Consider the following 112,921-nt stretch of genomic DNA (forward strand, 5'->3'; position numbering starts at 1 on the left):
CCCACATCCAACGGCAGGTACTCATACTCGAACATCCCGGGCGCACGCGTGCCCAGGTGGTAGGCGATCGCGTTGATGGCCAGCGTATCGGTCGGCTCCCAGCGCAGCTTGCCCTGCAGGTAGGTCTCCTTGACCTTGCCTTTGACCCCATTGAACGGCGTGAGGTTCTTGAGGTAGCTGTCTTCGTCCGAGGCCATGAACGCGACCGAGCCGAAGAGCCGGTCGCTGTTGCCCAGTGCGCCGCCGAGGAAGCCATCCACGCCGCTGCCATGGCCGTTGCCGAAAGAGGTCAGCCCGACATTCACCTCACCCTCGGTCGTCGCCGACGGTGCGCGCGTACGCACCAGCACCAGGCCGGACTCGCTGTTCGCCCCGTACAGCGTGCCCTGCGGGCCGCGCAGGATCTCCACCGACTCGACATGGTTCAACACTGCGTTGCTCAGTTCGCGGAACGGGATGCCGTCGATGTAGACCGAGGCGCGGTTGACCAGGAACGGGTTCGACTCGATCCCGCGGATGGAGATGAACATGTCGCTGAGCTGGCCCATCACGTTGAACTTCACGTTCGGCGCCAGCTTGTCCAGGTCGCGGAACTCGGTGACGTGCGCTTCCTTGAGCGCTTCGCGGTCGAGCACGGTGACCGACATGTCGCTCTTGAGGTACGGGGTATCGCGTTTGCTGCCGGTGACCACGATGCCGTCCAGCTCGGTGGCCTTGTCGGTAGGCGTGGACTGCGCGCGGGCGGGCGCGCTGGGCAGCAGATGAAGCGCGGCGAGCACGGCGCCGGCGAGTACAGCGTGTTTCACGAGGAGCCTCTGGAGGTGGTGGCGCGCACCACGGTGATGGGAGGGATCCTCGAATGTTATTGTGTAACAATCGGGCGCCGCCGCTCCATTTCCGGCGTGGCTGCTCCAGAACTGGACACCTGATGACCTGCTCCCTTGCCCCGCCACCGTCCGTCGTGGCCGAACGTCTGGCGGCCGAAGCCGGCCGTCCGCTGGATGCCTGCGTCGGCAACGCCGACGGCTCGGTGTTGATGCTCCGCCACGCGTTCCCGGCAGCGCAGGGCACGCTGGGCGAGGGCAGCGCGCTGCGCATCGGGCTGCTCACCGCGGGCGGCGGCGCGCTGTATCAACGCACGGCGCTTGGGCGCATCGCGCAGCCCTGGCGCACAGGTACGTTCAACGTGGTGTTGCCGGACTGCCCCGGCGAGTTCCGCAGCCCACCCTTGGCGCTGCTGGGCCTGGCGATCGACGCGCGCCATCTGCAGGGGCATGGCGTGCGCTTGGAGCAGCTGCATCGCGCGGCATCAGCGCTGCATGACGACCCGGTGATCGCCTCGGTGCTGGGGGCGTTGTGGCACTGTGCCGAGGCACATGCCGGGTCCGCCGCGTTCTTCGAGCACGGTGTCGAACTGGTGCTGAAGCGGTTGGCGGGGCTGCCGGTTGCGGCGCCCGCTACGCGACGCGCGCTGTCACCGACGCACCTCAAGCGCGTGCAGGAACTGATCGATGCCCATCTCGGCGACGATCTGGGCGTTGCCCGCATGGCGCAGGAAGTCGGGCAGGAGGCCAGTGGATTCAGTCGCGGCTTCCGCCTTGCGACCGGCATGACGCCCTACGCGTATCTCACCTGGCGCCGGATGGAGGCGGCCAAGCCGATGCTGCTGGCAGGCCGCAGCGTTACCGAGGTCGCGTTGGCGATGGGCTACGCCAACCCGGGCAAGTTCGCCGCGGCGTTCCGGCGGGTGACCGGGCAGGCGCCGTCGCGATGGGCAGACACTGCCACGCGGTGATCAGGGCTGCACCGCGTGCGTGCCCGTGCCGCCCACCGGCTCGGTCTCGAACCGCTCGCCGAACGCCGTGATCATCGGCCGCGCTTTCGCGATCGCCGCCTGGACAGACGGTAGTGCCAGCGAGGCACGGTGCAGTTCCTGGCTGTCCCAGACCTCGGTGATCCAGATCGCCTCCGCGGCGGTAGGGTCGCGCGCCACCACGTAGCTGTGGCAGCCGGGCATCGTGACGGTGCCCTCCAGGAGGATCGCGATGACTGCATCGCGCTGGCCGGGCGCGGTCAACATCTTGCCGATCAGACCGTACATGAAGGCACCTGGAAGGAGGACAGGCACCCATCGTGGGCGCACGCCGGGTGAAGGGTCAACCATCCGGGCCGGTTTGAGGCCGCCCGCGACTGCGCTATCCTGCGCGCCGCTTCCGCTGCCCCGGCAGGACCCTTGTGATGACGCCACCCTGATACCGCGTTGACGACGCGCCGGCCATTGCGCTGGCTCAGGGAGTGCCTTGTCCTCATCACACAACGCGCCGTGCGCATCGCCGGTGCGTGGAGTCTGTCCATGTCTGTTTCCTATCCGCTGCGCCAGCAATGGCTCGGCAATATCCGCGGTGATCTGCTGTCCGGCGCCGTGGTCGCCCTCGCGCTGATTCCCGAGGCGATCGCCTTCTCCATCATCGCCGGGGTCGACCCCAAGGTCGGCCTGTACGCGTCGTTCTGCATCGCGGTGGTCACCGCCATCGCCGGTGGACGGCCGGGCATGATTTCCGCGGCCACCGGCGCGATGGCGCTGGTGATGGTCGACCTGGTCCGCGATCACGGCCTGCAGTACCTGCTGGCCGCCACGATCCTGGCCGGGCTGCTGCAGATCGTCGCGGGCGCGCTGAAACTCGGCGCCCTGATGCGCTTCGTCTCGCGCTCGGTGATCACCGGCTTCGTCAACGCGCTGGCGATCCTGATCTTCCTGGCGCAGCTGCCCGAACTGATCGGGATGCCGTGGACGGTGTATGCCGTGTGCGCGGCGGGCCTGGCGATCATCTACCTGCTGCCACTGCTGACCCGGGCGGTGCCCTCGCCGCTGGTGGCGATCGTGGTGCTGACCGCGCTCTCGATCTGGCTCGGGCTGGACATCCGCACCGTCGGCGACATGGGCGCGCTGCCCGACAGCCTGCCCACCTTCCTGCTGCCGGATGTGCCGCTCACCTGGGAGACCCTGCGCATCCTGCTGCCGGTGTCGGCCACGCTGGCGGTGGTGGGTCTGCTGGAGTCGATGATGACCGCGCAGATCGTGGAAGACATGACCGACACGCCGAGCCAGCGCAACCGTGAGTGCGCCGGGCAGGGCCTGGCCAACATCACCGCGGGGCTGTTCGGCGGCATGGGCGGCTGCGCGATGATCGGGCAGTCGGTGATCAATGTGTCCTCCGGCGGACGCGGGCGGCTGTCGTGCCTGGTGGCCGGCGTGCTGTTGCTGCTGCTGGTGGTGTACGGCGCGGACTGGGTCCGGCAGATCCCGATGGCCGCGCTGGTCGCGGTGATGATCATGGTCAGCATCGGCACCTTCCACTGGCGCTCGTTCGCCGAGTTCCGGTTGCACCCGAAAAGCTCCTCGGTGGTGATGCTGGGTACGGTGATCGTCACCGTCGCCACGCATGACCTGGCCAAGGGCGTGCTCACCGGGGTGCTGCTGTCGGCCCTGTTCTTCGCCCGCAAGGTGGGCCGGATGCTGGACATCCAGGATGCCGTGACCGCCGAGGGCACGCGTGTCTACACGGTGAGTGGCCAGGTGTTCTTCGCCTCGGCCGGGCAGTTCGCCGCGGCGTTCGATCTGCTGCACGTGCCCGAGCGCGTGGAGATCGATCTGACCCATGCGCACTTATGGGATCTCAGTGCGGTCGGTGCGCTGGAGCGGGTGACCGGCAAGCTGCGCGCGCGCGGGGTCCACGTCGAGGTGATCGGACTCAATGCGGCCAGCCAGACGCTGGTGGAGCGGCTGGGGCGTGGCGAGCGCGGCGCGGGCGTTCACTGAACACGGTCAGGAAGCCGCGCTAAACATCGCGCGCATTGCGCCGTTATCCAGCTGAGTCCCTTCTCTGGGCCGGCGCCGTCACGGTGCGGGCAGGCGGCATCTCCACAGGGCAGGGCGGTGGCACCGTGGCGTACGACGCGGTGACCCCCAGCACAGGACCAGCGCAGCCGGGAGTGGCGGCGGGCTGCCTGTGCCGATCCGACGTTGCATCGATCCCTGCTGGCCGCGCCGTGATGACACCGCGCGCGTGCCGGCCCGCAATGGACTGCGTGTTTCCGTGGCGGCGCGTGACTGCGTCCGCCGGTATGCCCTTTTTCCGGAACCGCCCCCATGCCCGTGTCCCGCCCCACCGCGTCCAAGCGCCCCGGCAGCATCGCCAACCGACTGATGCTGGGTACCGCATTGATCGCCATGCTCTGCTTCGGTGTCACCGCCGCCATCAGCTACCGCGAAGCCAGTGCCTCCCTGGTCGACGCCTCACGCCACACCATGCAGAGCGAGGCCCAGGCCGAAGCGCTGCGGGTGAGCGGTGATCTGTCCAGCGCCTTCGCCACCAGCCAGGCGCTCGCGCAGAACCTGCTGGTCCAGCGCGCCGCGGGCACGCTCTCCCGGGCGACGGTGGCCGCGGTCATCCGCCAGCAGGTGCAGGTGCACCCGGAATGGGTGGGCTTCGGCACGTTGTGGGAGCCGGAGGCTTTCGATGGCAAGGACGCCGAGTTCGTCGGTGCCGAGGCGCACGACGACACCGGCCGGTTCATGAGCTACTGGGCCTGGCACGAGGGGGCCCCGATGCAGGATGCGCTGAAGGGGTACGACGTGCCCGGTGATGGCGACTGGTACCTCAAGCCGAAGGCGCTCAAGCGGCAGACGGTGGCCGAACCCTACACCTACGAGATCGCCGGGCAGAAGGTGCTGATGACCACGCTGTCCACCCCGGTGGTCGACGATGGCACGTTCCTCGGCGTAGTGACGGTGGACTTCGCGCTGGCCGCCCTGCAGAAGCACCTGGCCGCATTGCGCCCGATGGGCGAAGGCCACGTTGAACTGATCTCGCCCGGCGGCATCGTGTTGGCTGCGAAGGATCCGAGCGAGATCGGCAAGCGTCGCGAGGATGCGCTGACCACCCAGGTGCTGGCGGCAGTGAAGGCCGACAAGACCTTCGACGCCTTCGAACCGGATGCCGCGGGCGATGTGAAAACCTACGTGCCGTTGCGCATCGGCGGCAGCGAAGAGCACTTCGCACTCGGCGTGATCGTGCCGCATGCGCTGATCACCGAAAAGGCGCGCGCGCTGCTGTGGATCATCCTCGCCGTGGGCCTGGGTGCGGCACTGGTGCTCAGTGGCAGCGTGTACGTGTTGCTGCGCCGGCAGGCGATCCGCCCCCTGGCCGATGCTGTCCGTCTCTCGGCCGACGTCGCCGAGGGCCGTCTGGATACGCCGCTGCCGCCGGCGCGCAACGATGAGGTGGGCCGCCTGCTGGAATCGATGCAGCGCATGCGCGGCCAGCTGCGCGCGGTGATGGCCGCACAGGGCGAGATGGCCCAGCGCCACGAGGCAGGCGAGCTGAGCTACCGCATGGACGCGCAGGCCTTCCCGGGCGAGTACGGCAAGATGGTGGAAGACACCAACCAGCTGGTCGGGGCCAACATCGCGGTGACCCGCCGCCTGGTCGAGGTGATGCAGCGCTATGCGGTCGGTGACCTGAGCCCGGACATGGATCGCCTGCCCGGCGAACAGGCGGCCTTCACCGCCGCGATGGATACCACCAAGGCCAACCTGCGTGCGATCAACACCCAGATCGGGGAACTGGCCGGCGCGGCGGCGGTGGGCGATTTCAGCCAGCGCGGCGACGTCGTGCGTTTCGACCACGACTTCCGCGCGATGGTCGAGAACCTCAACACGATGATGCAGGTCAGCGATGACAATCTGCAGCAGATCTCCGCGCTGCTGCGCGCGATCGCGGCGGGCGACCTCACCGCGCGCATGCAGGGCGATTTCCATGGCGTGTTCGCGCGGATGCGGGACGATGCCAACACCACCGTGGCCCAGCTGACCGACATCGTCGGCCGCATCCAGCAGGCGACCGGCAGCATCAATCTGGCCGCCGGCGAGATCGCCGCGGGCAACAGCGATCTGTCGCGCCGTACCGAACAGCAGGCGGCCAGCCTGGAGGAGACCGCGGCGTCGATGGAGGAGCTCACCTCCACCGTGCGCCAGAACGCGGACCATGCCGTGCAGGCGAACCAGCTCGCGGCCGGCGCCGCCGACGTGGCCTCGCAGGGCGGCGTGGTGGTCGGCCAGGTCGTGACCACGATGGCCGGCATCGAGGCCTCGTCCAAGCGCATCGCCGAGATCATCTCGGTGATCGACGGCATTGCGTTCCAGACCAACATCCTGGCCTTGAATGCCGCCGTGGAAGCGGCGCGCGCCGGCGAACAGGGCCGCGGCTTCGCGGTGGTGGCCACGGAAGTGCGCGCGCTGGCGCAGCGCTCGGCGGGAGCAGCCAAGGAGATCAAGACCCTGATCGACGACTCGGTCACCCAGGTCAGCGCGGGCTCGGCGCTGGTGCACACTGCCGGCCGCACGATGGAAGAGATCGTCACCGGCGTGCGCCGGGTCAACGACATCATGGCCGAGATTTCGGCGGCCTCGAAGGAACAGTCCGCCGGCATCGAGCAGGTCAACCAGACCATCACCCAGATGGACGAGACCACGCAGCAGAATGCGGCATTGGTCGAGGAAGCCACGGCTGCGGCGCGCGCGATGGAAGAGCAGGCGCAGCAGCTGGGCACTGCCGTGGCGATCTTCCGCCTGCAGTCCAGTGCTGGCCCGGCCAGTGCATCGGCACGCCGCGCCGCGCCGGCGCGCAGCACCGCGCGGATGCCCGCAGCGGCCGTGGCCGGGGACGACTGGCAGACCTTCTGATCCATCCGGCGTGCCGCATGCAGCGGCACGCCTGGTTCACCGGATGCTCACCGCCCTGCGTTGGTCATCGGCGCTATCCTGTCCGGGCATGGTGAGCACATGACCTCTCGTTCCGACCGGCTCGGCCTGACCGCGTTGACCGCGCTGGTGGTCGGCTCGATGATCGGCGCCGGCATCTTCTCGTTGCCGCAGAACATCGCGCGCAGTGCGGGCCCGGGGGTGGCCCTGATCGGCTGGACGATCAGCGGGCTGGGGATGTTGATGCTGGCGTTCGTGTTCCAGAACCTGGCCAACCGCAAGCCCGAGCTGGACACCGGCATCTATGCGTACGCGCGTGCCGGGTTCGGCGACTACATCGGCTTCTCGGCTGCCTGGGGCTATTGGGTCTGTTCGCTGCTCGGCAACGTCAGCTACTTCGTGCTGATCTTCAGCGGGCTGGGCTACTTCGTGCCGGCCTTCGGCGAAGGCAATACGTGGCAGGCGGTGGCGTGCGCGTCCGTGCTGCTGTGGGCGATGCACGCGATGATCCTGCGTGGCATCCGCCAGGCCGCGCTGGTCAATGCGGTCGTCACCGTCGCCAAGATCGTGCCGATCGTGGTGTTCCTGATCATCGCCGCGGTGGGCTTCAAGGCCGATATCTTCACCGGGCAGTTCTGGGGCACGGTGGAACTGGGCAGCGTCGGCGAGCAGCTGCGCGGTATGATGCTGATCACGGTCTGGGTGTTCATCGGCATCGAGGGCGCCAGCATCTATTCGCGCCGTGCGGCCAAGCGTTCGGATGTCGGGCGCGCGACCATCATCGGGTTCCTGTGCGTGCTTGCGCTGTTGATGCTGGTCAATCTGCTCTCGATGGGCGTGCTGCGCCAGGAGGCACTGGCACAGGCGCGCAACCCGTCGATGGCGTTCGTGCTGGAGGCCATCGTCGGCCCCTGGGGCGCCACGCTGATCATCATCGGCATGATCGTTTCGGTGCTGGGGGCGTTGCTGGCCTGGGTGCTGCTGTGCGCCGAAGTGCTGTACGCCGCGGCGGGGGATGGCACGATGCCAGCCTTCCTCGGGCACGAGAACGCGCGCCAGGTCCCGGCCAATGCGCTGTGGCTCACCAACGGGCTGATCCAGCTGTTCCTGGTCATTACCCTGTTCAGTGCCGGCACCTATACCAGCCTGGTGCTGCTGGGCGCATCGATGAGCCTGGTGCCGTATCTGTTCTCGGCCGGTTACGGCGCCCTGCTCGCGTTGCGCGGGGAAACCTATGCCGGGCAACCTGGGTTGCGCGCCCGCGATCTGCTGGTGGCCGGGCTGGCAACGGTCTACGCGCTGTGGCTGGTCTATGCCGGCGGACTGTCCCAGGTGCTGCTGTCGGTATTGCTGTACGCGCCGGGCATCGCCATGTTCGCGGTCGCCAAGCACGGGCATGGGCAGCGGATATTCACCCGGGCGGAGCAGGTGATCGTGGCGGTTGTGATCGTCGTTGCCGGTTGGGCGGCGTGGGCTCTGTACCAGGGCCATCTGCACCTGGCATGAGCGCCACGCGATGGGCGATCACGGTGACCGCACGTCCGGGCTCGCCGGAAACCCGCGGCGCCCCAGCCGCAGCGCCAGATGCACGAGCACGATCAGCACCGGCACTTCCACCAGCGGCCCGATCACAGCGGCGAAGGCGACCGGCGAACCCAGCCCGAACGCGGCGATGGCCACCGCAATGGCCAGTTCGAAATTGTTGCCGGTGGCGGTGAATGCGATCGCGGTGGTGCGCGGGTAGTCGCGTGCGATCCAGCGGCCCATGAAGAAGCTCAGCAGGAACTGCACGAAGAAGTAGATCGTCAACGGGATGGCGATCCGCACCGCGTCGAGCGGAATGTGCACGATGTCACCGCCCTTGAGGCTGAACATCGCCACGATGGTGAACAACAACGCGATCAGCGTGATCGGGCTGATGGCCGGCAGGAACCGCGTTTCGTACCACGCGGCACCCCGCAGCTTCAGCAGCCAGCGCCGCCCGAGGTAGCCCGCCGCGAACGGAATCCCCAGATACACCAGCACCGCGCCGGCGATGGTCCACGTGCTGACATCGATCACGCTGCGCTGCAGCCCGAACAGCGGCGGCAGCACGGTCAGGAACACCCACGCATAGACGCTGAAGAACGCGATCTGGAACAGCGAATTGAACGCGACCAGCCCAGCCACGTACTGGTTGTCGCCGCGCGCCAGCTGGTTCCAGACCAGCACCATGGCGATGCACCGGGCCAGGCCGATCAGGATCAGTCCGGTCATGTACTCCGGCCGGTCGTGCAGGAACAGCGCGGCCAGCGCGAACATCAACACCGGTCCCACCACCCAGTTCTGCAGCAGCGACACTGCCAGCACGCGCTTGTCGGCGAAGACGCCGGGCAGCGCCTCGTACTTCACCTTCGCCAGGGGCGGGTACATCATCAGGATCAGGCCCGCGGCGATCGGCAGGTTGGTGCCGCCGATCGTCATGGCATCCAGCGCGGCGGGCAGGCCGTCGAACAGGGTGCCCAAGGCCACGCCGAGCGCCATCGCCGCGAAGATCCACAGGGTCAGCCAGCGGTCCAGAAAGGACAGGCGGGAAGGGGAGGACGTCGTCATTGCCACGGGCCCGGTCACGGTGTCAGCGCGGCGGTGTGCACTGGCCGGCCGGACCGCAGTCCGCCTCGCCGGCGCAGCAGTTTTCGGTCAGGTAGCCGATCAGGCCATTCATCGCCTCGAAGTCGGCGCGGTAGCAGATGCTGCGGCCGCGTGGCTCGGCGCTGACCAGCCCAGCCGCGCTCAGTTCCTTGAGGTGGAAGGACAGGGTGGCGCCGGGCAGGCCCAGTTCGGTGGCGATCTCGCCGGCCAACCGGCCGCCATGCCCGGCCTGCACCAGCAGGCGAAAGACGCTCAGGCGGGTGGCGTGGCCCAAGGCGGCGAGAGCGTTGGTTGCGTTATTATGTTCCATGTTTCTAGAATAGTGGAACAATACGTCCGGAGCAACCCCATGTCCCTGCTGCCCCACCTGACCGATGCGGTCGTCGACCGTCCGGATGCCGTCCGGTTGTCTGCCCGTGTCAGTGCCCACCCGCCCCGCATCCTGGTGATGTATGGATCGCTGCGCCCACAGTCGTACAGCCGGTTGCTCGCCAAGGAAGTGGAGCGCCTGCTGCAGCACCTGGGCGCCGAGGTGCGGGTGTTCGATCCGCACGGGCTCCCGTTGGTCGACGCGGTGGACGCCAGCGATCCCAGGGTCCAGCAGCTGCGCGCCTGGTCGCAGTGGTCCGAGGGCCAGGTCTGGATCAGTCCGGAGCGTCACGGCACCCTCAGCGCAGTGTTCAAGAACCAGATCGACTGGCTGCCGTTGACCGAGGGCAGTGTGCGCCCGACCCAGGGCCGCACCTTGGCCGTGATGCAGGTGTCGGGCGGCTCGCAGTCCTTCAATGTGGTCAACGCATTGCGGGTTCTCGGGCGCTGGATGCGGATGGTAACGATCCCCAACCAGTCCTCGGTTGCCAAGGTCTGGCAGGAGTTCGACGGGGAGGGGCGGATGAAGCCGTCGGCGTACTACGATCGTGTCGTCGACGTGGTCGAGGAGCTGGTGAAGTTCACGCTGCTGGTGCGCGACCACAGTGACTACCTGACCGACCGCTACAGCGAGCGCAAGGATGATGCGGAAGCAGCGCGGTTGGCCCGCAATGCGGGCGTGTTCGAGCCGGTCACGCGCCCGTCGGCCGCTGCCGGAGACCGCGCATGAAGGCCATCATCTATCACAACCCGGCCTGCGCGACCTCGCGCAACGTGCTCGCGTTGATCCGCCATGCCGGCGTCGAACCGGAGGTGGTGCAGTACCTGCAAACGCCGCCGGATCGTGAGCGGCTTGTCGAACTGATTGCCGCCGCCGGCCTGCAGGTGCGCGATGCGCTGCGCCAGAAAGGCACGCCGTATGCCGAGCTCGGCCTGGACGATCCAGCGCTGGCGGATGCGCAGCTGCTCGATGCGATGCTGGCCCATCCGATCCTGATCAACCGGCCGTTCGTGCAGACCGCACTTGGGGTGCGTCTGGCGCGGCCGTCGGAGACGGTCCTGGAAATCCTGCCGCCGGTGCATGCGCCATTCCGCAAGGAAGACGGCGAGGTGGTGATCGACGCCGGAGGCCGACGCCCCCCGCCGCGCTGAAGCAGCACACGCGGCCGCCGCACCGCCGCCCCACGAAAAAGCCCGGTCAGTGACCGGGCTTTTGTGCTTCACGCCTGCGCGTTGCTTACCAACGCATGCCGGCGAAGGGGTTCCAGCTGGTGTCGCCCTTCACTTTTTCCAGGTAGTACGAATAGTTGGTGGTCATCCCGATCAGGACCGACCAGGCCATGCCGATCGCCCGGCCGACCACGTCCGGCAGGAACGCCAGGATCACCATCAGCACGAGGGTGATGCCCAGAATGGTGAGCGCCTTGCGCCACATGCCCAGGATCAGCAGGTAGATCCAGCTGAAGAACAGCGCGAAGAAGTTGAAGTTGATCTTGATCCGCTGGCCGAACGTCAACGTCTTGAACGCGGCCTTGAACGCCGGCGAATTGGGAGCGCCGTGCTGTTCGAAGAAGTTGAAGCGGAACTGCCACTTGGGGCTGTAGGGGGAAGCAGTATTGGAATCCATATCCGAATCATGTGTTGAAAACGATTACATGATACCGACAAGCTCTTGATAAGCGCCAATATTTCGACGCTTCCCAAGACCTCTGGCAAGGACTGAGGGCACCGTCACACATTCGTCCCGAATTTCCGCTAGGGTGCGCAATCCGCGCGGCCGGAAGCCCCGCAGGTCATGAGAAGTCAACGAGATGCCAGGCCAATGTCCATTGATGTGATGTCCCCCGAGCGCCCTGAAGCAGGACCGCAGATCACCCCGTGTCCGGTCGCCACCCAGGCACAGCACCTGCTCGCCCAGCTGCAGTTCTCGCAGGTGAGCGCGCGTGCGCTCGCCCGCCCGCCGGTCGCCACCGACCTGGCCGTGGCCGCCACCCTCGCCTGAGCTGACCCGGCGTCTGTCGCCAACGTCAGCGACGACCCGTCGCTGGACCGCTTCGCCGGTCGAAAACTGCGCACCACTGGCGCTCTCCTGTTCCGGCGGAGCCCCTTGGAAGTGCTGGCGTGGCGGTTTCGCGTCCCCCGCGTCGGTTCCAAGCTGAATGGGGAGACGCCCACGGCACAGGGCCTGCGGGCCGATCGTCGTTCAGGGGCTTCCAGTTGTCTCGATCCAAAAGCTGAATGCGGAGAAATCGACGCGCGGCCCTTCGCGCGCACCTTACATTTCGCGCCATAGACTGAGCCGCATTTTTCGTCTCAAGTCGGTTTGGAGAGTTCGTGGGTTCCGGTAGTCACAGACAACAGCTGCGTGCCGGTCTCCGGCCCGCGCCGACAGGACGAATGCGTGCCATCGCGCACGCCGGGCTCAGGATGCCCCTTTCCACACTTGGCACCCCCGGCCTGGCACGCCCTGCACAGGGACACCGCGCATGAGTACCCAGACCCTGATCGCCCCGCTGGACGCCGGCCGGGCGACGTTGCCGGCCGAGTCGCCGTTGCCGATGCCCGAGCAGTCGTTGCGCGACGGGCAGCTGCAGGTCCGGCGCCAGCGCACCTCGCCGCGGATGATCGGACTGCGCCGCTTTTACATCCTGGGCGGCACCGCGGCGATGACCATCGCTGCCAGCCGGATGATGTGGAAGGTGCTGGCCGTCAACGGCATCAGCGTGCTCGAGGCGTGCCTGCTGGTGCTGTTCGTCGGCCTGTTCGCGTGGATCGCGCTGTCCTTCGCCGGCGCCGTGGCCGGCTTCCTGACCGCGGTGTTCGACCGTGGTTACAAGCTGGGCATCGATCCGGACGCGCCGCTGCCGACCGTGCACACGCGTACCGCGCTGCTGATGCCCACCTACAACGAAGATCCGCGCCGGTTGCTGGCCGGTCTGCAGGCGATCTATGAGTCGGTCGCCGAGACCGGGCAGCTGGCGAACTTCGATTTCTACGTACTCAGCGATACCCGCCGCGATGACGTCGGGCAGGCCGAGGAAGAAGCCTTCCACGCGCTGTGCGATGCGGTCGGCGGCCATGACCGCATCTTCTACCGTCGCCGCGGCGACAACAGCGGGCGCAAGGCCGGCAACATCGCCGATTGGGTCCGCCGGTTCGGCGGCGCCTACCCTCAGATGCTGATCCTGGACGCCGACAGCCTGATGACCGGCGACACCATCGTGCGCCTGGTGGCCGGCATGGAGCACAACCCGGACGTCGGCCTGATCCAGACCCTGCCGGCAGTGGTCGGCGGGCGTACGCTCTTCGCCCGCATGCAGCAGTTCGGTGGGCGCGTGTACGGCCCGGTGATCGGCCGCGGCGTGGCCTGGTGGCACGGCGCCGAGAGCAACTACTGGGGCCACAACGCGATCATCCGCACCCAGGCCTTCGCCGAACAGGCCGGCCTGCCGTTGCTGCCGGGCAAGGAACCGTTTGGTGGGCATGTGCTCAGCCACGATTTCGTCGAGGCGGCGCTGATGCGTCGTGGCGGCTGGGCCACCCACATGGTGCCGTACCTCAAAGGCAGCTATGAGGAAGGTCCGCCGACCCTGACCGATCTGCTGGTGCGCGACCGCCGCTGGTGCCAGGGCAACCTGCAGCACGCCAAGGTGGTGGGCTCCAAGGGCCTGCACTGGGTCAGCCGCATGCACATGCTGGTCGGCATCGGCCATTACTTCACCGCGCCGATGTGGGCGATGCTGATGCTGGTCGGGATCGCGATCCCGCTGTTCCAGGGCGGCATCGACCTCAACGAAGTGCTGCATCTCTCGCCCGGCGTGTACTGGCGCCACCAGGACGAGACCCAGGTGATCCGCATGTTCGCGATCACCATGGTGGTGCTGCTCTCGCCGAAGGTGCTGGGCTATCTGGCGATGCTGCTGGAGCCGGTCGAACGTCGCGGCTGCGGTGGCACGATCCGCGCCTTCATTTCGATGCTGCTGGAGACCATCCTCGCCGCGTTGATGGCGCCGGTGGTGATGTATGTGCAGTCGCGCGGCGTGGCCGAAGTGCTGGCCGGCAAGGACTCGGGCTGGGACGCGCAGCAGCGTGACGATGGCGGCGTGTCCTGGCTCGCGCTGGCGCGCGGTTATGGCGGGCTGAGCGTGTTCGGTCTGTTCATGGGCGCGCTGGCCTACGCGGTCTCGCCCTCGCTGGCCGCGTGGATGGCGCCGGTGGTGATCGGCATGGTGCTGGCGATTCCGGTGGTGGGCTTCACCTCCTCGCGCACCGCGGGCGTCTGGATGCACCGGCTGGGCCTGATGGAAATCCCCGAAGAATCGGCACCACCGAAGGTGCTGGTGCGCGCGGCCGAGCTGCGCCGCGCGGCCGCCGAGGCGCATCCGCACGGCTGAGCGGTATGTCGCCGCGACCGATGCCCCATTGGCACGGGGCGCGGTCATAATGCGGCTTGAACGTACTGGAGCCGCCTGATGCTGGATACCGTGGAAAACGAAACCGGCGCCGACCCGCAGTGGTCGGTGCTGTGGCTGCATGGCCTGGGTGCCGATGGCCATGACTTCGCCCCGATCGTGCCCGAACTGGTGCGCCCGCACTGGCCGGCGATCCGCTTCGTGTTCCCGCATGCGCCGGTGCAGCCGATCACGATCAACAACGGCGTGCCGATGCGCGCCTGGTACGACATCGTCAGCATGGACTTCCGCTCGCGCGCGGACAGCGCTGGCGTGGAGGCCTCGATCGTCGAGCTGGAACTGCTGATCGAGCGCGAGATCGCGCGCGGCATCCCGGCCGAACGCATCCTGCTGGCCGGTTTCTCGCAGGGCGGGGCGGTGATCCTCAGCGCGCTGCTGCGCCGCACGCGCCCGCTGGCCGGGCTGATCGCGCTGTCGACCTACCTCCCGGATCCGGCCAAGGCGGCCGCCGCGCGGGTGGCCGATGCGATCAGCGTGCCGGTGTTCATGGCGCACGGCACGCAGGATCCGGTGATTCCGGTGGCGATCGCCGAGCACACCGCTCAGACCCTTGGCGTGCTCGGCCTGCCGGTGGAGTGGCACACCTATACGATGGCCCACCAGGTCTGCGCCGAGGAACTGCACGCGCTGGGCGAATGGCTCGAGGCGCGCTTCGCCGCCTGATCCCATGAGCGACCCGCGCCAGCAGTCCTGGTTGCCCGAGCTGTGCCGCCTGCCGCGGCTGGCGGCGATGCTCGGGTTGGCCGAACTGGTCGTGGTGGTGGTCGCGCTCGCACCCGATGGGAGCCGCCATTGGACCGCGACGGATTTCCTCTCGGCCAGTGGTTTCGCGCTGTGGCTGGCGCTGGCGGTCACGGTCTGCCTGTGCAGCGTGCGTGCGATGCTCTCGCGCCTGCCCGAAGTGCCGGGCATGGTGCTGGTGGTGCTGATGACCGGCCTGATCGCCGCTGCCTGTGCGGCGATCGTGCACGCGCTGTACGGCGTGCTCGGTGGCAGCAGCTTCGCCCAGACCGTCGGGTTCTGGCGGTTCACGCTCGGCAGCGCGGCGATGACCGCGCTGATTTCCGCGCTGGCGCTGCGCTACTTCTACGTCAGCGATCGCGGCAGCGCGCAGATGCTGGCCAACGCGCAGGCGCAGGCCGATGCGCTGCAGGCGCGCATCCGCCCGCACTTTCTGTTCAACAGCATGAACCTGATCGCCAGCCTGCTGCGCCGCGATCCGGACGTGGCCGAGCGCGCGGTACTCGACCTGTCCGATCTGTTCCGCGCGGCGTTGGGCGCGGGCGAGGGCGATTCCACCCTGCAGGCCGAGTGCGAACTGGCCGAACGCTATCTCTCGATCGAATCGCTGCGCCTGGGCGAACGCCTGAAGGTGATCTGGCTGCGCGACGAACCGTTGCCGTGGTCGTTGCCGATGCCGCGGCTGGTGCTGCAGCCGCTGGTCGAGAACGCGGTGCTGCACGGCATCTCGCGGGTGCCGGCCGGCGGCACCATCGTGCTGGCGTTGTCGAGCGATGGCACCAGCCTACGCATCCGCGTGCGCAACCCGGCGCCGGACCCGGCCACGCGCGGGCTGCCGCTGCTCCAGGGCGCGGGCCACGCACAGCGCAACATCGCCCATCGCCTGGCCTGGCGCTTCGGCCCGGCGGCGCGGATGACGGGGGCGTGGGCCGACGGCTACTATGCTTGCGAAATCACGGTCCCGGTCCAGTGAGGAAACTGTCTTGAAGGTGGTGATCGCCGACGACGAACCGCTGGCCCGCGAGCGCCTGCGCTCCCTGCTCGCCGACCAGGCTGGCATCGAGGTCGTGGCCGAGGCCGAGAACGGCGAGCAGGCGCTGCATGCCTGTGCCGAACTGCAACCGGACCTGGTCCTGCTTGATATCGCCATGCCCGGCCTGGACGGGCTGGAGGCCGCGCGTCACCTGGCGACCTTCGAGCCGCGCCCGGCGGTGGTGTTCTGCACCGCCTACGACGCGCATGCGCTTTCCGCGTTCGAGGCCGCCGCCATCGACTACCTGATGAAGCCGGTGCGCCCCGAGCGCCTGGCTGCGGCACTGGAGCGCGCGCGGACCTTCCTGGCCGGCCGCAGCGGACCGGCGGCGGCCGCCAGCCAGCAGGCCCGCACACTGCTGTGCGCGCGCCTGCGCGGCAGCCTGCGGCTGATTCCGGTCGAGGACATCCACTATCTCCAGGCGGAGGAGAAGTACGTCGTGGTGCACCACGCCCGCGGCGAAGACCTGCTGGAGGAATCGCTGAAGTCGCTGGAAGAGGAATTCGGCAACCGCTTCGTGCGCATCCACCGCAATTGCCTGGTCGCCCGCCACGAGCTGGTCGAGCTGCGACGAAATGGGGCAGGCCAGGTCCAGGCCGTGCTGCGGCACGGGCACGCGCCGCTGGAAGTCAGCCGCCGCTGCGTGGCCAGCCTGAAGCAGGAACTCAAGCACCTGTAACCCGGCGGCCGCACGCCATTGGTCGATACGCCCCTGTGCGTCGATAATGGCGCCATGAAGACCCTGCGCATCGCCACCCGAAAGAGCCCGCTTGCCCTCTGGCAGAGCGAATACGTCGCCGACCGCCTGCGCCAGGCCCATCCCGGGCTGGACGTGGTGCTGGTGCCGATGAGCACGCGCGGCGACGAGGTGCTGGACCGCTCGCTGGCCGCGATCGGCGGCAAGGGCCTGTTCCTCAAGGAACTGGAGCTGGCGATGCTGCGTGGCGAGGCGGACTGCGCCGTGCACTCGCTCAAGGATGTGCCGATGGAACTGGATGCGCCGTTCGCGTTGCCGGCGATGCTGACCCGCCACGACGCGGCCGACGGATTCATTTCCAACCTGTACGCCTCGCTGGAGGCACTGCCGATCGGCGCGCGCGTGGGTACGTCATCGCTGCGCCGGCAGGCCCAGTTGCGCGCGCTGCGTCCTGATCTCGAGCTGTCGGACCTGCGCGGCAACGTCAACACGCGCCTGGCCAAGCTCGACAACGGCGGTTACGACGCGATCGTGCTGGCGGTAGCGGGGCTGGAGCGGTTGGGCCTGGGCAACCGCATCGTCGCGCGGCTGGCTGCGCCGGCGTGGCTGCCGGCGCCGGCGCAGGGCGCGGTGACCGTCGAATGCAATGGCGAGGATGCGCAGGTGATGGCGCTGTTTGCTGCACTGGACGATGCCGATACGCGTGCCTGCGTGGAGGCCGAGCGCGCCATGAACCGCGCACTGCACGGCAGCTGCCATGTGCCGGTGGCCGGGTTCGCGCAGTGGGAAGGCGAGGATCTGTTCCTGCAGGGGCTGGTCGGCGGTGTCGCCGACGGTCGCCTGGTGCGCGCGGAAGCGCGCGGGCCGGCAAGTGATCCGGAAGGCCTGGGCCAGCGCGTGGCGCGCGGCCTGCTCGATGCCGGTGCCGGCGAACTGCTGGCGGTGTAGTGCCGGCCGCTGGCCGGCAGTCCAGGTCGCGCAAGGTTCCGGGTAGCCGGCCAGCGGCCGGCACTACCTGACGCGATGGGTGTGCAGTGAGCCGGCCAGCGGCCGGCACTACATCACGACGGCGGGCGCACAGGCGCCCGCGGCGATCACTTGAACTTGTAGACCACGTTCATGGTGGTCAGCGTATCGGTCTTGCGCTTGTCTTCGGCGACGTCGCTGTTGTGGCGCGCCTGCCAGCCGGCCTTCAGTGCCAGGTGCTCGTTCATGCTCACGGACACGCCGAAATCGTTTTGCGCGAAGGTGTTGTACGAGCCCGACTCGACCAGCAGCGTGTTGACCAGATCGGTGTTCGGGGTCAGCGTGTACTTGAGGTCGAACAGGCCACGACCGATCAGGCCGGTGCGGGTCGCGTCGTCTTCGGTGTTGTGGGTGCGGCGCACACCGGGGCCGATCTGCGCGTCCATGTAGAAGCGCTCGCTGTCGATGATCCGGGTGCCGTAACCCAGACCGAACGAACTCTGGCGGTCGTAGGTGGCGAAATCGTCGCGCTCGTAACGCACCGTCGCGGTGATCTGGCGGTGTTCGCCCAGCTGCAGCGCGCTGCCGGCACTGCCGGTGTAGCGGTTGGCGGTGGTGTTGCGGCGGCGGATGGTGGTGCCGTCATCGTTGGTATCGGTGTACTCCGAGCGCGAGCGCAGGCCGAACAGGTCCATGCTGTGCACCCAGTCATCGTCGGTGTAGCGCAGGCGCAGACGACCGTTGAAGCTCTCGGTATTGCTGTTGCCACGGGCCGAGGCAAAGCCCAGTTCACCGCCACTGCCGCTCCAGGGGGAGGTCATCGCCGCCAGTTCGGCAACGTCCTGTGCATAAACCGCCGGGGCGCAGAGCAGCAGGGGAACAAGCAACGAAACGCGCAGGGACATCAACGGTTCTCCGTGATCGGACAAGGGGGGAGGGACAACAAGGGGGGGATGATACTTGATGCGTTCTGCGTCACATTCGGCGACGGGCCCCGGCTTTAGGGCCCGTTCGGCCTTGATCCCTGTTCAGGGAACGTCGATCCGCAGCGAGGCATCGTCGAAGCGCGAATAGGTCACGGTGATCCGGAACGGCTGCCCGTTGGTCTGGCCCTTGCGTTCGATCTGCACCGGCAGGCCCTGCGCATTGACCCAGTAGAGCAGGCCATCGGGCGCGGCGGTCGCGTGGCGCACCTCGTATTTGTGGGCGCGCTGGCCGCCGGCGCGTTCTTCGCCGAGGTCGCGCACCTGCAGCTGCGCCGGCTCCAGATCCGCCGGCAGCGGATTGCGCCACTGGGCCAGCATCCCTTCGGGCACCGGGACCTGGCGCACTTCGCCGGCGCGCTGGAGGAAGAAGGTGCCGCCGATGATCGTCTGCGGGCCATCGTCGGTGATCAGCCGGTAGCGGTCCGGGGCCACGTAGTCCATCTGCGCTTCGAGGGCGCGCGGGCCCTGCATCTTCATCACCGCGTGGAAGCTGCGCAGCTGGCCGAAGCGCTGGCTGGCGGCCAGCACGGTGCCGACCGGGTCGGCGGCCGGTGCCGTCGCGGCAGGCACGGTGGCCGCGGGCGTTTCAGTGCGCCCACAGCCCCCCGACAGCAGGGCGGCGGCGGACAGGGCAAGGGCGGGCAACAGGCGCATGACGGGCAGAAGCAGGCGATGGGGCCCCACGATAGCCGAAGATGCCGCTGAAGCCGCCACAACGACGGCGACTCGGACATAATCGGGTCATGGACCGATATGAACGCATCAACGCCCTGCATCGCCTGCTCAAGTCCGCTCGTTATCCGGTAACGGTGGCGGCACTGCAGGAAAAACTGGAGTGTTCCCGCGCGACTGTCTACCGCGACCTGGCCTTCCTGCGCGATGCGCTGATGGCCCCGGTGGAAGGCGATGGCGAGGCGGGATTCCGCTACCAGGCCGACGAAAGCGACCGCTTCGAGCTGCCGGGCCTTTGGCTCAGCTCGGAAGAGCTGCACGCGCTGCTGGCCTCCCAGCACCTGCTCTCGCGCACCGGTGGGGGCGTGCTGTCTTCGGTGCTGGCCCCGCTGCAGCAGCGCATCGAAGGCCTGCTGGCGGCACAGGCCGGCGTCTCGACCTGGCCGGTCGACCGGGTCCGGGTCATCCCGCACCGCGGCCGCAAGTTCGATGAAGCCAGTTTCCGCGCGGTGGCCTCGGCGGTGCTGGAGCGCAAGCAGCTGGCGTTCGAGTACCGGGCCCGCTCCACCGACGAGGCCACCCAGCGCACCGTGTCGCCGCAGCGGATGACGCATTACCGCGACAACTGGTACCTGGATGCCTGGGACCACGGCCGCGAGGGCCTGCGCAGCTTCGCGGTGGACCGCATCTACAAGGCTCGCGTGATCGATACCACCGCGCGCGACGTGGACGAGACCGAGCTGGACGAGCAGCTGGGCGCCAGCTACGGCATCTTCTCCGGTCCGCCCAAGGGCTGGGCCACGATCGTGTTCAGTGCCAAGGCCGCGCGCTGGGTGGCCGATGAGCATTGGCATTCCAAGCAGCAGGGCCGCTTCCTGCCCGATGGCCGGTACGAACTCAAACTGCCTTACAGCGTCTCGCGCGAGCTGTTGATGGATGTCCTGCACTACGGCTCGGACGCGGAAATCGTCGAGCCGGTGATGCTGCGCGAACAGGCCAAGGCGCTGCTGGCGCTGGCGCTGACCAGCTACGAGTAAGCCGGCCGGGCCGGCATCGGCTCATGCCGTGGGGTCATATGCCCCGGATTCCGCAAGGGCCGGGGCGTGCGGTATCGTGGGGCGTTGCTGCCCTTACGGATTCCGCTGCCCCCATGAAAAAGTACCTGCTGCTCCCGTTGCTCGCCGCCTCGCTGGCCCTGGCCGCCTGCGGCAAGCCGGCCAACGACTCCAAGAAGCTGGTGGTGGCCGCGACCGCCGTGCCGCACGCCGAGATCCTCGCCGTGGTCAAGCCGATCCTGGAGAAGGAAGGCTTGACCCTGGACGTGCGCGTGTTCAACGACTACGTGCAGCCCAACGACCAGCTGGTGCAGAAGCAGGTCGACGTGAACTATTTCCAGACCGAGCCCTACCTGGACGCCTACAACCGCGACCGCAAGACCGACCTGGTCAAGGTGATCGGCGTGCACATCGAGCCCTTCGGTGCGTACTCGCGTCGTTTCAAATCACTGGATGCGCTGCCCAACGGCGCCGATGTGGTGATCCCCAACGACCCGAGCAACAACAGCCGCGCGCTGATCCTGCTGCACAAGGCGGGTGTGATCACGCTGAAGGATCCGACCAACGCACTGGCCACCCAGCGCGACATCATCGCCAACCCGAAGCAGCTCAAGTTCCGTGAGCTGGACTCGGCGATGCTGCCGCGCGTGCTGGACCAGGTCGACCTGGCCCTGATCAATACCAATTACGCGCTCGATGCCGGACTCAACCCGACCGAGGACGCGCTGGCGATCGAAAGCAAGGATTCGCCGTACGTGAACTTCCTGGTCGCGCGTCCTGACAACAAGGACGACGCCCGCGTGCAACAGCTGGCCAAAGCCCTGACCGGTCCGGAAGTGAAGGCCTTCATCGCCGAGAAGTACAAGGGCGCGGTCCTCCCGGCATTCTGAGGGGTCACCCCACGCGGAACCCCATCGTCGCGTCCACCGCCTGCTGCCATCCGGCGTACAGCGCCTCGCGCTGGTCCGCCGGCATCTGCGGGGTGAAGCGTCGGTCCACCGCCCATTGTTCGGCGATCTCGGCCCGGCTGCTCCAGAACCCGGTGGCCAGGCCGGCCAGGTACGCTGCGCCCAGCGCGGTGGTTTCGGCCACCTGAGGGCGCAGCACCGGCACGCCGAGGATGTCGCTCTGGAACTGCGCCATGAAGTCATTGGCGATCGCGCCGCCGTCGGCGCGCAGTTCCTTCAGCTCGATCCCGGCATCGGCCTGCATCGCCGCCAGCACGTCGCGGGTCTGGTAAGCCATCGATTCCACCGCGGCGCGGATGAAATGCTCCTTGGTGGTGCCGCGGGTCAGGCCGAACATCGCGCCACGGACATCGCTGCGCCAGTACGGTGCACCCAGCCCGACGAAGGCCGGCACCAGGTACACGCCGCCGTTGTCGGCAGCGCGCTCGGCGTAGGCCTGGCAGTCGCTGGATTTGCCGAACATGCGCAGCCCGTCGCGCAGCCACTGCACGACCGAGCCGGCGACGAAGATCGACCCTTCCAGCGCGTACTCCACGTGCCCATCGATACCCCAGGCGATGGTGGTGAGCAGGCCATTCTCGGAGGTGACGGCCTTGTCGCCGGTGTTCATCAGCATGAAACAGCCGGTGCCATAGGTGTTCTTGGCCATGCCCGGCTCGAAACAGGCCTGGCCGAACAACGCGGCCTGCTGGTCGCCGGCGATGCCGGCGATCGGCAGATGCTGATCGAAGAAGAACTGCGGCTGGGTCGTGGCGTACACCTCGCTGGAGCTGCGCACCTGCGGCAGCATCACGCGCGGGATGTTGAACAGCGCCAGTAGCTCGTCGTCCCACTGCAGTGCATGGATGTCGAACAGCAGCGTGCGCGCGGCATTGGTGACGTCGGTGACGTGCGCCTGGCGACCACTGAGGTTCCAGATCAACCAGCTGTCGATGGTGCCGAACAGCAGTTCGCCGCGTTCGGCCCGCGACTGCGCGCCCTCGACGTGATCGAGGATCCAGCGGATCTTGGTCGCCGAGAAATACGCATCGATCAACAGCCCGGTCCTGCGCCGGATCAGCGGCTCGTGGCCGGCGGCCTTGAGCTGTTCGCAGATCGCGTGGCTCTGCCGTGACTGCCATACCACCGCGTTGTGGATGGGCTGGCCGGTGGCCTTGTCCCAGACCACGGTGGTCTCGCGCTGGTTGGTGATGCCGATGCCGGCGATCGTGCGCGGGTCGACCTGGTACCGGTTCAACAGCTCGGTGATCGTGGTGTAGACGCTGGTCAGGATGTCGCGCGGGTCATGTTCGACCCAGCCCGGCTGCGGAAAAATCTGGGTGAACTCGCGTTGCGCGCTGCCGGCGATGCGCCCGGCGCGGTCGAACAGGATGGCGCGCGAGCTGGTCGTGCCCTGGTCGATGGCGAGCACATATTGCTTGTCCATGGTCTGCTCCGTGGAAACCGATGCCTTGCGGTGGTGCCTGCACACAGCCTACGGCATCGAAACACGCGCCTGCAGGGTGGCTGCCAATGCCGCGTGCTGGCCAGCATCCAGGCGCAGGCCGAGATGGCTGCGGCGCCACAGCACGTCGTCGGCGGTGCAGGCCCATTCGTGCGCGATGAGGTAGTCCAGCTCGCGGTCGTGGAGGCCGCCGCCGTGGTCCGGGCCCAGCGCCTCGAGCGTCTGTGCACCCGCCAGGAGATCACGCGCACGGGTGCCATAGCTGCTGGCCAGGCGCTGCAGCAGGGCAGGCGGCAGGCGAGGGTGGTCGTGCTGCAACGTGCCCGCCACCTGGGCGGCATCACCGCCATCGCCACCCGGCAGCGGCGGTCCACCGGCCGTCCATGCCGACCCCATCTCCGGCAGCGAAGGCGAGAGGCGCCCAAGCGCTTCCTCGGCCAATGCGCGGTAGGTGGTGAGCTTGCCGCCGAGTACGCTCAGCAGCGGCGCGCCGGCGATGTCCAGTTCCAGCCGGTAGTCGCGGGTGACCCGCGACGCATCGCGGTGATGATCGGCCAGCAGCGGGCGCACCCCGCTGTAGCGCCAGACGATGTCCTCGGCGCGCACCGGGAGGCGGACGAAGCGGTTCACCGCAGCGAGCAGATACGTTTCCTCGTCCGCACGCGGCCGCGCCTGCGCGGGGTCGCCGTCGTAATCGGTGTCGGTGGTGCCGATCAGCGTGAAGTCCTGTTCGAAGGGAATCGCGAACACCACGCGCTGGTCGGGTTGCTGGAACAGGTAGGCGCTGTCGTGCGCGAACAGCCGCGGCACCACCAGGTGGCTGCCCTGCACGAGGCGCAGCCCGAGCGGCGCATCCAGCCCCGCACGTTCCAGCACCGTGCCGGCCCACGGGCCACTCGCGTTGACCACGCACCGGGCACGGATCCGCTGTACATCGCCGTTGGTACGGCGCAGCACGGCCCACCAATGGTCGCGGTGGCGGATCAGTTGTTCGCAGCGGGTGCGTGTGCGGATGTCGGCGCCGCGCTCATGTGCATCGAGGGCGTTGAGCAGCACCAGCCGCGCGTCGTTGACGCGCGCATCGGCATAGGTGAAACCGGTCCGGTAGCTCGCCTTCAGCGCCGCACCGCGCGGGTCGCGCTGCAGGTCGATGCGCTGCGACGGCGGGAAGTGGGGATTGGCCTGCCCGAGATGGTCATACAGCCACAGCCCGGCACCCAGCATCCACGCCGATCGCAGATGGCGCGCGTGCGGCAGGACGAACGCGGTGGGCGCGATGAGATGGGGTGCCAGCCGGCGCAGTGTCTCGCGCTCGTTGAGCGCCTTGCGTACCAGGGCGAACTCGCCCTGCTGCAGATAACGCAGGCCGCCATGGATCAGCTTGGTGCTGGCGCTGGAGGTGTGGGCAGCCAGATCATCCTGCTCGCACAGGCACACCGAGAGGCCCCGCCCGGCGGCATCCCGCGCGATGCCGGCGCCGTTGATGCCGCCGCCCACCACCAGCATGTCGAAGGACTCGCGCATTGGCTCCCCGGGGCGGACCGGCGGGGTCCGTCGTGGGGTCCAGTCTCGGCCAGCGGCCGGCAACGCCCGATGAAGGTCGCTGCTCCACAACGACAACGGGCCCGCGAGGGGCCCGTTGTGCGTACTGCATGGTGCGGAACGGCGTGCTTAGAAGCGCGCGCCGATGCCGAAGCCCACGGTCCACGGATCCAGCTTGGCCTTGTCGCCGGTGCCTTCGCCGTTGACGGTCAGCTCCGGGCGCGAATGCATGTAGCGGGCATCGGCGCGGGCGAACCAGGTGCTGTTGATGTTCATGTCCACGCCGACGGTGCCGATCGCGCCCTTGGCGGTCTTGACGCCGATGTGGCCGATGTCGCTGGCGAGGTCTTCATTGCTGAAGTTGGACTCGTAGTAACCGGCGCCCACGAACGGACGGAACACGTTGTCGGCCTGGCCGAAGTGGTACTGGCCGCTCAGCGCGATCGGCTGCTGCTCGACGGTGCCCAGGCGGGCGCCATCGGTGCCGCGCACGCGGTGGTCGAACTTGTCGGCTGCGCCCCACAGTTCCACGGCCCAGTTGTCGTTGATGTAGTAGCTGAAGCTCAGGGTCGGGGCCGGGCCGCCGTCCACCTTGCGCACGCCATCGAGCGGATCGTTCTTCGGCTGCAGCAGCGAGACGCCGCCGACCACGGCGAAGTGCTTGCCGGACGCGGTATCAACAGTGCTGTCCTGCGCGAAAGCAGCCGGCGCAAAAGCAAGAGCAGTCAGGGTAGCCAGGGTCAGGGTACGGATGGAGCGCATGGGGGAATCTCCTCAGGATGTTTTTGTTCTGGGCCCCGGTGTTGTGGGGCGAGGCAACCGTAGTCCCCGCAATATGAATCGCATCCGACGCACGTTAAAATTTAGTTGTTTCCATTCAGCGATCAGTGCGAAACCGCTGTAGTTACGGGCGATCATGCAACGCTTGGCATTCATGCATCTGGTGATGGTGTGATGGAAACAACAACGTGCATCGGCTTCCCTGCGCAGCTGAACACCGACTGCCGCGTGCTGGTCCTCGGCTCGATGCCGGGCGTGGCATCGCTGCAGGCCGCGCAGTACTACGCACATCCGCGCAATCGGTTCTGGCCCCTGATGGGCGTGGTGTGCGGGATCGACGCGACACGTCCTTATCCGGATCGCGTGCGCGCACTGAACGCGGCCGGGGTGGGCGTGTGGGATGTGATCGGGCAGTGTGAGCGGCGCGGCAGCCTGGATGCGTCGATCGTGCGGGGCAGTGAAGTGCCCAATGCGTTGAGTGCACTGATCGAGAAGTTGCCCGCGCTGCGTGCGGTCGCCTGCAATGGGGGAACCGCATACCGCGCGTTCCAGCGTTTCATTGCCCCGGCGCTGATCGGCCCGGCGCGGGCGCTGCCGGTCTGGTCGCTTCCCTCCACCAGCCCCGCCAACGCTGCCTGGCCATTGCCCCGGCTGGCGGAGGCATGGCAACCGCTGGCCGATGCCGTGCGGCGCTGAGGCGGGGACAGCCGCGGACAATACGGTACCGACTGGAAAATTCCGCTTTGCGCTGCGCGAAGCCGAATCCGGCCAAAGCAGATGCCTGCAACAGCCTGTCCCGGGACAGCGGCGCTGAAAATTCGCCAAGCCGGTTGGCGCTGGCGCGCGAAGCCCCCACAATAGGCGATTCCCTACACCAGATTGCCGGAGTTTTCCCCATGGCCGAAATCAAGGAAGCACTTGTCCCCGATATCGGTGACTACAGCGATATCCCGGTAATCGAGGTGCTGGTCGCCGTTGGAGATACCGTCAAGAAAGACCAGGGTCTGGTGACGCTGGAATCGGACAAGGCCACGATGGAAGTGCCGTCCTCGGTGGCCGGTATCGTCAAGGAAATCAAGGTCAAGATCGGCGACAACCTCTCCGAGGGCAAGCTCGTGGCCCTGATCGAAGTCAGCGAAGAGGCCGCCGCGCCGGCCGCTGCTGCTGCGCCGGCCCCGGCCGCCAAGGCGGAAGCCGCCGAGACCGCGACCAAGGTCGAGCCGGTCGCCACCCAGGCTGAGCCGGACAAGCTGGCCGCCCGTGATATCGAGCAGTCCGCCGCCAAGCCGACCCAGCCGGCCCCGGCCGCCGCTGCCCCGTCGGGTGGCTCGCCGACCAGCCCGCCGGTCGCCTTCAACGCCGACAGCGTGCTGCCACAGAAGGTGCCCTACGCGTCGCCGGCCGTGCGCGTGTTCGCCCGCGAGCTGGGCGTGGACCTGAACCAGCTGAGCGGTACCGAAAAGGGTGGCCGCATCACCAAGTCCGACGTGCAGAAGTTCGTCAAGTCGGCCCTGGCCGGCGGCGGCGCTGCCACCGGCGGTACCGTGGCGGCGGGTGGCGGTCTCAACCTGCTGCCCTGGCCGAAGGTCGACTTCAGCAAGTTCGGTGAGGTCGAGGTCCAGCCGCTGTCCCGGATCAAGAAGATCTCCGGCGCGAACCTGGCCCGCAACTGGGCGATGATTCCGCATGTCACCCAGTTCGAACAGGCTGACATCACCGAGCTGGAAGCCCTGCGCGTTGCGCTGAACAAGGAAAACGAGAAGGCCGGCATCAAGCTGACCATGCTCGCCTTCCTGGTCAAGGCCAGCGCCGCGGCGCTGAAGAAGTTCCCGGAGTTCAACGCCTCGCTGGATGCCAGCGGCGAGAACCTGACCCTGAAGAAGTACTTCAACATCGGTTTCGCGGCCGATACGCCGAGCGGCCTGGTCGTGCCGGTGATCCGCGACGTCGACAAGAAGGGTGTGGTGCAGATCGCGCAGGAATCCGGCGAACTGGCCAAGAAGGCCCGTGACGGCAAGCTCGGCCCGGCCGACATGAGCGGCGGCTGCTTCTCGATCAGCTCGCTGGGCGGCATCGGTGGCACCGCGTTCACTCCGATCGTCAATGCACCGGAAGTGGCGATCCTGGGCGTGTCCAAGTCGTCGATCCAGCCGGTCTGGAACGGCAAGGAATTCGCCCCGAAGCTGATGCTGCCGCTGTCGCTGAGCTATGACCATCGCGTCATCGACGGCGCACTGGCCGCCCGCTTCACCACCTACCTCTCGCAGGTGCTGGCCGACATGCGGCGCGTCCTGCTGTGAAGCAGGGCCTGGTCCTGGCCGGGCTGCTGATGGCGCTGCCGATGGCGCAGGCGAGCGCGCGCGAATGCGCGTCCGACCTGGGCCATGGCTGGCCACCGGCGGTCGGCAACTACGGCCAGGCAGTGGAAACCCTGTTCGACGGCAAAGCGCAGCGGGCGTTGTCGCTGGTCAGCCTGCCCAAGAGTGGCGTGGAGACCGGCGTGGCGCTGCTGCCCGGTCCCGGGGACCAGGCATGGACCCTGCGCTACAGCCGGGCCGACAAGCGCGTCTACAGCTGGAACAGCGGCACCCGCCAGGGCGGCGTGGAACTGCGTGTGGACCAGCAGCCGGACCAGTACCAGGTCAGCATCCCGGCGCCGTTGGCGCAGCGGCTGCTGCACAGCTGGCAGGCCGCGCTGGCCGCGCAGGTGCCGGGCGACCGCAAGGCGCCGGTGCTGGACGGTGACGTGCTGTCCTTCACCGTGGATGGCCAGCGTTACAGCGGCACCCGGCCGGAGTGCGGTGCGGGCCGGCTGATGATGAAACAGGTGGCGCTGCTGATCGAAGCCAGCGACACCAAGGAAAAGAAGCTCGACCGTCGCTGGAAAGATCTGGACGAGTCGCTCGACGAACTGCAGCAACTGCTCGGCGGCAAGGCCGGCTGAGCACCAGGAGAACACGAATGGCCGCAATTGAAATCAAGGTTCCCGACATCGGCGATTACAGCGGTGTCCCGGTGATCGAACTGCTGGTCGCCGTGGGTGACACGGTGAAGAAGGACCAGGGTCTGGTCACGCTGGAATCGGACAAGGCAACGCTGGAAGTGCCGTCGTCGGCCGCCGGTGTGGTCAAGGAAATCAAGGTCAAGCTCGGCGACAACCTCTCCGAAGGCGACGTCGTGCTGGTGCTGGACGCCGAAGGCGAGGCCGCCGCGCCTGCCGCGCCGGCCAAGGCGGAAGCGCCGAAGGCCGAGGCTGCTCCGGCCAGCAAGCCGCCGGTGACCCCGTCGCACCGCGCCCCGGCCGAACCGGCCGCGCCGCAGCCGGCGCTGTCCTCGGGCAAGCCGGCCGACATCGAATGCAGGATGGTGGTGCTGGGCGCAGGCCCGGGCGGCTACACCGCCGCCTTCCGCTCGGCCGACCTGGGCGTGGACACCGTGCTGGTCGAGCGTTACGCCAGCCTCGGCGGCGTCTGCCTCAACGTGGGCTGCATCCCGTCCAAGGCGCTGCTGCACGCAGCCGCGGTGATCGACGAAGTCGCCCACGCCGGTGATTTCGGCGTCGAGTTCGGCAAGCCGACCATCACCCTGGACAAGCTGCGCGGCTACAAGGAAAAGGTGGTCACCCAGCTGACCAAGGGCCTGGCCGGCATGGCCAAGCAGCGCAAGGTGCGCACCGTGCAGGGCCTGGCGAAGTTCGTCTCGGCCAATGAGCTGGAGATCGTCGGCGACGACGGCAAGACCCAACTGCTGCGTTTCGAGCAGTGCATCATCGCCGCCGGTTCGCAGGCAGTGAAGCTGCCGAACTTCCCGTGGGACGACAAGCGCGTCATGGACTCCACCGATGCGCTGGAGCTGGCCGAAGTGCCGGGTTCGCTGCTGGTGGTCGGTGGCGGCATCATCGGCCTGGAAATGGCGACGGTGTATGCGGCGCTGGGCAGCAAGGTGACCGTGGTCGAGTTCATGGACCAGCTGATGCCGGGCGCCGACAAGGACCTGGTCAAGCCGCTGGCCGATCGCCTGAAGAAGCAGGGCGTAGAGGTTCACCTGAAGACCAAGGCGACCGACGTCAAGGCTGACAAGGCCGGCATCACCGTGTCCTTCGAAGCCGCGGTGGAAGGCGAAAAGCCGGGTCTGGACGCCAGCACCTTCGACCGCGTGCTGGTCGCGGTGGGCCGCTCGCCGAACGGCAAAAAGATCGATGCCGAGAAGGCCGGCGTGCAGGTCACTGACCGTGGCTTCATCCCGGCCGACCGCCAGATGCGCACCAACGTGCCGCACATCTTTGCGATCGGCGACATCGTCGGCAACCCGATGCTGGCGCACAAGGCCACGCACGAGGGCAAGCTGGCCGCGGAAGTGGCTTCCGGCGAGAAGAAGGAATGGGTGGCGCGCGTGATTCCGTCGGTGGCCTACACCAATCCGGAAATCGCGTGGGTCGGCGTGACCGAAACCGAAGCAAAGGCCAAGGGCCTGAAGGTCGGCGTGGCCAAGTTCCCGTGGGCCGCCAGCGGCCGTGCGATCGGCATCGGTCGTACCGAGGGCTTCACCAAGCTGATCTTCGACGAAGAGACCCACCGCATCATCGGTGGCGCGATCGTGGGCGTGCACGCCGGCGATCTGCTGGCCGAGATCGGCCTGGCGATCGAGATGGGTGCGGAGGCCGAAGACATCGGCCACACCATCCACGCGCATCCGACGCTGAGCGAATCGGTGGCGATGGCCGCGGAAATCTACGACGGTACGATCACCGATCTGTACATGCCGAAGAAGAAGTAGGTCACCACCGTTGGTGGTGACACCGGTTCAACGAAAAACCCCGGCGAAAGCCGGGGTTTTTTGTTGCCCCACGGGAAGGAGGCGCACAAAAAAACGCGGCCCCCGATACATCGGAGGCCGCGCTTGGAGAGAGGCAGTGCGAAGGGCTTAGAAGACGAAGCTGACGCCCGCCACCGGACCCTTGAACTCCTGCTTCAGACCGATCGTGCCATCGCTGCCGCTCTGGTCGACGTCCAGCTTGAACCAGTCGTAGCCGGCGAACACGCCGAAGTTCTTGGTGAAGCGGTAATCGACGATCGCATTGGCGCGGCTCAGATCACCGTCGTAATCGTCGAAGTTGCCCCACTTGGTGTTCAGGTACTGGCCCTGGAACGTGATCATCCACTTCTCGGACGGGGTGAAGCTCAGGCGAGCACCGACCACCGGCGCGACACCGTCGGCCTTCTCGTCCAGGAATTCGCCCTGGTACAGATCACCGACATCGGCGTAGGCCTTGGTGCTGACCTTCGCGTACTCCGCACCCAACTGCAGGCCGAGGTCGAACGTGTCGGTGTCCACCACCGAGTAGTCGTACACCAGGCTGGCGACCTGATACTTCAGCTCACCCTTGATGAAGCTGCCGGCCGGCACGTTGGTGTCGCCGAAGCTCACGCCCTGGTCGAGGGTCTCGCGGCGATCCTTGTCGTACTTGAAGTAGTTGAACAGCAGGCGCTGGCGGTTGCTGATGCGGAACATGCCCTCCACGCGCGGCTCCCATTCCTTGCCACCCAGGCCGAAATCTTCGGAGAAGCCCACATCCTGGCCAGCGATGTTGGTGTTGCCGCGGATCGTGTTGTCCGAATCAATCTGCATCGCACCCAGGCGAAGCGCGAAGCGGTCGTCGCCTTCGGCAGCATGGGACGTAGCGGCGTAGGAAAGTGCGGCCAGAGCGACTGGCACGGCAAGCAGGGAGAGCATCGGGCGCATCGGGGGTCCTTGCGGTGGTTCTAGTGATGTGCCGTCACATTGCCCACTGCGACGTCCACCATTCGTGAAGGTATGGTGGAGGCTGTGTGTACCGTTCATGCGCGCGGCTGGACCGCGGGTCCGTGCGGTGGCCGTTTTCCGGGCGGATTGCCGTTACCCGCGGGCCACGGGCGACCCTGTTCGGCGGCGACGCCGCGCCGGCCGGAAAAAAGAGGGTGGCCCCGGAGAGGGCTTCGGGGCCACCCTGTACCAGCCCGCTCGCGGGACGCCGACGAGGATTCAACGGCAGGCTCATGGATCTGACCGGGGCAAGGGGCCAAAGTTCAACATGTTGCACTGCCGCATCGCGCTCCTCCTGCGCAAACCGATTGGACCGCAGGTGGCACAGGTGCGCAGGAGGCCCCAACGGCGGGCTTACATCCGGGATGAACAGGCAGCGGTTGTCTCTCAAATTGTCCCATTGCTATAATTTGGCGGCTCGACGAGGCGTTTGCTTGCGGCCTCGGCCTTTCTACTCACAACCATGCAGGACATTCACGTGCTGAACTCCGTTGACGCGGGTCGGCGACTGATGCTGCGCGCAGCGGTTTACCCGCTCGCTGCAGTGGCTGTCCTGGCTCTTGCCCTGCTTCTGTGGGGAGGCCCGAAGGCCGCTCTGGGGGCGCTGCTCTCCGGTGTGGCGGTTTCTGCAGCCGGCTGGGTCGCCGCGCGGATGGCGCTCGGCGGCGGGGTGCAGGCGGCAGGCTCGGCGATGACCCGCCTGATCCTGGCGGTGGTGGCAAAGTGGGTGCTCGTATTCGGCGTCCTGATGGTGGGGTTCCTGGTCTTCAAGCTGCCTGCACTGGCGCTGCTGGCCGGTATCGCCGTCGGATTGATGTTCCAGGTCCTGGCTCTTGCCAGGCGCTGATCCAATTTATTTAACTCAAGGTTCCGGACACATGGCAGGCGAGGCGCTGACACCCACCTCCTACATCCAACATCACCTCCACAACCTGACGTTCCATATGCAGGAAGGTGGTTTCTGGGCGATTCACGTCGACACCATTGTGACTTCGGTCCTGATGGGTTTGTTGATGGTGTTTGGCTTCTGGATGGCAACCCGCAAGGCGACTGCCGGCGTCCCGGGCAAGTGGCAGGCGTTCGTCGAGATCTGCCTGGAGTTCGTTGACCGCCAGGCCAAGGACACCTACCACGGCACCAGCAAGCTGGTGACCCCGATCGCGATCACCCTGTTCTTCTGGATCCTCATGATGAATCTCATCAAGATGATCCCGGCCGACTTCATCGCCAAGCCGCTTGAGATGATGGGCGTGCCGTACTGGAAGCCGGTTCCCACCGCCGACGTCAATGCCACGCTGGGCATGTCGATCAGCGTGTTCTTCCTGATGCTGTTCTTCGCGCTGCGCTCCAAGGGCCTGGGTGGCTTCACCAAGGAATTCCTGACCGCGCCGTTCGGCAAGTGGATGCTCCCGTTCAACCTGATCCTCAACATCGTCGAGTGGCTGAGCAAGCCGATTTCGCTGGCGATGCGACTGTTCGGCAACATGTTCGGCGGTGAGATCGTCTTCCTGCTGATCTGGGTGCTGGGCGGTGCGGGTATCGCCGGTGCCATCGCGGGCGGTGCATTCGGCCTGGGCTGGATGCTGTTCCACCTGCTGGTGATTCCGCTGCAGGCGTTCATCTTCATGATGTTGTCCATCGTGTACCTGAGCCTGTCGGAAGACGCTCACTGAGTTTCGCTTCACCCTTCATCCGTTTGTTTCTAAACCCTTAGTTATCCAAAGTTCCAGGAGAAAACCATGTACTTCGCCGTCCTGACCAACCTCGCCCAAGTCCAGAGCTCCACCGTCCTCGCCGTCGGCATCATGATCGGCCTGGCCGCGCTGGGTGCAGGTCTCGGTCTGGCCATCATGTCCGGTAAGTTCCTGGAATCGGCCGCGCGCCAGCCGGAACTGATTCCGGTGCTGCAGGTCCGCATGTTCATCACCGCCGGCCTGATCGATGCCGCGTTCATCATCTCGGTCGCCGTCGGCCTGCTGCTGGCCTTCGCCAACCCGACCATCGGCGAGTTCGTTGCACGTCTGCCGGCCGTTGCGGGCTGATCCAGCGAAAGCGAAACGATCAGGCGCCTTGTGCGCCTGATCGCGGATGAAGGACGGCTGCGCCGCTTCGGGCGGCGCAACCACCCCATCACCCCAGATTGAGCGAACCCCATGGATATCGGTTTTACCCTCGTTGCCCAGGCACTGGCGTTTGCCGGTCTGATCTGGATCATCGCGACCAAAATCTGGCCGCCGTTGATGAACGCCATCGAAGAGCGTCAGCAGAAGATCGCTGAAGGCCTCGCCGCTGCCGACCGCAGCCAGAAAGATCTGGCCCAGGCGCAGGAAAAGGTCAACGATGCACTGAAGGATGCGCGCACCAAGGCCAACGAGATCATCGATCAGGCCCACGCACGCGCCAACCAGATCGTTGATGCCGCCAAGAATGAAGCCATCGTCGAAGCCAACCGCCAGAAAGATCTGGCCCACGCCGAGATCGAAGCTGCCGCCAACCGTGCCCGTGAAGATCTGCGCAAGCAGGTGTCCGCGCTGGCCGTGAGCGGTGCCGAAAAGCTGCTCAAGCGCGAAATCGACGCCAACGCCCACAAGGCGCTGCTCGACGAGCTGGCCTCGGAGATCTGATCAATGAGCCAGGCCCTCACGCTTGCACGCCCGTATGCCCGCGCCGCGTTCGCGACCGCGCGCGACGAAGGCACGTTCGCGCCGTGGTCGGACGCGCTTGCGTTCTCCGCCCACGTAGCTGCCGACCCGCGCGTGGCGGCCTTGCTGTCGAACCCGGAACTGGACCGCGACGATGCCGTCGCGCTGCTGGTGCCGGAATCGTCCAGCGAGACCTTCGGTCGCTTCCTGGCCATCCTGGCCAATGCGCATCGTCTGCCGCTGCTGCCGGAAATCGCCGGCATGTACGACCAGCTGCGCGCTGAAGCCGAACACGTGGTCAAGGCCACGGTGACCTCGGCCACCGAACTGTCCGGCGCCGAACTGGACGCCATCAAGGCCGCGCTGCGCAAGCGCTTCGGCGGCGAGGTGGATGTGACGACCGCGGTCGACGCGTCGCTGATCGGCGGTGCCGTGATCGACGCCGGCGATGTGGTCATCGATGGCTCGCTCAAGGGCAAGCTGTCGCGCCTGCAGACCGCGCTCGCTAACTGAATTCATTTAACGTCCGGCGTGATCGCCGGCACTAGGACTTGACGATGGCAACCACGCTCAACCCCTCCGAAATCAGCGAACTGATCAAGAACCGCATCGAGAAGGTCAAGCTGGCCGCGGAATCGCGCAACGAAGGCACCGTGACCAGCGTGTCCGACGGCATCGTGCGCATCTTCGGTCTGGCCGACGTGATGCAGGGCGAAATGATCGAACTGCCGAACAACACCTTCGCTCTGGCCCTGAACCTGGAGCGCGACTCGGTCGGCGCCGTGGTGCTGGGTGATTACCAGAACCTCCGCGAAGGCGACGTTGCCAAGACCACCGGTCGCATCCTGGAAGTGCCGGTCGGTCCGGAAATGCTGGGCCGCGTCGTGAACGCGCTCGGCGAGCCGATCGACGGCAAGGGCCCGATCGCGGCCAAGGCCACCGCGCCGGTGGAGCGCGTTGCCCCGGGCGTGATCTGGCGCAAGTCGGTCGACCAGCCGGTGCAGACCGGTTACAAGTCCGTCGACTCGATGATCCCGATCGGCCGCGGCCAGCGCGAGCTGGTCATCGGTGACCGCCAGACCGGCAAGACCGCCCTGGCCATCGATGCGGTGATCAACCAGAAAGAAACCGGCATCAAGTGCGTGTACGTCGCGATCGGCCAGAAGGCCTCGACTGTGGCCAACATCGTGCGCAAGCTGGAAGAGAACGGCGCCCTGGCGCACACCGTGGTGGTCGCTGCGACCGCGTCCGAATCGGCCGCGATGCAGTACATCAGCGCCTACTCGGGCTGCACCATGGGTGAGTACTTCATGGACCGCGGCGAAGACGCCCTGATCGTGTACGACGATCTGTCCAAGCAGGCCGTTGCCTACCGCCAGATCTCGCTGCTGCTGAAGCGCCCGCCGGGCCGTGAAGCCTACCCGGGTGACGTGTTCTACCTGCACTCCCGCCTGCTCGAGCGCGCTGCCCGCGTGTCGGAAGAGTATGTGGAGAAGTTCACCAACGGCGCCGTCAAGGGCAAGACCGGCTCGCTGACCGCGCTGCCGATCATCGAAACCCAGGCCGGTGACGTCTCGGCCTTCGTGCCGACCAACGTGATCTCGATCACCGACGGCCAGATCTTCCTGGAAACCGATCTGTTCAACTCCGGCATCCGCCCGGCCGTGAACGCCGGTATCTCGGTGTCGCGCGTCGGTGGTGCGGCCCAGACCAAGATCATCAAGAAGCTGTCCGGCGGCATCCGTATCTCGCTGGCCCAGTACCGTGAGCTGGCGGCGTTCGCGCAGTTCGCCTCGGACCTGGACGAAGCCACCCGCAAGCAGCTGGAGCGCGGTCAGCGCGTCACCGAGCTGATGAAGCAGAAGCAGTACGCCCCGATGTCCATCGCCAACCAGGCGCTGTCGATCTACGCCGTCAACGAGGGTTACCTCGACGACGTGCCGGTCAACAAGCTGCTGGCGCTGGAAGAAGGTCTGCATGCCCACTTCGCCAACACCCAGGGCGAGCTGATCAGCAAGATCAACGCGACCGGCGGCTGGGACAACGACATCGAAGCTGCCTTCAAGAAGGGCATCACCGAGTTCAAGACCACCGGCAGCTGGTAAGCCGCATGTGTGGCGGGGCCTGACGGCCTCGCTTCACCGTTGAATGGCAGCGGGGCAGAGCCCCGCTCTACGGGAAGAAGAGATGGCAAGCGGACGCGAAATCAAAACCAAGATCAAGAGCGTGCAGAACACCCGCAAGGTGACGCGTGCGCTCGAAATGGTCTCGGCCTCCAAAATCCGCAAGGCGCAGGAGCGGATGAAGACGTCGCGTCCGTATGCGCAGGCGATGAAGCAGGTGATCGGTCACCTGGCCCAGGCCAGCACCGACTACCAGCATCCGTTCCTGGTCCAGCGTGACGAGGTCAAGCGCGTCGGTTACATCGTGGTCTCTTCCGACCGCGGTCTGGCGGGCGGCCTGAACAACAACCTGTTCCGCAAGATGCTGGGCGAAATGCGCCAGTGGCAGGACAAGGGCGCCGACATCGACGTGGTCACCGTCGGCCAGAAGGCCTCGACCTTCTTCCGCCGCGTCAAGGTCAACATGGTCGGCACCGTCACCCACATGGGCGATGTGCCGCACCTGGAACAGCTGATCGGCGTGATCAAGGTCATGCTCGATGCCTTCACCGATGGCAAGGTCGACCGCGTCTACCTGGTCTACAACCGCTTCATCAACACGATGACGCAGAAGGCCAGCTTCGATCAGCTGCTGCCGTTGCCGGCCGCTGAGAAGCAGGTCGCGCATCACGACTGGGACTACCTGTACGAACCCGACGCCGCGACCGTGCTCGAGCACGTGATGACGCGTTACGTCGAGTCGCTGGTGTACCAGGCCGTGCTGGAAAACGTCGCGTCCGAGCATGCAGCCCGCATGGTCGCGATGAAGTCGGCCAGTGACAACGCGAACAAGCTGATCGGTACCCTGCAGCTCGTCTACAACAAGGCGCGCCAGGCAGCGATCACCCAGGAAATCTCCGAAATCGTCGGCGGCGCGGCAGCAGTCTGACGCGCACAGTCAAAGCACACATTAGAGGATTGCAGCAATGAGTCAGGGCAAGATCGTTCAGATCATCGGCGCCGTCGTCGACGTCGAATTCCCCCGCGAGTCGGTGCCGAAGGTGTACCACGCGCTGAAGGTGGACAACACCGAAATCACGCTGGAAGTGCAGCAGCAGCTCGGTGACGGCGTGGTCCGTTGCATCGCGCTGGGCTCCACCGACGGCCTGAAGCGCAACCTGGTCGCCACCAACACCGAACGCGCCATCTCGGTGCCGGTCGGCGCGGGCACGCTGGGCCGCATCATGGACGTGCTGGGTCGCCCGATCGACGAAGCCGGTCCGGTCACCGCCAGCGACACCTGGGAAATCCACCGTGCCGCTCCGTCGTACGAAGACCAGTCCCCGGCCACCGAGCTGCTGGAAACCGGCATCAAGGTCATCGACCTGATGTGCCCGTTCGCCAAGGGCGGCAAGGTCGGCCTGTTCGGCGGCGCCGGCGTCGGCAAGACCGTCAACATGATGGAACTGATCAACAACATCGCCAAGGCGCACAGCGGTCTGTCCGTGTTCGCCGGCGTGGGTGAGCGTACCCGTGAGGGCAACGACTTCTACCACGAGATGAAGGACTCCAACGTCCTGGACAAGGTCGCGATGGTGTACGGCCAGATGAACGAGCCGCCGGGCAACCGTCTGCGCGTCGCGCTGACCGGCCTGACCATGGCCGAGTACTTCCGCGATGAGAAGGACGAAAACGGCAAGGGCAAGGACGTGCTGCTGTTCGTCGACAACATCTACCGCTACACCCTGGCCGGTACCGAAGTGTCGGCGCTGCTGGGCCGCATGCCGTCGGCCGTGGGTTACCAGCCGACCTTGGCCGAGGAAATGGGCGTCCTGCAGGAGCGCATCACCTCGACCAAGAATGGCTCGATCACCTCGATCCAGGCCGTCTACGTGCCCGCCGATGACTTGACCGATCCGTCGCCGGCCACCACGTTCGCCCACTTGGATTCGACCGTGACCCTGTCGCGTTCGATCGCCTCGCTGGGTATTTACCCGGCCGTGGATCCGCTCGACTCGACCAGCCGCCAGATGGATCCGCTGGTCATCGGCCACGAGCATTACGACACCGCCCAGCGCGTCCAGCAGACCTTGCAGAAGTACAAGGAACTGAAGGACATCATCGCGATCCTGGGCATGGACGAACTGTCCGAAGAAGACAAGCAGGCCGTGACCCGCGCCCGCAAGATCGAGCGCTTCTTCAGCCAGCCGTTCCACGTGGCCGAAGTGTTCACCGGCTCGCCGGGCAAGTACGTGTCGCTGAAGGACACCATCCGTGGCTTCAAGGCCATCGTCGATGGCGAATACGACCACCTGCCGGAACAGGCGTTCTACATGGTCGGCAGCATCGAAGAAGCGGTCGAGAAGGCCAAGAAGATGGCTGAGAAGGCCTGATGCGGCGGGGACGGGCGACATGCCCGTCCCGACCCGTCACACGGGGTGGGCGCATGCCCACCGCTGAGGACATCCTGCGGTGGGCCCACGCCCGCCCTAAAGCGAGAAGAGTTTCATGAGCACCATCCGTTGCGACATCGTCAGCGCCGAGCAGGAAATCTTCCGTGGTGAGGCGACCCTGGTCGTGGCCACCGGTGAGCTGGGTGAGCTGGGCATCGCGCCCAAGCACGCCCCGCTGATCACCCGGCTGAAGCCGGGCAAGGTGGTGGTGACCACGCCGAGCGGCGAGCAGATCGACTTCGCCATCTCCGGCGGCATTCTCGAAGTGCAGCCGCAGGTCGTGACCGTGCTGGCCGACACCGCGATCCGTGCCCAGGACATCGACGAAGCCTCGGTCCGCAAGGCCAAGGAAGAAGCCGAGCGCATCCTGGCCAATCGTGGTGAAGCAATGGAAGTGGCCGAAGCGCAGCAGCGCCTGGCGGAAGTGTCCGCCCAGCTGCAGGCGCTGGAGCGCCTGCGCAAGAACCTCAAGCACTAAGCGGTGCGGCGCGACGGCGCCTTCCGCGAAGGGGAAAACGCCGGCTTGCCGGCGTTTTTTTTTGCCTGCCTCCCGGTACGCCGGATCAGCGGAAGATCAGGGTCCGCATCAGCAGGAACGACAGACCGGCCAGTGCGCCTTCGACCAGCGGCTTGGCCAGCCATGCATAGCGCAGCCCCAGGTGCTCGGCCGCCAGCGTCACCAGCAGCGTGCTGATCGCGGTCAGCACCGCCCAGAGCAGCAGGAAGCGCACGAACCGCGGCCAGCCCAGGCGGTGCTCGCCATCGCGGGCGAAGGTGTAGCGGCCGTTGAGCCAGAAGCCGAGCAGCATCCCGCTCACGCGCCCGAGCAGGTTGCCCGGGGCGGCCGGCATGCCGAGCGCGGTGGCGGCCACGAACACCGCCCAGTCCACGACCAGTTGGACCAGGCCGACGACGAGGTAGCTGCTACCTTGGCGGAGGAGACTCACGGGAAATCCGGGTGCGGACAATCCCACATGTTAACGAGCGTCGCACTAGAATTCCCATCAACGATTCCCGGAACGTGATCTACCCATGACCCAACCCCTGCACGTGATCATCCTGGCCGCCGGTGCCGGCAAGCGCATGAAGTCGGCCCTGCCGAAGGTGCTGCAGCCCATCGCCGGGCGCCCGATGCTTGCCCATGTCATCGACACCGCGCGCCAGCTGCAGCCGGAAGCGATCCACGTGGTGTACGGCCATGGCGGCGAAGCGGTCCGGCAGGCGTTTGCCGACCAGCCCGACCTGCGCTGGGCCGAGCAGGGCCAGCAGCTGGGCACCGGCCATGCCGTACTGCAGGCGATGCCGGAGGTGCCCGATGCGGCGACCGTGCTGGTGCTCTACGGCGACGTGCCGCTGATCCGCGCCGAGACGCTGCGCCACCTGTTGTCGCAGCCGGGCCGGTTGGCCGTGCTGGTGGCGGAGGTTGCCGACCCGACCGGTTACGGCCGCATCGTGCGCAATGCGGAGGGCAAGGTCGGCGCGATCGTCGAGCAGAAGGATGCCAGCGACGAACAGCGCAGCATCCGTACCATCAACACCGGCATCATCACCGCCGAATCGACCGCACTGCGTCGTTGGCTGTCGCAGCTCTCCAATGCCAATGCGCAGGGCGAGTACTACCTGACCGACATCTTTGCCGCGGCGGCGAGCGATTACACCCCGGCCGAGATGGCCTTCGTGCAGGAGCCGCAGGACGCCGAAGGCGCCAACGATCCCTGGCAGCTGGCCCAGCTGGAGCGTGCCTGGCAGCTGCGTGAAGTGCGTGCGCTGTGCGCGCAGGGCGCGCGCGTGCTGGACCCGGCACGGCTGGATATCCGCGGCACGGTCACCGTCGGCAGCGACGTGCAGATCGATGTCAACGTGATCCTGGAAGGGCGCGTGGTGCTGGGCGATGGCGTCAGCATCGGCGCTTTCACCCGGCTCAAGGATGTCACCCTGGCCGCCGGTACCGTGGTCAAGCCGCACTGCGATCTGGACGGCGTGGTCAGCGAAGGCGCGGCGGACATCGGTCCGTTCGCCCGTCTGCGACCCGGCACCGTGCTGGCCGAAGGTTCACACGTGGGCAATTTCGTGGAGACCAAGAAGGTGGTGCTGGGGGCGGGCAGCAAGGCCAACCATCTCACCTATCTGGGCGATGCGGTGATCGGCAGCAAGGTCAACATCGGCGCGGGCACCATCACCTGCAACTACGACGGCGTGAACAAGTCGCAGACCACCATCGGTGACCGTGCCTTCATCGGGTCCAACAGCTCGCTGGTCGCGCCGGTGGTGATCGGGGAAGGTGCCACGGTCGCGGCAGGGTCGGTGATCACCCGCGGCGCGCCGGCGGACAAGCTGACTGTCGCCCGTGCCCGCCAGGAAACGATCGACGGCTGGAAGCGCCCCACCAAGAAGTAGTGCCGGCCGCTGGCCGGCACCCCGGCAGTCCCGAGAGCATCACGGTGCCGGCCAGCGGCCGGCACTACCGGGCGTCGGCCGGCAGGAACACCGCCACGCACAGGCCGCCCTCGCGGCGGTTCTGCAGCGAAATGCGGCCACCATGCGCTTCGACGATCTCACGGGTCAGCGCCAGGCCGAGCCCGGTGCCGTTGCGCTTCGTGGAGTAGAACGGCATCAACGCGTTCTGTAGCACCGCCTCGTTCATGCCCTTGCCGCGATCCAGCACTTCCAGCCGCAGCCACTGCGGCAGACGGGTCAGGCGGACCTCGACGTCGTCATTCGGCGGCTCGGCTTCGCCACACGCTTCATGGGCATTCTTGAGCAGGTTCAGCAGCGCCTGCCCGAGCTGGGCGATGTCCACGCGGCTCTGCAGATCGTCGGGTACCTCCGCCATCCGGAACGGAATCTGGTGCTGCAGCCCGCCCAGGAACAGGTTCCACTGCACGGTCTGCAACTGCGGCTGCGGCAGCTTGGCGAAGCGCGCATAGCCGCGGATGAATCCTTCCAGGTGGCGGGCGCGCTCTTCGATGGTGGTGAACACTTCTTCCAGCCGTTCGGTCTTGCCGCGCCGGACCAGCTCGCCACCGGAATGCGCCAGCGAGGCGATCGGCGCCAGGGAGTTGTTCAACTCGTGGCTGATCACCCGGATCACCTTCTTCCACGTCTGCACTTCCTGGCGGCGCAGTTCGGCGGTCAGCAGGCGGATCAGCAGCAGGTCGTGCGGGCGCCCGTTGAGATGGAAGTTGCGGCGTGACAGATGGTAGATCTGCTCATCGTCTTCATCGTGCTCATCGTCGCTGTCCTGGCCTTCGCCGCGCACGGCGAACAGGCTGTCGCCGCCGCGGGCGATGGCATCGCGCAGTTCGATCGGCATCGTCGCCATGACGTCGTGCATGCGCTGGCCTTCCAGCTTCCAGCCGCTGTGCAGCAGCTTGCGCGCCGCCAGGTTGGAGAACACCACGCGCTGCACGCCGTCGCCCCCGTGCGCCAGCAACAGCATCGACACCGGCGTGTTCTGCACCATGGTGTCCAGCAGCAGCTCGCGCTGGACCAGGTCCTGGCGCTGCGCGCGCAGCACGTCGCCCAGCTCGCGGTGGGCCTGGACCAGATCGCCCAGCTCATCATTGGACGGCCAGTAGATGCCGAAGTTGTATTCGCCGTCGCGGTAGCTGCTGGTGGTACCGGACAGGGCGCGCAGCAATGAGCGGATCGGTGCCGTCGCGCGGCGCAGGCTCCACCACATCAGCGCCAGCAGCACGACGACCGAAATGCACGTGACCGCCCAGCCATGGTCCAGCCAGTACGCGAGGTACCAGGGGAACGCGGCCGCCAGTGCCAGCACCGGCAGCAGGCGCAGGAACAACCGGAAGGTGAAGGAGCGGCGTTTCATTCGCGCGGAATGCCGTAACGGTCCATGCGCCGGTACAGCGCCTGGCGGCTGAGCCCGAGTTCGGCAGCGGTCTGGGCGATGATGCCGTGGTTGTGGGCCAGTGCGGTCTCGATCCGGCTGCGGTCCGGGTCCACCGTCGGGGCGGCCGCGCGCGGTGCGGCGGTGCGCGGCAGGTTGAGATCGGCGACCTCGATGCGCGGGCCGGTGGCCAGCAGGTCGGCGCGCTGCAGCACGTTGCGCAGTTCGCGCACGTTGCCGGGCCAGGGGTGGCGTTGCAGCGCGGTGGCGGCGGCGGTGGACAGCGGCTTGCCACTGCCCAGGAAGCGTTCGGCCAGCGGCAGGATGTCGCCGGGCCGTTCGGCCAGCGGCGGCAGCGCCAGCTCGACGGTGTTGAGGCGGTAGTACAGATCCTCGCGGAACTGACCGTCGCGGATCATCGTCGGCAGGTCGGCATTGGTCGCGCTGATCACCCGCACTTTGACCTGGCGCTCGCGGTTGGAGCCCAGCCGTTCGAAGCGGCCGGTCTCGAGTACGCGCAGCAGCTTCATCTGTCCGCTGGAGGAGAGGTTGCCGATCTCGTCCAGGAACAGCGTGCCGCCGTCTGCCGCTTCGAACTTGCCTTCGCGTGCCTTGTTGGCACCGGTGTAGGCGCCGGCTTCGGCACCGAACAGCTCGGCTTCGATCAGCTCGGCGGGAATCGCCCCGCAGTTGAGCGCGACGAACGGTCCCTTTGCGACCAGCGAGTTGGCCTGGATGATCTCGGCGATCTTCTCCTTGCCCGCACCGTTGGGACCGGTGATCAGCACCGGCAGTGCCGAGCGTGCGACCTGGCAGGCCAGGCTGACCACGCGCTCGCTGGCAGGATCGGCCACCACCGCACCGCGCAGGTCGTAGCGCGCCTCCAGCGCCGAACGGTCGCGCTGTTCGCGGTCGCGGCGGCGATCGAGTTCGCGGCGGGTTTCGGAGAGCTCCAGCAGGTTGTTGACCGTGATCAGCAGCTTGCGGTCGTCCCAGGGCTTGGCCAGGTAGTCCGCGGCGCCGGCCTTGACCAGATCGACCGCGCTGCTGAGATGCGTCCAGGCGGTCAGCAGGATCACCGGCAGGTCGGGGTGGCGGGCGCGGATCTGCTGGAACAGCGCTTCGCCTTCCTCGCCGGAAGTGGTGTCCTCGGTGAAGTTCATGTCCTGGATCACCAGGTCCACCGGCTGTTGTTCCAGCAGCTCCAGCCCCTGTTCGGGCGAAAGCGCGTGCAGGGTGTCGATGTCGTGCAGCGAGAACAGCACGTCGAGTGCCGTGCCGACGCTGGCGTTGTCGTCAATGATCAGGATCGAGGGCATGCGGCAACGAAGGACCAGGAAGAAGGCAGAGAGTACCGGAGCCGTGGGCCCTCGTGCAGGGCGGGGCCTTGCTGGCCGCTGCCGGACTGCGGCCCCCGCCCTTGCGGGGACCGCCTTCGGAACGGGCCGTCAGGCACTCCGGGTGGCGACGGCGGGGGGCACGGACGCGGCGCGGCGGGCCGGGCCGAACACCGCGATCTGGCCGAGCAGCCACAGCAGGACCGCGCCGATCGGCAGGTAGCTGATGGGCATGCGCGGCAGCTCGTAGTTGTTCATCAGCCACAGGTTGATCGTGTAGGCCATCAACATGCCCAGCACGATGCCGACCGTGGTCAACAGGAAGTTCTCGGTCTGGAAGTAACGCAGGATCTGGCTGCGGGTGGCGCCCAGCGCACGGCGGATGCCGATCTGCTTGGTGCGCTGCTGCACCCAGAAGCTGGCCAGGCCGACGATGCCCAGTGCGGTCACCACCAGCAGTGCCACGCACACGGTGATCAGCAGGCCGACCATGGCGCGGTCGTTGGCGAAGTACTTCCTGCGCTGTTCCTCGTAGGTGGATTTGCCGCGGATCAGCCGGCTCGAATCGACACGTTCCAGTGCCGTCACCGCTGCCTTGATCACTTCGTCCCGGCGCGCGGGATCGGTGACACGGATCAGGTAGAAGCCTTCGTCGTAGGTCGCCCGCAACGGCAGCATGATCGAATACTGGATGTCGCCGCCTACCGCATTCGGGCGGGCCAGCACCTTGACGATGCCGACGATGCGCAATGGCATGGAACCGCTGTAGACCGTCTTGCCCAAGGCATCACCGCCGGGGAACATCTTGTCGGCAATCGCCTTGGTGACGATGATCGCCGAGCCCGTTTTTTCGGCGTTCTCGTCGGTCAGGGCATCCGCCGCGTCGCGGTATTCGTCGCTCTGGAAATCACGGCCGGCGATCAGCTCCACGCCCAGGGTCTCCAGCGCGCCTTCGCGAGCGAAGTACTGGGAGGTGCTCAGCGTCGAGCGTTCCTGGTTGGGGGTCAGCCCCAGGCCCGTGTTCCAGGAGCTGTTGCGGAACGGAATCTGGTTCAGGGTGACTGCACTCTTGACGCCCGGAATGGCGTGCAATGCCGCCAGGTCTTCGCGGGTGCGCGCTGCGGCATTGACCTGGGTGCCGATGCCGCCCAGGCGGACTTCGATCAGTTCGGTTTCGGCGATGCCACTGGGCTGGTTGATCTTCTCGATGCGCTGCCCGATCAGGAACAGCGCATTGCAGACGATGGCGCAGGTCAGGGCGATCTCGAGCACGATCAGCGATGCGGCGGTTTTATGCCGGCGGAGCGTGGAGAGGATGGGACGGATATCCATGGTGTACTCCGGATCCTTACTGCGATTTGAGTTGGATGGCGGGCGCGACCTGCATGGCGCGCAGCGCCGGCAGGAAACCGGCCAGCAGGCTGGCGACCAGGGTCAGCGCGAAGGTCATCAGCAGCATCTGCCCATCCAGCGTGGCCAGCTTGGCGTAGTCCACCGGTTGCTGGCGCACCGCGTACAGCCCCAGCATCGCCAGCACCAGGCCAAGCAGGCCGCCGGCCAGGCCGACCGTACCGGCCTCGATGAGCGACTGCAGGAAGATCTGGCCGCGGCTGGCACCCAGCGCCCGGCGCACGCCGATCTCGCCGCTGCGGCGCAGGAACTTGGCCAGCAGCAGGCCCACGGTATTGATCAGGCAGACCAGCAGGAAGCCCATCGCCAACCACAGCTGCAGCCGTACGTCACCGGGGACCACCTTCTTGTAGTCCAGCCACTCCATGACATTGCGCAGACGGACGTTGTTGGGACGCTCGAAGCGGCCGGCCGCACGCTGCTGGTCGGAGTAGTTTTCCAGGTAGCGGCGGTACTCCGCAGCCTGCCCGGCATTCTCCAGCTCCACCCAGTACTGGATCCATGTGCAGCTGGCGGTCGGGCCGGTCGGATCGGGCTCGTTGCGGCGGCCGAAGCAGTCCATGCTGCCGCTGCGGTCGAACTTCAGCTCGATGGCCGTGGTGAAGGGAACGAACACATCTTCGCTGTCGCCATAGCGACCGGTATTGAGATCGTAGAAGTGCGGGTTGGGGTGCCACTCGTCCAGCACGCCCACCACGGTCATCGTGTTGCCATTGATGCGCAGCGACTTGCCGACGCTGTTGGCGCCATCGAACAGCTTCTGGTTGAGTGTCTTCGTGATCACCGCGACCCGGCCGCGGCCTTCGTCATCGGATTCCTTCCATCCCTGGCCGTACTGGAACGGGGTATCGAACATCGGGAAGAAGTCGCCCGAGGTGTAGCGAGAATCCGTGACGAACGGACGCAGCGTGCTGCTGTCCGGCTCGATGGTGACGCCGCCACCGGTCATCATCGCCTGGCGCTTGGCATGTTTCTCGCTCAGCAGTTTGGTGGCATCGAAGCGGGTCAACTGGTCGGCCGGTTCTTCGCCAGGCTGATAGCCAAGCGCCGACTGTGGATCAATCTGCACGCTGAAGAGCCGGTCGCTCTTCTGCGGAATCGGATCACCGGACAGCACGTGGAACACGGTCAGCGTGGTCATCGACGCGCCGATGCCCAGCGCGATGGCGATCACCATCAGCGCGGTCAGCACCTTGTTGCGCCGGAAGCTGCGCAGGGCCAGTCGGAAGTAGTAAGCGATCATGGCCGGCCTCAGTCGTTGGCGATGGCGGCGGCAACCGCGGGGCGCGGCGTGGAGAGCACCGGATCGCGCAGCAGGTCGGTGACCTGGCCGTCGACGATGTGCACGTTGCGCTTGGCACGGGCGGCCAGTTCGGGGTCGTGGGTCACCATCACGATCGTGGTGCCCTTGGCATTGATTTCTTCCAGCAGCTCCATGACGCCACGGGCCATCTGGCTGTCCAGGTTGCCGGTCGGTTCATCGGCCAGCAGCAGGCGCGGGCTGCCCGCCAGCGCCCGCGCGATCGCGGCGCGCTGCTGCTGACCGCCGGAGAGTTCGGCCGGGTAGTGCTTCATGCGCGAGCCCAGGCCCACCTGGGCCAGCGCGTGCTCGATGCGCTCCTTGCGCTCGGCGGCGGGCATGCCGCGGTAGCGCAGCGGCACATCGACGTTGTCGAACAGGTTCAGATCGGAGATCAGGTTGAAGCCCTGGAAGATGAAACCGATCTTCTGGTTGCGCAGGCGGCTGCGCGCGTCATCGCCGAGCTGGCTGACGTCCTGGCCATCAAGCAGGTAGGTGCCGCTGGTGAAGGTCTCCAGCAGGCCGGCGATGTTGAGGAAGGTGGTCTTGCCCGAACCGGACGGACCGGTCACGGCAACGAACTCGCCTTCGCGGACGTGCAGGTCCAGCGACCGCAGGGCATGGGTTTCCACCTGTTCGGTGCGGAAGACTTTGGCGACCGAGCGCATTTCAAGCATGGCTGTTTTCCTTTGAAAGTCGAGAGGATCGAAAGGGAATGATTCAGTTGACGGACACGCGCTCGGCATCGCCGAACAGATCGCTGCCGGAGACCACGACGCGGTCGCCGGGCTGCAGGCCGGAAAGGATTTCCACTTCACCCAGGCTGCTCACGCCGAGCTTGACCGGGCGGCGGATGGCATGGCTGCCCTCCATGACGTAGGCGTAGCCGTTGCCCTGTTCGACGAACGGGCCGCGCTCGATCTTGAGTGCGTTGCGGCGGGTATCGAGCAGCACGCGGGCCTGCATCCGCTGGCTCTGGCGCAGGCCCTGCGGCTGCTTGTCGGCGAAACGGATGCGGGCATTGACCTCGCCGGCGACTACTTCCGGGGAGACGGCGGAAATCTCGCCGGCGAACTGGCCGCTGCCGCCGGTCAGCTGCGCAGGCATGCCGATCGTCAGCTCGCGGGCGAAGCTTTCCGGCACCTTGATCTCGATCTCGAAGCGCGACAGGTCGACCACGCCCAGGATCGGCGCATTGGCGACCACGTTGGTGTGCTGGGTCGCCTGCACCTGGCCGACCTGGCCATCGAACGGCGCACGCAGCGTGAGGGCGTCGACCTGGCGCTCGACCTCGGTCACCACCGCACGCTGGCGGTCGGCGAGCAGGCGCTTGTTGCGCGCATCGAGGTCGGCGCCCTGGGCTTTGAGCATGGCATCCTTGCGGGCATGTTCGAGCTGGATGTCGCTCTTCTTGACCGTGTCTTCGGCCTTGGCGACATCGACCTGCGGCACCGCGCCCCCATCGAAGCCACGCTTGTAGCGCTCCAGATCGCGCACGGCCGCCTGGCGTTCGATCACCGCCTGGTCGGTATCCTTCTGTGCCGTGGCGCGCGCCAGGGTCGCATCCAGGGTGGCGCGGCTCGCCTCGGCCTGCAGGCCGGCCAGGGTGGCCTGTTCCTGGGCCAGCTTGCTGCGCAGTTCGGGGCTGTCGATCACGGCCAGTTCCTGGCCCTGCTTGACCACGTCACCGGCCACCACCTTCAGGTTCACGTTGCCGGCGGAAATCGCATACAGCACCGGGTTGTTGGCCGCGATCACGCGACCGTCCGCGGCAATGTCGCGGACCATGTCGCCGCGGGTGACCTCGGCGATGCGGACGCGGGCGCTGTCGAAGGAGCGGCTGGCCCCGAGCCAGGCACGGGCGGCGAAGCCGATCGCCAGCAGCACGACCAGCGCGGCGACCGCCGGCCACAGCCAGCGCTTCCACGGGGCGGGCGCGGCATGCGAGGAAAGGGTCTGGTCCTGGGCGGAAGTGTCGCGGATCATCGGGCTCGTTCGCGGTTGGGTTACGAAGTACCAAGCAGACTCCGTGCCAAGTTTTCACCCTTTGAAAACAAGGGCTTGCGAAATCGGCCGCGTGTCCGTGTGTCCGCGGACACCGGGCCGGACACTTTCGTTAAGCGGACAGCGCCCAAGCGTCCGGGGCCGCCGCGCTAGAATGCGGGGCTTACCAGCAGGGATCTGAATCTATGTGCGGCATTGTGGGAGCGATCGCCCATCGCGACGTGGTACCGGTACTCATCGAAGGATTGAAGCGGCTGGAATACCGGGGCTACGACTCCTCCGGCATTGCCGTGATCGACGCCTCTGCCGCCGCACCCGATGTCCGCCGCGTGCGCCGCACCGGCCGCGTGGCCGAGATGGAGAAGGCCGCCGCGAGCGAAGGCTTCCAGTCGCTGCTGGGCATCGGCCACACCCGCTGGGCGACCCATGGTGGCGTGACCGAGGCCAATGCGCACCCGCACATCAGCCACGGCGTGGCGCTGGTCCACAACGGCATCATCGAGAACCATGAAGAACAGCGCGAGAAGCTGCGCGCGCTGGGCTACGTCTTCGAGTCGCAGACCGACACCGAAGTGATCGCGCATCTGATGCACCATCATCTGAAGGCAGGCGACAGCCTGCTGTCGGCGCTGCAGCGCACGGTCAAGGAGCTGACCGGTGCCTACGCGTTGGCGGTGATGAGCCGTGCCGAGCCGGATCACTTCGTGTGCGCACGCATGGGTTGCCCGCTGCTGATCGGCGTCGGCGAGGGCGAGAACTTCGTCGCTTCCGACGTCTCGGCGATCCTCCAGGCCACCCGCACGGTGATCTTCCTGGAAGAGGGCGACACGGCCGATATCCGCCGCGATGGCGTGCAGGTGTATGACGAGCACAACCAGCCTATCGTGCGCGACGTGCATCTGTCCGACGTATCGCTTGCCTCGCTGGAGCTGGGCCCGTACCGCCACTTCATGCAGAAGGAAATCCACGAGCAGCCGCGCGCACTGGGCGACACCATCGAAGCGGCGATCGATGCCGGCGGTTTCCCGGCCACGTTGTTCGGCAAGAATGCCGAGGCTGTGCTGTCGGGTATCGAAGGTGTGCAGATTCTTGCCTGCGGTACCAGCTATTACGCCGGGCTGACCGCGCGCTACTGGATCGAAGCGATCGCCGGGCTGCCGTGCAGTGTCGAGATCGCCAGCGAATACCGCTATCGCGCGGCCTATGCGAATCCCAAGCACCTGATCGTCACCATCTCCCAGTCCGGCGAAACGCTGGATACGATGGAGGCGCTCAAGTACGCCAAGTCGCTCGGCCACCTGCATACGCTCTCGATCTGCAACGTGCCCGAGAGCGCGATCCCGCGCGCCAGTGAACTGGTCTGCTACACCCGTGCCGGTGCCGAGATCGGTGTCGCGTCGACCAAGGCCTTCACCACCCAGCTGGCCGCGCTGTTCCAGCTCACCGTGGTGCTGGGCAAGCTGCATGGCCGCATCGATGCCGCCCAGGAAGCGGACCACCTGGAGCAGCTGCGCTTCCTGCCGGGCAGCGTGCAGCATGCGCTGAACATGGAGCCGCAGATCGCCGCGTGGGCCGAGCGCTTCGCGCGCAGGAACAGCGCGTTGTTCCTGGGCCGTGGGCTGCATTACCCGATCGCGCTGGAAGGCGCGCTCAAGCTCAAGGAAATCTCGTACATCCACGCCGAGGCCTATCCCGCCGGCGAGCTCAAGCATGGCCCGCTGGCGTTGGTGGATGAAGAGATGCCGGTGGTGGTGATCGCCCCGAACGACAGCCTGCTGGAAAAGGTCAAATCCAACATGCAGGAAGTGCGTGCCCGCGGCGGTGAGCTGTTCGTGTTCGCCGACCAGGACAGCAATTTCGTCGAGTCCGAAGGCGTGCATGTGATCCGCACGCCGCGCCATGCTGGTGTGCTGAGCCCGATCGTGCATACGATTCCGGTGCAGCTGTTGGCCTATCACACCGCGCTGGCCCGCGGGACAGACGTGGACAAGCCGCGCAACCTGGCCAAGAGCGTGACGGTGGAGTGATGCGTCCGCCGCCAAGGCGGCGCTGATGCGTATCGAGGGTGGTCCTGCGGGGCCACCCTTTTTTGTGCGCCACCCATGGGGTGGCTCTACGCGGCCGCCGGCACTGGAACTTTAGTCGTGCCCTGCGGCGGCATTCAGCGACGGTTTTACTGGCGGTGCCATTCTCAGGGTCGTCCCCCGCTTCCACGACGAACCGTCCCAGATTTGCAAACTCCTGGGCCGGGGTGCGGACGTAGAATCGAATGACCGAGGACCGCGTGGCGATGCCACCGACCTCGCTGCAACCAGGCGCATCTCTCGACTTCAGTAACCTGTAACAGGAAACAAGAATGAACGTCCGCGAACTCCTGCAATCCAAGAAAGAAGCCATCGTCACCATCGATGTGGAAGACACCATCGGTGCCGCGGCCCACAAGATGAGCGCGCACAAGATCGCCGCCCTCGTGGTGATGAAAGACGATGCACCGGTGCGTATCGTGTCCGAGAAGGACATCGTGCGCAGCCTTGCGGAAGATGGTCCCCAGGCGGGCAGGCGGGTCATCTCCACGCTGCCGTCGGCAGGGCTGGAAGGCATCGGCCCCGATGCGAGCCTCAAGCAGGCGATGGCGCTGATGACGTACTCCCGCCATCGTCATCTGATGGTGACCGAAGGCGCCACGCTGGTCGGCATCCTGAGCCTGGGCGATATCGTGAAGAATCTGCTCAGCGAGCTGGAGCTGGAAAAGGCGGTCCTGCAGGACATCTACATGGCGGCGCACTGACGCTGCCCGATCTGCGTTGACGGGCATTGCCGGCCATCGGCCGGCAACCCCATGCGAGGTCAACGTGTACGTTGGACCTCGACCAGGTGCTGGAGGTCGTCCTTCAGCAGCCGATAGGCGCCCTCGCGCGCTGCATCGCCGGTCTGCCGCAGTACCCACGACGGATGCACCGTGGCAAACGCCCGCGTGCCGTCGTCCAGCACGTGCCAGCGTCCGTGGTTCTCCATCAGATTGAAGCCGGCCCCGAACACGGCCGTGGCCGCGCTCGCCCCCAGGCAGACGATCACCTGCGGTCGCACGTTCTCTATCTCGCCCATCAGCCAGGGCCGACACGCGTTGATGTGGGTTATCTGCGGCTTACTGTGGATGCGCCGCTTGCCGCGCCGCTCGAAACGGAAGTGCTTGACCGCATTGGTCAGGTAGAGCGCGCTGCGCTCGATGCCGAGTTCGCGCAGCGCACGATCCAGCAGCTGCCCGGCGGGGCCGACGAACGGATGCCCGCTGAGGTCCTCGCTGTCCCCGGGTTGTTCGCCGACCAGCATGATCGATGCATTCGGTGGACCTTCACCGAACACCGTCCGCGTGGCCGGTTCCCACAGCGGACAGCGGCGGCACGCCGCGGCGGCATCGCGCAGCGCGTCGAGCGTGGCAGGCGTCGTCTCTGTGGCGGGCTCCAGTGCCGCGATGGCCTGGGGAATGCGCCGCCGCGGGGCCTGCGCTTCACGGTCGTGCATCTCCTGCACCCGGCCACCGGCATCACGCACCAGCTGTGGCAGCAACGAGGCTTCGGGCAGGTGTTTCCAGTATCTGGCGGGCATCTCCTGCTGCATCATGCGCGTGTTGAGCCGGGCCGGATTGAAGATGTTGGCGTAGTAGGTGCGCCATAATTCTTCGCGTGCGTCTTCCATCGGCGCATCGCTTTGGCGGCCGCCCGGGCCGAACGACAGGTGCTGCCCATCCCAGTGCACGCTGCGGTACGGCGTCAGGATCGCCCAGCGCATGCCGGCGAATCGTCGCGCGAAAAACGGTGCGACGCGGTCGACAATCTGGTGATCCGGTTCGAACCAGGCGATGAAGGCATCCTGTTCGCCGGGGACTTCGCGGAAGCGCACGAAGGCCTTCATCTTGTGCGTGTCGCGGCGTACCGCCTGGCTCAAGGCCATGGCGCGAAGCACGTCGGCATCGGCGGGATTGGACAGCAGGCTGCGTTCGCCATGGGTGATGCGCCACAGCATGCGATAGAGCAGTGACATCCGCTGCGGATCGCGATGGCACAGGCAGATGGCAGCCAGCTCGACAAAGCTCTTGGGGACATGGACCTGCGGCTCGGCCTGTGGCGCGCTGTCCTCCACCGAGGTCAGCGATGGCGCATCCAGCAGCGACGTCTCGCTGCCAAGCAACCAGTCCAGTTGATCCGGCGCGACCGCGTGGCGCAGGGCCAGGCGCGCGGCGGTGCGCCACGCTTCCAGAGACCACGCCGGGTCGACCCGCACACTCCAGCGCGACATGTCAGTGGGCGGCCGCGTCGGGGAACAACGCACCCTGTCGCGGTGGTGGTGCCAGTCGGGCACGTAGTGCCGCCGGGTCATCCAGTGCACGCCGCGGATGATGGTCGGCCAGCTGCACGAACGGCAGCAGCTTGCTCATCGGTGCACGCAGTCGGGCCACATCGGCCACGCGCAGGCGTCCATGCCGCCGCGCCATCAGCACGCGCTTGACGTTGCGCACGCCGAGCCCGGGCACGCGCAACAGCAGCTCCTTGGGCGCGATGTTGAGATCCACCGGGAAGCGCTCGGGGTGGCGGATCGCCCAGGCCATCTTCGGGTCGATGTCCAGATCCAGCATGCCGCCCTGGGTGGTATCGGTGATTTCCTCCACGCCGTACCCGTAGAAGCGCAGCAGCCAGTCGGCCTGGTAGAGGCGGTGCTCGCGTGCCAGCGGGGGCGCCTGCAGGGGCAGCGCCTTGCTCGCATCGGGGATGGGGCTGAAGGCCGAGTAGTAGACGCGGCGCATCCGATAGTTGCCGTACAGATTGTCGGCCGCGCTGAGGATCTGGTTGTCGCTGGCACCGTCGGCCCCCACGATCATCTGGGTGCTCTGCCCGGCCGGCGCGAAGCGGGGCGCGCGTGCCCGGCGGCCGCGCAGGGCCGGCGCGGGGGACGCTGCGGCGGCTGCCGAGGATGATGGCGCGTCAGGGTCCGGATGGGACGTGCGCGCTTCCTTGGCTTCCTCGATGCGCCAGCGGAGCTCGCCCATCGCGCCGCGGATCGACGGCAGGGATTTCTCCGGCGCGAAACTGGCCAGCCCGGCCTCGGTCGGCAGCTCGATGTTGATCGACAGCCGATCGGCATGGCGTCCGGCAAGCGCAAGAAGTTCCGGGGAGGCTTCCGGAATGGTCTTGAGGTGGATGTAGCCGCTGAACCGGCGTTCTTCGCGCAGCACGCGCGCGATCTCCACCATCTGCTCCATGGTGTAGTCGGCATTGCGGATGATCCCGCTGGAGAGAAACAGCCCCTCGATGTAGTTGCGCTTGTAGAAGTCCATCGTCAGCGCGACCACTTCCTCCACGCTGAAACGCGCCCGCTGCACGTTGCTCGATACGCGGTTGACGCAGTACGCGCAGTCGTAGATGCAGAAGTTGGTCAGCAGGATCTTGAGCAGCGACACGCACCGCCCATCGGGCGTGTAGCTGTGGCAGATTCCCATCCCCTCGGTACTGCCGATGCCGCCGGATGCACGCGAATCGCGCTTGCCCGCGCCACTGGAGGCGCAGGACGCGTCGTACTTCGCGGCATCGGCAAGGATGGCCAGTTTGCGGATCGTCTCCATGGAAGGACCGTACCGAGGCACGATCTCATCCAGTGAGACGCATCAGATGGTCCCTGAAGAATTCAGGTTCCGACTCAGCCTTCGAAGGTCACTTTCACCGAGTCCGCGCTGTAGGTGGCCGGCCCATGGAACACCACTTCGATGTTGTTGCCATCCGGATCCAGCGCGAACGCCGCGTAGTAGCCCGGATGGTAAGGACGCTCGCCCGGGGCGCCGTTGTCCTTGCCACCGTTGGCCAGCGCCGCCTGGTGGAAGGCCTCGACGGTGGCGCGGTCGCGCGCCTGGAAGGCGAGGTGGTGGCGACCGGTGAGCTGGCCCAGCGCCGCGTCGCTGTCCGGCGTGGAGATGAACAGTTCGTCGGCCCAGAAGTAGGTGTCGCCTGCGCCGGCGATCGGAATGCCGATCGTGTCGAACACAGCCTGGTAAAAGCGGCGGCTGGCGGCGAGATCCCTGACCACCAGTTGCAGGTGATCGATCAGGCGGCCGCGGTGCAGTTCCATCGTTTCCATACCGGCTCCGTTGGGTGGTGGGACGGGGCGCAGATATACCACTGGACGCAGCGCGACGCATCGCGGCGGTGTCGACCTTGCTGACTACGCGCAGCGGTCTGTCGGCCACGGCCCTTCCGGCGGCCCGCACGCTGACCTACGCTGCGCGCTGGCGTCATGAACGCGCAGGCGGAGGAGGCACGATGCTGTGGATGGTGATGATGGCCCAGGCGGTCGCAGGCGACGCGGGCTATGAACAGGTGCGGGCGCTGGCGCAGCGCGATGAGGCCAGCCTGGCACCGGCGGCGTATGCGGAGATGCTGGACAGCATGAGCCGGGTCGGCGGGGCCAGCTTCACGCGCTGCATGCCCACGCCCGCGCCGCAGGCGCTGGCGCCCTTCACCGTGGTGCTGCAGCTGGATGCGCAGGGCAGGGTGGTGCGGACATGGCGCGAAGGCGAGGAGGCGGTCGCGCGCTGCGTTGATGCGGGGTTCGCCGGGAAAACGTTGTTCGTGCCGCCGAAGGCGCCGTTCCATGCGGCCTTCGAGTTCCAGGTCCAGCCCTAGCCTCGACAACGCGCCGGCGGGGCCGGCGCGTCGTGGAGAGGCGGGATCAGGCGATCGGGGTATTGGAGATGATCTCCACCCAGTAGCCGTCCGGATCCTTGATGAAGGCCAGTTGTTTCATGCGGCCGTCTTCCAGGCGCTTCTGATAGGGCACCTGCAGGGCGTCGAAGCGGTTACAGGCGGCCTGGATGTCCGGCACGGAGACACAGATGTGGCCGAAGCCGCGCGGGTCGGTATTGCCGTCGTGGTAGACCGGGCCGTCCTGGTTCTCGGTGCCATGGTTGTGGGTCAGCTCGAGCACGCCGGGGATGCCGGCCATCCACACCCGGCGCGCGTCGTCGCCCTCGGGAATCTGGGTGCCGGCCGGCAGCAGGGCCAGGAAGTACAGGGTGAACTGCGCCTCGGCGAAGTCGCGCTGGTCGATGAGGCGGAAGCCGAGCACGCGGGTGTAGAAGTCCAGCGACGCGGCGGCGTCCTTGACGCGCAGCATGGTGTGGTTGAACACGAAGCCGGTGGTTTCGGCGGGCACCTGGGCGGCGACACCCGGCTGGTTCTGGAAGGCGGCAAGGCTCATGGGGGATCCTGGGGCGGGGCCGCATCGGCGCGGCGGACGCGCCATTTTAGCGGTCCCGGCCGGACGGGGTGGCGGGTAGAATGGTGTGTCTCCCTGAGCAGCGTTCATCATGTCCCAGCGTGAATGGGTGGCCGCCGCCATCCGCAAGATCGAAGCCGACTTCAACCGTTCGGCCGATACCCACCTGATTCCGATGGACCTGCCGGGGTTCGAGGGCATCGACCTGTACTTCAAGGACGAGTCCAGCCACCCCACCGGCAGCCTGAAGCATCGCCTGGCGCGCTCGCTGTTCCTGTATGCGCTGACCAACGGCTGGCTGCGCGAAGGACGTCCGGTGATCGAAGCCTCCAGCGGCTCCACCGCCGTGTCCGAGGCGTATTTCGCCCGCCTGCTGGGCCTGCCGTTCATCGCGGTGATGCCGGCGACGACCTCGCCGGAGAAGATCGCGGCGATCGAGTTCCATGGCGGCCGTTGCCATCTGGTCGAGCGTGCCTGCGACCTGAACTGCGATTCGGAAACGCTGGCCCGCGAAACCGGCGGCCACTTCATGGACCAGTTCACGTATGCCGAGCGTGCGACCGATTGGCGCGCGAACAACAACATCGCGGAATCGATCTTCAAGCAGATGGCCGAGGAGCCGCATCCGGTGCCCGAGTGGATCGTGTGCAGCCCGGGCACCGGCGGCACCGCGGCGACGCTCGGCCGCTACGTGAGCTACCGCCGGCATGACACCCGCATCCTGTGCGCGGACCCGGAGGTCTCGGTGTTCTATGACGGCTATTGCGCCGCGCTGGCCGGGCAGCCCTGGCGCGAGCTGACCTGCAGTGGCGGCTCGCGGGTGGAAGGGATCGGCCGGCCGCGGGTGGAGTCCAGTTTCATCCCGACCAGCGTCGATGCGATGGTCAAGGTGCCCGATGCGCTGAGCCTGGCGGCGATGCGCCACGTCAGCCGTCAGCTGGGCCGCCGCGTGGGCGGCTCCACCGGGACCAATTTCATCGGCGTGCTGCAGGCCGCGCAGCTGATGCGCGATGCCGGCCGCAGCGGCTCGATCGTGACCATCCTGTGCGACAGCGGCGAGCGCTACGCGCACAGCTATTACAACCCTGAGTGGTACCCGAAGCAGGGCATCGACGTGGAGGGCGCCGATGCTCTGCTCGCCGCTGCCGTGGCCGGGCAGGGGCTGCCGGTGCTGCCCTGCGTCTCGCTGGAAGCGCTGTACTGAGCGGGGCGCCGGATCTGGCGTGAACCTGGCCTATCGGCGCACGCCGGGGCCTTGTGCGGGGTGGGGGGCAATGCCATATCGTGGGGTGATGCCGCTGCGGCGGCCCCGTTGTCTGGAGATGCCTGTGACCCCCACCAACCCCCTGCTCGATTTTTCCGGCCTGCCGCGCTTCGATGCGATCCGGCCCGAGCACATCGCCCCGGCGATCGACGCGCTGCTCGCCGAGGCCGAGGCGGCGGTGAAGACCGCCGAGACCGTCACCCCGGTGACCTGGGCGAGCTTTGCCGACCCGCTCGACGATGCCACCGAGCGCCTGTGGCGCGCGTGGGGCCAGGTCGGCCACCTGCAGGCCGTGGTGAATACCCCGGCGCTGCGCGAGGCCTACAACGCCAACCTGCCCAAGGTGACCCGCTTCGGCAGCGCGCTGGGCCAGAATCTGGCGCTCTACCAGCAGTACCGGGCCCTGGCCGCCGCGCCGGAAGCGGCGCAGTACGATCCGGCACGCCGCAAGGTGCTGGAGAACGCGCTGCGCGATTTCCGCCTGGGCGGTGCTGAACTCGATGACGCCGGGAAGGCACGCTACAGCGCGATCCGCGAGGAACTGTCCGCGCTGTCGGCGACGTTCTCGCAGAATGTGCTGGACGCCACCGATGCCTGGTCGCTGCACGTGGAAGACCCGGCCGAGCTGGCCGGCCTGCCGGACGACGTGATCGCCGCCGCGCGTGCTGCCGCGGAGAAGGACGATCTGCCTGGCTGGAAGCTGACCCTGCAGATGCCGTGCTACCTGCCGGTGCAGACGTATGCCGAGCATCGCCCGCTGCGTGAAGCGCTGTACCGCGCCAACGCGATCCGTGCCTCCGAGTTCGGCGATGCCGCGCTGGACAACAGCGGCAACATCGATCGCGTGCTGGCGCTGCGTGCGGAGCTGGCCACGCTGCTGGGCTTCGCCAACTACGCCGAGTATTCGATCGCGACCAAGATGGCCGAGGATGCACCGCAGGTGCTGGGTTTCCTGCGCGATCTGGCCGCGCGTGCCAAGCCGTACGCACAGCGCGACCGCGCCGAGCTGGACGCGTTTGCCCGCGACGAACTGGGCATGCCCGCGCTGGAGGCCTGGGATCTGGCATTCGCCGCGGAGAAACTGAAGCAGGCGCGTTACAGCTATTCCGAGCAGGAGGTGAAGCAGTACCTCACCGAGCCGAAGGTGCTGGACGGCCTCTTCAGCGTGATCCGCAGTCTGTATGGCCTGGAGGTCCAGCCGGACACCGCGCCGGTCTGGCACCCGGATGTGCGCTTCTTCCGCCTGGTCGACGCACAGGGTGCGCTGGTCGGCCAGTTCTATCTGGATCTGTACGCACGCGAAGGCAAGCGCGGCGGCGCGTGGATGGACGATTGCCGCAACCGCCGCGATACCGCCGCCGGTGTGCAGACGCCGCTGGTGTACCTGGTCTGCAATTTCGGCAAGGGCGCCGCGGGACAACCGGCGACCTTCAGCCACAGCGATGTGACCACGCTGTTCCATGAGATGGGCCATGGCCTGCACCAGTTGCTGACCCGCATCGGCGAACTCGGCGTGGCCGGCATCAATGGCGTGGAGTGGGATGCGGTGGAGCTGCCGAGCCAGTTCATGGAGAACTTCTGCTGGGAATGGGAGCGCGTGCAGGCGATGACCGCCCACGTGGGCACCGGCGAGCCGCTGCCTCGCGCGCTGTTCGACCGCATGCTGGCCGCGCGCAATTTCCAGAGCGGCATGTTCACCGTGCGTCAGCTGGAATTCGCCCTGTTCGACATGCAGCTGCACAGCGATTTCGATCCGACCCAGGACAGCGTGCAGGCGTTGCTGGAACGCGTGCGCGATGAAGTGGCGGTCAACCGCCCACCCGCCTGGAATCGCTTCCCCAATCAGTTCAGCCACATTTTTGCCGGTGGCTATGCGGCCGGCTATTACAGCTACAAATGGGCCGAAGTGCTCAGCGCCGATGCCTATGCCGCGTTCGAGGAAGCCCCGGACAAGGTGACCGAAACCGGCCAGCGCTTCCGCGATGAAGTGCTGGCGCGTGGCGGTAGCCGTAGTGCGGCGGAAAACTTCGCTGCGTTCCGCGGTCGCGCGCCGACCGTGGATGCGCTGCTGCGCCATAACGGGATGGCGTAATAGAGGGAGCGTGGTTCCATGCAATACGGGGAGCCGGCCAGCGGCCGGCACTACGTTGCGTGGAGATTACGTGCCTGGAGTGGCATGTGACTCACTCCGCGTAGATCATCTTCCGGGTCATGCCGCCGTCGACGATGTGGTCCTGGCCGGTGATGAAGCCGGCCAGATCCGAGAGCAGGAAGACGGCCAGCGCGCCGATGTCCGGCGGCTGGCCGACACGGCCGACCGGATGCTGCGCATGATCGCGGGGCGAGAGCTTGGGCGTGCGCCGGCGTGACGGTGCCTGCCAGGCATCGGTGGTGATCCAGCCGGGGCTGATGCTGTTGACCCGTACCGCCGGCCCTTCGCTCAACGCGAGCGCATGGGTGAAGGCGACCAGCCCGCCCTTGGCGGCGGCATAGGCTTCACTGTCCGGTTCGGACTGCCACGCGCGCGTCGAGGCGATGTTGATGATCGCGCCCGTATGTTCGCGCAGGGCCGGCAGCGCATGCTTGCTGCACAGGAAGGCACCCTGCAGGCTGGAGAGGCGGCGTTGCCACTCAGCCACCGGCATGTCCGCCAACGGCGTGCCATGTGCGCTGGCGATGCCGGCATTGTTGACCAGACCGTCGATGCGGCCAAAGCGCTTGAGCGTGGCCTTCATCAACGCCTGCACGCTGCGCTCGCTGGCCACGTCCGCGCGCTGGAACGCCGCGCGTTCGGGCAGCGCCCATTCCTTCAGGCAGGCCTTGCCGGCATCGGCATCCAGATCGGCGATCATCACGCTGCCGCCGGCGCCGAGCACGGACTGCGCGATGCCGCGGCCGACGCCCTGCGCACCGCCGGTGATCACCACCACGCGGTCGCGCAGCGGCTGTGCCGGCCAGTCGAGGATCGGCGGCGTCAGTGACACGGCGGCATGTCGTTGCGGCCCAGCAGGCGCGTCCAGCCTTCGATGCCGAGTTTGTCCAGCGTTTCGATGTTGCGCTCCACGATCACGTCCGGATCCGGGAACGCGGCGACCGCACGCTCGACGCTGTCTTCGCGCAGCAGGTGCAGGGTCGGGTAGGGCGCGCGGTTGGTGTAGTTGCTCACGTCATCCGGCGCCGCGCCGGCGAACTGGTACTGCGGATGGAAGCTGGCCACCTGCAGGATGCCCTGCAGATCCAGTGCTTCGATCGCCGCATCGGCGTTGTCGAGGAAATCGTTGTAGTCCAGGAAATCGGTCAGCACGTCCGGGTGCACGATCAGCGTGGTGTCGATCTGCTCGGCCGGGGTATCGCGCAGCAGGATCAGCTCTTCGGCCAGTTCTTCGACCAGTGCCTCGGGGGTGGTGGCATCGCTGAGCACGAACCGCACCTGCTCCTTCACGTACACCGCTTTGGCGAACGGGCACAGGTTCAGGCCGATGACGATCTGCTCCAGCCATTTCCGGGTCTCGGCGATCGGGTCGTGGGTGGCGGTGAGGGACGCATCGTTCATGGCGGGCGGTGTCGCTGGCTGGGCTGTTGATTGTACGGCGCGGCGTGTGGGTGCCGGTGTACGCACGCTTCCACTGTCCATTAACTGGACACTCGTCATGCTGATAAATCCTTATCCGGCAAGCACTTGCAGCATGCCAGCCACTGGCCAATAGGCAGTGGCCCGCCGCAGGTATCCAATGGCCGGGTACACGACGCAAGGAGTTATCAGCGATGGCAACACATGCATTCCTGCCGACGGCCACCTGGTCCGGCAAGCTCTTCGATGGCCAGTGGACCTCGGGTGCAGGCACCCAGGACGTGGTCGAACCGGCCACCGGCGAACGCCTGGGCGAGATCGCGATGGCCGACCCGGCGCAGATCGCGCGCGCCGCCGCCACCGCCGCCAAGGCGCAGCGCGACTGGGCCAGCGCCCCGTATGACACCCGCGCGCAGATCCTTCGCCGCGCCGCGCAGCTGGCCGAAGAACACAACGATGAGATCGTGCAGTGGCTGGTCCGCGAAAGTGGCTCGACCCAGCTCAAGGCGGGCTTCGAGGCCAAGGTGAATACCAAGGCGCTGCATGAAGCGGCGGCACTGCCCTCGCGCAGCATCGGCGAAGTGCTGCCGTCCGAACCGGGCCGGTTGAACCTGGCGCGTCGCCGCCCGCTCGGCGTGGTCGGGGTGATCGCGCCCTTCAACTTCCCGCTGTACCTGGCCATGCGTGCGGTCGCCCCGGCGCTGGCGCTGGGCAACGCGGTGGTGCTCAAGCCGGATCCGCGTACCGCCGTGTGCGGTGGCTTCGTGATCGCGCGCCTGTTCGAACTGGCCGGGTTGCCGGCCGGCCTGCTGCACGTGCTGCCCGGTGATGGCGCGGCCGGTGCGGCGCTGACCAGCGACCCGAACATCGCGATGATCCAGTTCACCGGCTCCACCGGCGCCGGGCGCAAGGTCGGCGAAGCGGCCGGCAAGCACCTCAAGAAAGTGTCGCTGGAACTGGGCGGCAAGAACTCGCTGATCGTGCTCGATGACGCGGACATGGATCTGGCCATCGCCAACACGGCGTGGGGTGTCTACCTGCACCAGGGCCAGATCTGCATGGCGACCGGCCGAGTATTGGTCCAGCGCAGCATCCATGCCCGCTTCCTGGAGAAGCTGGTGGCCAAGGCGAAGTCGCTCAAGGTCGGCAATCCGGCCGATGGCGAGGTGGCGATCGGGCCGCTGATCAACGCCCAGCAGCGCGACCACGCCGCGCGCATCATCGCCGAGGCGCAGGCCGCCGGTGCCACGCTCGCGACCGGGGGTGGCTACAAGGATCTGTTCTTCGAGCCGACCGTGCTCAGCGATGTGAGCCGCGACAACCCGGCCTTCCACGAAGAAATTTTCGCGCCGGTCGCGGTGGTGGTGCCGTTCGATACCGATGATGAGGCGGTCGAGCTGGCCAATGACAGCGAGTACGGCCTGTCGATGGCGATCGTGTCCAGCAATGTCGGCCGCGCACTGAAGCTCGGCGAACGACTGCGCACCGGCCTGCTGCACATCAACGACCAGACCGTGAACGATGAGGTGATCAATCCGTTCGGTGGCGTCGGCGCATCGGGCAACGGCACCAGCATCGGTGGCCCGTCCAACATCGACGAGTTCACCCAGTGGCAGTGGATGACCGTCAAGGGCGAAGCGCCCGCGTATCCGATCTGAACCAGGAGACCCTCATGACCGCAACAGCAGAACTGCGCGACATCACCGTGGCCGTGGTGCGCGAAAAAGAACAGCCCTTCACGATCGAGAAGGCGCGCATCCGTGGCCCGCAGGACGATGAAGTCCTGGTCCGCGTGGTCGCCACCGGCCTGTGCCATACCGACCTGATCGTGCGTGACCAGTACTACCCCGTGCCGCTGCCGGCGGTGCTCGGCCACGAAGGCGCGGGTATCGTGGAAGCGCTCGGCCCGGGCGTGAAAGACCTGAAGGTGGGCGACCACGTCGTGCTGACCTACGGCGCCTGCGGCCACTGCAATCCGTGCAGCGGCGGACACGGCGCGTACTGCAAGGACTTCTTCGGGCTCAACTTCGGTGGCGGTGCGCTGGACGGCTCCACCGCGATCCAGGACCCGGACGGCAACCCGCTGCACGATCACTTCTTCGCGCAGTCCTCGTTCGCCACCTACGCACTGAGCCGCGAGAACAACGCGATCAAAGTGCCCGACGATGCGCCGATCGAACTGCTCGGCCCACTCGGTTGCGGCATCCAGACCGGCGCCGGTGCGGTGATCAATTCGCTCAAGGTGACCGCCGGCAGCAGCTTCGCCAGCTTCGGTGCGGGCGCGGTCGGCCTGAGTGCGGTGATGGCCGCGCGCGTGGCCGGTGCGACCACCATCATCGCCATCGACGTGGTGCCTTCGCGCCTGGAACTGGCCACGGAACTGGGGGCCACGCATGTGATCAACAGCCGCGAGGTCGATGTGGTCGACGCGGTGCGCGGGATCACCGGCGGCGGCGCCAACTTCGCACTGGAATCCACGGGGCGTCCGGAGGTGTTGGCACAGGGCATCGAAGCGCTTGGCGGGCTGGGTGTGATCGGCGTGGTCGGCGCCCCGAAGCTGGGGACCAAGGCCGAGTTCGACGTCAACAACCTGCTGCTCGGCGGACGCAGCATCCGCGGCATCGTGGAAGGCGACAGCGTGCCCAAGGTATTCATCCCGCAGCTGGTGCAGCTGTACCAGCAGGGCCGCTTCCCGTTCGACAAGCTGGTGAAGTTCTACCCGCTGGACCAGATCAACCAGGCCGCCGAGGACAGCACCCGCGGTGTCACCCTCAAGCCGATCCTGACCATCGGCGGGTGAAACGGTCCGTCGCGGGCATGCGTGCCTGCGACGACGTATCAGTCAGCTTTGCAGGAGTAGGCTGTCGGTCCGAGGTGGAGATCGACCGATGGCCGCGATGGTTCTGGAACAGCAGCAGGTACTGGCCGCCGCCCGTCAGCGCTTCGCCGAGGGCGGCGCGCTGATGGACAGCGTGGTCAGCCCGCCGGTACTGCGCTCCTGGGAGCGCTCGCGCCAGGCCGGCGTGCAGCCGCGGCAGGAGCCGTATTACGCGCCCCTTGCCCCGGCGGCCACGCGCCTGGATGACCCTGGCGACCGCCGCCTCGCACGCTGCGTGCGCGAGGACATGGACCATCTGTGGGCCGCCTTCGGGGGTCGCCAGTGGACCCTGTTCTGCGTCAACGCCGAAGGCCTGGTCATCGCCCAGCGCGAGCACGGCCTGGCCGACGTGCCGGTACTGCGCCCGATCCAGGTCGGGCGCCGCCTGCGCGAGATCGACATCGGCACCACAGCACCGGCCTGCAGCCTGGCCGAAGACGCGCCCGCCCTGGTGCGTGGCAATGAACACTATCTCGACCGCTTCGCCACCGTGTTCTGCCTGAGCGTGCCGCTGCACGGCCTGGACGGCGAGGTACTGGGCGCACTGGACATCACCGGTACCGGCGAACGCGACGCAGAGCTGCTGCACGGCTACTTCCGGCAAGCGGCCCTGTCGGCCGAGAACCGCCTCATGCAGGATCATCGCCCCTGCCATCTGCTGGCCGTCCAGCACGACGCGCGCTGGCTGCACTCACCGCTGCAGGGCCTGTTGGCCATCGAAGAAGACGGACACGTGCGCGCCGCCAACCGTGTGGCCCGGCGCCTGTTCGGACTGCCGCGTCGCGGCCCCTTGCCCGTCCTCACCCTGGACGGCCTCTTCGCCGGCGCCAGCGCCCACCAGCGCCGCCGCCTGCTGCAGGCCGGCCCCGCCCATCGCGTCCGCCTGGACGACGACACCGCCGTGCACGTGCAGTACCTGCGTGGACCGCTCGCACCGCATGCGAGCCTGAAGATCGACGCGGCCGGCGCCAATGCAGTAAATGCATCGCTGCGCACGCACACCACGCAGCACGTGCGCGACGCCGTGGCCGCCCATCAAGGCAATATCAGCGCCGCCGCACGTCAGCTCGGGATCTCACGCACGACGCTGTACAAACTGCTGCGCGCGTAGCGACCAACGCCTGGCCCTACCCGACGCAGCGCACCAGCAATGAATCACCAGCGCTTTGCACTACAACCGTTCCGCCAAAATCAATCGCGGAAATTGTCGAACTGCAGCGGAACCTCGAACGTCTCCTTCCTCAGCAGCGCCATCGCATCCTGCAGATCATCGCGCTTCTTGCCCGTCACCCGCAGCTTGTCGCCATTGATCTGGCTGTCCACCTTCAACTTGGCCTCCTTGATCTTCGCCGCGATCTTCTTGGCCACCTTCTGCTCGATGCCCTGCTTGACCGTGATCTTCTGCCGCGCACCCGCCAGATTGGTCTCGATATCGCCGAACTCCAGGCAGGCCGCATCGATCTTCCGCGCGATCAGCCGCTGGCGCAGGATGTCCGTCATCTGCTGCAGCTGGAAATCGCTCGGCGCGGACTGGCTGATCACGCTGTCTTCCAGCACGAACTTCGCGTCCACCCCCTTGAAATCGAAGCGCGTGGACAGCTCGCGGTTGGCCTGGTCGACCGCGTTGGTCAACTCGTGGATGTCGACTTCGGAAACAACGTCAAAAGAGGGCATGGGCAAACTCCAACGGGTGAATGCCCCCATTCTACCAAGCCACCATGGACGGGCCGGCCAAGCCGGCGATAATGGGCCATGAACACGCAGAAATCCCCCACCCGCGCTGTCGCCTGGATGCTGATCGCTGTCGCCTGCTTCTCGCTGATGGATGCCGGCATGAAGCAGCTGTCGGCCAGCTATCCCACCCTGCAGGTCACCTTCCTGCGCGGCGCGGCCTCGCTGCCGTTCGTGCTGGTCTGGGTCCTGGCCACCGCGGGCCCGCGCTCGCTGGTGCCCAAACGCTGGGTCCTGCACCTGCTGCGCGGCGTGCTCGGCATGGTGATGATCGGCTGCTTCGTCTACGCCCTGCGCAGCCTGCCGCTCTCCACCGCCTACACCATCTACTTCGTCGCCCCGCTGCTGATCGCCGCGCTCTCCGTGCCCCTGCTCGGCGAGCACGTCGGCCCACGCCGCTGGATCGCCATCGGGATCGGCCTGATCGGCGTACTGGTCGTGCTGCGCCCGGGCGTTGGCGGCATCATCTCCTTCCCTGGCCTGATGGTGCTGCTCGCCGCCACCGCCTACGCCCTGGCCGCGATCACGGTCAGCATGCTGACCCGGACCGACACCCCGCAGTCGATGGTGGTGTGGTTCCTGGTGATCATGGCGGTCGGCGCCGGCCTGCTCGCGATCCCGGACTGGCAGCCGCTGCAGCTGGGCCACGCGGCGCTGATCGCCGGCATGGGCCTGGCCGGGGCAGGAGGCCAGGTCGCCCTGACCCGCGCCTTCCAGCTGGGCGAAGCGTCGATGATCGCGCCGCTGGAGTACACCGGCCTGGTCTGGGTGATCGGCTGGGACCTGCTGTTCTGGGGCGTCCTGCCCGACCAGGTGACCTGGCTGGGCGCGGCGATCATCGTCGCCTCGGGCCTGTACCTGCTGCACCGCGAGCGGATCCGCCGGGTCCAGCCGCCCCGGCCGCTGGACCATCCCTGAGCCCGGCCGATGACCCGGGCGGGCCGGATCACGTTCCCTTAGAACCAAACGGAATATCATTCCGCGCAACCGCACGGGCCAGGGCCGCCCCGCGCTGGTAGGCTGCACGCCCCCTCCCGTCGATGCCCCGGTTGACCGCGAAGTGATCGAGTTCCAGCGCCTGCACAAATCCTATGCCGTCGGCGGCCGCGCGATTGCCGCGCTGCAGCCGCTCGACCTGACCATCGAGGCCGGCGAAGTCTTCGGCATCATCGGCCATTCCGGCGCGGGCAAGTCGACCCTGATCCGGCTGATCAACCGGCTGGAGGAACCGACCGGCGGCCGCCTGCTGATCAACGGCGAGGATGTCACCGCGCTCGATGCCGAGGGCCTGCGCGTGCTGCGCCGGAAGATCGGCATGATATTCCAGCACTTCAACCTGCTGTCCTCGCGCACCGTCGCGGCCAACGTCGCTTTCCCGCTGGAGCTGGCCGGTACGCCGCGCGCGGAGATCGATGCGCGCGTCGACGAACTGCTGCATACCGTCGGCCTGGAAGCGCACGCCAACAAGTACCCGGCGCAGCTGTCCGGTGGCCAGAAGCAGCGCGTCGGCATCGCCCGCGCCCTGGCCACCCGCCCGCAGATCCTGCTGTGCGATGAGGCCACCAGCGCGCTGGACCCGCAGACCACCGCCTCGGTGCTCAAGCTGCTCGGCAGGATCAACCGCGAGCTGGGCCTGACCATCGTCCTGATCACCCACGAGATGGATGTGATCCGGCGTGTCTGCGACCGCGTCGCCGTGCTCGATGCCGGCCACCTGGTCGAAACCGGCCCGGTCACCGAGGTGTTCCTGCACCCGCAGCACCCGACCACCCGCCGCTTCGTCAACGAGTCCGAACAGGTCGACGAGGGCGAGCTGCACAAGGATTTCGAGGCCGTGGCCGGGCGTATCGTGCGCCTGACCTTCCTCGGCGCGGACACCTACGAACCGCTGCTGGGGCGCATCGCGCGCGAGACCGGCGTGGACTACAACATTCTGTCCGGCCGTATCGACCGGATCAAGGACACTCCGTATGGCCAGCTGACCGTGTCGCTGGTCGGAGGCGACGTACAGGCCGCGCAGGCGGGCTTCGTCGCCGCCGGTGTCCACCTTGAGGAGCTGCGCCGATGATCCTGGCCACCGCAGGCGGGTTCTTCCGCCATCTCGACGCCGAAAAGTGGGCCGATATCGGCCAGGCCACGTTGGACACCCTGCTGATGCTCGGCGGTTCGCTGCCGCTGACGCTGCTCATCGGCCTGCCGCTGGGCGTGCTGCTGTTCCTGACCGGCTCGCCGCAGCTGCACCGCAAGCCGGTGCTGTACGGCTCGCTCGCAGTGCTGGTGAACCTGCTGCGCTCGGTGCCCTTCATCATCCTGATGATCGTGCTGATCCCGCTGACGCTGTGGATGATGGGCACCTCGCTGGGCGTACGCGGCGCGATCGTGCCGCTGGTGATCGGCGCCGCGCCGTTCTACGCCCGCCTGGTCGAGACCGCGCTGCGTGAAGTGGACCGTGGCGTGATCGAAGCGACCCAGGCGATGGGCGCCACCACCTGGCAGCTGGTCACCCGCGTGCTGCTGCCCGAAGCGCGGCCGGGCCTGATCGCCGGCGCCACCGTCACCGTGATCGCCCTGATCGGCTTCACCGCCATGGGCGGTGCGATCGGCTCGGGGGGGCTGGGCGATCTGGCCTTCCGCGATGGCTATCAGCGTTCGCACACCGACGTGGCCCTGGTCACCGTGGTGCTGCTGCTGGTGCTGGTGCAGATCCTGCAGATGATCGGCGACCGCCTGGTGGAACACTACAGCCGGAAGTAATCGGGCGTACCGACCGTGGGTCGGTACGCCTCCCTCTGCGGCGGTGGGTCAGTCCCGGGTCACGCCGCCTTCTGGAATGCCAAGGCAGCAGCACGCGTAGATTCGATTGATCCAGTGTTTGCCCAGCGCATCATTGCGTGACAGGCATCTGTGTTACATTCCGTTTCGCGTAATACGCTGTGCGGAATGATTCAGTCCTTCCGATGCCGCCACACGTACGCGCTGTTTGCGGGACGATGCCCTCGACAATTCCGCGCGTTCCAGTTGCTGGCCGAGCGCAAGCTGCAGATGCTGGATGCTGCACAGACCCTGCAGTTCCTGCGCAGCCCGCCCGGAAATCGGCTCGAAGCGCTTTGCGGCAACCGACGCGGGCAGCACAGCATCCGCATAAACGCGCAGTGGCGACTGTGTTTTGTCTGGACCGACAACGGTCCGCGTGATGTCGAGATCGTCGATTACCACTGAGGTGCCACCCATGAGCCGCCCCACCAACAACCTCAGGGCCGTCCATCCGGGCGAAATCCTGCGCGAGGAGTTTCTGCTGCCGTTGCAGCTGAGCATCACTGCGCTGGCACGGGCGTTGGATGTGCCACCTACGCGATTGCATGCCATCGTGCATGAAACCCGCGGGGTCACGGCAGATACCGCAGTGCGCCTGGCGCGTCATTTCGGCGGGGACGCCGCGTCGTGGCTGGCCCTCCAGGCCGAGTACGATCTGAAGACGCTGCCGACCCGTCAGGAAATCGAGCGCAGGGTGCAGCCGCGCGAGGCGGCCTGACCGCCGCTCTTAGCGGACGTTCGGCACTTCAAAGCCCAGCCGGTCCACCTGTTCGGGGTGTTGCGGCACGCGCTTGAGCTTGTCGGTGTTGACCCCGTAATCGTCACGCAGGCGGGTGGCGAGTTCCTTGTAGAGCTCTTTGTCCATGTCCGGCTGGCGCGCGAAGATCCAGGCCATCTCGCGGCCCGGGTAGCCCAGCATCGCCCACGAATAATCCGGCGCGACTTCCAGCACGCGGGTGTGGGTCGGCACGATCTTGTAGAACCAGGTGCGCCAGTTGTGGTTGCCACTCTTCTCGTCCACCGAGGCGCGGACGGTGAGCTCCTGCTGCGGCTCGGAGAATCCATCGCGGTAGCGGTATCTGATCGACACCTTCTGGTCGCCGCGCAACTGGAACTCGTTGACGCTGGCGACGTGGCCGCGTTCGATCGGGTTCGGCACGCGGCCGATCACATACCAGGTGCCCATGAAGCGCTGCAGGTCGATCGGCGCACCGGCGCTGTCGACCGCGACCGGCGTCGGCGCGGGTTCCGGTTTGGTCTCATGGCGGAACGCACAGGCTGACAGCAACGCCAGCGAGGAGACCAACAGGACAGCGCGAAGCGGGCGGTTCGAAGACATGCGGCGGAAGGCTCCAGTGGCTGGCAGGGGCATGGTGGGTGGGACGGCGGAGAACGTCAATGGCGGCGCAGCGGTTGGGTGACCGATTCATGCAATCACGAAGGCGGGCGTCCTTCCTGCCACGCCCCGGACAAGGTCGCAGCCCTTGAGATGGCAGCGCGGCAAGGTGACGCATCACTTTCGCACGGAGCTGTGTCATGACCCTGTCGTCTTCCCCGCGTTCGTCCGACCGTCCCGATCCCCGTGTGCTGCGTTGCGTCAGGCAGGGGGCGCTGGCCGGGCTGGCCCTGGTCCTGGTGTGGCCGGCCGCACGGGGCCACAGCGAGTGGATCGGCTGGCTGCCGCTCTGGCTGGCCGGCATGCCGTTGATGGCCTGGTGGAGCCTGCATCGCTTCCGGCTGCCGCTGGCCGGCCTGCTCGCCCGGAGCGCCCGCCGTCGCCGGGGGCCGCAGGCGCGACGTCGCAGCCGCCCGCTGGCGCGTCCGGCCCGGCCTGACCTTCGACACGTGAGCCGCGGCCAGCCGGTGTGATAGCGTCCCAAGGCTATGACTGCCTGGAGCTGCAATGTCACGATTCGCTTCCGCCTGCCTGATGGCAGGTCTGATCTCCGCCGGTGCGGCGGGAACCGCCATGGCTGCTGACGCCCCGGCGGACAAGTACGCCTGGCTTGAAGACGTCACCGGCGACAAGCCGCTGGCGTGGGTCAAGGAACAGAACGCCAAGTCCGAAGGCCGCCTGGCCACGACCCCGGCGTTCAAGCAGATGGAGACCAGCATCCGCGAGGTGCTCGACTCCGACGCCAAGATTCCCGGCGTGCAGAAGATCGGCGACTATTACTACAACTTCTGGAAGGACAAGCAGCACGAGCGCGGCCTGTGGCGCCGCACCACGCTGGCCGAGTACCGCAAGGCCTCGCCGCAGTGGGAAACCGTGCTGGATCTGGATGCGCTGAACAAGGCCGAAGGCGAGAACTGGGTCTGGCACGGCGCGGACTGCCTGCGTCCGGACTATTCGCGCTGCCTGATCGCGCTGTCGCGCGGCGGCGCCGATGCCGACGTCACCCGCGAGTTCGACCTGGCCAACAAGACCTGGATCAAGGACGGCTTCTTCCGCCCGGAATCCAAGGGTGGCCTGAACTGGATCGACCGCGACACCGTATTCGTCTACACCGATTTCGGCACCGGCACGATGACCACCTCCGGTTATCCGCGCGTGGCCAAGCTGTGGAAGCGCGGCACCCCGATGGCCTCGGCCTCGGTGGTCTACGAAGGCAAGCCCGATGACATGTACATCGCGGCCATGCACGACGATACCCCCGGCTACGAGCGCAACCTGGTCAGCCGCACGCTGGCCTTCTACAACAACGAGCTCTACCTGCGCGCCGACGACGGCACGCTGACCAGGATCGATGCGCCGAACTCGGCGGAGAAGGGCCTGCGCAAGCAGTGGCTGACCCTGGAACTGCGCGAACCGTGGACCGTGGGCGGCAAGACCTACGCCGCCGGCTCGCTGCTGGCCACCAAGCTGGACGACTATCTCGCCGGCAAGCGTGACTTCGACGTGCTGTTCGCCCCGACCGACACCACCTCGCTGGCGGGCACCAGCTGGACCCGGAACCACCTGGTCCTGAACGTGCTGGACGACGTCAAGAGCCGCCTGAGCGTGCTGACCCCGGGCGACAGCGGCTGGAAGACGAGTGCCTTCACCGGCGCGCCGTCGTTCGGCACCGTGGCCGTCAGTGCGGTCGATGCCGATGACAGCGATGCGGTGTGGATGACCGTCACCGACTACCTGACCCCGACCACCCTGGCCATTGCCGAGATCGGCAAGCAGCCTGAAGTGCTCAAGACCATGCCGACGTTCTTCAACGCCGACGGCAAGGTGATCGAGCAGCACTTCGCCACCAGCAAGGATGGCACCCGCGTGCCGTACTTCGTGGTGCACGGCAAGGACATGAAGCTGGACGGCTCCAATCCGACCCTGCTGTACGGTTACGGCGGCTTCGAAATCTCGCTGACCCCGTCCTACTCCGGTGGCATGGGCCGCGCGTGGCTGGAAAAGGGCGGCGTTTACGTGGTGGCCAACATCCGCGGCGGTGGCGAGTATGGCCCGCGCTGGCACCAGGCGGCGCTGAAGCAGAACCGGCACAAGGCCTATGAAGACATGGCCGCGGTCGCCCGTGACCTGGTCAGCCGCAAGATCACCTCGGCCAAGCACCTGGGCGTGCAGGGCGGCAGCAACGGTGGCCTGCTCACCGGCAACATGCTGACCCAGTACCCGGAGCTGTTCGGTGCGGTCGTGGTGCAGGTCCCGCTGCTGGACATGAAGCGCTACAGCCACCTGCTGGCCGGCGCCTCGTGGATGGCCGAATACGGCAATCCGGACACGGCCGACTGGGACTTCATCAAGACCTTCTCGCCGTACCACCTCTTCGACGCCAGCAAGACCTACCCGCCGGTGCTGTTCACCACCTCCACGCGCGATGACCGCGTGCATCCGGCGCATGCGCGCAAGATGGCCGCGAAGATGATCGACGCCGGCAAGGACGTGACCTACTACGAGAACATCGAAGGCGGTCATGGCGGCGCGGCGAACAACGCCCAGGCCGCGCACATGCAGGCGCTGGCCTACAGCTTCCTGTGGGAGCAGCTGAGCAAGTAACGACGCCTCCGGGTGGTGGGGCGTCGAGTTGGCCTCACCCCATTTATGCGCCGCGCAGCAATGCGCGGCGTTTTTTTTGGCGGATCAACGCGCCCACGTTTCCAGCCCATGGGCGATCCGCCGCACGGCCTCTTCCAGCCGCGGAACTTCCTGCGTGTACGCCAGGCGCACATGCTCGTTCGCACGGTGGTGCCCGAAGTCCAGGCCCGGCGTGAACGCCACATGCTCGGTCTCCAGGAAATGCGCGCAGAACGCCTGCGCATCATCGGTGAACGCACTCACGTCGGCGTACAGATAGAACGCGCCTTCCGGTTCCACTTCGATGCGGAAGCCGAGCGCGCGCAGCGCCGGCAGCAGGTAATCGCGGCGCTCGCGGAACGCCGCACGACGCTGCTCGAAGATCGCGATCGATTCCGGCTCGAAACAGGCCAGCGCCGCATGCTGGGCGATGCTCGAGGCGCTGATGTACAGATTCTGCGCCAGCTTCTCCAGCTCCCGCACCGCCTGCGGTGGCGCGACCAGCCAACCCAGGCGCCAGCCGGTCATCCCGTAGTACTTCGAGAAGCTGTTGAGCACGAAGGCTTCGTCATCCACCTGCAGCACGCTGGCCGCGTCCATGCCATAGGTAAGGCCGTGGTAGATCTCATCCACCACCAGGTGCCCGCCGCGCGCCTTCAACGACTGCGATAGCGCTGCCAACTGCGCCGCGGAGAGCACGGTGCCGGTCGGGTTGGCCGGGGAGGCGACCAGCGCACCGACACTGTCGGCGTTCCACTGCCGTGCCACCAGGTCCGGCGTCAGCTGGTAGGCCGTCTCCGGGCCGACCGGCACCAGCTGCGCGGCGCCTTCCACCAGCCGCAGGAAGTGCCGGTTGCACGGATAGCCCGGATCGGCCAGCAACCAATGCTTGCCCGGGTCCACCAGCAGGCTGCTGGCCAGCAACAATGCACCTGAGCCGCCGGGGGTCACCAGGATGCGCTCCGGATCGATCTGCACCTGGTAGCGATCCCGGTAGAACCCGGCGATCGCCTCGCGCAGCGCGGGCAGGCCGCGGGCCGCCGTGTAGCGCGTATGGCCGGCCGCCAGCGCTGCCTGGCCGGCGCGTACGATCGGCGCGGCGGTGGTGAAGTCCGGCTCGCCGATCTCCAGATGGATCACGTCGTGGCCGGCCTGCTCCAGCGCCTGCGCGCGGGCCAGCAGCGACATCACGTGGAAGGGTTCGATTTCCTGGCTGCGGCGGCTGTAGCCGGTGCCGGTGGGGGGCGTGCGGGAAGTGTCCATGGCCTGATGATAGGCGCAGTGACCAACGACAGGCTTGCTGCTGGCCCACCCGCCGGCACAGACTGCAGGAACACGGACGCCATTGCATTCCCCCGCCAGGAGCCCTATCTCGTGAAACCCGCCCTTTGTTTACTGGTTGCCAGCCTCATGACCTCCAACGTGCACGCCGCCCCCGCGCTGACCCCGCCTGACGCCGAGAAGCACCCGCACACGGTGAAGGCTCCCTTTGGCGCGACCCGCAGCGATGATTACTACTGGCTGCGCGACGACAAGCGCGAAAACGCGAAGATGCTGGCCTACCTGAACGCGGAAAACGCCTACACCGATCAGGTCGTGGCCCCGCTGAAGCCGCTGGAAGACACCCTGTACAAGGAGATCGTCGCCCGCATCAAGCAGGACGACGCCAGCGTGCCCTCGCGTGACCGCGGCTACTGGTATTACACCCGCTTCGAAACCGGCAAGGACTACCCGATCCAGGCGCGCCGCAAGGGCAGCATGGAGGCGCCGGAGGAAATCCTGCTCGACATCAACACGATGGCCGAAGGCAAGGGCTACTTCAACGTGGGCGATGCCGATGTCAGCCAGGACAACCACCTGCTGGCCTGGGCCGAGGACGATGTAGGCCGCCGCCAGTACGTGATCCGCTTCAAGGACCTGCGCACCGGCGAAGTGCTGCCGGACCGCATCGAGAACGTCTCGCCCAACGTGGTCTGGGCCGACGACAACCGCACCCTGTTCTATGTCGAGAACGATCCGGAAACGCTGCTCACCGTGCGCGTCAAGAAGCACGTACTGGGCACCCCGGCCAGCAGCGACACGCTCGTTTACGAAGAGAAGGACGACAGCTTCTACATGGGCGTCGGCCGCACCCGCGATGACCGCTTCCTGACCATCGAGCTGCACAGCACGGTCAGCTCGGAAACGCGCTACGCCCCGGCCGCCGATCCGCAGGCGTTCACGGTGCTCGCCCCGCGTGCGCGCGACGTCGAATACGATGCCGACCACTTCAATGGCCGCTGGGTGATCCGCACCAACGATGCGGACGCGAAGAACTTCAAGCTCGTCACCGCGCCCAGCGAAGCCACCGCGCGCAGCCAATGGAAGGACTGGGTCGCGCACGATGACGCCGTGCTGATCGAGGGCTTCGAACTGTTCGACGGCTTCACCGCGATCGCCGAGCGCTCCAACGGCCTGGAGCGCGTACGCCTGCTGTTCCCGGACGGTCGCCAGGACTACGTCAAGGCAGACGAGCCGGCCTACTCGATGGGGCTGGCCGCCAACAGCGAGCACGACACCCCGTGGTTGCGTTACGCCTACACCTCGCTGACCACGCCGACCACCACCTACGAGCTCAACACCGTTACCGGTGAACGCCGCCAGCTGAAGCAGCAGCCGGTGATTGGTTACGACCCGTCGAAGTACACGACCGAACGCGTGTGGGTCACCGCCCGCGATGGCGTCAAGGTGCCGGTGTCGCTGGTCTACCGCAACGGCTTCAAGAAGGACGGCACCGGCGCGCTGTACCAGTACGCCTACGGCAGTTACGGCATGTCGATGGACCCGGGCTTCAACCAGACCGTGGTCAGCCTGCTGGATCGCGGCGTGGTGTATGCCATCGCCCACATCCGCGGCGGCCAGGAAATGGGCCGTGCGTGGTATGAGGACGGCAAGCTGCTCAAGAAGCAGAACACGTTCAACGATTTCGTCGATGTCACCCGTGAGCTGGTCCGCCAGGGCTATGCCGCCAAGGATCGTGTCGCCGCCTCCGGTGGCAGCGCCGGCGGCCTGCTGATGGGCGCGGTCGCCAACCAGGCCCCGCAGGACTATCGCGTGATGGTCGCCCAGGTGCCGTTCGTCGATGTGGTCACCACCATGCTCGACGCCAGCATCCCGTTGACCACCAACGAGTACGACGAGTGGGGCAATCCGGAGCAGCGCGAGTACTACGACTACATGCTCAAGTACTCGCCGTACGACAACGTCAGCAAGCAGGCGTATCCGGCCCTGTTCGTCGGCACCGGCCTGTGGGATTCGCAGGTCCAGTACTGGGAGCCGGCCAAGTGGGTGGCCAAGCTGCGCGATGACAACACCGGGCACTTCCCGATCGTGTTCCGCACCAACATGGAGGCCGGCCACGGCGGCAAGTCCGGTCGCTTCCAGCGTTACCACGAGCTGGCGGAGTCGTACGCGTTCGTGCTCGACCAGCTCGGCGTCACCCAGACCCCGTAACGCCGGCTGCTGCTGCACGCTGTACGCCGACGACCCCGTGTCGTCGGCTGCCGCAGGCGGGTGCCCATCGCGGCGGCCCGGCCGGGTCGCTATGCTGGGGGCATGTCCCGGCCCGAACACCCCGTGGTTTCCGAAGCGCCGGCTGAGCGGGGACGGGTGCGTTTCCGCTGGGCGTGGTGGCTGCTGGCCTATGTCAGCCTGGGCACCGGCATCGTCGGCATCTTCGTGCCGGGCCTGCCCACCACGGTGTTCATCCTGATCTCGGCCTGGGCCGCCTCGCGCGGTTCCGAGCGCCTGCACAACCGCCTGCTGGCGCACCCACAGTTCGGTCCGGCGATCCGCAACTGGCAGGCGCATGGCGCGGTCAGCCGCCGCGGCAAATGGATGGCGAGCCTGACCATGGCCGTGTGTGCGGGCATCATGCTGTGGTGCGTGCCGGTCGCCTGGGTGAAATGGCTCTCCATCGGCAGCATGGCCTGCGTGGCGCTGTGGCTGTGGACCCGGCCGCTGCCGCCTGGGGATGCACACCGGCCCCGGTAGTGCCTCCACGGGTGTGATTTCCGCGCTGCCCGTTCATCCAGCCAGCACCCAAGCGCTCAAACACCGCGGCTATACTCGGAGGATGAAGACATCCCCCCGTACCCTCATCTCCCTGACGCTGGCCGCCTCGGCGCTGCTGGTGCTGTCGGCCTGTGGCAACAAGGGCCCGCTGGTCCTGCCGCAGAAGCCGGTCCCGGTCGAAGAACAGCTGGTCGAACCGGCTGCCGACGATGCCACGCCGCCGGCCGCCGATGCCGATACCGATTCCCCGGTGGTTCCCGATCCCGTCGACGCCCCGGCGCTGAAGGCCAATGACGGGAATGAGTAAGTCGAACACCTCCGCAGCGCTGCGCTTTACCAAGATGCATGGGGCCGGCAATGATTTCGTGGTGTTGGACCTGCGCGATGGCAGTGCGCCGCCGGATGCTGCGCTGGCCGCGCGCCTGGCTGATCGCCACACCGGCGTGGGCTGCGACCAGATCCTGACCATCGAGCCGCCCAAGGCGGAAGGCTCGGTCGCCTCGTATCGGATCTGGAATGCCGATGGCAGCAGTTCCGAGCAGTGTGGCAACGGCGCGCGCTGCGTGGCGGCCTGGCTGGTGCGTGATGGCGCAGCGACCGGCAGCACCTTCGCGATCGACAGCCCGGTCACCACGCATGCGGTCGAACGCCTGGGTGACGACCAGTACGCGGTGGCCATGGGCGTGCCGCGTTTCGAGCCGGAGAACGTGCCGCTGATCGGCTTCGCCCGCGCCCGCGAGGAATACCTGTTGCCGTTGCAGGGCGACACGGTGCGCTTCGGCGCGGTGTCGATGGGCAACCCGCACGCCGTGATCGAAGTGGGCCTGGTCGATGCCGCCCCGGTCGAGCGCCTGGGCCCGTTGCTGCAGCAGCACGCCTCGTTCCCGAAATCGGTCAACGTCGGCTTCGTGCAGGTACTTGGCCCGCAGCACGCGCGCCTGCGCGTGTACGAGCGCGGTGCCGGCGAAACCCTGGCCTGCGGCAGTGGCGCCTGCGCCGCGGCCGTGGTGATGATGCAGCGCGGTCGCCTGCAGCGTGATGCCACGATGTCGCTGCCCGGCGGCGACCTGCGCATCCGCTGGCCGGCCGATGATGCACAGATCGTGATGTCCGGACCCGCAGCCTTCGTCTTTGATGGGGAGTGGAACGCATGAGCGAGACCGCCGAGAAAATCGGATCGCATGAAGTAGCCGCCTGGCTGCGTCGGCATCCGACCTTCCTTAAGCAGTTCCCGGACCTGGCCTTGACCCTGGTGGTGCCGCGCGATGACGGCCCCACCGCGTCGCTGGCCAGCTACCAGCTGGAAGTGCTGCGCGACAAGAACCGTGAGCTGTCGCGGCGGCTGGCCGATCTGGCCACCAACGCGCAGATCAACGAGCGCTTGGCCGTGCGCACGCACCAGCTGACCCTGGCATTGATGAAACAGGACTCGGCGGCGGACACCCTGCGGGCGATGGCCGCCTCGCTGGAAGAGGATTTCGCCGGTGATCTGGTCCGGCTGATCGTGCTGCATCCGATCGCCGGGCTGGAACAGGCGCCGTGGCTGCAGGTGATCGAGGAGAGCAGCCCGTTGCTGGGCGTGTTCCGCGATTGCCTGAAAGACGGCGAACCGATCTGCGGCCGCCTGCAGCCGGAAAAGAACACCGTGCTGTATGCCGGGCGCGCCGAAGAGGTGCAGTCCAGTGCGTTGCTGCCGCTGCCGGGTGTCGGCCTGATCGCGGTCGGCAGCCATGACGGCAATCGGTTCTACCCCGGCATGGGCACGCTGTTCCTGCGCATGATGGGCGAGTCGCTGGTCGTTGCCCTGCAGCGTTTCCCGTCGCCCTGATCGCCCGTCGAGCGGAGTCGTCGTGAGCACCGCGCAGGACTTCCTGTCGCATCTGCAGGTGGAGCGCCGCATGTCGGCGCACACGCTGGATGCCTATCGCCGTGACCTGGACGCCCTCGCGGCGTGGTCGGACGGGCAGGGGGCCGTCATCGACACGCTGGACAGCGCGCAGCTGCGCCAGTTCATCGCCGCCGAACACCGCCGTGGGTTGTCGCCCACCTCGCTGCAGCGTCGGCTTTCGGCGTGCCGCAGTTTCTATGCGTGGCTGCTCAAGCACCACCGCATCGCCGCCAATCCGGCCACGGGCCTGAAAGCGCCCAAGGCACCGCGCAAACTGCCGCAGGTGCTCGATGCCGATGAAGCCGTGCAGCTGGTCGAACTGCCGACCGACGCACCGCTCGGCCTGCGTGACCGCGCGCTGCTGGAACTGTTCTATTCCTCCGGACTGCGCCTGAGCGAGCTGTGCGCGCTGATCTGGCGCGACCTGGATTTCGATACCGGCCTGGTCAACGTGCTGGGCAAAGGCAACCGCGAACGCCGCGTGCCGTTCGGCTCGCACGCGCGCACCGCCCTGCAGGGCTGGCGGGCCGAAAGCGGCGGCGCGGCGACCGCACCGGTATTCCCCGGGCGCAAGGGAGGCCCCATCACCCAGCGCGCCGTGCAGATCCGCATACGCCAACTGGCCCAGCGCCAGGGCCTGTTCAAGCACGTGCACCCGCACATGCTGCGGCACAGTTTCGCCAGCCACATCCTGGAATCCTCCGGTGACCTGCGCGGCGTGCAGGAGCTGCTCGGCCATGCCGATATCGCCACCACGCAGATCTACACCCATCTGGACTTCCAGCACCTGGCCAAGGTCTACGATGCCGCGCACCCGCGTGCCAAGCGCCGCAAGAGCGGCAACGAAAGCTGAATCGATCCGCTGCGGCATCCGGGCGCAGGGCGGGGCGGGTTGAAGCGTCGGGCAGAGACCCCACCTCAGTCTTTGTCACCCCGGAGGCTCCATGGACCCCAGTCAGAACCCCAACGTATTTCATGCCACCACCATCATCTCGGTGCGGCGCAATGGACATGTCGCCGTCGCCGGCGATGGCCAGGTCACGCTCGGCCACACGGTGATGAAGGGCAACGCCCGCAAGGTGCGCCGTCTGGGTCGCGAGGGCCAGGTGCTGGCCGGTTTCGCCGGTGCCGCCGCCGATGCCTTCACCCTGTTCGAGCTGTTCGAGGCCAAGCTGGAAAAGCACGGCCAGCTGCAGCGCGCCGCGGTGGAGCTGGCCAAGGACTGGCGCACCGAGCGCCGCCTGGGCAAGCTCGAGGCACTGCTCGCCGTCGCCGACAAGGACACCTCGCTGATCATCAGCGGCACCGGTGATGTGATCGAGCCGGAAGACGGCATCATCGCGATCGGTTCCGGCGGCTCCTATGCCCTGTCGGCCGCCCGCGCGCTGATGGCGCACACCGAGCTGGACGCCCGCACGATCGCCACCGAGTCGATCAACATCGCCGGCGACATCTGCATCTACACCAATCGCAACGTGGTGGTCGAGGAGCTGTAAGCGTAGTGCCGGCCGCTGGCCGGCAACCTCGAAAAACCCAATTCATCCGTGAGCACACCCATGCCGCACAAGATTGAAGTTTCTTCCGCCACCATGACCCCGCGCGAGATCGTGCAGGAGCTGGACCGGCACATCGTCGGCCAGCACGACGCCAAGCGCGCGGTCGCCATCGCGCTGCGCAACCGCTGGCGCCGCATGCAGCTGCCGGCCGAGCTGCGCAACGAAGTCATGCCCAAGAACATCCTCATGATCGGCCCGACCGGCGTCGGCAAGACCGAGATCGCGCGTCGCCTGGCCACGTTGGCCAATGCGCCGTTCGTCAAGGTCGAGGCCACCCGGTTCACCGAGGTCGGCTACGTCGGCAAGGACGTGGAGCAGATCATCCGCGACCTCGCCGATACCGCGGTCAAGCTGTATCGCGAGCAGGCCAAGGTGCGCGTGCGCACCCAGGCCGAAGAGCGCGCCGAAGACCGCATCCTCGATGCGCTGCTGCCGCGCCGCAGCACCGGTATCGGCTTCGATGCCGAAGCCGCGCGCAATGAGCCGTCCGCGCAGGACAACGAGACCCGCATCAAGTTCCGCCGCATGCTGCGCAACGGTGAGCTGGACGAGCGCGAGATCGAACTGGAAGTGTCGGCCAACGTCAGCATGGACATCATGACCCCACCGGGCATGGAAGAAATGGGCCAGCAGCTGCGCCAGATGTTCTCCAGCATGGGCGGCGCGAAGGCGCAGAAGCGTACGCTGTCGATCAAGGCCGCGCGTCCGCTGCTGATCGAGGAAGAGGCCGGCAAGCTGGTCAACGAAGACGACATCCGCAGTGCGGCGATCGAGGCCTGCGAGCAGCATGGCATCGTGTTCATCGATGAGATCGACAAGGTCGCCAAGCGCGGCGACAACGTCGGCGGTGGCGATGTGTCGCGCGAAGGTGTGCAGCGCGATCTGCTGCCGCTGGTGGAAGGCTCCAACGTCTCCACCAAGTACGGCACGATCAAGACCGACCACATCCTGTTCATCGCCTCCGGTGCGTTCCACCTGGCCAAGCCCAGCGATCTGATCCCGGAACTGCAGGGTCGTTTCCCGATCCGCGTGGAGCTGGGGGCGCTGAGCAAGCAGGACTTCGTGCGCATCCTGACCGAGCCGAAGGCCGCGCTGACCAAGCAGTACGAAGCACTGCTGCAGACCGAAGGTGTCTCGATGAAGTTCACCGTCGACGCGGTGGACCGTCTGGCCGAGATCGCCTTCCAGGTCAACGAGCGCCAGGAAAACATCGGCGCGCGTCGCCTGCACACCGTGCTGGAGCGCCTGCTGGATACGCTTAGCTATGAAGCCCCGGACCGCGATGGCGAGACCATCAGCATCGACCAGGCGTATGTCGATGCGCATCTGGGTGAGCTGGTGCAGGATCCGGACCTGAGCCGCTACATCCTGTAACGGCACGCAACGATCGGGTGGTAGGAAGAACGGCGGCACTTCGGTGTCGCCGTTTTTTTTGCCTCAGACCTCGTCGTCGGTCGGCAGCGCCGTCGGCGGGGCGCCCGGGGTGAATACACCCGGTTTGACGAAGGCGCTGAAGATCGCATCCAGCGTCTGCATGCCGTCGCGCTGGATCTCGAACAGCTCAGGCTCCAGCATGGCGCTGTACAGCACGCCGGTCAGGCTGGTGCTGACGATCCGCGCCACGGTTTCGGCATCCACGTGGTCGCGCAGCTGGCCCAGCTCACGCGCGCGCTCGAGCGCGGCGGCGATGATCGCCAGCTCCTCGCGGGATGCCTCGCGCTGCAGTTCCTGCATCGCCTGGCTTTCCACCGACAGATCGTTGCGCAGCATGATTTCCATCATGTTGCGCAGCCGCTCGTCCTCGGCCAGCTCCCGGAAGGACACCAGCAGCGCCGAACGCAGGTCCAGGATCGGCGTGCTGCGCTTGGCCGAGGTGGTGCGGCGCATCCGCTCGATGAAGGGCACGCGCTCGCGGTCGATCATCGCGGTCAGCACTTCGGCTTTGTTCTTGAAGTGCCAGTACACCGCGCCGCGGGTGAATCCGGCGCGCGCGCCGATCATCGCCAGGCTGGTGCCGGCGACCCCGTATTCATGGAAACAGACCTGGGCTGCATCGAGGATGCCCTCGCGGGTGGCCTGGGCCTCTTCTTTGGTTTTTCTGGCCATTGCGCTGTGCAGTTGCTGGATGAAACCGGCCTGAATTGTACCGCTTTACAAACAAACATGCATGTATGTATATTTGCGCCCCACTGATCCTCAGCGAGGACTGCCTGCAGATGCCGGCGGGTCTCGTTTCGGATATTTGTCGTCATTTGCTGCCTGTTTGTCGTCATTCTTCGCTTTTATCGGAAGTTGGGCTGCAGGCGCGCCCTTTTCCGTCTGCGAGCCCCTACCGCCATGTCCAGAACCCCGTACCGTCTTCTCGCGCTGTCCCTCGCGATCGCCCTGACCGTGTCCGCCTGTGGCGGCGGTGAGCAGGAGGGTCCGCAGGGCGGCCCCGGCCAGGTCACCGTGGCCACCCTGAAGGCCGAGCAGGTCGGCCTGACCCGCGAGTTGCCGGGCCGCACCAATGCCTTCCTGGTCGCTGAAGTGCGCCCCCAGGTCAACGGCATCGTGGCCAAGCGGCTGTTCACCGAAGGCGGCCTGGTGACTGCGGGGCAGCCGCTGTATCAGCTCGATGACGCCAGCTATCGCGCCCAGGCCAACAGCGCCCGTGCCCAGCTGGCCCGCGCCGAAGCCACCGCCAATGCCGCACGCCTGAGCGCCAGGCGCATCGGCGAACTGGCCAAGGTCGAGGCGGTCAGTACCCAGGACAACGAGAACGCGATCGCCGCGCTGAAGCAGGCCGAGGCCGATGTCGGGGCCGCGCGTGCCTCGCTGGACGCCGCCAACGTGACGCTGGGGTATGCCCGCATCACCGCGCCGATCAGCGGCCGGATCGGCAAGTCCTCGGTCACCCAGGGCGCGCTGGTCAGCGCCGGCCAGGCTGAAGCGCTGGCGACCGTGCAGCAGTTGAACCCGATCTATGTCGACCTGACCCAGTCCGCCAGCGAGCTGCTGCAGCTGCGCCGCGAACTGGCCAGCGGTCGCCTGCAGGACAACCAGACCCTGCCGGTGACGATCCTGCTCGACGACGGCACCGAGTTCGACCACAAGGGCACGCTGGAATTCTCCGAAGTCAGCGTGGATCCGACCACCGGCAGCTATGCGCTGCGGGTCAAGGTCGAGAATCCGGACCAAGTGCTGATGCCGGGCATGTACGTGCGTGCCCAGGTCGGCAGCGGCGTGCGCGAGAACGCGATCCTGGTGCCGATGCAGGGCATCGCCCGCGATCCCAAGGGCGATACCAGCGCCATGGTGGTCGGCAAGGATGACAAGGTCGAAGTGCGGCAGGTCAAGGTCAGCCGTTCGCTCGGCGACAAGTGGCTGGTGGAAGACGGGCTCAAGGCCGGTGACAAGGTCATCGTCGAAGGCCTGCAGAAGATCCAGCCGGGCATGCCCGTGCAGGCCACCGAAATGGGCGCGGCCCCGGCCAAGCCGGCCGCCGCGCCGGCGGCTCCCGCCGCCCAGCAGTAACCGGAGAATTCCATGGCACGTTTTTTCATTGATCGCCCCATCTTCGCGTGGGTGATTGCGATCATCATCATGCTCGCCGGTGGCTTGGCGGTGCTCAAGCTGCCGGTGTCGATGTACCCGGAAGTGGCACCGCCGGCCGTCGAGATCAGCGCCAACTATCCGGGTGCATCGGCCAAGGTGGTCGAGGACTCGGTGACGCAGATCATCGAGCAGAACATGAAGGGCCTGGATGGCCTGATCTACTTCTCCTCCAACAGCTCCTCCAATGGCCAGGCCACGATCACGCTGACCTTCCAGAGCGGCACCGACCCGGACATCGCCCAGGTGCAGGTGCAGAACAAGCTGCAGCTGGCGATGCCGCTGCTGCCGCAGGAAGTGCAGCGCCAGGGCATCAACGTGGCCAAGTCGAGCAGCGGCTTCCTGCAGGTGCTCGGCTTCGTGTCTGAAGACGGCAGCATGGATGCCAACGACATCTCCGATTACGTCGGCTCCAACATCGTCGATCCGCTGAGCCGCGTGCCGGGCGTGGGCAACATCCAGGTGTTCGGTGGCAAGTATGCCATGCGCATCTGGCTGGACCCCAACAAGCTGCACACCTACAAGCTGTCCACCGCCGAAGTGATCGCCGCGATCACCGCGCAGAACGCGCAGGTCGCCATCGGCCAGCTCGGCGGCGCGCCGTCGATCAAGGGCCAGCAGCTCAACGCGACCATCAACGCGCAGGACCGCCTGCAGACCCCGGAGCAGTTCCGCAACATCATCGTGCGCAGTGCGCAGGACGGTGCCGAACTGCGCCTGGCCGACGTGGCCCGGGTCGAGCTCGGCGCGGAATCGTACGACTTCGTGACCCGTTACAACGGCAAGCCGTCCTCGGGTATCGCGATCACCCTGGCCACCGGCGCCAACGCGCTGGCCACCGCCAACGGCGTGCGCGCCACCCTGGATGAAATGGCCCCGAACTTCCCGGCAGGCCTGAAGGCGGTGGTGCCGTATGACACCACGCCGTTCGTGCAGGTCTCGATCAAGGGGGTCATCAAGACCCTGATCGAAGCCATCGTGCTGGTGTTCCTGGTGATGTACCTGTTCCTGCAGAACTTCCGCGCGACCCTGATCCCGACGATCGCGGTGCCGGTGGTGCTGCTGGGCACGTTCGGCATCCTCGCCGCGCTGGGCTTCTCGGTGAACATGCTGACCATGTTCGCGATGGTGCTGGCGATCGGCCTGCTGGTCGATGACGCGATCGTGGTGGTGGAGAACGTCGAGCGGATCATGTCCGAGGAAGGACTGTCGCCGCTGGAAGCCACGCGCAAATCCATGAGCCAGATCACCGGCGCGCTGGTCGGCATCGGTCTGGTGCTGTCGGCGGTGTTCGTGCCGATGGCCTTCATGAGCGGTGCCACCGGCGTCATCTACCGCCAGTTCTCGGCCACGATCGTTTCGGCGATGGCGCTGTCGGTGCTGGTCGCGATCGTGCTGACCCCGGCGCTGTGCGCGACCATGCTCAAGCCGCTCAAGAAGGGCGAGCACCACGTGGCCCACAAGGGCTGGTCGGGCCGCTTCTTCAATGCGTTCAACCGCGGCTTCGACCGCTCCAGCACCGGCTACCAGCGTGGCGTGCGCGGCATCCTCGGCCGTCCGTGGCGCTTCATGGGCGTGTTCGCTGCACTGGCGCTGGTGATGGGCCTGCTGTTCATGCGCCTGCCCAGCTCGTTCCTGCCCAATGAAGACCAGGGCATCCTGATGGCGCTGGTGCAGACCCCGGTCGGTGCCACCCAGGAACGCACGCTGGAATCGATCGACAAGCTCGAAAAGCACTTCATGGAGAACGAGGCCGACGCGATCGAGTCGATCTTCTCGGTGCAGGGCTTCAGCTTCGCCGGCATGGGCCAGAACGCGGGCATGGCCTTCGTCAAGCTCAAGGACTGGAAGGACCGCGATGCGGACCAGGGCGCGATGCCGATCACCGGCCGCGCGATGGCCGCGCTGGGCGGGATCAAGGACGCCTTCATCTTCGCCTTCCCGCCGCCGGCGATGCCGGAACTGGGCATCGGCTCGGGCTACACCTTCTTCCTGAAGGACACCAGCGGTGCCGGTCACCAGGCGCTGCTGGACGCACGCAACCAGCTGCTCGGCATGGCCGGGCAGAGCAAGCTGCTGGCCAATGTGCGCCCGAACGGTCAGGAAGACACGCCGCAGCTGCGCATCGACATCGACGTCGGCAAGGCAAGTGCGCTGGGCCTGTCGCTGGAGGCGGTCAACACGACGCTGGCGGCGGCTTGGGGCAGCAGCTATATCGATGACTTCATCGACCGTGGCCGGGTCAAGCGCGTGTATGTGCAGTCCGATGCGCCGTTCCGCATGAACCCGGAAGACTTCAACCTGTGGTCGGTCAAGAACACCGCCGGTGAGATGGTGCCGTTCTCGGCCTTCGCCAGCCAGCGCTGGGACTACGGTTCGCCGCGCCTGGAACGCTACAACGGCGTATCCGCGATGGAGATCCAGGGCGAGCCGGCCGCGGGCGTGGCCTCGGGCGATGCGATGAACGAAGTGGAGAAGCTCGCCAAGCAGCTGCCGGCCGGTTTCGACATCGAGTGGACCGCGCTGTCCTACCAGGAACGCCAGGCCGGTTCGCAGACGCCGCTGCTGTACACGCTGTCGCTGCTGATCGTGTTCCTGTGCCTGGCCGCACTGTATGAAAGCTGGAGCGTGCCGACCTCGGTGCTGCTGGTGGCCCCGCTGGGCATCCTCGGCGCGGTGCTGGCCAACACCATGCGTGGCATGGAGCGCGACATCTACTTCCAGGTGGCGATGCTGACCACGGTCGGCCTGACCAGCAAGAACGCGATCCTGATCGTGGAGTTCGCCAAGGAAAACCTGGAGAAGGGCGCCGGCCTGATCGAGGCGACGATGCACGCCGTGCGCGACCGTCTGCGCCCGATCATCATGACCTCGCTGGCCTTCGGCCTGGGCGTGCTGCCGCTGGCGATCGCCTCGGGTGCCGGTTCCGGCGCACAGCAGGCCATCGGTACCGGCGTGCTCGGCGGCATGCTGGTCGGCACGGTGCTGGGTGTGTTCTTCATCCCGCTGTTCTTCGTGGTGGTGCAGCGCGTGTTCAATCGCAAGAAATATGGCAAGAACGCAGGAGGTTCCGATGCGTAAGCCCTTGATGGCCAGCCTGGCGCTGGCCGTGAGCCTGGTGCTGTCCGGCTGCTCGACCCTGGAGCCGCGCAGCACCGAAGTCGCCCCGGCGATTCCCTCGCAGTGGCCTGCCACGGCCACCGCGGGAGCACAGACCGCAACGGCTGACGTTGCCGACATCGGCTGGCGCGACTTCTTCGTCGATCCGCGCCTGCAGGCGGTGATCACCCAGTCGCTGGACAACAACCGCGACCTGCGCGTGGCCGTGCTCAATGTCGAGCGCGCCCGGGCGCAGTACCGGATCCAGCGCGCCGATCGCGTGCCGGCCATCGGCGTGCAGGGGCAGATGACCCGCAGTGGCGGCGATGCCCCGGTGACCGAGCAGTTCAGTGCCAACCTCGGCGTGGTCGAGTTCGAACTGGACCTGTTCGGGCGCGTGCGCAATCTGAGCCAGGCCGCGCTGCAGCAGTACTTCGCCGAAGCGGCCAACCGCCGCAGTGCCCAGCTGTCGCTGGTCGCCGAGGTGGCCAACGCATGGCTGACCCTGGGGGCCGACAGCGAACAGCTGCGGATCGCCCAGGCGACGCTGGCGACCTACGAGGACTCGCTGCGCCTGACCGAGGCCCGTCGTCAGCTCGGCGGCGCCTCGGCGCTGGAACTGAGCCAGACCCGTACCCTGGTGGAGACCGCGCGCACGGATGTGGCGCGCTTCGCCGGGCAGGTCGCGCAGGACCGCAATGCGCTGGTGCTGCTGGCCGGTGGGCCGATCGATGCGTCCCTGCTGCCGCAGGCCGAGGTGACCGACGTGGCCAGCGTGCGTCCGCTGCCGGCCGGCGTGCCGGGCGACGTGCTGCTGCGGCGGCCGGACGTGATGGCCGCCGAGCACGTGCTGCTGTCGGCCAATGCCAACATCGGCGCGGCCCGCGCGGCGTTCTTCCCGTCGATCAGCCTGACCGGCAACATCGGTTCGGCCTCGTCGGAGCTGTCGGGTCTGTTCGACAGCGGCACGCGCGTGTGGAGCTTCATTCCGAAGCTCAACCTGCCGATCTTCCAGGGCGGCAAGCTGCGCGCGAACCTGGGCATGGCCACCGCCGATCGCGACATCGCGCTGGCGCAGTACGAAAAGGCGATCCAGTCCGGCTTCCGCGAGGCCGCGGATGCGCTGGCATTGAACGAGAGCCTGGATGCGCAGCTGTCTTCGCAGCAGGCGCTGGTGGCCGCCGCGGAGCAGGCGCAGCAGTTGTCGCAGGCACGCTATGACGCCGGCCTCGACAGCTTCCTGACCTTGCTGGATGCGCGGCGTACGGCGTACACCGCACGCCAGTCGCTGGTCAGCACGCAGCTGGCGCAGCAGTCCAATCAGGTGGCGTTGTACAAGGTGCTCGGCGGCGGTTGGCACGAGCGCGGCTGAGGTATCACGGGTGCGGCCATGCGGTCGCACCCTCGCGTCTGTTGGTACGGATCAGCGCATCGCGCTTGATCTGGATCGCGGCGGTCAGACGCGGGCGTGCAGCCGCGGGCGCGATGCCTGGTCCTGGCGGCCGGCATGGTAGATGTGTTCCCAGCACTCGTCGACGAACTGGCGTGCCTGTTCTTCGGACAGGCGCGGCATGATCTGCAGCGCGTAGTGGGTCTGGAACATTTCATCGCGCTGCTCATCGCTCGCACGCGGTTGCGTGATCAGCGAGTCGCAGGCGAATTTGATCCACGGCACGTAATGGCCGAACGAGCCCGTCCCGAGGTTGCCGTCGGCATGACGCTGGCGCCAGTGGCTGACTTCGGCGTCGACATCGATGACGGCAGGGATGGAGATCTGGGCGGAAGACATGGTCACTTCAGTTTGGGAAGAAGGGAATCTGGATGATGGCGTAGAGCGCGGTGCAAGCGATGTCATGGCGATGTGGAGCCTGTGTGGCGGCGTTGGCTGCGGTGTTCGCCGAGCAGATGCGCGTGCTCGACCACGCCGAGGCGTTCGGCCAGGGAGGCCAGACGATCGCAGACGGCAACGTGATGGTGCGGATGGGACCGCGTCAACTCATCCTGGATCGCCTGGTAGGCATCCCAGAAAGGCGCGGCGTTGTGGTGGCGTGCGTAGTGCACCTGCAGTCTTTCCCACGCGTCCATCAACGCAGGTTCGACGGAGGAGGTGCGGCGGGTTTGGGCATGCATGACGTCTCCTCGACGATGGTGCCCCCTGTGCAACCACCTTAAGACGTTCATGCAGCGCCGTTGTTAGCACCGCGTGTTCGCAGTGCCCGGCAACGGTCGACGGCGCGTGACGGCGTCACGCGCAGACACCCACGGCACAGGGGCCTGCACCCCGGCCGTGTCACTGAAGCATTCAGAACGTTGCAGCGCCCGCGCGCGCCGCAAGGGGAGCGCGCGGGGCTCTTTCGCGCGGATCCGCGCGAAAGGGGGCGTACTTACTCGCCGATGTCTTCGTTCCAGACCTCGGGATGGGCGTTGATGAAGCCGCCGAGCAGGTCGATGCAGGCCTGGCTCTGCATGTCGATCACCGTGACGCCGTTCTCGCGCAGCCAGTCGATGCCGCCCTGGAAGGTGACCGATTCGCCGACCACGACGGTGCCGATGTTGAACTGGCGGACCAGCCCGCTGCAGTACCAGCAGGGGGCCAGGGTGGTGACCATGATGGTGTCCTGGTACCGGCGTTGGCGGCCCGCCTTGCGGAACGCATCGGTCTCGCCGTGCACGGACGGGTCGCCCTCCTGCACGCGGCGGTTGTGGCCGCAGCCGAGCAGGCGGCCATCGTTGTGGTACAGCGCGGCGCCGATCGGGATGCCGCCTTCGGCCAGGCCCTGACGGGCTTCGGCGATGGCGGTCTCGAGCAGGGCGGCGTAGTCGGGGGTGGTGATCATGCGCAATCCAGGGACGTGAAGGCCTTCATCATAGTGGGCGGCCTGCCGCAACGGCGCCGGCGGTGCGATAATCGTCCCATGAGCGAATCCCCCTACAAGACTGGCACCACCCATTTCGGCTTCCGCGATGTCGCTGCGAAGGACAAGCAGAAGCTGGTGGGCGAAGTGTTCACCTCGGTCGCGCGCAGCTACGACCTGATGAACGATCTGATGAGCCTGGGCATCCACCGGGCGTGGAAGCGCTACTACGTAGCCACCGCGCAGGTGAAGCCGGGCGACCGCGTGCTCGACCTGGCCGGCGGCACCGGTGACATCGCCGCGCTGATCAAGGAGCGGGTCGGCGACGAGGGTGAAGTGGTGCTGGGCGACATCAACGCCGGCATGCTCTCGGTGGGCCGCGACCGGCTGACCAACCGCGGCCTGGTCGCGGGCCTGAACTACGTCCAGTGCAACGCCGAAGCACTGCCGTTCCCGGATGCGAGCTTCGACCTGGTCACGATCGCCTTCGGCCTGCGCAACGTCACCGACAAGGAAGCCGGCCTGCGCGAGATGCACCGCGTCCTCAAGGTGGGCGGCCAGGCACGCGTGCTGGAATTCTCAGAGGTCACCGCGGACTGGTTCAAGCCGATCTACGATTTCCACTCGTTCAAGATCCTGCCGAAGCTGGGCCAGCTGTTCGCGCGCGATGGCGACAGCTACCAGTACCTGGCCGAGAGCATCCGCAAGCATCCGCCGCAGGAGCAGCTCAAGGCGATGATGGCCGATGCCGGTTTCGAGCGGTGCCATTACAAGAACCTGACCGGCGGGATCGTCTCGATCCACTCCGGCTACAAGCTCTGACGCTTCGCGCAGCCAACTGAATGCGCAGACCGTCACGTACGGCCTGCGCGCGGTCCCGGGACAGGGGTAAACTGGTCGTTTCACCCCGATCGGTCCCGTTCATGCGATCTCCGTTCCTGTTGATTCCCCTGGCCGTCGCCCTGGCGTCCGGCTGCTCCAAAGAACCGGCGGCTCCGACCGTCGATCCCACTGCCAATGCGCCGGCGGGCACTGCCATGAAAGCGGACAGCCGCAGCCACGATGAAAGCTCGTACGCCGAGCCGGACAAGGTGGTCGTCAAGGACCTCGCGCTGGATCTGAAGCTGGATTTCGACAGCAAGCAGATCGGTGGCACCGCGACCTACACCCTGGAGTGGAAGGACAAGGCCGCCAAGCAACTGGTGCTGGACACCCGCGAGCTGAGCGTGGAGAAGGTCGAGGCGATCGCCGCCGACGGCAAGACCGCGCCGCTGCCCTTCGTGCTGGCCCCGGCCGACAAGGTGTTCGGCAGCAAGCTGAGCATCGAGACCCCGGACCAGCCGGCCAAGGTCGTGATCACGTATCACACCGCACCGACCGCCTCGGGCCTGCAGTGGCTGGAGCCGTCGATGACGGAGGGCAAGAAGCTGCCCTTCATGTTCAGCCAGTCGCAGGCGATCCACGCCCGTTCCTGGGTGCCGCTGCAGGACACCCCGAGCGTGCGCTTCACCTACAGCGCGCATGTGGTCTCGCGCCCGGACGTGATGGTGCTGATGAGCGCCGACAACGATCCCAAGGCCGCGCGTGATGGTGATTACACCTTCAAGATGCCGCAACCGATCCCGTCCTACCTGCTGGCCATCGCCGCCGGCGACCTGGTGTTCGAGCCGATCTCCGGCCGCTCCGGGGTGTGGGCCGAACCGACCATGGTCGGCGAGGCCGCCAAGGAATTCGAAGACACCGAGAAGATGATCGGCGCCGCCGAGAAGCTCTACGGTGAGTACCGTTGGGGCCGCTACGACATGCTGGTGCTGCCGCCGTCGTTCCCGTTCGGTGGCATGGAAAACCCGCGCCTGACCTTCGCCACCCCGACCGTGATCGTCGGCGACAAGTCGCTGGTCTCGCTGGTCGCCCACGAATTGGCGCACAGCTGGTCGGGCAACCTGGTGACCAACGCCAGCTGGAAGGACATCTGGCTCAACGAAGGCTTCACCACCTACGTGCAGGGCCGCATCACCGAGGCGCTGTACGGCCAGGAAATGGCCGAGATGGAGCGCGAGATCGACCAGAACGATCTGCTCGCCGAAGTGAAGGACATGAGCCCGGCCGACCAGGCCCTGGCGCTGCCGCCGCTGAGCGAGCGTGATCCGGACGAGGCACTGAGCAACGTGGCCTACGTCAAGGGTTCGTGGTTCCTGCAGTTCCTGGAGCAGCGCTTCGGCCGCGAGACCTTCGATCCGTTCCTGCGCGGCTGGTTCGATGACCACGCCTTCCAGAGCGCCAACACCGACCAGTTCGTCGAATACCTGAAGAAGAACCTGCTGTCCAAGAAGCCTGGCGCCGTCACCGATGCCGAGCTGAAGGCATGGCTGGACGAGCCGGGCATTCCGTCGTTCGCGACCAAGGCCCGCTCGCGCAACTTCTCCATCGTGGATACCGCACGCATCGCGTGGCAGGGCAGCAACACGTTGCCGAATGCGCAGATCACCGGCGAGTGGGGCACCCAGGAATGGGTGCACTTCATCGACGGTCTGGGCAAGACCCTGCCGGTCGAGAAGCTGGCTGCGCTGGACAAGGCCTACCACTTCACCGGCACGGCCAACGGCGAGATCGCGATGCGCTGGTATCCGCTGGCGATCCGCAGCGGCTACAGCGAAGCGAACGAGGCCGCCGGTGCGTTCATCGAGCGCGTTGGCCGCCGCAAGCTGATCCTGCCGATCTACGCCGAACTGGTGAAGACGCCGGAAGGCCTGGCCTTTGCCAAGGCGGCCTTCGCCAAGGCGAAGCCGGGGTATCACCCGATCACCACCGGCTCGGTCCAGGACATGCTGGACAAGGCCGAGGCGGGCACGGCCAAGCCGTAATCGCCAGACGCATCGGTTGAACGAAAAACGGCGGGGAAACCCGCCGTTTTTTCATGCCTCGGCGCCAGCGCTCACACCGCGCGCACCGCCAGGAACATGTCCACGCAGTCGTGCATCACCTGGTGCTGCTGCGCCGGCGCCAGCGGTGGCTGGCCGAAGGTGATCTGCGGCCAGAACGCAAACGCTTTGAGCATCGCCTGCAACTGGTGGGCCGCCTCGGCGGGCGGCATCTCCGCGCGCAGCCGGCCATCGGCCTGGGCGGCGCGGATCCAGCCGGTCAGGCCTTCTTCCTTCTCGGCCAGCTTGTCCATCATCGCGCGCGCCCGTTCGGGCGTATGCACCAGCTCGGCCATCGCCACCCGGGACAGATCGATGAAGCCGGGGTCGTCGAGCAGGCGCATCTTCCGCGCCGCGAACACCAGCAACTGATCGCGCAGCGGCCGTGCCGGATCGTACGGCACGACATCCATCGCCTGGCTGGCCTCGAACAGCTGCCACAGGATCGCGGTGAACAGTTCGTCCTTGCTGGCGAAGTGGTTGTAGACGGTGCGCTTGGATACCTCGGCCGTGGCCGCGATGCGGTCCATGCTGGTGCCGGCGAAGCCGAACGTGCGGAACTCGGCTACCGCCGCTTCGAGGATGGCCGCGCGCTTGCGGTCGGTCAGGCGGGCAGGGCGGTCGGAGGGGCTCATGCCGCCATTTTACACCGTTCAGTTTACTTTTCGGAAAAGGCAAGTACACTCGCCGGTGTACTTTCCAGGGCAAGCCCCGATGACGCGTCGCCTGCCTCGATTCCTCCTCCTTCTGACGGTATTGATCGCCATGTCCATTGGCCTGTTGACCTGCGGTGCCCGCCCGGCTGCCGCCTATGACCAGTCGCCGCAGTTCGGCGACGGGCGCTTCCACAATCCCGTCGGCAAGAGCGCGCTCGGCTTCGTCGGCACGCTGGGCGTGATGTGGAAGTTCCTGTTCGACAAGCCGGCCGATGCCAGCCCGCTGGCGCCGATCCCGGTGCAGGCGCTGACCCGCCAGGCCCTGCTCGACGCGCCCGATGACAGCCTCTGGCGGTTGGGGCACTCGACGATGCTGATGAAGCTGGACGACCATTTCTGGCTGACCGACCCGGTGTTCGCCGAGCGCGCCTCGCCGATGTCGTTCATGGGGCCCAAGCGGTTCCACGCCCCGCCGTTGAGCATCGACGAACTGCCGCCCATCACCGGCGTGATCATCTCCCACGACCATTACGATCACCTCGACCACGCGGCCATCCTCGCGCTCGCGCCGAAGGTGCAGCACTTCGTCACCGCGCTCGGCGTGGGTGACCGTTTGATCGGGTGGGGCGTGCCGGCGGCGAAGGTGGTGCAGCTGGACTGGTGGCAGGACACCCGCGTGGAAGGCCTGAAGATCGTCGCGACCCCGGCCCAGCATTTTTCCGGCCGCACCCTCGCCGACGGCAACCGCACGTTGTGGGCCTCGTGGGTGATCGACACCGGGCATACCCGCATCTTCTTCAGCGGTGACACCGGCTACTTCGATGGCTTTGCCCGCATCGGCGAGCGCTACGGCCCGTTCGACCTGACCATGATCGAGACCGGCGCCTACGATGCGCAGTGGCCGGACGTGCACATGCAGCCCGAACAGAGCCTGCAGGCGCACCTGGACGTGCGCGGCAAGGTGATGATGCCGATCCACAACGGCACCTTCGACCTCGCGCTGCACCCGTGGACCGAACCGTTCGAACGCATCACCACGCTGGCGCAGGAACAGGGCGTGGCGCTGACCGCGCCGCACATGGGCGAACGCCTGGATATCCGCGCACCGGCACCCTCCACCCAGTGGTGGCGGGAAGGGCAGCCGGCCACGCCGTGACGTTGGCGCCGAACGGCGTCGTGCCGGCATGACGCGCTTGGCGATAAAGTAGGCGCAGGCGCCTGGCGCGCCATCGTCCAACACGGAGCACCCAATGAAGCGACTGATCCTGGTAGTGGCCTGCGCCTTCGCGCTGGCCGCCTGCAGCAATCCCGAGGCCGAGCGCCAGGCGCAGGAAGCCGCCGCGGCCGCCGCCAAGGCGCAGCAGGAAGAGAAGGCCGAAGGCGTGGCCAAGCAGTACGACATGGCCGTCGCCGCGCAGGATTGGGAGCGCGCGCGCATCCACGGCGGCTCGCTGCTGGATCAGTACAAGGACACCGACGTGGCTGCCCGGATCGAACCGGGCTACGCCGAGGTCAAGGCCAAGGCTGAAGCCGCGCGCGAGACGCGCCGCCTGCAGGCGCTGTGGCAGTACAACAAGATCCCGGTCGGGACCAAGGGCATCCAGGCCTCCGCGCAGATCTACAGCAAGGAGCGGGTGGATGTGGACGGCAGCGGTGCCAAGCCGGTGCAGCTGGTCTTCCGCGACCATCCCGAGTGGAAGCGCCACGCCTACCTCGTGCTGCAGGCCGGCGATTTCCGCTGCCCGAAGTGCCAGGTCAACGTGACCGTCGACGACGGCAAGCCGGTCGCGATGGCGGCCTGGCGCCCGGATACCGATGAGGCGATCGCGATGTTCATCACCGACCAGAAGGCGCTGTGGAACCTGGCCCGCAAGGCCAAGGTGATCAGCATCGAATTCCCGGTCAAGGCCGGCGGCACGCGAACAGCCGTATTCGAGACCGGCGGCGTGGACGCCAGCCAGATGCCGCAGTGGTGGCAGTAAGCGGCCTGCCGGCCATCCGTCACTGGGTGTTCGACATGGACGGTACGCTGACCGTGGCGGTGCATGATTTCCAGCGCATCAAACGCGAGCTCGCGATCCCGCAGGAAGACGACATCCTGACCCACCTCGCCGCGCTGCCGGCCGAGGTGGCGGCGGAGAAGCATGACTGGCTGCTGGCACACGAACGCGCGCTGGCAGAGCACGCGCAGGCCGCTCCCGGTGCCGTGGCCCTGGTACGCGCGCTGCACGGTGCGGGCTGCCGGCTGGGCATCCTGACCCGCAACGCGCGCGAACTGGCCGAACTGACGCTGCAGGCGATCGGTATAGGGGACATGTTCGCCACCGACGACATCATCGGCCGCGACGAAGCCCAGCCCAAACCGTCACCGGCCGGGCTGCAGTACTTCGTCGAGCGCTGGCAGGCAGCGCCCGCCCGGATGGTGATGGTCGGCGATCACCGTTTCGACCTCGAATGCGGCCGCGCCGCCGGTACCCGCACCCTGCTCGTCAACACGCCGGACAACCCGTGGCCGGGCCTGGCGTGCTGGCATCTGGCCGACTGCGGCGAGGTGTTGGCGGCGTGGGAAGGGAAGCGGGTTTCGGCCTGATCGCAGCGGACAAGGCCTGTCGCATGCTCAACCGGCGACGGACCTGAAAAGCAGCCAGGCATGGCCTGGCTCTACCCTCATCCCCCCGATTTCCCTCTGGTGGAGAGCCCCCTTGATGTTCAAGGGGGCGCGCCAACGGCGCGGGGTTCAGGTGGAATGCGCGGGCAATTCGGTTACGCGCTTAGCGCGTAGCCGAATTGCTGCTTGAACTGCTCATTGAACTCATCAAACGTGAAGCGCTGGTTCTGGGTGCCCGGGTGCTCGACCTTCAGCGCGCCCATCAGGTTGCCCATGCGGCCGATGGTCAGCCAGTCGTAGCCCTTCTCGATGCCGTAGATCAGGCCGGCGCGGAAGGCGTCGCCGCAGCCGGTCGGGTCGACCACGCGGCGCTCGTGCGCCGGCGGGATGTCATAGGTCTTTTCCGGGGTGTGGATGACCGCGCCCTTCGGGCCACGGGTGGTGATGTAGGCCTTGACCCGGCTCACGATCTCCTTTTCATCCCAGCCGGTGCGTTCCTGCAGCAGGTTGGACTCGTAGTCGTTGACCACGACGTAGTCGGCCTGTTCGATGAAGGTGCGCAGCTCCGGGCCGTTGAACAGCGGCATGGCCTGGCCCGGGTCGAAGATGAACGGCACGCCGCCTTCGAAGAATTCCTGCGAGTTCTGGATCATGCCCTCGCGCCCGTCCGGGCCGACCAGGCCCAGGGTCACGCCCGGCACGTCCTTCACGTGGTTCTCGTAGGACCGCATCATCGCGCCCGGGTGGAAGGCGGTGATCTGGTTGTTGTCGTGGTCGGTGGTGATGAACGCCTGCGGGGTGAACAGCTCGTCGATCACCTTGACCCGGCTCAGGTCGATGCCTAGGCCCTGGAAGTACTCGCGGTACGGGCCGAAGTCCGAGCCCACGGTGCCCATCGGGATCGGCTCGCCGCCCAGCAGGTACAGGTTGTAGGCGATGTTGCCTGCGCAACCGCCGAATTCACGACGCATGCGCGGCACCAGGAACGACACATTCAGGATGTGCACCTTGTCCGGCAGGATGTGATTCTTGAACTGGTCCGGAAACACCATGATGGTGTCGAAGGCAAGAGAACCACAGATCAAAGCGGACATCGAGTAAGGCCTATGCGGAAGGGAGTTTGAGGCCCGTCTGGCGGGCAACGAAACGGCGCCTCGCGGCGCCCTGCGGCGCAAAGGTTAACGGGTGAGGCGGCTTTGGGCCAGAACCCGGGCTGTCCGGATTGGCCTGAATGGCCGTGAAGGCTGGCTTTCGGCCAGATTTGTCCTTGCTCGCGCACAGGGGGATTGCTAGGCTTGTCGACCTCGAATTCTGCCCATTTTTTCGCCATCCCGCGTTGGGCGCGACACCCCTCAGGATCAACTCCCAGATGTTCAAGAAACTGCGTGGCATGTTCTCCAATGACCTGTCCATCGACCTGGGCACGGCCAACACCCTCATCTACGTGCGTGGGCAGGGGATCGTGCTGAACGAGCCGTCGGTCGTGGCCGTGCGCCAGGACCGTGCCATCGGTGGTACCCGTTCCGTGGCTGCCGTGGGCGCCGAGGCCAAGCAGATGCTCGGCCGTACCCCGGGGCATATCACCACCATCCGCCCGATGAAGGATGGCGTCATTGCCGACTTCACCTACACCGAGGCGATGCTCAAGCACTTCATCAAGAAGGTCCACAAGTCGCGCTTCCTGCGCCCGAGCCCGCGTGTGCTGGTCTGCGTGCCGGCCGGCTCGACCCAGGTCGAGCGCCGCGCGATCAAGGAATCGGCCGAGGAGGCCGGTGCGCGCGATGTGTTCCTGATCGAAGAGCCCATGGCCGCTGCGATCGGCGCCGGCATGCCGGTGACCGAAGCGCGTGGCTCGATGGTCATCGACATCGGCGGCGGCACCACCGAAGTGGCGGTGATCTCGCTGAACGGCATCGTCTACTCGGCCTCCGTGCGCATCGGCGGCGACCGCTTCGACGAATCGATCACCAACTACGTGCGCCGCAACCACGGCATGCTGATCGGTGAAGCCACCGCCGAGCGGATCAAGGTCGAGCTCGGCTGCGCCTACCCGCAGGCGGAAGTGATCGAGATGGAAATCTCCGGCCGAAACCTCGCCGAGGGCGTGCCGAAGATGATCAAGATCAACTCCAACGAGGTGCTTGAAGCCCTGCACGAGCCGCTGTCGGGCATCGTCAGCGCGGTCAAGCTGGCGCTGGAGCAGACCCCGCCGGAACTGTGTGCCGACGTCGCCGAGCGCGGCATCGTGCTGACCGGTGGTGGTGCCCTGCTGCGCGACATGGACCGCCTGATCTCCGAGGAAACCGGCCTGCACGTGCAGGTGGCCGATGACCCGCTGACCTGCGTGGCCCGCGGTGGTGGTCGTGCGCTGGAGCTGGTGGACATGCACGGCAACGAGTTCTTTGCGCCGGAGTGAGCCGTACCGGCCGTGTATCGTAGACACGCCTCTGCGGCGTGATGCCTCCGGTGTGCCCCGCTCACCGGGCGTCACCCCGCCGGGGCGTTGTCGCATGCTGTTCCCGCTGCGCTCTCGTTCCGCGCGCTTCATCCACACTTTTCCCAGTCGACGCCTGTGCCGCCTTACGCCGGTCCTCCCGTAGCCTCCCGCCAGGGCGATGCCGCCAGTCCGCTGCGCCTGCTCGCATACCTGGCGTTGGCCATCACCCTGATCGTGCTCGATGACCAGGCCGGCTGGCTGTCGCGCCTGCGCGCGCAGGCCAACGTGCTGGTGCAGCCGGTGTGGGCGCTGGCCGGCCTCCCGGGTCGCCTGGGCACCCAGGTCAAGGACAACGCGGCCAGCCACGGCCAGCTCGTCACCGAGAACCGCGAACTGCGCAACCAGCTGCTGATCGCCAATGCGCGCCTGACCCGCCTGCAGACCGCCGCGCTGGACAATGCCCAGCTGCGCGAGCTGCTCAACGTGGCCGAGCGCAGTGGCCTGGACGTGCAGCTCGCCCCGATCCTGGATATCGACCTGGACCCGGTGCGGCAGCGTCTGGTGCTGGCCGCCGGCACCCGCGATGGCGTGCATGTCGGCCAGGCGGTGATCGATGCCGGTGGCCTGATGGGCCAGGTGATCGCCACCACCGGCAACAGCGCGACCGTGCTGCTGCTCACCGACCCCGACCACGCGGTGCCGGTCACCGTGGCCCGCAACGGCGTGCGCCTGATCGTCTACGGCCGTGGCGACACCCTGGAGCTGCGCGACATTCCGCTCAGTGCCGGGGTGGAAGTGGGCGACGAGATCGTCACCTCCGGTCTCGGGGGGCGCTTCCCGGCCGGATTCCCGGTCGGCAGCATCACCGCGCTGCGCCCGGATGACACCCATGCCTTCCTGGTCGGCGAGCTGAAGCCAGCCGCCCAGCTCGACCGCGGCCGCGATGTGCTGCTGCTGCGCCCGGGCGAGGCGATCCGCATCCCGCCGAACCTGCGCCGTGATGCCAGCGAAGCCGGTGGACCGGCCGCTGCGCCGCTGCAGGAGGGCACGCCGGCCGGCACCGCAGCGCCCGCCAATGCACCACAGGCCAACCGGCCCGGTCCGGCCGCACCGGTACCGGTGACCGCTCCGCGCCGTGCCGCAGCCGAATCCACGGTAGTGCCGAGCCATGCTCGGCAGACCGAACCCGTGGAGAACCGGCCATGAGCCGTCTGCGCGACAAACCCTGGGTGCTGCCGGTCAGCCTGGTGGTGGCCCTGCTGCTCGGCCTGCTGCCACTGCCGGCCCTGCTGCAGCCGCTGCGCCCGTACTGGCTGGCGCTGGTGCTGGCCTACTGGGTGATCGAAACACCGGACCGGGTCGGGCTGGGCATCGCCTTCGCCAGCGGCGTGATCGCCGATCTGCTCTATGGCGGCGTGCTCGGCGAGCAGGCGCTGCGGCTGGTGATCCTGACCTTCATCCTCCAGCGCTTCCGCGCGCGCATCCGCTTCTTCCCGATGTCGCAGCAGATCCTGGCGATCGGCGGCCTGCTGTTCAACGATCGCATCGTCAGCGCGGTGGTGCACATCGTGGTCGGCGAGCCGACCCTGCCGTGGTCGTACTGGTGGGCGCCGCTGCTGGGCATGGCGCTGTGGCCGCTGGTGTTCGTGTTGCTGGACGCCCTGCGCTTCGGGCGACGCGGGCGCTGACATGTACATGCGCCGCCAGGCCAAGAATCCGCATGCCGAGGCAGAACAGTTCCGGCGCCGCGCCGCGCTGGGCTTCCTCGGCGTGCTGGTGTGCCTGCTCGGCCTCGGCGGCTGGTACTTCAAGCTGCAGGTGATGGACCACGACATCTACGCCACGCGCTCGGAGGCCAACCGGATCAAGCCGCGGCCGGTGGTGCCGGGGCGCGGGATGATCTACGACCGCAACGGCCGGCTGCTGGCCGAGAACGTGCCTGCGTTCCGCCTGGACATCACCCCGGACAAGGTCAAGGACATGGACGCCACGCTGGCGGGCCTGTCGAAGATCCTCGCGCTGAGCCCGGAAGACATCGAGACCTTCAACCGGTCGCGCAAGGCCCGCCGCAGTTTCCTGCCGGTCACGCTTAAGCTGCGCGTCACCGATGAGGAGATGGCGCGGTTCGCGGTGGACCGCTGGCGTTTCCCAGGCGTGGAGCTGGAGCCGTACCTGACCCGTCGCTATCCGTATGGCGATCTGTTCGCGCACATCATCGGCTACGTCGGCCGGGTCGATGACAAGGACCTGGAGATGCTGGGCGAGGGCAATGCCGCGCTGACCCACATCGGCAAGTCCGGGCTGGAGCGCTATTACGAGCAGCAGCTGCGTGGCAAGGTCGGTTACGAGCAGGTCGAGACCAACGTACAGGGCCGGGCGATCCGCACCATCGGCCGGGTCGCGGCGCAGTCGGGCAGCGACCTGCGGCTGTCGATCGATGCCGACCTGCAGCGCGCGATGGTCGCCGCCTTCGGTGAGTTCGAGGGCGCGGCGGTGGCGATGGACCCGCGCACCGGCGAAGTGCTGGCGATGGTCAGCCTGCCGTCCTACGACCCCAACCTGTTCGTCAACGGCATCTCGCACGCCGACTTCAAAGCGCTCAACGACAACCCCTCGCGGCCGCAGTTCAACCGCCTGGTGCTTGGCGGCGTCGCGCCCGGTTCCACCATCAAGCCACTGATCGGGCTGGCCGGCCTGGACAGCGGCGTGCGCAGGCCAGAAGACAAGATTCTCTCCACCGGCATGTTCTATCTGCCGGGCACCTCGCGCGGCTGGGGCGATGCCAACCGTGGGGGCCATGGCTGGACCGATCTGCGCAAGTCGATCACCCAGTCGGTCAATACGTATTACTACAAGCTGGCGCTGGATCTGGGCATCGACCGCTTCGACCACTACATGGGCTACTACGGGTTCGGTGCGCCGACCGGCATCGACCTGACCGGCGAGATCGGCGGCATCCTGCCGTCGCCGGCGGCCAAGTTCAAGGCGCGCAAAGAGCGCTGGTATCCCGGCGACACCGTCAACGTCAGCATCGGCCAGGGTGACTGGAAGGTCACGCCGCTGCAGCTGGTGCATGGGGTGGCCGGCATCGCCGATGGCCAGCTGCGGCAGCCGCACCTGGTGATGCAGCAGCGCGCCGGTTTCGATGCGGACTGGACCGCTACGCCGCCGGGCGAAAGCAAGCCGATCAGCCCGACGCCGGGCAATCTGCAGGCCGTGCGCGAAGGCATGATGGGCACCATGCAGCCGGGCGGCAGCGGTGCGCGTGCTGCCGCCGGAGCCCCGTATGTCATGGCCGGCAAGACCGGCACCGCGCAGGTGATCAGCCGCCGCGGTACCGCGGCGGTCAACCCGCGCAGCCTGCCGCTGCATCTGCGCCACCGCGCGCTGTTCGTGGGCTTCGCACCGGCCGACCACCCGGTGATCGCGGTGGCGATCGCGGTGGAGGGCGGTGGTTACGGTGGCTCGGCGGCAGCACCGATCGCCCGCAAGATCTTCGACGCCTGGCTGCTCGGCAAGATGCCCGACGGCCTGGAACCGCTGGACAGTGAGCGCGGCACCACCGCGATCGGCATCACGGCGTTCGACGGGGGCGATGGTGCGGCACGTGAAGCGGGCGATGCCGCCGTGGCCGCGCTGGAGCTGCTGCCGGTCATGGTCGGTGTGCCTGCCGCGCCCGAGCCCGCACCGGCGCCGCTGCCCGGCGCCCCCGTGCCGAGTGCCACCGCGCCGCCGACCGCACCGGAGCGGACACGATGAAGGTCTTCCTGCGCTGGGCGGTCGATATGGCCGTCCGCTTCAGCAGCTCGCTGGACTGGGTCCTGTGCCTGGCTCTGGGCGCGCTGATGCTGATCGGCCTGGCGGTGCTCAAGAGCGCCGGCGGCGACGGCCTGGTGTTCGCGCAGGGCGCGCGCTTCGCGGTCGGCCTGGCCGCGATGTGGGCGATCTCGCGCGTGTCGATCCTGCGCATCCGCTCGGCCACGCCGTTGATCTATGCGGTCTCGATGATTCCGCTGTTGGCCGTGTTCGTGCTCGGCACCGGCAAGTACGGCCGGCAGTGGCTGGATCTGAAGCTGTTCTACCTGCAGCCGGCCGAACTGCTCAAGGTCAGCCTGCCGATGATGGTGGCCTGGTATCTGCATCGCATGCCGCTGCCGCCGCGCTTCTCCACGGTGCTGACCAGCGCGGTGATCATCGGCGTACCGACCGGGCTGGTGATGCTGCAGCCGGACTTCGGCACCGGCGTGCTGATCGCCGCCAGCGGTGCGTTCGTGCTGCTGCTGGCCGGCCTGCCGTGGTGGTGGGTGGGCGTGGCGGTCGGCGGTGTCGCCGCGGCCGCGCCGGTGGCCTGGTTCTGGTTGCTGCGGCCGTACCAGAAGGACCGCATCATGATGTTCATGGACCCGGAGAGCGATGCGCTCGGCGCGGGCTGGAACATCATCCAGTCCAAGATCGCGATCGGCTCGGGGGGGGTCGACGGCAAGGGCTGGGGGCAGGGCTCGCAGTCGCACCTGAACTTCATTCCCGAGCAGACCACCGACTTCGCCTTCTCCGTGCTCAGCGAGGAGTTCGGCTGGATCGGCGTGGCCATCGTACTCGCGCTGTACCTGGTGGTGATCGGGCGCTGCCTGTGGATCGCCTCGCAGTCGCGCGATACCTATTCGCGCCTGCTGGCGGGCGCGACCGGCCTGGCGTTCTTCGTCTACGTGCTGGTCAACGGCGGCATGATTTCCGGCCTGCTGCCGGTGGTCGGGGTGCCAATGCCCTTGATCAGTTACGGCGGTACCTCGGCGGTATCGCTGCTGGCCGGCTTCGGCCTGGTGATGGCGGTACGTCGCCACAACCCGGTGCACGGCGGCTACGGCTGAGCGTACGCGATGCGTACGCCGTGACCCTGCGGTACGTGTCGGCTAAGGTTTGCGGTGCCCACGCGTGTTACGGTCCTGCGCTCGCGCCGGCCCGCCTGTCGGGCCCGCTTTCTGTTCGCCGTGTCGCCTCCTGCTGTGCGTCGCGTCATCCACAGGAGTCGTCCGCATGGTCGAACTACTGCAGCGCGCACGCGCCGTGTTCCATTTCTTTTTCCGCACGCTGGACCTGCCGCTGCTGGGCGCGTTGTGCCTGCTGATGGTGGCCGGCCTGGCCGTGCTTCACAGCGTGGACGGTCCGGTGCATGCGCAGGCGATGCGCTACGGGGCCGGCCTTGCCGCACTCTGGGGGCTGTCGCGGCTGCCGGTGGTGGAACTGCGCGTGTGGTCGCCGTGGATCTACACGCTCTCCCTGCTGCCGCTGCTGGCGGTGTATGTGGTCGGCACCGGCAAGTACGGCCAGCGCTGGTTGAACCTGGGCGTGTTCTATCTGCAGCCTTCCGAGCTGCTCAAGCTCAGCCTGCCGATGATGATGGCGTGGTACCTGCACAAACAGCCCTTGCCGCCGCGGCCGCGCGCGGTGCTGACCGCCGCCGTGCTGATCGGTGGCCCGGCGGTGCTGATCCTGCTGCAGCCCAACCTGGGCACCGCGACGCTGGTGACCGCCAGTGGCGTGTTCGCGCTGCTGCTGGCCGGGCTGCGCTGGTGGTGGATGGCGGTGGCGCTGGGTGGCTTGTCGGTGGCGGCGCCGCTGGCGTGGTTCGGATTGCTGCGGCAGTACCAGAAGGATCGCGTGCTGACCTTCCTGTATCCGGAGAACGATCCGCTGGGCACCGGCTGGAACATCATCCAGTCCAAGATCGCGATCGGCTCGGGCGGCATGCACGGCAAAGGCTGGGGGCAGGGCACCCAGGCCACGCTGGATTTCCTGCCCGAGTACACCACCGACTTCGCCTTCTCGGTGCTGGCCGAGGAGTTCGGCTGGGTCGGGGTGGCGGTGGTGCTCAGCCTGTTCCTGTTCGTCACCGCGCGCTGCCTGTGGATCGCCAGCCAGTCGCGCTGTGGATACTCGCGGCTGCTGGTCGGCACCACCGGCCTGGTGTTCTTCGTCTACGTGCTGGTCAACGGCGGCATGATCTCCGGGCTGCTGCCGGTGGTGGGCGTGCCCATGCCCTTGATCAGCTATGGCGGCACGTCGGCGGTATCGCTGCTGGCCAGCTTCGGGCTGGTGATGGCCGCGCGGCAGCATCAGCCGGTGCATTCGACATGAGGCCGGCATCCGCCATGCATTGCGCACGCGCCCAGGCGAAAACGCTTCCACGTGCAGGCATCGTCAAGCTGTCGCCGCAAAAGTGAGAAGTGGCGCACAGATATGAAGTGACTTGATCTCGATCAATGGACTTGTCGCAAACGGCCTGCACAATGGCGGCCCGCCAACAACGACGCGCTGAGCCAAGCATCGCGAAGGGGGAGTCTGGCGGGGAGTAGTTGACCTCACAGGTAGAGAGGGCGAGGCGCGCGCTGGGGAGATGCGCGCCGCGCCGCTGCCGATCGGGTCCGGTTTGGCCGGTTGCGTCCGCGGGGATGGGGACGCAGCCGGCAGACCTCTTCGCCCGGTGTTGCCAGCGCACAAAGTGAGACGTGCGTCGCCGCCGCTGCCGGTCGTGGCGTCTGCCAGGCAGCCTTGCCGGAGGCGCGAGCGCGTTCCCGTTCCACCGCACGGTCGTCGTGCGTGAGGATCAACATGAATGGGGAAGTGAGCCGAAGCGTCCTACACGCGGCCTTAACGGCATCGGTGGAACTCAGGCAATCCGTTGAGATTCATGGTGTTAGGGGTTTTAATTCATCCATGACCTGCTAACCTGCCGCGATGATTCGACGCTCCCTGGCCTGCATGCTCACGCTCGGTTTGGTCGCTTGTGCGACCCAGCCGCAGACTCCTTCACCGTCGCCGCAGGCCTCGGGGGTTCCCGTCACTCCCGCTGCGGGGAACAAAGGGCCGGCCGAAGCCGCCCCCGAGGCAGCGGGTGCCAACGCGGCCCCGGTCGATCTGACCCCGGTCCCGTTCGAGGTGGCGCGCGCCAACTTCGTGCGCGATACCGCGTCCCGCTACGGCATTCCCGCCGCGCACATCGAGGCGACCCTGGCCCAGGCGCAGATCCGCGACCCGATCATCGCGGCGATGTCGCGCCCGGCCGAGCGGGTCAAACCGTGGAACGAATACCGGCCGATGTTCATCAGCCAGGCGCGGATCGAAGGCGGCAGGAAGTTCCTCGCCCAGCATCGCGATGAGCTGATGCGCGTGCAGCAGCGCACCGGGGTTCCGGCCGAGGTGATCGTGGCGATCATCGGCGTGGAAACCAGTTACGGCGGCAACACCGGCAATTACCGCGTCCTGGATGCGCTGTACACGCTGGCCTTCAAATACCCGCGCAGTGGCGATCCGGCCAAGCTCGAACGCGAAGTGCGCCGCGAGCTGTTCTTCCGCGACGAACTGGCGCGCCTGTTCGCGCTGACCCGCGATGAGAAGCTCGACATCACCGCGATCAAGGGCAGCTACGCCGGCGCGATGGGCATGGGCCAGTTCATGCCCTCCAGCTATCTCGATTACGCGGTGGACGGCAACGGCGATGGCCGTCGCGATCTGTTCAACAGCTATGACGACGTCTTCTCCTCGATCGCCAACTACTTCGTCAAGAAGGGCGGTTGGGTCCGCGGTGGCCCGGTCGCCGTGCCGGCCACGCTGCAGGCGGGTCGCGAGGCGTTCAATCCGACCGAATGGGCGCCGACCTGGAGTCTGTCCGAGCTGGCCCAGCGCGGTTACCAGCCCAGCGTTCCGGTCGCGGCCGGCCTGACCGCCACCCCGATCACGCTGGAAGGCAGCACCGGCAAGCAGTACTGGCTGGGCTTCCAGAACTACTACGCCATTACCCGCTACAACCTCTCGAAAATGTATGCGATGGCCGTGTACCAGTTGTCCCAGGCCATCGCCGGACAGGAGTTGCCGCCGGCATGAACACGATCGCACGCTCCAGATGGCTGATCCCGGGTCTGTTGATACTGGCACTGGCCGCCTGCAGCAGTGCGCCGAAGAAACCCGGGGGCGGCACCGCTTCCGGCAGCAGCAAGCCGTCCGGCGCGGTGGTGCAGGGCAAAGGCGGGCGTCCGGCGCATTGTCCTGATGGCTCGCCGTACAAAGCCGCGTCTGAAGACCCGAGCACGCGCGGCGACTATCGCGCCGGCGGGCTGTACAAGCCGGGCGTGAATGACAGCACCCCCACCTACATCCCGAACGTGGCCTGCATCCCCGAGCCGGAGGTCGTGGATCTGCCGCGTTCGCCGGTCGGCAACAAATCGCCGTACGTGGTGCTGGGCAAGCAGTACCAGGTGATGGACAAGACCCGCGGCTATGCCGAGAAGGGCACGGCCTCGTATTACGGCGCGAAGTTCCATGGCCGGCTGACCTCCAACCGCGAGGTGTACGACATGTACGCCTTCACCGCCGCGCACAAGACGCTGCCACTGCCGAGCTTCGCCCGGGTCACCAACCTGGACAACGGCGAATCGGTGATCGTGCGGGTCAATGATCGTGGCCCGTTCCATGACGGCCGCGTGGTCGATCTCAGTTACGCGGCCGCCGTGCGCCTGGGCATCACCCAGCGCGGTACCGGCAACGTGGAAGTCCGCGCACTGGCCCCGGGCGACGACAACCTCATGGTCGACAAACCCAGCCGCCGCGAACGCCGCGAGGTCGCCGCCGCTGCGGCTGCCGCGACGACGGCCAGCGCCACCGCGGCACGCCGCGCCAGCGACATGGATGCCCTGGTCGGCAAGCTGCCGGCCGCCACGGCCACGGCCACGGGCACCGCGGCCAAACCGGCCGGCGAGCAGTACCGCTACCGCGTGGCCGACTCGGCCAAGCCGGGCAACGCCGACAACTTCGATCACTGGATGCGCGACAACGGGGTGCGCGTGGCCACCGGCAAGCCGGCCACCACCCAGGCCGCCAGCGTGAACAGCGCCCCGGTGGCGGTCGCCGCACTGCCTGCCGCCGCCGCCGCCGCGCGCCCGGCACCGGCACCGGCACCGGCTCCCAGCGCCAGCCTGTCCCAGCAGGTGCTCGGCAGCGTGCTGCTGCAGGTCGCCAGTTTCGCCAGCCGCGACAATGCCACCCGCGCGCTCGGCCAGCTGTCCTCGGCCGGCATCGCCGGGGCCAGCATCAGCGACATCGTCAGTGGCGGGCGCACCTTGTGGCGTCTGCGCGTTCCGGCCCCCGACCATGCCAGTGCCTCGGAACTTGCCGGCCGGATTGCCGGTCTGGGCTTCGGGGCGCCGCAGATCGTGAAGGACTGAGCCTTCCACTGCCCGCGGCACGCCAGCGCGTGCCGCCGCTCCTTGGCCCTACAATGGCCGTTATCCCTCATCCCCCCCTTGGCGCCCTCCAGGAGCTTGCTGTCCGATGAAATTCCGCTTTGCCGCCGCTGCCATGGCCACGACCCTGTTCGTGGGCATGGTCTCCGCCCAGACCCCCCTGCCGACCCCGGCACCGGCGCCTGCTCCCGCCGCCGCCGCTCCGGCCACCGTGGCCACGCCGCCGGCACCCGCGCCCAGCATCTCCAAGGCCTGGATCCTGATGGATTTCGCCACCGGGCAGGTCCTGGCCGGTGAAAACGTGCACGAACAGCTGGCCCCGGCCAGCATCACCAAGGTGATGACTTCGTACGTCGTCGCCGCCGAGGTCAAGAACGGCAAGGTCCGTACCGACGACCAGGTGATGATGAGCGAGCGCGCCTGGCGCGAGGGCGGTGCCGGCACCGACGGCAGCTACAGCGGCTTCCCGGTCAACCAGACCGCACGCCTGGAAGACATGGAAAAGGGCATGGCGATCCAGTCCGGCAACGATGCCGCGATCGCCCTGGCCGAGCACGTCGCCGGCAGCGAAGAAGCCTTCGCCTCGCTGATGAACAGCTACGCCGCCAAGATCGGCATGAAGGACTCGCACTTCGTCAACGCGCACGGTCTCAGCGCCCCGGGCCACCACACCACCGCCTACGACCTGGCCCTGCTGGGCCGCGCGATGGTGCGTGACTACCCGGAAACGTACGCCTACAACAAGGTGAAGGAATTCACCGTCGGCAACATCACCCAGCCGAACCGCAACCTGCTGCTGTGGCGCGACCAGAGCGTGGACGGCATCAAGACCGGCCATACCTCCGAAGCCGGCTACTGCCTGATGAGCTCGGCCCAGCGCGGCGACCAGCGCCTGGTCGCAGTGATCCTCGGGGGCGGTTCGGAAAAGCAGCGCGCCGATGACAGCCTGGCCCTGCTCAACTGGGGCTTCCGCTTCTTCGAAACCCACCGCATGTACGAGCCGGGCAAGGTCGTGGCCGAGCACAAGGTGTGGAAGGGCAAGACCGACAAGCTGCAGCTGGGCGTCGCCCAGCCGATGCTGGTCAGCGTCCCGCGCGGCCGCTACAACGATCTCAAGCCGAGCATCGATGTTCCCAAGACCCTCGAAGCCCCGTTCACCGCTGGCCAGCAGGTCGGCACGCTGAAGGTGATGCTGGACAACCAGGTCGTCGCCCAGGCGCCGCTGGTTGCCGTGGCCGCCGTCGAAGAAGCCGGCTTCTTCAAGCGCCTGTGGGACAGCTTCTGGATGTGGTGGGAATCGGAGTAATCCGGTTCGACCGCAGTAAAAAAAGACCGGCGAAAGCCGGTCTTTTTTTGCGCGTCCGTTCTGGCTGCCCGGTGGTGCCGGCCGCTGGCCGGCGTTCCGTACTGGCGGCGTTACAGCGACCGGCTGATCGTGAAGCTGCCGAACACCGGCGCCTCGCGCTGCCCATCGAACTCGCGCGTGCTGTGGTAGCGCGCCAGTGCGAACTTCCAGCGCCCGCGCATCACCGCCAGCCCGTAGCCGGCCTGGCCGACCACATGCCGCTTGTCGACACTGTGGCTGTTGCGGAACGTGTTGCCATCCAGCGTGATATCGCGGATCACCCACGCCGCATCGGTCGTCGCGAACAGATGCCACGACCACCCGCTCGGCTTGCCACCGCGCGTCGGCGCCGTGTTCTCACCGGCCGGGCGCAGGGGGGTGCTGCCGAAATCGTCCGGCAGCTTCCAGCCGAAGCGCACTTCGCCACCGGCATTGAGGTGTGTGGCCAGGTTGCCCACCGCGCCGCCGTAATGGCTGATCGCATCCCAGCCCCAGCCGCCCAGGTTCTCCGTGGCATCGGCCGGCCACCGGCGCATCCGCTCGTGGGTCAGCATGAACACCGGCTCGTTGTGCAGCTGGTTGTCCCAGCCCTGGAACTTCTCATCGCCCAGCAGCTCGTGCACCGCGTTCTGCACTTCTTCGCCCTGCGCCCAGGGCCCGACCACGCCCAACGCCAGCTGCGTCGTCTGCAGCCGGTCGCCGCGGCGCGCGTTGTACCCGAAGCTGCCGATCAGCACGCCCGCATACGGGCGGTCATCTTCGATCAGGTCCTTCCGGGTGAAATCGGTCGGGGTGAAAATCCCCTGGGCCAGGCTGAAGATCATGTTCTGTTGTTCGAACTCGCCCGGGTGCAGCCGCTCCAGGTGGCTGTTGACCCAGCGCGCCAGGCGCGGCAGGCACGGATCGTCGGTGTAGTCGACCAGATTCGGCGACACGAAGGTGATCTGGGCACCGTTGGTATAGCCCTGATCCTGGTCCTTGCCGCCGAACAGATCGTTGTCGACGCGGAAGTTGACCTGCGGCGGATGCTCGCGCATCGCATCGGGCCCGCATTGGGAGGCGGCCTGGGCGGCAGGCGCCGCCAGGGCGAGGACACCGGCAAGCGCGGCCGGCAGCGCGAAGGGCTTCAAGGACATGGGATACCAGACAGGGATTTATTCTTTCTTAAGCTGGTACAGCGTAGTCAGAGCGTGATCCTGTGAACAGCACTGCGCACGCACTGCTGCGTATCAGTGGCGATACAGGCGTTTTCACGTGCCGTTCGGTACCGCTGTGCGCACGATCAAGCAACGCTTGGGTTCGGGCGCGGGCATCCCCATAATCCCGGACATGGAGATCAAGTCTGACAACCCCGACCACGGCTTCCAGTTCCCCGGCCAGTTCGAACTCAGCGCCATGGGCGCGGCCGGCAACGACCTGGAACGCGAACTGCCGCGCCTGCTCGAGCTCGCCGGCCTGGAAGTACTGACCGAACGGGTCAGCTGGAAACACTCGTCCAACGGCAAGTACGTGTCCGTGCGACTGGTGTTCAAGGCCGACAATCGCGAACAGTACGACGCCGCCCACAACGCGCTGCGCGACCACCCGGAAGTGAAGTGGACGCTGTAGCCAGCTGCGCCACCGCCGCGGCCCCGGGCGACCGGGCGCCGCAACCGGCCCTCGTGCGTGACCTCGGCCGCCAGCCCTATGCCCCGGTCTGGCACGCCATGCAGCGTTTCACCGATGCCCGCACCGATGCCACCCGCGACGAACTGTGGGTGGTCGAGCACGACCCGGTGTTCACCCTGGGCCAGGCCGGCAAGGACGAGCACGTGCTCGCCCCCGGCGATATTCCCGTTCTGCATGTCGACCGCGGCGGCCAGGTGACCTACCACGGCCCCGGCCAGCTGGTGATCTACCCGCTGCTGCAGCTGCGGCGGCTGGGCATCGGGGTGCGCGACTATGTCTGCCGGATCGAGCAGGCCATCATCGACACCCTGGACGAATGGAACATCGGCGCCGAGCGCCTCGACGGCGCCCCCGGCGTCTACGTGGGCGGGGCCAAGGTCGCCGCCCTCGGCATCCGTGTGCGCCGCGGCTGCACCTTCCACGGCCTGGCCTTCAATGTGTCCATGGACCTGGAACCGTTCCGCCGGATCAACCCCTGTGGCTATCAAGGGCTGCAGGTGACCTCGGTGGTAGACTTGGGGGGACCGTCCGGCATGGCGGCCGTCACGCCGGTGCTGCTGGGCCATCTGGCCCGCCAGTTCGGCCTGGCCCTCGAGCCGGCCGCTGAATTACCCGATTTGACTGACGCGGCGTGAACGCCGCCGACCAAGGCCATGACTGAAACCACCGCTCGCCTCATTCCCCTGCAGGTTGTGCAGGGCGACACGCCGTCCGCCGCCCCGTTGCAGACGGGCGTCAAACAGATCGGCGGTGACAAGATCGGCCGCTCGCCGGTGCAGTTCGCCGACGCGCCGGTGCTGCGCAAGCCGTCGTGGATCCGCGTGCGGATTCCGTCGGGCAACGCCGTGCAGAACCTCAAGGCCAAGCTGCGCGAGAACCGCCTGGTCACGGTCTGCGAGGAAGCCAGCTGCCCCAACATCCACGAGTGCTTCAGCCACGGCACCGCGACCTTCATGATCCTCGGCGAGGTCTGCACCCGCCGCTGCTCGTTCTGCGACGTCGCCCACGGCCGGCCCAAGCCGCCGGACGCCAATGAACCGGCCAGCCTGTCCCAGACCGTGGCCGACATGGGCCTGAAGTACGTCGTGGTGACCAGCGTGGACCGCGACGACCTGCGCGACGGCGGTGCCCAGCACTTCGCCGACTGCATCGGCGCCATCCGTGCCAAGTCGCCCAACACCAAGATCGAAGTGCTGACCCCGGACTTCCGTGGCAAGGGCCGCATGGAGCGCGCGCTGGAGATCCTGGCGACCAATCCGCCGGATGTGTTCAACCACAACATCGAAACCGTGCCGGACCTGTACCGCAACGTGCGCCCGGGCGCGGATTACCAGTGGTCGCTGACCCTGCTCAAGAAGTTCAAGGCCCAGCATCCGGAGATCGCCACCAAGTCCGGCATCATGCTCGGCCTGGGCGAGACCCTCGAGCAGGTCCAGGCCACGCTGCGCGACCTGCGCGAGCACGACGTGGACATGATCACGATCGGCCAGTACCTGCAGCCGACCGCCCACCACCACCCGGTGCTGCGTTATTGGACGCCCGAGGAATACAAGGCGCTGGAGGAGTACGGCAACGCGCTGGGCTTCAGCCACGTCGCCTCCGGTCCGATGGTGCGCTCGTCCTACCACGCCGACCGCCAGGCGGCCGACGCCGGCGTCGCCGGTTGATCCAACGGGCCCTTCGGGGCCCGTTCCGTCATTCCCCCTGTCTTCCCCCGGCCGCGGCCCTGAACCGCGGATGGCCGCAGGCCTGTGCCTGTCTGCCGATCCCGCCGGTATTCACAAATTTCTCCAACGGCCTCGGTAGGCTGAAGGCCCCGGTGACAAACGCGGCAACTTTCGGCACTGTCGTGGTGTCTGTAATGCACGCAGTCTCTCCCTTGGCAAGGTGCCACGAGCTAGTCCATGAAATTCAAAGCCCCCGCATTCCTGATGGCCCTGGCGCTCACCGCGCCGATGGCACTGGCCGCCTACGCCGATTCGCCCGCGCTGCCCTCGGCCGCCACGGCCGACCAGGTGACCACCTCCAAGCTGGTCTACGGACTGCTCTCGGACAGCCGATACGCCTACCGGCCGCGCGCACTCGATGCGGCGACCTCCAAGGACGTCTTCAAGCGCTACCTGGAGTCGCTCGACAGCAGCAAGCAGTTCTTCACCCAGGCCGACATCACCCGCTTCGCGCCGTTCGAGGCCAACATCGCCACCGCCATCCGTGGGGGTGAGCTGGAGCCGGCGTTCCAGGTGTTCGCGGTCTACAAGCAGCGCGTGGGCGAGCGCGTCGGCTATGCGCGCAAGCTGCTCAAGCAGGACTTCGATTTCAGCACCGACGAAAAGTTCGAGTACGACCGCAAGGACGTGCCGTGGGCCGCGAGCAGCGCCGAACTGGACGATCTGTGGCGCAAATCGGTCAAGAACGATTGGCTGCGCCTGAAGCTGGCCGGCAAGCAGCCGGCCGAGATCCGCAAGACGCTGGACAAGCGTTACGCCACGCTGGAAAAGTCGGTCAATGAGCTCAAGGGCGAGGACGTGTTCCAGTTCTTCCTCAACGCCTACACCAGCGCCGTCGACCCGCATACCGATTACTTCACCCCGCGCACCGCCGAGAACTTCAACCAGGCGATGTCGCTGTCGCTGGAAGGCATCGGCGCGCAGCTGCAGCGCCAGGACGACATGGTGGTGATCCGCGAGGTCATCGCCGGCGGCCCGGCCGCGGTCAATGGCACGCTCAAGCCCGGCGACCGCATCGTCGGCGTGGGCCAGGGCAAGTCCGGTCCGCTCGAAGACGTGATCGGCTGGCGCATCGATGACGTGGTGGCCAAGATCCGCGGCAAGAGCGATACCCAAGTCCGCCTGGAATTCATTCCGGCCGAGGAAGGCGTCGACGGCAAGCACCACACCCTGGTGCTGACCCGCCAGAAGGTGCGCCTGGCCGAACAGGCCGCCAAGGGCGAAACCCTGACCATCCCGGCCAAGGATGGGGAGCCGGCGCGCAAGGTCGGCGTGATCAAACTGCCGACGTTCTACCAGGACTTCGAAGGCCGCCGCCGCAATGCCGCGGACTACGCGTCGGCGACGCGCGACGTGGCCAAGCTGCTGGCCGGCTTCAAGGCCGACAAGCTCGACGGCGTGGTGCTGGACCTGCGCAACAACGGCGGTGGTTCGCTGGATGAAGCGATCGAACTGACCGGTCTGTTCATCGAACAGGGCCCGGTGGTCCAGGTGCGCGAGTCCGGTGGCCGCGTCACCGTCAACAGCGACCGCAGTGAAGTGGTGGCGTGGGACGGTCCGCTGGCCGTGCTGATCAACCGCGGCTCGGCCTCGGCGTCGGAGATCTTCGCCGGCGCCATCCAGGATTACGGCCGTGGCCTGGTGATCGGTGAGACCACCTTCGGCAAGGGCACCGTGCAGAACATCGTCGACCTCGACCGTTGGCCGAGTGGCGAGACCCAGC

106 protein-coding genes (2 of these 106 cut by a window edge) are annotated in these 112,921 nt (G+C 67.0%); 72 read left to right on the plus strand and 34 right to left on the minus strand.

Annotation, left to right across the window (positions count from 1 at the left end; all coding sequences use genetic code 11):
* On the minus strand, positions 1-806 hold the start of the coding sequence (locus tag HH110_RS02020) for a TonB-dependent receptor (protein ID WP_176988089.1). It extends 1,396 nt beyond the left edge of the window; only the first 806 of its 2,202 coding nucleotides appear in the window; it begins with the start codon at positions 804-806; the stop codon falls past the left edge of the window.
* 122 nt (positions 807-928) lie between these two features.
* On the opposite strand from HH110_RS02020, the gene HH110_RS02025 reads away from it, so the two are divergent.
* Complete coding sequence (locus tag HH110_RS02025; protein WP_176988090.1) at positions 929-1,795, plus strand: AraC family transcriptional regulator; 867 nt, start codon at positions 929-931, stop codon at positions 1,793-1,795.
* Here HH110_RS02025 and HH110_RS02030 read toward each other — a convergent pair whose 3' ends face one another.
* Positions 1,796-2,101 carry a putative quinol monooxygenase gene (locus HH110_RS02030; RefSeq protein ID WP_176988091.1) on the minus strand — a complete coding sequence of 102 codons (306 nt, stop codon included), beginning with the start codon at positions 2,099-2,101 and terminating at the stop codon, positions 1,796-1,798.
* Positions 2,102-2,353: 252 nt separating this feature from the next.
* Between HH110_RS02030 and HH110_RS02035 the strand changes: the two genes are divergently transcribed.
* The 3 genes from HH110_RS02035 to arcD all read left to right on the plus strand — a co-directional run bounded on the left by HH110_RS02035 (position 2,354) and on the right by arcD (position 8,269).
* Positions 2,354-3,820: a SulP family inorganic anion transporter gene (locus HH110_RS02035; protein ID WP_241696368.1), complete on the plus strand. Its 1,467-nt coding sequence runs from the start codon at positions 2,354-2,356 to the stop codon at positions 3,818-3,820.
* A gap of 330 nt (positions 3,821-4,150) precedes the next feature.
* Positions 4,151-6,745, plus strand: coding sequence for a methyl-accepting chemotaxis protein (locus HH110_RS02040; protein WP_176988092.1), 2,595 nt, complete (start codon positions 4,151-4,153; stop codon positions 6,743-6,745).
* Positions 6,746-6,844: 99 nt separating this feature from the next.
* A complete protein-coding gene (gene arcD / locus HH110_RS02045; protein ID WP_176988093.1) occupies positions 6,845-8,269 on the plus strand; it encodes an arginine-ornithine antiporter in 1,425 nt (474 codons plus the stop codon).
* 18 nt (positions 8,270-8,287) lie between these two features.
* Here arcD and arsB read toward each other — a convergent pair whose 3' ends face one another.
* Positions 8,288-9,355: an ACR3 family arsenite efflux transporter gene (gene arsB / locus HH110_RS02050; RefSeq protein ID WP_176988094.1), complete on the minus strand. Its 1,068-nt coding sequence runs from the start codon at positions 9,353-9,355 to the stop codon at positions 8,288-8,290.
* A gap of 22 nt (positions 9,356-9,377) precedes the next feature.
* Positions 9,378-9,704, minus strand: coding sequence for a helix-turn-helix transcriptional regulator (locus HH110_RS02055; protein ID WP_176988095.1), 327 nt, complete (start codon positions 9,702-9,704; stop codon positions 9,378-9,380).
* A 39-nt stretch (positions 9,705-9,743) separates the two neighbouring features.
* On the opposite strand from HH110_RS02055, the gene arsH reads away from it, so the two are divergent.
* Together arsH and arsC are read left to right on the plus strand one after the other, a co-directional pair.
* Positions 9,744-10,493 (plus strand): arsenical resistance protein ArsH, encoded by a 750-nt coding sequence (gene arsH / locus HH110_RS02060; RefSeq protein ID WP_176988096.1) that lies wholly within the window; start codon positions 9,744-9,746, stop codon positions 10,491-10,493.
* Entirely contained in the window at positions 10,490-10,915 is a 426-nt protein-coding gene (gene arsC / locus HH110_RS02065) for an arsenate reductase (glutaredoxin) (protein WP_176988097.1), read from the plus strand. The genes arsH and arsC overlap by 4 nt, the downstream gene beginning before the upstream one ends.
* Before the next feature lie 85 nt (positions 10,916-11,000).
* Here the strand turns inward: arsC and HH110_RS02070 are convergent, their stop codons facing one another.
* Entirely contained in the window at positions 11,001-11,390 is a 390-nt protein-coding gene (locus HH110_RS02070; RefSeq protein WP_176988098.1) for a DUF2628 domain-containing protein, read from the minus strand.
* Positions 11,391-11,585: 195 nt separating this feature from the next.
* Between HH110_RS02070 and HH110_RS02075 the strand changes: the two genes are divergently transcribed.
* The 6 genes from HH110_RS02075 to hemC all read left to right on the plus strand — a co-directional run bounded on the left by HH110_RS02075 (position 11,586) and on the right by hemC (position 17,654).
* Positions 11,586-11,765 carry a hypothetical protein gene (locus HH110_RS02075; protein ID WP_176988099.1) on the plus strand — a complete coding sequence of 60 codons (180 nt, stop codon included), beginning with the start codon at positions 11,586-11,588 and terminating at the stop codon, positions 11,763-11,765.
* Positions 11,766-12,249: 484 nt separating this feature from the next.
* Positions 12,250-14,157, plus strand: coding sequence for a glucans biosynthesis glucosyltransferase MdoH (gene mdoH / locus HH110_RS02080; protein WP_176988100.1), 1,908 nt, complete (start codon positions 12,250-12,252; stop codon positions 14,155-14,157).
* Positions 14,158-14,232: 75 nt separating this feature from the next.
* Positions 14,233-14,898 carry an alpha/beta hydrolase gene (locus HH110_RS02085; protein WP_176988479.1) on the plus strand — a complete coding sequence of 222 codons (666 nt, stop codon included), beginning with the start codon at positions 14,233-14,235 and terminating at the stop codon, positions 14,896-14,898.
* A 4-nt stretch (positions 14,899-14,902) separates the two neighbouring features.
* Positions 14,903-15,949, plus strand: a complete 1,047-nt coding sequence (locus tag HH110_RS02090; protein WP_176988101.1) for a sensor histidine kinase — start codon at positions 14,903-14,905, stop codon at positions 15,947-15,949.
* A 10-nt stretch (positions 15,950-15,959) separates the two neighbouring features.
* Positions 15,960-16,688 (plus strand): LytTR family DNA-binding domain-containing protein, encoded by a 729-nt coding sequence (locus HH110_RS02095; protein ID WP_176988102.1) that lies wholly within the window; start codon positions 15,960-15,962, stop codon positions 16,686-16,688.
* 54 nt (positions 16,689-16,742) lie between these two features.
* The gene (gene hemC, locus HH110_RS02100; RefSeq protein ID WP_176988103.1) at positions 16,743-17,654 is read left to right on the plus strand and encodes a hydroxymethylbilane synthase; all 912 of its coding nucleotides are present in this window, start codon (positions 16,743-16,745) and stop codon (positions 17,652-17,654) included.
* A 146-nt stretch (positions 17,655-17,800) separates the two neighbouring features.
* On the opposite strand, the gene HH110_RS02105 is transcribed toward hemC, so the two are convergent.
* Both HH110_RS02105 and HH110_RS02110 read right to left on the minus strand, forming a co-directional pair.
* Positions 17,801-18,577 carry a YdiY family protein gene (locus HH110_RS02105; protein ID WP_176988104.1) on the minus strand — a complete coding sequence of 259 codons (777 nt, stop codon included), beginning with the start codon at positions 18,575-18,577 and terminating at the stop codon, positions 17,801-17,803.
* A gap of 123 nt (positions 18,578-18,700) precedes the next feature.
* The gene (locus tag HH110_RS02110; RefSeq protein WP_176988105.1) at positions 18,701-19,312 is read right to left on the minus strand and encodes a hypothetical protein; all 612 of its coding nucleotides are present in this window, start codon (positions 19,310-19,312) and stop codon (positions 18,701-18,703) included.
* An 89-nt stretch (positions 19,313-19,401) separates the two neighbouring features.
* Between HH110_RS02110 and HH110_RS02115 the strand changes: the two genes are divergently transcribed.
* Together HH110_RS02115 and HH110_RS02120 are read left to right on the plus strand one after the other, a co-directional pair.
* Positions 19,402-20,367, plus strand: coding sequence for a YafY family protein (locus HH110_RS02115; RefSeq protein WP_121040104.1), 966 nt, complete (start codon positions 19,402-19,404; stop codon positions 20,365-20,367).
* A 113-nt stretch (positions 20,368-20,480) separates the two neighbouring features.
* The gene (locus tag HH110_RS02120; RefSeq protein ID WP_176988106.1) at positions 20,481-21,275 is read left to right on the plus strand and encodes a MetQ/NlpA family ABC transporter substrate-binding protein; all 795 of its coding nucleotides are present in this window, start codon (positions 20,481-20,483) and stop codon (positions 21,273-21,275) included.
* Positions 21,276-21,279: 4 nt separating this feature from the next.
* On the opposite strand, the gene glpK is transcribed toward HH110_RS02120, so the two are convergent.
* The 3 genes from glpK to HH110_RS02135 all read right to left on the minus strand — a co-directional run bounded on the left by glpK (position 21,280) and on the right by HH110_RS02135 (position 25,101).
* Positions 21,280-22,779: a glycerol kinase GlpK gene (gene glpK, locus HH110_RS02125; protein WP_176988107.1), complete on the minus strand. Its 1,500-nt coding sequence runs from the start codon at positions 22,777-22,779 to the stop codon at positions 21,280-21,282.
* A 48-nt stretch (positions 22,780-22,827) separates the two neighbouring features.
* On the minus strand, positions 22,828-24,321 hold the full coding sequence (gene glpD / locus HH110_RS02130; RefSeq protein WP_176988108.1) for a glycerol-3-phosphate dehydrogenase: 1,494 nt from the start codon (positions 24,319-24,321) through the stop codon (positions 22,828-22,830).
* Positions 24,322-24,468: 147 nt separating this feature from the next.
* The gene (locus tag HH110_RS02135; protein ID WP_019183623.1) at positions 24,469-25,101 is read right to left on the minus strand and encodes an OmpW family protein; all 633 of its coding nucleotides are present in this window, start codon (positions 25,099-25,101) and stop codon (positions 24,469-24,471) included.
* Between the two features lie 192 nt (positions 25,102-25,293).
* Here HH110_RS02135 and HH110_RS02140 point away from each other — a divergent pair, with 192 nt between their 5' ends.
* From HH110_RS02140 to lpdA, 4 genes are all read left to right on the plus strand, one after another.
* On the plus strand, positions 25,294-25,815 hold the full coding sequence (locus HH110_RS02140; RefSeq protein WP_176988480.1) for a DNA-deoxyinosine glycosylase: 522 nt from the start codon (positions 25,294-25,296) through the stop codon (positions 25,813-25,815).
* A 200-nt stretch (positions 25,816-26,015) separates the two neighbouring features.
* Entirely contained in the window at positions 26,016-27,419 is a 1,404-nt protein-coding gene (gene aceF, locus HH110_RS02145) for a dihydrolipoyllysine-residue acetyltransferase (RefSeq protein WP_176988109.1), read from the plus strand.
* A gap of 29 nt (positions 27,420-27,448) precedes the next feature.
* The gene (locus HH110_RS02150; protein ID WP_176988481.1) at positions 27,449-28,063 is read left to right on the plus strand and encodes a hypothetical protein; all 615 of its coding nucleotides are present in this window, start codon (positions 27,449-27,451) and stop codon (positions 28,061-28,063) included.
* 17 nt (positions 28,064-28,080) lie between these two features.
* Positions 28,081-29,895, plus strand: a complete 1,815-nt coding sequence (gene lpdA / locus HH110_RS02155; protein WP_176988110.1) for a dihydrolipoyl dehydrogenase — start codon at positions 28,081-28,083, stop codon at positions 29,893-29,895.
* A 147-nt stretch (positions 29,896-30,042) separates the two neighbouring features.
* Here lpdA and HH110_RS02160 read toward each other — a convergent pair whose 3' ends face one another.
* Entirely contained in the window at positions 30,043-30,861 is an 819-nt protein-coding gene (locus tag HH110_RS02160; protein ID WP_176988111.1) for a hypothetical protein, read from the minus strand.
* A 538-nt stretch (positions 30,862-31,399) separates the two neighbouring features.
* Here HH110_RS02160 and HH110_RS02165 point away from each other — a divergent pair.
* The 9 genes from HH110_RS02165 (at position 31,400) to HH110_RS02205 (ending at position 38,596) form a co-directional block, all read left to right on the plus strand.
* A complete protein-coding gene (locus tag HH110_RS02165) occupies positions 31,400-31,768 on the plus strand; it encodes a hypothetical protein (RefSeq protein ID WP_172407534.1) in 369 nt (122 codons plus the stop codon).
* A gap of 31 nt (positions 31,769-31,799) precedes the next feature.
* Positions 31,800-32,594 carry a F0F1 ATP synthase subunit A gene (atpB, locus tag HH110_RS02170; RefSeq protein ID WP_176988112.1) on the plus strand — a complete coding sequence of 265 codons (795 nt, stop codon included), beginning with the start codon at positions 31,800-31,802 and terminating at the stop codon, positions 32,592-32,594.
* 66 nt (positions 32,595-32,660) lie between these two features.
* Positions 32,661-32,963, plus strand: a complete 303-nt coding sequence (gene atpE, locus HH110_RS02175) for a F0F1 ATP synthase subunit C (RefSeq protein ID WP_088433762.1) — start codon at positions 32,661-32,663, stop codon at positions 32,961-32,963.
* A gap of 111 nt (positions 32,964-33,074) precedes the next feature.
* Entirely contained in the window at positions 33,075-33,545 is a 471-nt protein-coding gene (locus HH110_RS02180; protein ID WP_176988113.1) for a F0F1 ATP synthase subunit B, read from the plus strand.
* Between the two features lie 3 nt (positions 33,546-33,548).
* A complete protein-coding gene (locus tag HH110_RS02185) occupies positions 33,549-34,076 on the plus strand; it encodes a F0F1 ATP synthase subunit delta (protein WP_176988114.1) in 528 nt (175 codons plus the stop codon).
* A gap of 44 nt (positions 34,077-34,120) precedes the next feature.
* Positions 34,121-35,668 carry a F0F1 ATP synthase subunit alpha gene (gene atpA / locus HH110_RS02190; RefSeq protein WP_176988115.1) on the plus strand — a complete coding sequence of 516 codons (1,548 nt, stop codon included), beginning with the start codon at positions 34,121-34,123 and terminating at the stop codon, positions 35,666-35,668.
* 82 nt (positions 35,669-35,750) lie between these two features.
* A complete protein-coding gene (gene atpG / locus HH110_RS02195; protein ID WP_176988116.1) occupies positions 35,751-36,614 on the plus strand; it encodes a F0F1 ATP synthase subunit gamma in 864 nt (287 codons plus the stop codon).
* A 37-nt stretch (positions 36,615-36,651) separates the two neighbouring features.
* A complete protein-coding gene (gene atpD / locus HH110_RS02200; RefSeq protein ID WP_121040078.1) occupies positions 36,652-38,058 on the plus strand; it encodes a F0F1 ATP synthase subunit beta in 1,407 nt (468 codons plus the stop codon).
* A 115-nt stretch (positions 38,059-38,173) separates the two neighbouring features.
* Complete coding sequence (locus HH110_RS02205; RefSeq protein WP_019183637.1) at positions 38,174-38,596, plus strand: F0F1 ATP synthase subunit epsilon; 423 nt, start codon at positions 38,174-38,176, stop codon at positions 38,594-38,596.
* Positions 38,597-38,681: 85 nt separating this feature from the next.
* On the opposite strand, the gene HH110_RS02210 is transcribed toward HH110_RS02205, so the two are convergent.
* Positions 38,682-39,065 (minus strand): GtrA family protein, encoded by a 384-nt coding sequence (locus HH110_RS02210; RefSeq protein WP_176988117.1) that lies wholly within the window; start codon positions 39,063-39,065, stop codon positions 38,682-38,684.
* Between the two features lie 85 nt (positions 39,066-39,150).
* Here HH110_RS02210 and glmU point away from each other — a divergent pair, with 85 nt between their 5' ends.
* Positions 39,151-40,515 carry a bifunctional UDP-N-acetylglucosamine diphosphorylase/glucosamine-1-phosphate N-acetyltransferase GlmU gene (glmU, locus tag HH110_RS02215; protein ID WP_176988118.1) on the plus strand — a complete coding sequence of 455 codons (1,365 nt, stop codon included), beginning with the start codon at positions 39,151-39,153 and terminating at the stop codon, positions 40,513-40,515.
* Positions 40,516-40,579: 64 nt separating this feature from the next.
* Here the strand turns inward: glmU and HH110_RS02220 are convergent, their stop codons facing one another.
* The 6 genes from HH110_RS02220 to HH110_RS02245 form a co-directional block, all read right to left on the minus strand.
* On the minus strand, positions 40,580-41,947 hold the full coding sequence (locus tag HH110_RS02220) for a PAS domain-containing sensor histidine kinase (RefSeq protein WP_176988119.1): 1,368 nt from the start codon (positions 41,945-41,947) through the stop codon (positions 40,580-40,582).
* Positions 41,944-43,284: a sigma-54 dependent transcriptional regulator gene (locus HH110_RS02225; protein WP_176988120.1), complete on the minus strand. Its 1,341-nt coding sequence runs from the start codon at positions 43,282-43,284 to the stop codon at positions 41,944-41,946. Before HH110_RS02225 ends, HH110_RS02220 begins: the two co-directional genes overlap by 4 nt.
* Positions 43,285-43,413: 129 nt before the next feature.
* On the minus strand, positions 43,414-44,634 hold the full coding sequence (locus tag HH110_RS02230) for an ABC transporter permease (protein WP_176988121.1): 1,221 nt from the start codon (positions 44,632-44,634) through the stop codon (positions 43,414-43,416).
* A gap of 16 nt (positions 44,635-44,650) precedes the next feature.
* Complete coding sequence (locus HH110_RS02235) at positions 44,651-45,955, minus strand: ABC transporter permease (protein WP_176988122.1); 1,305 nt, start codon at positions 45,953-45,955, stop codon at positions 44,651-44,653.
* An 8-nt stretch (positions 45,956-45,963) separates the two neighbouring features.
* Complete coding sequence (locus HH110_RS02240; RefSeq protein WP_176988123.1) at positions 45,964-46,689, minus strand: ABC transporter ATP-binding protein; 726 nt, start codon at positions 46,687-46,689, stop codon at positions 45,964-45,966.
* 43 nt (positions 46,690-46,732) lie between these two features.
* Positions 46,733-47,998, minus strand: coding sequence for an efflux RND transporter periplasmic adaptor subunit (locus HH110_RS02245; RefSeq protein WP_176988124.1), 1,266 nt, complete (start codon positions 47,996-47,998; stop codon positions 46,733-46,735).
* A gap of 203 nt (positions 47,999-48,201) precedes the next feature.
* Here HH110_RS02245 and glmS point away from each other — a divergent pair, with 203 nt between their 5' ends.
* Both glmS and HH110_RS02255 read left to right on the plus strand, forming a co-directional pair.
* Positions 48,202-50,043 carry a glutamine--fructose-6-phosphate transaminase (isomerizing) gene (gene glmS / locus HH110_RS02250; RefSeq protein ID WP_176988125.1) on the plus strand — a complete coding sequence of 614 codons (1,842 nt, stop codon included), beginning with the start codon at positions 48,202-48,204 and terminating at the stop codon, positions 50,041-50,043.
* A 329-nt stretch (positions 50,044-50,372) separates the two neighbouring features.
* Positions 50,373-50,804, plus strand: coding sequence for a CBS domain-containing protein (locus HH110_RS02255; protein ID WP_176988126.1), 432 nt, complete (start codon positions 50,373-50,375; stop codon positions 50,802-50,804).
* Between the two features lie 59 nt (positions 50,805-50,863).
* Here the strand turns inward: HH110_RS02255 and HH110_RS02260 are convergent, their stop codons facing one another.
* The 3 genes from HH110_RS02260 to HH110_RS02270 form a co-directional block, all read right to left on the minus strand.
* Positions 50,864-52,312: a UdgX family uracil-DNA binding protein gene (locus HH110_RS02260; RefSeq protein ID WP_176988127.1), complete on the minus strand. Its 1,449-nt coding sequence runs from the start codon at positions 52,310-52,312 to the stop codon at positions 50,864-50,866.
* A gap of 1 nt (position 52,313) precedes the next feature.
* Positions 52,314-53,633, minus strand: coding sequence for a putative DNA modification/repair radical SAM protein (locus HH110_RS02265; RefSeq protein WP_176988128.1), 1,320 nt, complete (start codon positions 53,631-53,633; stop codon positions 52,314-52,316).
* A gap of 74 nt (positions 53,634-53,707) precedes the next feature.
* Positions 53,708-54,142 (minus strand): VOC family protein, encoded by a 435-nt coding sequence (locus HH110_RS02270; protein WP_176988129.1) that lies wholly within the window; start codon positions 54,140-54,142, stop codon positions 53,708-53,710.
* Between the two features lie 68 nt (positions 54,143-54,210).
* Between HH110_RS02270 and HH110_RS02275 the strand changes: the two genes are divergently transcribed.
* Positions 54,211-54,687, plus strand: a complete 477-nt coding sequence (locus HH110_RS02275; RefSeq protein WP_176988130.1) for a hypothetical protein — start codon at positions 54,211-54,213, stop codon at positions 54,685-54,687.
* Between the two features lie 46 nt (positions 54,688-54,733).
* Here HH110_RS02275 and gloA read toward each other — a convergent pair whose 3' ends face one another.
* Positions 54,734-55,261: a lactoylglutathione lyase gene (gloA, locus tag HH110_RS02280; protein WP_176988131.1), complete on the minus strand. Its 528-nt coding sequence runs from the start codon at positions 55,259-55,261 to the stop codon at positions 54,734-54,736.
* 109 nt (positions 55,262-55,370) lie between these two features.
* Here gloA and HH110_RS02285 point away from each other — a divergent pair, with 109 nt between their 5' ends.
* On the plus strand, positions 55,371-56,483 hold the full coding sequence (locus HH110_RS02285) for a PLP-dependent cysteine synthase family protein (RefSeq protein ID WP_176988132.1): 1,113 nt from the start codon (positions 55,371-55,373) through the stop codon (positions 56,481-56,483).
* Positions 56,484-56,601: 118 nt separating this feature from the next.
* The gene (locus HH110_RS02290) at positions 56,602-58,635 is read left to right on the plus strand and encodes a M3 family metallopeptidase (protein WP_176988133.1); all 2,034 of its coding nucleotides are present in this window, start codon (positions 56,602-56,604) and stop codon (positions 58,633-58,635) included.
* Between the two features lie 91 nt (positions 58,636-58,726).
* Here HH110_RS02290 and HH110_RS02295 read toward each other — a convergent pair whose 3' ends face one another.
* Both HH110_RS02295 and HH110_RS02300 read right to left on the minus strand, forming a co-directional pair.
* The gene (locus HH110_RS02295) at positions 58,727-59,527 is read right to left on the minus strand and encodes an SDR family oxidoreductase (protein ID WP_176988134.1); all 801 of its coding nucleotides are present in this window, start codon (positions 59,525-59,527) and stop codon (positions 58,727-58,729) included.
* A complete protein-coding gene (locus HH110_RS02300) occupies positions 59,518-60,096 on the minus strand; it encodes a DUF1415 domain-containing protein (protein WP_176988135.1) in 579 nt (192 codons plus the stop codon). Before HH110_RS02300 ends, HH110_RS02295 begins: the two co-directional genes overlap by 10 nt.
* 212 nt (positions 60,097-60,308) lie before the next feature.
* On the opposite strand from HH110_RS02300, the gene HH110_RS02305 reads away from it, so the two are divergent.
* From HH110_RS02305 to HH110_RS02315, 3 genes are all read left to right on the plus strand, one after another.
* Positions 60,309-61,772 carry a benzaldehyde dehydrogenase gene (locus HH110_RS02305; protein WP_176988136.1) on the plus strand — a complete coding sequence of 488 codons (1,464 nt, stop codon included), beginning with the start codon at positions 60,309-60,311 and terminating at the stop codon, positions 61,770-61,772.
* 14 nt (positions 61,773-61,786) lie between these two features.
* Positions 61,787-62,914, plus strand: coding sequence for an NAD(P)-dependent alcohol dehydrogenase (locus HH110_RS02310; RefSeq protein ID WP_176988137.1), 1,128 nt, complete (start codon positions 61,787-61,789; stop codon positions 62,912-62,914).
* 88 nt (positions 62,915-63,002) lie between these two features.
* Positions 63,003-64,103 (plus strand): helix-turn-helix domain-containing protein, encoded by a 1,101-nt coding sequence (locus tag HH110_RS02315; RefSeq protein ID WP_176988138.1) that lies wholly within the window; start codon positions 63,003-63,005, stop codon positions 64,101-64,103.
* Positions 64,104-64,183: 80 nt separating this feature from the next.
* Here the strand turns inward: HH110_RS02315 and HH110_RS02320 are convergent, their stop codons facing one another.
* Positions 64,184-64,666: a YajQ family cyclic di-GMP-binding protein gene (locus HH110_RS02320; protein ID WP_176988139.1), complete on the minus strand. Its 483-nt coding sequence runs from the start codon at positions 64,664-64,666 to the stop codon at positions 64,184-64,186.
* Positions 64,667-64,744: 78 nt separating this feature from the next.
* On the opposite strand from HH110_RS02320, the gene HH110_RS02325 reads away from it, so the two are divergent.
* The 5 genes from HH110_RS02325 (at position 64,745) to HH110_RS02345 (ending at position 68,255) form a co-directional block, all read left to right on the plus strand.
* On the plus strand, positions 64,745-65,641 hold the full coding sequence (locus HH110_RS02325) for a DMT family transporter (protein ID WP_176988140.1): 897 nt from the start codon (positions 64,745-64,747) through the stop codon (positions 65,639-65,641).
* A gap of 142 nt (positions 65,642-65,783) precedes the next feature.
* Positions 65,784-66,791 carry an ATP-binding cassette domain-containing protein gene (locus tag HH110_RS02330; protein WP_176988141.1) on the plus strand — a complete coding sequence of 336 codons (1,008 nt, stop codon included), beginning with the start codon at positions 65,784-65,786 and terminating at the stop codon, positions 66,789-66,791.
* A complete protein-coding gene (locus HH110_RS02335; protein ID WP_176988142.1) occupies positions 66,788-67,477 on the plus strand; it encodes a methionine ABC transporter permease in 690 nt (229 codons plus the stop codon). The genes HH110_RS02330 and HH110_RS02335 overlap by 4 nt, the downstream gene beginning before the upstream one ends.
* 186 nt (positions 67,478-67,663) lie before the next feature.
* Positions 67,664-67,942, plus strand: coding sequence for a type II toxin-antitoxin system RelE/ParE family toxin (locus HH110_RS02340; RefSeq protein ID WP_176988143.1), 279 nt, complete (start codon positions 67,664-67,666; stop codon positions 67,940-67,942).
* A gap of 10 nt (positions 67,943-67,952) precedes the next feature.
* A complete protein-coding gene (locus HH110_RS02345; RefSeq protein WP_137190416.1) occupies positions 67,953-68,255 on the plus strand; it encodes a HigA family addiction module antitoxin in 303 nt (100 codons plus the stop codon).
* Between the two features lie 9 nt (positions 68,256-68,264).
* Here HH110_RS02345 and HH110_RS02350 read toward each other — a convergent pair whose 3' ends face one another.
* Complete coding sequence (locus HH110_RS02350; protein WP_176988144.1) at positions 68,265-68,876, minus strand: lipocalin family protein; 612 nt, start codon at positions 68,874-68,876, stop codon at positions 68,265-68,267.
* Between the two features lie 203 nt (positions 68,877-69,079).
* Here HH110_RS02350 and HH110_RS02355 point away from each other — a divergent pair, with 203 nt between their 5' ends.
* Positions 69,080-69,406, plus strand: a complete 327-nt coding sequence (locus HH110_RS02355) for a hypothetical protein (protein WP_241696400.1) — start codon at positions 69,080-69,082, stop codon at positions 69,404-69,406.
* A gap of 34 nt (positions 69,407-69,440) precedes the next feature.
* Entirely contained in the window at positions 69,441-71,537 is a 2,097-nt protein-coding gene (locus HH110_RS02360; protein ID WP_176988146.1) for a prolyl oligopeptidase family protein, read from the plus strand.
* Between the two features lie 84 nt (positions 71,538-71,621).
* On the opposite strand, the gene HH110_RS02365 is transcribed toward HH110_RS02360, so the two are convergent.
* Positions 71,622-72,818 (minus strand): pyridoxal phosphate-dependent aminotransferase, encoded by a 1,197-nt coding sequence (locus HH110_RS02365; RefSeq protein WP_176988147.1) that lies wholly within the window; start codon positions 72,816-72,818, stop codon positions 71,622-71,624.
* A 111-nt stretch (positions 72,819-72,929) separates the two neighbouring features.
* On the opposite strand from HH110_RS02365, the gene HH110_RS02370 reads away from it, so the two are divergent.
* The 8 genes from HH110_RS02370 to hslU all read left to right on the plus strand — a co-directional run bounded on the left by HH110_RS02370 (position 72,930) and on the right by hslU (position 80,426).
* Positions 72,930-75,047, plus strand: a complete 2,118-nt coding sequence (locus HH110_RS02370; RefSeq protein ID WP_176988148.1) for a prolyl oligopeptidase family serine peptidase — start codon at positions 72,930-72,932, stop codon at positions 75,045-75,047.
* 102 nt (positions 75,048-75,149) lie between these two features.
* Positions 75,150-75,587, plus strand: a complete 438-nt coding sequence (locus tag HH110_RS02375) for a YbaN family protein (protein WP_176988149.1) — start codon at positions 75,150-75,152, stop codon at positions 75,585-75,587.
* Between the two features lie 82 nt (positions 75,588-75,669).
* Complete coding sequence (locus HH110_RS02380) at positions 75,670-75,915, plus strand: lipoprotein (RefSeq protein WP_176988150.1); 246 nt, start codon at positions 75,670-75,672, stop codon at positions 75,913-75,915.
* A complete protein-coding gene (dapF, locus tag HH110_RS02385) occupies positions 75,908-76,762 on the plus strand; it encodes a diaminopimelate epimerase (protein ID WP_176988151.1) in 855 nt (284 codons plus the stop codon). The genes HH110_RS02380 and dapF overlap by 8 nt, the downstream gene beginning before the upstream one ends.
* A complete protein-coding gene (locus HH110_RS02390; protein WP_176988152.1) occupies positions 76,759-77,436 on the plus strand; it encodes a DUF484 family protein in 678 nt (225 codons plus the stop codon). The genes dapF and HH110_RS02390 overlap by 4 nt, the downstream gene beginning before the upstream one ends.
* Positions 77,437-77,458: 22 nt before the next feature.
* Complete coding sequence (xerC, locus tag HH110_RS02395) at positions 77,459-78,349, plus strand: tyrosine recombinase XerC (RefSeq protein WP_176988153.1); 891 nt, start codon at positions 77,459-77,461, stop codon at positions 78,347-78,349.
* Between the two features lie 91 nt (positions 78,350-78,440).
* Positions 78,441-78,992: an ATP-dependent protease subunit HslV gene (gene hslV / locus HH110_RS02400; RefSeq protein ID WP_019183676.1), complete on the plus strand. Its 552-nt coding sequence runs from the start codon at positions 78,441-78,443 to the stop codon at positions 78,990-78,992.
* Between the two features lie 60 nt (positions 78,993-79,052).
* Complete coding sequence (hslU, locus tag HH110_RS02405; RefSeq protein WP_121039962.1) at positions 79,053-80,426, plus strand: ATP-dependent protease ATPase subunit HslU; 1,374 nt, start codon at positions 79,053-79,055, stop codon at positions 80,424-80,426.
* Positions 80,427-80,489: 63 nt separating this feature from the next.
* On the opposite strand, the gene HH110_RS02410 is transcribed toward hslU, so the two are convergent.
* On the minus strand, positions 80,490-81,158 hold the full coding sequence (locus HH110_RS02410; RefSeq protein WP_176988154.1) for a TetR family transcriptional regulator: 669 nt from the start codon (positions 81,156-81,158) through the stop codon (positions 80,490-80,492).
* Between the two features lie 231 nt (positions 81,159-81,389).
* Between HH110_RS02410 and smeD the strand changes: the two genes are divergently transcribed.
* The 3 genes from smeD to HH110_RS02425 are packed head-to-tail and all read left to right on the plus strand — an operon-like array spanning position 81,390 to position 87,117.
* On the plus strand, positions 81,390-82,568 hold the full coding sequence (gene smeD / locus HH110_RS02415; protein WP_070425967.1) for a multidrug efflux RND transporter periplasmic adaptor subunit SmeD: 1,179 nt from the start codon (positions 81,390-81,392) through the stop codon (positions 82,566-82,568).
* A 12-nt stretch (positions 82,569-82,580) separates the two neighbouring features.
* Positions 82,581-85,727: a multidrug efflux RND transporter permease subunit SmeE gene (smeE, locus tag HH110_RS02420; protein WP_176988155.1), complete on the plus strand. Its 3,147-nt coding sequence runs from the start codon at positions 82,581-82,583 to the stop codon at positions 85,725-85,727.
* Entirely contained in the window at positions 85,720-87,117 is a 1,398-nt protein-coding gene (locus HH110_RS02425; RefSeq protein ID WP_176988156.1) for an efflux transporter outer membrane subunit, read from the plus strand. Before smeE ends, HH110_RS02425 begins: the two co-directional genes overlap by 8 nt.
* An 84-nt stretch (positions 87,118-87,201) precedes the next feature.
* Here HH110_RS02425 and HH110_RS02430 read toward each other — a convergent pair whose 3' ends face one another.
* From HH110_RS02430 to HH110_RS02440, 3 genes are all read right to left on the minus strand, one after another.
* Positions 87,202-87,534 carry a hypothetical protein gene (locus HH110_RS02430; RefSeq protein WP_176988157.1) on the minus strand — a complete coding sequence of 111 codons (333 nt, stop codon included), beginning with the start codon at positions 87,532-87,534 and terminating at the stop codon, positions 87,202-87,204.
* Between the two features lie 62 nt (positions 87,535-87,596).
* Complete coding sequence (locus HH110_RS02435) at positions 87,597-87,875, minus strand: hypothetical protein (protein ID WP_176988158.1); 279 nt, start codon at positions 87,873-87,875, stop codon at positions 87,597-87,599.
* A 254-nt stretch (positions 87,876-88,129) separates the two neighbouring features.
* Positions 88,130-88,582, minus strand: a complete 453-nt coding sequence (locus HH110_RS02440; RefSeq protein WP_176988159.1) for a nucleoside deaminase — start codon at positions 88,580-88,582, stop codon at positions 88,130-88,132.
* Positions 88,583-88,660: 78 nt separating this feature from the next.
* On the opposite strand from HH110_RS02440, the gene ubiE reads away from it, so the two are divergent.
* Positions 88,661-89,422, plus strand: a complete 762-nt coding sequence (ubiE, locus tag HH110_RS02445) for a bifunctional demethylmenaquinone methyltransferase/2-methoxy-6-polyprenyl-1,4-benzoquinol methylase UbiE (RefSeq protein WP_176988160.1) — start codon at positions 88,661-88,663, stop codon at positions 89,420-89,422.
* A 101-nt stretch (positions 89,423-89,523) separates the two neighbouring features.
* Entirely contained in the window at positions 89,524-91,464 is a 1,941-nt protein-coding gene (locus HH110_RS02450) for a M1 family metallopeptidase (RefSeq protein WP_176988161.1), read from the plus strand.
* Between the two features lie 71 nt (positions 91,465-91,535).
* On the opposite strand, the gene HH110_RS02455 is transcribed toward HH110_RS02450, so the two are convergent.
* Positions 91,536-92,156 (minus strand): TetR/AcrR family transcriptional regulator, encoded by a 621-nt coding sequence (locus HH110_RS02455; RefSeq protein ID WP_176988162.1) that lies wholly within the window; start codon positions 92,154-92,156, stop codon positions 91,536-91,538.
* A gap of 130 nt (positions 92,157-92,286) precedes the next feature.
* Here HH110_RS02455 and HH110_RS02460 point away from each other — a divergent pair, with 130 nt between their 5' ends.
* The 3 genes from HH110_RS02460 (at position 92,287) to HH110_RS02470 (ending at position 94,767) form a co-directional block, all read left to right on the plus strand.
* Complete coding sequence (locus HH110_RS02460; RefSeq protein WP_176988163.1) at positions 92,287-93,333, plus strand: MBL fold metallo-hydrolase; 1,047 nt, start codon at positions 92,287-92,289, stop codon at positions 93,331-93,333.
* Positions 93,334-93,427: 94 nt separating this feature from the next.
* The gene (locus HH110_RS02465; protein WP_176988164.1) at positions 93,428-94,159 is read left to right on the plus strand and encodes a hypothetical protein; all 732 of its coding nucleotides are present in this window, start codon (positions 93,428-93,430) and stop codon (positions 94,157-94,159) included.
* The gene (locus HH110_RS02470) at positions 94,147-94,767 is read left to right on the plus strand and encodes an HAD family hydrolase (RefSeq protein WP_342589206.1); all 621 of its coding nucleotides are present in this window, start codon (positions 94,147-94,149) and stop codon (positions 94,765-94,767) included. The genes HH110_RS02465 and HH110_RS02470 overlap by 13 nt, the downstream gene beginning before the upstream one ends.
* 173 nt (positions 94,768-94,940) lie before the next feature.
* On the opposite strand, the gene HH110_RS02475 is transcribed toward HH110_RS02470, so the two are convergent.
* Positions 94,941-95,879, minus strand: coding sequence for a carbohydrate kinase family protein (locus HH110_RS02475; protein ID WP_176988165.1), 939 nt, complete (start codon positions 95,877-95,879; stop codon positions 94,941-94,943).
* 275 nt (positions 95,880-96,154) lie between these two features.
* Between HH110_RS02475 and HH110_RS02480 the strand changes: the two genes are divergently transcribed.
* From HH110_RS02480 to HH110_RS02520, 9 genes are all read left to right on the plus strand, one after another.
* Entirely contained in the window at positions 96,155-97,201 is a 1,047-nt protein-coding gene (locus HH110_RS02480) for a rod shape-determining protein (protein ID WP_019186044.1), read from the plus strand.
* A 156-nt stretch (positions 97,202-97,357) separates the two neighbouring features.
* The gene (mreC, locus tag HH110_RS02485) at positions 97,358-98,428 is read left to right on the plus strand and encodes a rod shape-determining protein MreC (RefSeq protein ID WP_176988166.1); all 1,071 of its coding nucleotides are present in this window, start codon (positions 97,358-97,360) and stop codon (positions 98,426-98,428) included.
* A complete protein-coding gene (gene mreD / locus HH110_RS02490) occupies positions 98,425-98,910 on the plus strand; it encodes a rod shape-determining protein MreD (protein ID WP_019186042.1) in 486 nt (161 codons plus the stop codon). The genes mreC and mreD overlap by 4 nt, the downstream gene beginning before the upstream one ends.
* A gap of 1 nt (position 98,911) precedes the next feature.
* On the plus strand, positions 98,912-100,981 hold the full coding sequence (gene mrdA, locus HH110_RS02495) for a penicillin-binding protein 2 (RefSeq protein ID WP_176988167.1): 2,070 nt from the start codon (positions 98,912-98,914) through the stop codon (positions 100,979-100,981).
* Positions 100,978-102,090 carry a rod shape-determining protein RodA gene (gene rodA, locus HH110_RS02500; protein WP_176988168.1) on the plus strand — a complete coding sequence of 371 codons (1,113 nt, stop codon included), beginning with the start codon at positions 100,978-100,980 and terminating at the stop codon, positions 102,088-102,090. Before mrdA ends, rodA (HH110_RS02500) begins: the two co-directional genes overlap by 4 nt.
* Positions 102,091-102,256: 166 nt before the next feature.
* Positions 102,257-103,357, plus strand: a complete 1,101-nt coding sequence (gene rodA, locus HH110_RS02505) for a rod shape-determining protein RodA (RefSeq protein WP_176988169.1) — start codon at positions 102,257-102,259, stop codon at positions 103,355-103,357.
* A gap of 600 nt (positions 103,358-103,957) precedes the next feature.
* The gene (mltB, locus tag HH110_RS02510) at positions 103,958-105,103 is read left to right on the plus strand and encodes a lytic murein transglycosylase B (protein WP_176988170.1); all 1,146 of its coding nucleotides are present in this window, start codon (positions 103,958-103,960) and stop codon (positions 105,101-105,103) included.
* Positions 105,100-106,440 carry a septal ring lytic transglycosylase RlpA family protein gene (locus HH110_RS02515; RefSeq protein WP_176988171.1) on the plus strand — a complete coding sequence of 447 codons (1,341 nt, stop codon included), beginning with the start codon at positions 105,100-105,102 and terminating at the stop codon, positions 106,438-106,440. The genes mltB and HH110_RS02515 overlap by 4 nt, the downstream gene beginning before the upstream one ends.
* 106 nt (positions 106,441-106,546) lie before the next feature.
* Positions 106,547-107,764, plus strand: a complete 1,218-nt coding sequence (locus HH110_RS02520; protein WP_176988172.1) for a D-alanyl-D-alanine carboxypeptidase family protein — start codon at positions 106,547-106,549, stop codon at positions 107,762-107,764.
* Between the two features lie 110 nt (positions 107,765-107,874).
* Here HH110_RS02520 and HH110_RS02525 read toward each other — a convergent pair whose 3' ends face one another.
* Positions 107,875-108,939, minus strand: a complete 1,065-nt coding sequence (locus HH110_RS02525; protein ID WP_176988173.1) for a lipid A deacylase LpxR family protein — start codon at positions 108,937-108,939, stop codon at positions 107,875-107,877.
* Positions 108,940-109,132: 193 nt separating this feature from the next.
* Between HH110_RS02525 and HH110_RS02530 the strand changes: the two genes are divergently transcribed.
* From HH110_RS02530 to HH110_RS02545, 4 genes are all read left to right on the plus strand, one after another.
* Positions 109,133-109,411: a DUF493 family protein gene (locus tag HH110_RS02530; protein ID WP_121041243.1), complete on the plus strand. Its 279-nt coding sequence runs from the start codon at positions 109,133-109,135 to the stop codon at positions 109,409-109,411.
* Positions 109,399-110,106 carry a lipoyl(octanoyl) transferase LipB gene (lipB, locus tag HH110_RS02535; protein ID WP_176988174.1) on the plus strand — a complete coding sequence of 236 codons (708 nt, stop codon included), beginning with the start codon at positions 109,399-109,401 and terminating at the stop codon, positions 110,104-110,106. Before HH110_RS02530 ends, lipB begins: the two co-directional genes overlap by 13 nt.
* An 18-nt stretch (positions 110,107-110,124) precedes the next feature.
* A complete protein-coding gene (gene lipA, locus HH110_RS02540; RefSeq protein WP_176988175.1) occupies positions 110,125-111,138 on the plus strand; it encodes a lipoyl synthase in 1,014 nt (337 codons plus the stop codon).
* 237 nt (positions 111,139-111,375) lie between these two features.
* Positions 111,376-112,921: the 5' portion of a carboxy terminal-processing peptidase gene (locus HH110_RS02545; protein ID WP_176988176.1), read on the plus strand. The gene runs 632 nt beyond the window's last position; only the first 1,546 of its 2,178 coding nucleotides appear in the window; it begins with the start codon at positions 111,376-111,378; its stop codon lies beyond the right edge, outside the window.

Origin of the sequence: Stenotrophomonas sp. SAM-B (assembly GCF_013387485.1) — a bacterium.
GTDB lineage: Bacteria > Pseudomonadota > Gammaproteobacteria > Xanthomonadales > Xanthomonadaceae > Stenotrophomonas > Stenotrophomonas maltophilia_AA.

Excerpts from the sequence above, each read along its gene's own strand:
- mdoH (WP_176988100.1), top strand. The coding sequence starts at position 12,250 with ATGAGTACCCAGACCCTGATCGCCCCGCTGGACGCCGGCCGGGCGACG.
- HH110_RS02530 (WP_121041243.1), top strand. The coding sequence starts at position 109,133 with ATGGAGATCAAGTCTGACAACCCCGACCACGGCTTCCAGTTCCCCGGC.
- dapF (WP_176988151.1), top strand. The coding sequence starts at position 75,908 with ATGAGTAAGTCGAACACCTCCGCAGCGCTGCGCTTTACCAAGATGCAT.
- ubiE (WP_176988160.1), top strand. The coding sequence starts at position 88,661 with ATGAGCGAATCCCCCTACAAGACTGGCACCACCCATTTCGGCTTCCGC.
- atpD (WP_121040078.1), top strand. The coding sequence starts at position 36,652 with ATGAGTCAGGGCAAGATCGTTCAGATCATCGGCGCCGTCGTCGACGTC.
- HH110_RS02105 (WP_176988104.1), bottom strand. The coding sequence starts at position 18,577 with ATGTCCCTGCGCGTTTCGTTGCTTGTTCCCCTGCTGCTCTGCGCCCCG.
- HH110_RS02235 (WP_176988122.1), bottom strand. The coding sequence starts at position 45,955 with ATGATCGCTTACTACTTCCGACTGGCCCTGCGCAGCTTCCGGCGCAAC.
- glpK (WP_176988107.1), bottom strand. The coding sequence starts at position 22,779 with ATGGACAAGCAATATGTGCTCGCCATCGACCAGGGCACGACCAGCTCG.
- HH110_RS02285 (WP_176988132.1), top strand. The coding sequence starts at position 55,371 with ATGTCCCAGCGTGAATGGGTGGCCGCCGCCATCCGCAAGATCGAAGCC.
- atpB (WP_176988112.1), top strand. The coding sequence starts at position 31,800 with ATGGCAGGCGAGGCGCTGACACCCACCTCCTACATCCAACATCACCTC.
- HH110_RS02230 (WP_176988121.1), bottom strand. The coding sequence starts at position 44,634 with ATGGATATCCGTCCCATCCTCTCCACGCTCCGCCGGCATAAAACCGCC.
- HH110_RS02425 (WP_176988156.1), top strand. The coding sequence starts at position 85,720 with ATGCGTAAGCCCTTGATGGCCAGCCTGGCGCTGGCCGTGAGCCTGGTG.
- mrdA (WP_176988167.1), top strand. The coding sequence starts at position 98,912 with ATGTACATGCGCCGCCAGGCCAAGAATCCGCATGCCGAGGCAGAACAG.
- HH110_RS02160 (WP_176988111.1), bottom strand. The coding sequence starts at position 30,861 with ATGCGCCCGATGCTCTCCCTGCTTGCCGTGCCAGTCGCTCTGGCCGCA.
- HH110_RS02120 (WP_176988106.1), top strand. The coding sequence starts at position 20,481 with ATGAAAAAGTACCTGCTGCTCCCGTTGCTCGCCGCCTCGCTGGCCCTG.
- lipA (WP_176988175.1), top strand. The coding sequence starts at position 110,125 with ATGACTGAAACCACCGCTCGCCTCATTCCCCTGCAGGTTGTGCAGGGC.
- HH110_RS02325 (WP_176988140.1), top strand. The coding sequence starts at position 64,745 with ATGAACACGCAGAAATCCCCCACCCGCGCTGTCGCCTGGATGCTGATC.
- HH110_RS02300 (WP_176988135.1), bottom strand. The coding sequence starts at position 60,096 with ATGAACGATGCGTCCCTCACCGCCACCCACGACCCGATCGCCGAGACC.
- HH110_RS02040 (WP_176988092.1), top strand. The coding sequence starts at position 4,151 with ATGCCCGTGTCCCGCCCCACCGCGTCCAAGCGCCCCGGCAGCATCGCC.
- atpG (WP_176988116.1), top strand. The coding sequence starts at position 35,751 with ATGGCAAGCGGACGCGAAATCAAAACCAAGATCAAGAGCGTGCAGAAC.
- HH110_RS02240 (WP_176988123.1), bottom strand. The coding sequence starts at position 46,689 with ATGCTTGAAATGCGCTCGGTCGCCAAAGTCTTCCGCACCGAACAGGTG.
- HH110_RS02090 (WP_176988101.1), top strand. The coding sequence starts at position 14,903 with ATGAGCGACCCGCGCCAGCAGTCCTGGTTGCCCGAGCTGTGCCGCCTG.
- HH110_RS02135 (WP_019183623.1), bottom strand. The coding sequence starts at position 25,101 with ATGCGCTCCATCCGTACCCTGACCCTGGCTACCCTGACTGCTCTTGCT.
- HH110_RS02345 (WP_137190416.1), top strand. The coding sequence starts at position 67,953 with ATGAGCCGCCCCACCAACAACCTCAGGGCCGTCCATCCGGGCGAAATC.
- HH110_RS02110 (WP_176988105.1), bottom strand. The coding sequence starts at position 19,312 with ATGCGCCTGTTGCCCGCCCTTGCCCTGTCCGCCGCCGCCCTGCTGTCG.
- lpdA (WP_176988110.1), top strand. The coding sequence starts at position 28,081 with ATGGCCGCAATTGAAATCAAGGTTCCCGACATCGGCGATTACAGCGGT.
- HH110_RS02205 (WP_019183637.1), top strand. The coding sequence starts at position 38,174 with ATGAGCACCATCCGTTGCGACATCGTCAGCGCCGAGCAGGAAATCTTC.
- HH110_RS02480 (WP_019186044.1), top strand. The coding sequence starts at position 96,155 with ATGTTCAAGAAACTGCGTGGCATGTTCTCCAATGACCTGTCCATCGAC.
- arsC (WP_176988097.1), top strand. The coding sequence starts at position 10,490 with ATGAAGGCCATCATCTATCACAACCCGGCCTGCGCGACCTCGCGCAAC.
- HH110_RS02360 (WP_176988146.1), top strand. The coding sequence starts at position 69,441 with ATGTCACGATTCGCTTCCGCCTGCCTGATGGCAGGTCTGATCTCCGCC.
- HH110_RS02180 (WP_176988113.1), top strand. The coding sequence starts at position 33,075 with ATGGATATCGGTTTTACCCTCGTTGCCCAGGCACTGGCGTTTGCCGGT.
- HH110_RS02030 (WP_176988091.1), bottom strand. The coding sequence starts at position 2,101 with ATGTACGGTCTGATCGGCAAGATGTTGACCGCGCCCGGCCAGCGCGAT.
- aceF (WP_176988109.1), top strand. The coding sequence starts at position 26,016 with ATGGCCGAAATCAAGGAAGCACTTGTCCCCGATATCGGTGACTACAGC.
- HH110_RS02380 (WP_176988150.1), top strand. The coding sequence starts at position 75,670 with ATGAAGACATCCCCCCGTACCCTCATCTCCCTGACGCTGGCCGCCTCG.
- HH110_RS02055 (WP_176988095.1), bottom strand. The coding sequence starts at position 9,704 with ATGGAACATAATAACGCAACCAACGCTCTCGCCGCCTTGGGCCACGCC.
- HH110_RS02450 (WP_176988161.1), top strand. The coding sequence starts at position 89,524 with ATGCGATCTCCGTTCCTGTTGATTCCCCTGGCCGTCGCCCTGGCGTCC.
- HH110_RS02315 (WP_176988138.1), top strand. The coding sequence starts at position 63,003 with ATGGCCGCGATGGTTCTGGAACAGCAGCAGGTACTGGCCGCCGCCCGT.
- arsH (WP_176988096.1), top strand. The coding sequence starts at position 9,744 with ATGTCCCTGCTGCCCCACCTGACCGATGCGGTCGTCGACCGTCCGGAT.
- smeE (WP_176988155.1), top strand. The coding sequence starts at position 82,581 with ATGGCACGTTTTTTCATTGATCGCCCCATCTTCGCGTGGGTGATTGCG.
- HH110_RS02465 (WP_176988164.1), top strand. The coding sequence starts at position 93,428 with ATGAAGCGACTGATCCTGGTAGTGGCCTGCGCCTTCGCGCTGGCCGCC.
- HH110_RS02070 (WP_176988098.1), bottom strand. The coding sequence starts at position 11,390 with ATGGATTCCAATACTGCTTCCCCCTACAGCCCCAAGTGGCAGTTCCGC.
- HH110_RS02440 (WP_176988159.1), bottom strand. The coding sequence starts at position 88,582 with ATGATCACCACCCCCGACTACGCCGCCCTGCTCGAGACCGCCATCGCC.
- HH110_RS02245 (WP_176988124.1), bottom strand. The coding sequence starts at position 47,998 with ATGATCCGCGACACTTCCGCCCAGGACCAGACCCTTTCCTCGCATGCC.
- HH110_RS02335 (WP_176988142.1), top strand. The coding sequence starts at position 66,788 with ATGATCCTGGCCACCGCAGGCGGGTTCTTCCGCCATCTCGACGCCGAA.
- HH110_RS02320 (WP_176988139.1), bottom strand. The coding sequence starts at position 64,666 with ATGCCCTCTTTTGACGTTGTTTCCGAAGTCGACATCCACGAGTTGACC.
- arcD (WP_176988093.1), top strand. The coding sequence starts at position 6,845 with ATGACCTCTCGTTCCGACCGGCTCGGCCTGACCGCGTTGACCGCGCTG.
- HH110_RS02435 (WP_176988158.1), bottom strand. The coding sequence starts at position 87,875 with ATGCATGCCCAAACCCGCCGCACCTCCTCCGTCGAACCTGCGTTGATG.
- HH110_RS02365 (WP_176988147.1), bottom strand. The coding sequence starts at position 72,818 with ATGGACACTTCCCGCACGCCCCCCACCGGCACCGGCTACAGCCGCCGC.
- HH110_RS02475 (WP_176988165.1), bottom strand. The coding sequence starts at position 95,879 with ATGTCCGCTTTGATCTGTGGTTCTCTTGCCTTCGACACCATCATGGTG.
- HH110_RS02260 (WP_176988127.1), bottom strand. The coding sequence starts at position 52,312 with ATGTCGCGCTGGAGTGTGCGGGTCGACCCGGCGTGGTCTCTGGAAGCG.
- HH110_RS02220 (WP_176988119.1), bottom strand. The coding sequence starts at position 41,947 with ATGAAACGCCGCTCCTTCACCTTCCGGTTGTTCCTGCGCCTGCTGCCG.
- HH110_RS02305 (WP_176988136.1), top strand. The coding sequence starts at position 60,309 with ATGGCAACACATGCATTCCTGCCGACGGCCACCTGGTCCGGCAAGCTC.
- HH110_RS02340 (WP_176988143.1), top strand. The coding sequence starts at position 67,664 with ATGATTCAGTCCTTCCGATGCCGCCACACGTACGCGCTGTTTGCGGGA.
- HH110_RS02430 (WP_176988157.1), bottom strand. The coding sequence starts at position 87,534 with ATGTCTTCCGCCCAGATCTCCATCCCTGCCGTCATCGATGTCGACGCC.
- hslV (WP_019183676.1), top strand. The coding sequence starts at position 78,441 with ATGGACCCCAGTCAGAACCCCAACGTATTTCATGCCACCACCATCATC.
- rodA (WP_176988169.1), top strand. The coding sequence starts at position 102,257 with ATGGTCGAACTACTGCAGCGCGCACGCGCCGTGTTCCATTTCTTTTTC.
- HH110_RS02265 (WP_176988128.1), bottom strand. The coding sequence starts at position 53,633 with ATGGAGACGATCCGCAAACTGGCCATCCTTGCCGATGCCGCGAAGTAC.
- HH110_RS02350 (WP_176988144.1), bottom strand. The coding sequence starts at position 68,876 with ATGTCTTCGAACCGCCCGCTTCGCGCTGTCCTGTTGGTCTCCTCGCTG.
- glmU (WP_176988118.1), top strand. The coding sequence starts at position 39,151 with ATGACCCAACCCCTGCACGTGATCATCCTGGCCGCCGGTGCCGGCAAG.
- rodA (WP_176988168.1), top strand. The coding sequence starts at position 100,978 with ATGAAGGTCTTCCTGCGCTGGGCGGTCGATATGGCCGTCCGCTTCAGC.
- HH110_RS02185 (WP_176988114.1), top strand. The coding sequence starts at position 33,549 with ATGAGCCAGGCCCTCACGCTTGCACGCCCGTATGCCCGCGCCGCGTTC.
- HH110_RS02460 (WP_176988163.1), top strand. The coding sequence starts at position 92,287 with ATGTCCATTGGCCTGTTGACCTGCGGTGCCCGCCCGGCTGCCGCCTAT.
- HH110_RS02525 (WP_176988173.1), bottom strand. The coding sequence starts at position 108,939 with ATGTCCTTGAAGCCCTTCGCGCTGCCGGCCGCGCTTGCCGGTGTCCTC.
- mreD (WP_019186042.1), top strand. The coding sequence starts at position 98,425 with ATGAGCCGTCTGCGCGACAAACCCTGGGTGCTGCCGGTCAGCCTGGTG.
- HH110_RS02520 (WP_176988172.1), top strand. The coding sequence starts at position 106,547 with ATGAAATTCCGCTTTGCCGCCGCTGCCATGGCCACGACCCTGTTCGTG.
- HH110_RS02455 (WP_176988162.1), bottom strand. The coding sequence starts at position 92,156 with ATGAGCCCCTCCGACCGCCCTGCCCGCCTGACCGACCGCAAGCGCGCG.
- glpD (WP_176988108.1), bottom strand. The coding sequence starts at position 24,321 with ATGCGCGAGTCCTTCGACATGCTGGTGGTGGGCGGCGGCATCAACGGC.
- HH110_RS02255 (WP_176988126.1), top strand. The coding sequence starts at position 50,373 with ATGAACGTCCGCGAACTCCTGCAATCCAAGAAAGAAGCCATCGTCACC.
- HH110_RS02270 (WP_176988129.1), bottom strand. The coding sequence starts at position 54,142 with ATGGAAACGATGGAACTGCACCGCGGCCGCCTGATCGATCACCTGCAA.
- HH110_RS02290 (WP_176988133.1), top strand. The coding sequence starts at position 56,602 with ATGCCTGTGACCCCCACCAACCCCCTGCTCGATTTTTCCGGCCTGCCG.
- HH110_RS02390 (WP_176988152.1), top strand. The coding sequence starts at position 76,759 with ATGAGCGAGACCGCCGAGAAAATCGGATCGCATGAAGTAGCCGCCTGG.
- atpE (WP_088433762.1), top strand. The coding sequence starts at position 32,661 with ATGTACTTCGCCGTCCTGACCAACCTCGCCCAAGTCCAGAGCTCCACC.
- HH110_RS02035 (WP_241696368.1), top strand. The coding sequence starts at position 2,354 with ATGTCTGTTTCCTATCCGCTGCGCCAGCAATGGCTCGGCAATATCCGC.
- hemC (WP_176988103.1), top strand. The coding sequence starts at position 16,743 with ATGAAGACCCTGCGCATCGCCACCCGAAAGAGCCCGCTTGCCCTCTGG.
- HH110_RS02025 (WP_176988090.1), top strand. The coding sequence starts at position 929 with ATGACCTGCTCCCTTGCCCCGCCACCGTCCGTCGTGGCCGAACGTCTG.
- smeD (WP_070425967.1), top strand. The coding sequence starts at position 81,390 with ATGTCCAGAACCCCGTACCGTCTTCTCGCGCTGTCCCTCGCGATCGCC.
- HH110_RS02310 (WP_176988137.1), top strand. The coding sequence starts at position 61,787 with ATGACCGCAACAGCAGAACTGCGCGACATCACCGTGGCCGTGGTGCGC.
- HH110_RS02375 (WP_176988149.1), top strand. The coding sequence starts at position 75,150 with ATGTCCCGGCCCGAACACCCCGTGGTTTCCGAAGCGCCGGCTGAGCGG.
- HH110_RS02140 (WP_176988480.1), top strand. The coding sequence starts at position 25,294 with ATGGAAACAACAACGTGCATCGGCTTCCCTGCGCAGCTGAACACCGAC.
- glmS (WP_176988125.1), top strand. The coding sequence starts at position 48,202 with ATGTGCGGCATTGTGGGAGCGATCGCCCATCGCGACGTGGTACCGGTA.
- HH110_RS02515 (WP_176988171.1), top strand. The coding sequence starts at position 105,100 with ATGAACACGATCGCACGCTCCAGATGGCTGATCCCGGGTCTGTTGATA.
- HH110_RS02410 (WP_176988154.1), bottom strand. The coding sequence starts at position 81,158 with ATGGCCAGAAAAACCAAAGAAGAGGCCCAGGCCACCCGCGAGGGCATC.
- mltB (WP_176988170.1), top strand. The coding sequence starts at position 103,958 with ATGATTCGACGCTCCCTGGCCTGCATGCTCACGCTCGGTTTGGTCGCT.
- atpA (WP_176988115.1), top strand. The coding sequence starts at position 34,121 with ATGGCAACCACGCTCAACCCCTCCGAAATCAGCGAACTGATCAAGAAC.
- HH110_RS02115 (WP_121040104.1), top strand. The coding sequence starts at position 19,402 with ATGGACCGATATGAACGCATCAACGCCCTGCATCGCCTGCTCAAGTCC.
- HH110_RS02150 (WP_176988481.1), top strand. The coding sequence starts at position 27,449 with ATGGCGCTGCCGATGGCGCAGGCGAGCGCGCGCGAATGCGCGTCCGAC.
- HH110_RS02225 (WP_176988120.1), bottom strand. The coding sequence starts at position 43,284 with ATGCCCTCGATCCTGATCATTGACGACAACGCCAGCGTCGGCACGGCA.
- arsB (WP_176988094.1), bottom strand. The coding sequence starts at position 9,355 with ATGACGACGTCCTCCCCTTCCCGCCTGTCCTTTCTGGACCGCTGGCTG.
- gloA (WP_176988131.1), bottom strand. The coding sequence starts at position 55,261 with ATGAGCCTTGCCGCCTTCCAGAACCAGCCGGGTGTCGCCGCCCAGGTG.
- HH110_RS02075 (WP_176988099.1), top strand. The coding sequence starts at position 11,586 with ATGTCCATTGATGTGATGTCCCCCGAGCGCCCTGAAGCAGGACCGCAG.
- hslU (WP_121039962.1), top strand. The coding sequence starts at position 79,053 with ATGCCGCACAAGATTGAAGTTTCTTCCGCCACCATGACCCCGCGCGAG.